Origin of the sequence: Limosilactobacillus reuteri (assembly GCF_020785355.1) — a bacterium.
GTDB lineage: Bacteria > Bacillota > Bacilli > Lactobacillales > Lactobacillaceae > Limosilactobacillus > Limosilactobacillus reuteri_I.
Window position 1 is genome coordinate 1 of the sequence record NZ_JAJGVH010000028.1, and the last position, 102,903, is coordinate 102,903.

The 102,903-nt window shown below is 38.3% G+C and carries 97 protein-coding genes, 1 other RNA gene and 2 other annotated features; of the genes, 18 read left to right on the forward strand and 80 right to left on the reverse strand.

Annotated features, from left to right (window positions below):
* Positions 1-576 precede the first annotated feature (576 nt).
* Positions 577-1,224 (forward strand): VTT domain-containing protein, encoded by a 648-nt coding sequence (locus tag LMB56_RS00260; RefSeq protein WP_229283789.1) that lies wholly within the window; start codon positions 577-579, stop codon positions 1,222-1,224.
* Here the strand turns inward: LMB56_RS00260 and LMB56_RS00265 are convergent.
* The 15 genes from LMB56_RS00265 to ccpA all read right to left on the reverse strand — a co-directional run bounded on the left by LMB56_RS00265 (position 1,192) and on the right by ccpA (position 12,569).
* Positions 1,192-1,845: a TIGR01906 family membrane protein gene (locus tag LMB56_RS00265; RefSeq protein ID WP_229283791.1), complete on the reverse strand. Its 654-nt coding sequence runs from the start codon at positions 1,843-1,845 to the stop codon at positions 1,192-1,194. The genes LMB56_RS00260 and LMB56_RS00265 overlap by 33 nt on opposite strands.
* The gene (locus tag LMB56_RS00270) at positions 1,829-2,599 is read right to left on the reverse strand and encodes a TIGR01457 family HAD-type hydrolase (RefSeq protein WP_003676001.1); all 771 of its coding nucleotides are present in this window, start codon (positions 2,597-2,599) and stop codon (positions 1,829-1,831) included. The genes LMB56_RS00265 and LMB56_RS00270 overlap by 17 nt, the downstream gene beginning before the upstream one ends.
* 8 nt (positions 2,600-2,607) lie before the next feature.
* The gene (locus tag LMB56_RS00275) at positions 2,608-3,144 is read right to left on the reverse strand and encodes a YutD family protein (RefSeq protein ID WP_153703610.1); all 537 of its coding nucleotides are present in this window, start codon (positions 3,142-3,144) and stop codon (positions 2,608-2,610) included.
* Between the two features lie 20 nt (positions 3,145-3,164).
* On the reverse strand, positions 3,165-3,773 hold the full coding sequence (locus LMB56_RS00280) for a metallophosphoesterase (RefSeq protein WP_229283792.1): 609 nt from the start codon (positions 3,771-3,773) through the stop codon (positions 3,165-3,167).
* A gap of 114 nt (positions 3,774-3,887) precedes the next feature.
* Positions 3,888-5,084 (reverse strand): acetate/propionate family kinase, encoded by a 1,197-nt coding sequence (locus LMB56_RS00285; RefSeq protein WP_229269312.1) that lies wholly within the window; start codon positions 5,082-5,084, stop codon positions 3,888-3,890.
* A gap of 13 nt (positions 5,085-5,097) precedes the next feature.
* A complete protein-coding gene (locus LMB56_RS00290) occupies positions 5,098-6,108 on the reverse strand; it encodes a class I SAM-dependent methyltransferase (RefSeq protein WP_324294714.1) in 1,011 nt (336 codons plus the stop codon).
* Between the two features lie 237 nt (positions 6,109-6,345).
* On the reverse strand, positions 6,346-6,666 hold the full coding sequence (locus LMB56_RS00295; protein ID WP_225355588.1) for a ComGF family competence protein: 321 nt from the start codon (positions 6,664-6,666) through the stop codon (positions 6,346-6,348).
* Between the two features lie 107 nt (positions 6,667-6,773).
* On the reverse strand, positions 6,774-7,064 hold the full coding sequence (locus tag LMB56_RS00300; RefSeq protein WP_019252890.1) for a hypothetical protein: 291 nt from the start codon (positions 7,062-7,064) through the stop codon (positions 6,774-6,776).
* The gene (locus LMB56_RS00305) at positions 7,051-7,485 is read right to left on the reverse strand and encodes a hypothetical protein (protein WP_229283795.1); all 435 of its coding nucleotides are present in this window, start codon (positions 7,483-7,485) and stop codon (positions 7,051-7,053) included. The genes LMB56_RS00300 and LMB56_RS00305 overlap by 14 nt, the downstream gene beginning before the upstream one ends.
* Positions 7,482-7,793: a competence type IV pilus major pilin ComGC gene (gene comGC / locus LMB56_RS00310; RefSeq protein ID WP_003667658.1), complete on the reverse strand. Its 312-nt coding sequence runs from the start codon at positions 7,791-7,793 to the stop codon at positions 7,482-7,484. Before comGC ends, LMB56_RS00305 begins: the two co-directional genes overlap by 4 nt.
* Positions 7,793-8,863, reverse strand: coding sequence for a type II secretion system F family protein (locus tag LMB56_RS00315; protein WP_229283796.1), 1,071 nt, complete (start codon positions 8,861-8,863; stop codon positions 7,793-7,795). Before LMB56_RS00315 ends, comGC begins: the two co-directional genes overlap by 1 nt.
* Positions 8,781-9,758 (reverse strand): competence type IV pilus ATPase ComGA, encoded by a 978-nt coding sequence (gene comGA / locus LMB56_RS00320; RefSeq protein ID WP_229283797.1) that lies wholly within the window; start codon positions 9,756-9,758, stop codon positions 8,781-8,783. The genes LMB56_RS00315 and comGA overlap by 83 nt, the downstream gene beginning before the upstream one ends.
* A gap of 120 nt (positions 9,759-9,878) precedes the next feature.
* A complete protein-coding gene (locus LMB56_RS00325) occupies positions 9,879-10,625 on the reverse strand; it encodes a YebC/PmpR family DNA-binding transcriptional regulator (protein WP_019252894.1) in 747 nt (248 codons plus the stop codon).
* A 74-nt stretch (positions 10,626-10,699) separates the two neighbouring features.
* A complete protein-coding gene (locus LMB56_RS00330) occupies positions 10,700-11,545 on the reverse strand; it encodes a hypothetical protein (protein ID WP_229283799.1) in 846 nt (281 codons plus the stop codon).
* A 13-nt stretch (positions 11,546-11,558) separates the two neighbouring features.
* Positions 11,559-12,569: a catabolite control protein A gene (gene ccpA / locus LMB56_RS00335; RefSeq protein ID WP_153702623.1), complete on the reverse strand. Its 1,011-nt coding sequence runs from the start codon at positions 12,567-12,569 to the stop codon at positions 11,559-11,561.
* A 160-nt stretch (positions 12,570-12,729) separates the two neighbouring features.
* Between ccpA and LMB56_RS00340 the strand changes: the two genes are divergently transcribed.
* Positions 12,730-13,830, forward strand: a complete 1,101-nt coding sequence (locus LMB56_RS00340) for a M24 family metallopeptidase (protein ID WP_229283800.1) — start codon at positions 12,730-12,732, stop codon at positions 13,828-13,830.
* 40 nt (positions 13,831-13,870) lie between these two features.
* Here LMB56_RS00340 and LMB56_RS00345 read toward each other — a convergent pair whose 3' ends face one another.
* Both LMB56_RS00345 and LMB56_RS00350 read right to left on the reverse strand, forming a co-directional pair.
* On the reverse strand, positions 13,871-14,329 hold the full coding sequence (locus LMB56_RS00345; RefSeq protein WP_019252897.1) for a hypothetical protein: 459 nt from the start codon (positions 14,327-14,329) through the stop codon (positions 13,871-13,873).
* Positions 14,322-14,762, reverse strand: a complete 441-nt coding sequence (locus LMB56_RS00350; RefSeq protein ID WP_003666701.1) for a DUF948 domain-containing protein — start codon at positions 14,760-14,762, stop codon at positions 14,322-14,324. The genes LMB56_RS00345 and LMB56_RS00350 overlap by 8 nt, the downstream gene beginning before the upstream one ends.
* A 142-nt stretch (positions 14,763-14,904) precedes the next feature.
* Between LMB56_RS00350 and LMB56_RS00355 the strand changes: the two genes are divergently transcribed.
* Complete coding sequence (locus tag LMB56_RS00355) at positions 14,905-15,780, forward strand: mechanosensitive ion channel family protein (protein WP_019252898.1); 876 nt, start codon at positions 14,905-14,907, stop codon at positions 15,778-15,780.
* A complete protein-coding gene (locus LMB56_RS00360) occupies positions 15,770-16,606 on the forward strand; it encodes an HAD-IIB family hydrolase (RefSeq protein ID WP_020842961.1) in 837 nt (278 codons plus the stop codon). The genes LMB56_RS00355 and LMB56_RS00360 overlap by 11 nt, the downstream gene beginning before the upstream one ends.
* 106 nt (positions 16,607-16,712) lie before the next feature.
* On the opposite strand, the gene cbpB is transcribed toward LMB56_RS00360, so the two are convergent.
* Genes cbpB through murI form a run of 4 tightly spaced genes read right to left on the reverse strand, consistent with a single transcriptional unit; the run spans position 16,713 to position 19,095 of the window.
* Positions 16,713-17,156, reverse strand: coding sequence for a cyclic-di-AMP-binding protein CbpB (gene cbpB / locus LMB56_RS00365; protein ID WP_216577817.1), 444 nt, complete (start codon positions 17,154-17,156; stop codon positions 16,713-16,715).
* A gap of 15 nt (positions 17,157-17,171) precedes the next feature.
* The gene (locus LMB56_RS00370; RefSeq protein ID WP_229283801.1) at positions 17,172-17,696 is read right to left on the reverse strand and encodes a metallophosphoesterase family protein; all 525 of its coding nucleotides are present in this window, start codon (positions 17,694-17,696) and stop codon (positions 17,172-17,174) included.
* Between the two features lie 3 nt (positions 17,697-17,699).
* Positions 17,700-18,290: an XTP/dITP diphosphatase gene (locus tag LMB56_RS00375; protein ID WP_122481846.1), complete on the reverse strand. Its 591-nt coding sequence runs from the start codon at positions 18,288-18,290 to the stop codon at positions 17,700-17,702.
* A 1-nt stretch (position 18,291) separates the two neighbouring features.
* The gene (murI, locus tag LMB56_RS00380) at positions 18,292-19,095 is read right to left on the reverse strand and encodes a glutamate racemase (protein WP_122481847.1); all 804 of its coding nucleotides are present in this window, start codon (positions 19,093-19,095) and stop codon (positions 18,292-18,294) included.
* A gap of 154 nt (positions 19,096-19,249) precedes the next feature.
* Here murI and LMB56_RS00385 point away from each other — a divergent pair, with 154 nt between their 5' ends.
* A complete protein-coding gene (locus LMB56_RS00385; RefSeq protein WP_167810067.1) occupies positions 19,250-19,804 on the forward strand; it encodes a YslB family protein in 555 nt (184 codons plus the stop codon).
* Between the two features lie 54 nt (positions 19,805-19,858).
* Here LMB56_RS00385 and trxA read toward each other — a convergent pair whose 3' ends face one another.
* The 39 genes from trxA to ezrA all read right to left on the reverse strand — a co-directional run bounded on the left by trxA (position 19,859) and on the right by ezrA (position 69,322).
* Positions 19,859-20,173 carry a thioredoxin gene (trxA, locus tag LMB56_RS00390; RefSeq protein ID WP_003666692.1) on the reverse strand — a complete coding sequence of 105 codons (315 nt, stop codon included), beginning with the start codon at positions 20,171-20,173 and terminating at the stop codon, positions 19,859-19,861.
* 90 nt (positions 20,174-20,263) lie between these two features.
* Positions 20,264-22,639, reverse strand: coding sequence for an endonuclease MutS2 (locus LMB56_RS00395; protein ID WP_229283802.1), 2,376 nt, complete (start codon positions 22,637-22,639; stop codon positions 20,264-20,266).
* Position 22,640: 1 nt separating this feature from the next.
* Entirely contained in the window at positions 22,641-23,177 is a 537-nt protein-coding gene (locus tag LMB56_RS00400; RefSeq protein ID WP_003666690.1) for a CvpA family protein, read from the reverse strand.
* Between the two features lie 98 nt (positions 23,178-23,275).
* The gene (locus LMB56_RS00405; protein WP_003666689.1) at positions 23,276-23,572 is read right to left on the reverse strand and encodes a DUF1292 domain-containing protein; all 297 of its coding nucleotides are present in this window, start codon (positions 23,570-23,572) and stop codon (positions 23,276-23,278) included.
* Between the two features lie 9 nt (positions 23,573-23,581).
* The gene (gene ruvX / locus LMB56_RS00410; protein ID WP_003666687.1) at positions 23,582-24,025 is read right to left on the reverse strand and encodes a Holliday junction resolvase RuvX; all 444 of its coding nucleotides are present in this window, start codon (positions 24,023-24,025) and stop codon (positions 23,582-23,584) included.
* The gene (locus LMB56_RS00415) at positions 24,022-24,288 is read right to left on the reverse strand and encodes an IreB family regulatory phosphoprotein (protein WP_003666685.1); all 267 of its coding nucleotides are present in this window, start codon (positions 24,286-24,288) and stop codon (positions 24,022-24,024) included. The genes ruvX and LMB56_RS00415 overlap by 4 nt, the downstream gene beginning before the upstream one ends.
* Before the next feature lie 270 nt (positions 24,289-24,558).
* Positions 24,559-27,213, reverse strand: a complete 2,655-nt coding sequence (gene alaS / locus LMB56_RS00420; RefSeq protein WP_122481850.1) for an alanine--tRNA ligase — start codon at positions 27,211-27,213, stop codon at positions 24,559-24,561.
* A 258-nt stretch (positions 27,214-27,471) separates the two neighbouring features.
* The gene (locus LMB56_RS00425; RefSeq protein ID WP_122481851.1) at positions 27,472-28,845 is read right to left on the reverse strand and encodes a DEAD/DEAH box helicase; all 1,374 of its coding nucleotides are present in this window, start codon (positions 28,843-28,845) and stop codon (positions 27,472-27,474) included.
* Positions 28,846-28,858: 13 nt separating this feature from the next.
* Entirely contained in the window at positions 28,859-29,818 is a 960-nt protein-coding gene (locus LMB56_RS00430) for a DHH family phosphoesterase (RefSeq protein WP_003676051.1), read from the reverse strand.
* Positions 29,819-29,944: 126 nt separating this feature from the next.
* Positions 29,945-30,409 carry a preprotein translocase subunit YajC gene (yajC, locus tag LMB56_RS00435; protein WP_122481852.1) on the reverse strand — a complete coding sequence of 155 codons (465 nt, stop codon included), beginning with the start codon at positions 30,407-30,409 and terminating at the stop codon, positions 29,945-29,947.
* A gap of 71 nt (positions 30,410-30,480) precedes the next feature.
* Positions 30,481-31,569 (reverse strand): tRNA guanosine(34) transglycosylase Tgt, encoded by a 1,089-nt coding sequence (locus LMB56_RS00440; protein ID WP_122481853.1) that lies wholly within the window; start codon positions 31,567-31,569, stop codon positions 30,481-30,483.
* A gap of 12 nt (positions 31,570-31,581) precedes the next feature.
* Positions 31,582-32,598 carry a Holliday junction branch migration DNA helicase RuvB gene (gene ruvB / locus LMB56_RS00445; protein WP_135350187.1) on the reverse strand — a complete coding sequence of 339 codons (1,017 nt, stop codon included), beginning with the start codon at positions 32,596-32,598 and terminating at the stop codon, positions 31,582-31,584.
* Positions 32,599-32,612: 14 nt separating this feature from the next.
* Entirely contained in the window at positions 32,613-33,212 is a 600-nt protein-coding gene (gene ruvA / locus LMB56_RS00450; protein ID WP_035155801.1) for a Holliday junction branch migration protein RuvA, read from the reverse strand.
* A 12-nt stretch (positions 33,213-33,224) separates the two neighbouring features.
* Entirely contained in the window at positions 33,225-35,231 is a 2,007-nt protein-coding gene (mutL, locus tag LMB56_RS00455; protein ID WP_122481855.1) for a DNA mismatch repair endonuclease MutL, read from the reverse strand.
* An 11-nt stretch (positions 35,232-35,242) separates the two neighbouring features.
* Positions 35,243-37,888 (reverse strand): DNA mismatch repair protein MutS, encoded by a 2,646-nt coding sequence (gene mutS / locus LMB56_RS00460; protein WP_122481856.1) that lies wholly within the window; start codon positions 37,886-37,888, stop codon positions 35,243-35,245.
* Positions 37,889-38,048: 160 nt separating this feature from the next.
* Positions 38,049-39,590, reverse strand: coding sequence for a ribonuclease Y (gene rny, locus LMB56_RS00465; protein WP_152742964.1), 1,542 nt, complete (start codon positions 39,588-39,590; stop codon positions 38,049-38,051).
* 235 nt (positions 39,591-39,825) lie between these two features.
* Complete coding sequence (gene recA, locus LMB56_RS00470) at positions 39,826-40,914, reverse strand: recombinase RecA (protein ID WP_003667620.1); 1,089 nt, start codon at positions 40,912-40,914, stop codon at positions 39,826-39,828.
* 89 nt (positions 40,915-41,003) lie between these two features.
* Positions 41,004-42,251 (reverse strand): competence/damage-inducible protein A, encoded by a 1,248-nt coding sequence (locus tag LMB56_RS00475; RefSeq protein ID WP_122481857.1) that lies wholly within the window; start codon positions 42,249-42,251, stop codon positions 41,004-41,006.
* Between the two features lie 124 nt (positions 42,252-42,375).
* Complete coding sequence (gene pgsA / locus LMB56_RS00480) at positions 42,376-42,963, reverse strand: CDP-diacylglycerol--glycerol-3-phosphate 3-phosphatidyltransferase (protein ID WP_003666663.1); 588 nt, start codon at positions 42,961-42,963, stop codon at positions 42,376-42,378.
* Between the two features lie 27 nt (positions 42,964-42,990).
* Positions 42,991-44,028: a helix-turn-helix domain-containing protein gene (locus tag LMB56_RS00485; protein WP_122481858.1), complete on the reverse strand. Its 1,038-nt coding sequence runs from the start codon at positions 44,026-44,028 to the stop codon at positions 42,991-42,993.
* A gap of 98 nt (positions 44,029-44,126) precedes the next feature.
* Positions 44,127-45,425 (reverse strand): EF-P 5-aminopentanol modification-associated protein YfmH, encoded by a 1,299-nt coding sequence (yfmH, locus tag LMB56_RS00490; protein ID WP_035155827.1) that lies wholly within the window; start codon positions 45,423-45,425, stop codon positions 44,127-44,129.
* Positions 45,426-45,429: 4 nt separating this feature from the next.
* Positions 45,430-46,677 (reverse strand): EF-P 5-aminopentanol modification-associated protein YfmF, encoded by a 1,248-nt coding sequence (gene yfmF / locus LMB56_RS00495; protein WP_042746791.1) that lies wholly within the window; start codon positions 46,675-46,677, stop codon positions 45,430-45,432.
* Positions 46,678-46,879: 202 nt separating this feature from the next.
* Positions 46,880-47,731 (reverse strand): amino acid ABC transporter substrate-binding protein, encoded by an 852-nt coding sequence (locus LMB56_RS00500; RefSeq protein WP_122481859.1) that lies wholly within the window; start codon positions 47,729-47,731, stop codon positions 46,880-46,882.
* Between the two features lie 17 nt (positions 47,732-47,748).
* Positions 47,749-48,399, reverse strand: a complete 651-nt coding sequence (locus tag LMB56_RS00505) for an amino acid ABC transporter ATP-binding protein (RefSeq protein ID WP_122481860.1) — start codon at positions 48,397-48,399, stop codon at positions 47,749-47,751.
* Between the two features lie 14 nt (positions 48,400-48,413).
* The gene (locus LMB56_RS00510; RefSeq protein WP_003666654.1) at positions 48,414-49,061 is read right to left on the reverse strand and encodes an amino acid ABC transporter permease; all 648 of its coding nucleotides are present in this window, start codon (positions 49,059-49,061) and stop codon (positions 48,414-48,416) included.
* A 183-nt stretch (positions 49,062-49,244) separates the two neighbouring features.
* Positions 49,245-49,478, reverse strand: a binding site (T-box leader).
* A gap of 51 nt (positions 49,479-49,529) precedes the next feature.
* Positions 49,530-50,066, reverse strand: coding sequence for a rod shape-determining protein MreD (gene mreD, locus LMB56_RS00515; RefSeq protein ID WP_122481861.1), 537 nt, complete (start codon positions 50,064-50,066; stop codon positions 49,530-49,532).
* A 6-nt stretch (positions 50,067-50,072) separates the two neighbouring features.
* Positions 50,073-50,930 (reverse strand): rod shape-determining protein MreC, encoded by an 858-nt coding sequence (gene mreC, locus LMB56_RS00520; RefSeq protein WP_003667606.1) that lies wholly within the window; start codon positions 50,928-50,930, stop codon positions 50,073-50,075.
* A 133-nt stretch (positions 50,931-51,063) separates the two neighbouring features.
* Positions 51,064-52,065 carry a rod shape-determining protein gene (locus LMB56_RS00525; RefSeq protein ID WP_003666650.1) on the reverse strand — a complete coding sequence of 334 codons (1,002 nt, stop codon included), beginning with the start codon at positions 52,063-52,065 and terminating at the stop codon, positions 51,064-51,066.
* A gap of 135 nt (positions 52,066-52,200) precedes the next feature.
* Complete coding sequence (locus LMB56_RS00530; RefSeq protein ID WP_135951026.1) at positions 52,201-52,833, reverse strand: JAB domain-containing protein; 633 nt, start codon at positions 52,831-52,833, stop codon at positions 52,201-52,203.
* A 66-nt stretch (positions 52,834-52,899) separates the two neighbouring features.
* Entirely contained in the window at positions 52,900-54,213 is a 1,314-nt protein-coding gene (locus LMB56_RS00535) for a bifunctional folylpolyglutamate synthase/dihydrofolate synthase (protein ID WP_229283803.1), read from the reverse strand.
* Positions 54,214-54,314: 101 nt separating this feature from the next.
* Positions 54,315-55,529 carry an NAD(P)/FAD-dependent oxidoreductase gene (locus LMB56_RS00540; RefSeq protein WP_229278745.1) on the reverse strand — a complete coding sequence of 405 codons (1,215 nt, stop codon included), beginning with the start codon at positions 55,527-55,529 and terminating at the stop codon, positions 54,315-54,317.
* Between the two features lie 53 nt (positions 55,530-55,582).
* Complete coding sequence (gene cydC / locus LMB56_RS00545; RefSeq protein ID WP_229283806.1) at positions 55,583-57,328, reverse strand: thiol reductant ABC exporter subunit CydC; 1,746 nt, start codon at positions 57,326-57,328, stop codon at positions 55,583-55,585.
* Positions 57,321-59,051 (reverse strand): thiol reductant ABC exporter subunit CydD, encoded by a 1,731-nt coding sequence (cydD, locus tag LMB56_RS00550; protein WP_229283808.1) that lies wholly within the window; start codon positions 59,049-59,051, stop codon positions 57,321-57,323. Before cydD ends, cydC begins: the two co-directional genes overlap by 8 nt.
* Before the next feature lie 6 nt (positions 59,052-59,057).
* On the reverse strand, positions 59,058-60,074 hold the full coding sequence (gene cydB, locus LMB56_RS00555) for a cytochrome d ubiquinol oxidase subunit II (RefSeq protein ID WP_229283809.1): 1,017 nt from the start codon (positions 60,072-60,074) through the stop codon (positions 59,058-59,060).
* Entirely contained in the window at positions 60,075-61,493 is a 1,419-nt protein-coding gene (locus LMB56_RS00560; protein WP_229283810.1) for a cytochrome ubiquinol oxidase subunit I, read from the reverse strand.
* 380 nt (positions 61,494-61,873) lie between these two features.
* Positions 61,874-64,528 carry a valine--tRNA ligase gene (locus LMB56_RS00565; protein ID WP_122481865.1) on the reverse strand — a complete coding sequence of 885 codons (2,655 nt, stop codon included), beginning with the start codon at positions 64,526-64,528 and terminating at the stop codon, positions 61,874-61,876.
* Positions 64,529-64,600: 72 nt separating this feature from the next.
* Positions 64,601-64,811, reverse strand: a binding site (T-box leader).
* 42 nt (positions 64,812-64,853) lie between these two features.
* Positions 64,854-66,074, reverse strand: coding sequence for a tRNA uracil 4-sulfurtransferase ThiI (gene thiI / locus LMB56_RS00570; RefSeq protein ID WP_003666641.1), 1,221 nt, complete (start codon positions 66,072-66,074; stop codon positions 64,854-64,856).
* 21 nt (positions 66,075-66,095) lie between these two features.
* Positions 66,096-67,244: a cysteine desulfurase family protein gene (locus LMB56_RS00575; protein WP_122481866.1), complete on the reverse strand. Its 1,149-nt coding sequence runs from the start codon at positions 67,242-67,244 to the stop codon at positions 66,096-66,098.
* 374 nt (positions 67,245-67,618) lie between these two features.
* Positions 67,619-69,322 (reverse strand): septation ring formation regulator EzrA, encoded by a 1,704-nt coding sequence (ezrA, locus tag LMB56_RS00580; protein ID WP_324294712.1) that lies wholly within the window; start codon positions 69,320-69,322, stop codon positions 67,619-67,621.
* Positions 69,323-69,711: 389 nt separating this feature from the next.
* On the opposite strand from ezrA, the gene rpsD reads away from it, so the two are divergent.
* Positions 69,712-70,317 (forward strand): 30S ribosomal protein S4, encoded by a 606-nt coding sequence (rpsD, locus tag LMB56_RS00585; protein WP_003666632.1) that lies wholly within the window; start codon positions 69,712-69,714, stop codon positions 70,315-70,317.
* A 137-nt stretch (positions 70,318-70,454) separates the two neighbouring features.
* On the opposite strand, the gene gadC (LMB56_RS00590) is transcribed toward rpsD, so the two are convergent.
* A complete protein-coding gene (gene gadC / locus LMB56_RS00590) occupies positions 70,455-72,008 on the reverse strand; it encodes a glutamate:gamma-aminobutyrate antiporter (RefSeq protein WP_019254028.1) in 1,554 nt (517 codons plus the stop codon).
* A 177-nt stretch (positions 72,009-72,185) separates the two neighbouring features.
* On the opposite strand from gadC (LMB56_RS00590), the gene glsA reads away from it, so the two are divergent.
* From glsA to LMB56_RS00605, 3 genes are all read left to right on the forward strand, one after another.
* The gene (gene glsA, locus LMB56_RS00595; RefSeq protein ID WP_229283812.1) at positions 72,186-73,106 is read left to right on the forward strand and encodes a glutaminase A; all 921 of its coding nucleotides are present in this window, start codon (positions 72,186-72,188) and stop codon (positions 73,104-73,106) included.
* 409 nt (positions 73,107-73,515) lie between these two features.
* Positions 73,516-75,054, forward strand: a complete 1,539-nt coding sequence (gene gadC, locus LMB56_RS00600) for a glutamate:gamma-aminobutyrate antiporter (protein WP_094501867.1) — start codon at positions 73,516-73,518, stop codon at positions 75,052-75,054.
* Positions 75,055-75,071: 17 nt separating this feature from the next.
* Positions 75,072-76,478, forward strand: coding sequence for a glutamate decarboxylase (locus tag LMB56_RS00605; protein WP_122481868.1), 1,407 nt, complete (start codon positions 75,072-75,074; stop codon positions 76,476-76,478).
* 60 nt (positions 76,479-76,538) lie between these two features.
* Here the strand turns inward: LMB56_RS00605 and LMB56_RS00610 are convergent, their stop codons facing one another.
* The 4 genes from LMB56_RS00610 to yaaA all read right to left on the reverse strand — a co-directional run bounded on the left by LMB56_RS00610 (position 76,539) and on the right by yaaA (position 82,021).
* Positions 76,539-77,873: an NCS2 family permease gene (locus tag LMB56_RS00610; protein ID WP_086141955.1), complete on the reverse strand. Its 1,335-nt coding sequence runs from the start codon at positions 77,871-77,873 to the stop codon at positions 76,539-76,541.
* Positions 77,874-78,101: 228 nt separating this feature from the next.
* A complete protein-coding gene (gene frc / locus LMB56_RS00615; RefSeq protein WP_172396849.1) occupies positions 78,102-79,433 on the reverse strand; it encodes a formyl-CoA transferase in 1,332 nt (443 codons plus the stop codon).
* The gene (gene oxc / locus LMB56_RS00620; RefSeq protein WP_229283813.1) at positions 79,426-81,162 is read right to left on the reverse strand and encodes an oxalyl-CoA decarboxylase; all 1,737 of its coding nucleotides are present in this window, start codon (positions 81,160-81,162) and stop codon (positions 79,426-79,428) included. Before oxc ends, frc begins: the two co-directional genes overlap by 8 nt.
* Before the next feature lie 109 nt (positions 81,163-81,271).
* Positions 81,272-82,021, reverse strand: a complete 750-nt coding sequence (gene yaaA, locus LMB56_RS00625; protein ID WP_229283814.1) for a peroxide stress protein YaaA — start codon at positions 82,019-82,021, stop codon at positions 81,272-81,274.
* 252 nt (positions 82,022-82,273) lie between these two features.
* On the opposite strand from yaaA, the gene LMB56_RS00630 reads away from it, so the two are divergent.
* Together LMB56_RS00630 and LMB56_RS00635 are read left to right on the forward strand one after the other, a co-directional pair.
* On the forward strand, positions 82,274-83,017 hold the full coding sequence (locus LMB56_RS00630) for a hypothetical protein (RefSeq protein ID WP_003666612.1): 744 nt from the start codon (positions 82,274-82,276) through the stop codon (positions 83,015-83,017).
* Between the two features lie 24 nt (positions 83,018-83,041).
* On the forward strand, positions 83,042-83,449 hold the full coding sequence (locus tag LMB56_RS00635) for a VOC family protein (protein WP_020842932.1): 408 nt from the start codon (positions 83,042-83,044) through the stop codon (positions 83,447-83,449).
* Positions 83,450-83,515: 66 nt separating this feature from the next.
* Here the strand turns inward: LMB56_RS00635 and LMB56_RS00640 are convergent, their stop codons facing one another.
* Positions 83,516-83,788, reverse strand: coding sequence for a hypothetical protein (locus tag LMB56_RS00640; RefSeq protein WP_003666609.1), 273 nt, complete (start codon positions 83,786-83,788; stop codon positions 83,516-83,518).
* 134 nt (positions 83,789-83,922) lie between these two features.
* Here LMB56_RS00640 and LMB56_RS00645 point away from each other — a divergent pair, with 134 nt between their 5' ends.
* The 7 genes from LMB56_RS00645 to LMB56_RS00670 all read left to right on the forward strand — a co-directional run bounded on the left by LMB56_RS00645 (position 83,923) and on the right by LMB56_RS00670 (position 88,937).
* On the forward strand, positions 83,923-84,411 hold the full coding sequence (locus tag LMB56_RS00645) for a YueI family protein (RefSeq protein WP_229283815.1): 489 nt from the start codon (positions 83,923-83,925) through the stop codon (positions 84,409-84,411).
* A 3-nt stretch (positions 84,412-84,414) separates the two neighbouring features.
* Entirely contained in the window at positions 84,415-85,719 is a 1,305-nt protein-coding gene (locus tag LMB56_RS00650) for a replication-associated recombination protein A (RefSeq protein WP_229283816.1), read from the forward strand.
* A 36-nt stretch (positions 85,720-85,755) separates the two neighbouring features.
* Positions 85,756-85,943: non-coding RNA, 6S RNA (ssrS, locus tag LMB56_RS10585), on the forward strand.
* Positions 85,944-86,024: 81 nt separating this feature from the next.
* Positions 86,025-86,321, forward strand: coding sequence for a hypothetical protein (locus tag LMB56_RS00655; protein ID WP_019254211.1), 297 nt, complete (start codon positions 86,025-86,027; stop codon positions 86,319-86,321).
* A gap of 83 nt (positions 86,322-86,404) precedes the next feature.
* The gene (locus tag LMB56_RS00660; protein ID WP_003666602.1) at positions 86,405-86,893 is read left to right on the forward strand and encodes a universal stress protein; all 489 of its coding nucleotides are present in this window, start codon (positions 86,405-86,407) and stop codon (positions 86,891-86,893) included.
* A gap of 111 nt (positions 86,894-87,004) precedes the next feature.
* Positions 87,005-88,102 (forward strand): GntR family transcriptional regulator, encoded by a 1,098-nt coding sequence (locus LMB56_RS00665; RefSeq protein WP_229283817.1) that lies wholly within the window; start codon positions 87,005-87,007, stop codon positions 88,100-88,102.
* On the forward strand, positions 88,095-88,937 hold the full coding sequence (locus tag LMB56_RS00670; RefSeq protein ID WP_229283818.1) for an aldo/keto reductase: 843 nt from the start codon (positions 88,095-88,097) through the stop codon (positions 88,935-88,937). Before LMB56_RS00665 ends, LMB56_RS00670 begins: the two co-directional genes overlap by 8 nt.
* Positions 88,938-89,025: 88 nt before the next feature.
* Here LMB56_RS00670 and LMB56_RS00675 read toward each other — a convergent pair whose 3' ends face one another.
* The 14 genes from LMB56_RS00675 to LMB56_RS00740 form a co-directional block, all read right to left on the reverse strand.
* Positions 89,026-89,595 (reverse strand): sugar O-acetyltransferase, encoded by a 570-nt coding sequence (locus LMB56_RS00675; protein ID WP_229283819.1) that lies wholly within the window; start codon positions 89,593-89,595, stop codon positions 89,026-89,028.
* Positions 89,596-89,680: 85 nt separating this feature from the next.
* Entirely contained in the window at positions 89,681-91,102 is a 1,422-nt protein-coding gene (araA, locus tag LMB56_RS00680) for an L-arabinose isomerase (protein ID WP_229283820.1), read from the reverse strand.
* 54 nt (positions 91,103-91,156) lie between these two features.
* On the reverse strand, positions 91,157-91,885 hold the full coding sequence (locus LMB56_RS00685) for an L-ribulose-5-phosphate 4-epimerase (protein ID WP_229283821.1): 729 nt from the start codon (positions 91,883-91,885) through the stop codon (positions 91,157-91,159).
* A 3-nt stretch (positions 91,886-91,888) separates the two neighbouring features.
* Complete coding sequence (locus LMB56_RS00690) at positions 91,889-93,511, reverse strand: xylulokinase (protein WP_229283822.1); 1,623 nt, start codon at positions 93,509-93,511, stop codon at positions 91,889-91,891.
* A 12-nt stretch (positions 93,512-93,523) separates the two neighbouring features.
* Positions 93,524-94,948: a sugar porter family MFS transporter gene (locus tag LMB56_RS00695; RefSeq protein ID WP_065532721.1), complete on the reverse strand. Its 1,425-nt coding sequence runs from the start codon at positions 94,946-94,948 to the stop codon at positions 93,524-93,526.
* Positions 94,949-95,338: 390 nt separating this feature from the next.
* Positions 95,339-96,184 (reverse strand): helix-turn-helix domain-containing protein, encoded by an 846-nt coding sequence (locus tag LMB56_RS00700; protein ID WP_229283823.1) that lies wholly within the window; start codon positions 96,182-96,184, stop codon positions 95,339-95,341.
* 435 nt (positions 96,185-96,619) lie between these two features.
* Positions 96,620-97,756 carry a D-alanine--D-alanine ligase family protein gene (locus LMB56_RS00705; protein ID WP_019254219.1) on the reverse strand — a complete coding sequence of 379 codons (1,137 nt, stop codon included), beginning with the start codon at positions 97,754-97,756 and terminating at the stop codon, positions 96,620-96,622.
* Between the two features lie 255 nt (positions 97,757-98,011).
* Positions 98,012-98,305 (reverse strand): glycine cleavage system H family protein, encoded by a 294-nt coding sequence (locus LMB56_RS00710; RefSeq protein WP_003672558.1) that lies wholly within the window; start codon positions 98,303-98,305, stop codon positions 98,012-98,014.
* 12 nt (positions 98,306-98,317) lie between these two features.
* A complete protein-coding gene (locus LMB56_RS00715) occupies positions 98,318-99,511 on the reverse strand; it encodes an FtsW/RodA/SpoVE family cell cycle protein (RefSeq protein ID WP_003666583.1) in 1,194 nt (397 codons plus the stop codon).
* A gap of 48 nt (positions 99,512-99,559) precedes the next feature.
* Positions 99,560-99,784 carry a DUF2969 domain-containing protein gene (locus LMB56_RS00720; RefSeq protein WP_003666580.1) on the reverse strand — a complete coding sequence of 75 codons (225 nt, stop codon included), beginning with the start codon at positions 99,782-99,784 and terminating at the stop codon, positions 99,560-99,562.
* Positions 99,785-99,807: 23 nt separating this feature from the next.
* Positions 99,808-100,044: a membrane protein insertion efficiency factor YidD gene (gene yidD / locus LMB56_RS00725; RefSeq protein ID WP_011953410.1), complete on the reverse strand. Its 237-nt coding sequence runs from the start codon at positions 100,042-100,044 to the stop codon at positions 99,808-99,810.
* A gap of 6 nt (positions 100,045-100,050) precedes the next feature.
* Complete coding sequence (gene mreB / locus LMB56_RS00730) at positions 100,051-101,043, reverse strand: rod shape-determining protein (RefSeq protein ID WP_003666578.1); 993 nt, start codon at positions 101,041-101,043, stop codon at positions 100,051-100,053.
* Between the two features lie 106 nt (positions 101,044-101,149).
* Entirely contained in the window at positions 101,150-102,466 is a 1,317-nt protein-coding gene (murA, locus tag LMB56_RS00735) for a UDP-N-acetylglucosamine 1-carboxyvinyltransferase (RefSeq protein ID WP_003666576.1), read from the reverse strand.
* A gap of 18 nt (positions 102,467-102,484) precedes the next feature.
* Entirely contained in the window at positions 102,485-102,748 is a 264-nt protein-coding gene (locus LMB56_RS00740; protein ID WP_019251357.1) for a DUF1146 domain-containing protein, read from the reverse strand.
* Between the last annotated feature and the right edge of the window lie 155 nt (positions 102,749-102,903).

Consider the following 102,903-nt stretch of genomic DNA (forward strand, 5'->3'; position numbering starts at 1 on the left):
TTCAAATCACATCGTGATTGAAGACCCTACACATTTGATTCGTCGAAACTTTGTTCAGTTTTCAAAGGTCTACCTGTTGGCTAATCAAGCAGCCAATCAACATATTTATTATAACATATATCAGATTAGCTTGTCAAGAAGAAATTTTAATTAATTTTGAATTCCTTTTGATTGATAACTCAATCAGCAACTTTATTAATATATCATGTCACCAAGTAGATGTCAACAATTATTTTTAACTTTTTTGTTAACCATCTCAACAGCACTTAACTGCTTTGACAACGATAACTACTATACATGGATTTCACTCCCTCGTCAACACTTTTTTTGATTTTTATTTATTTTTTCGTTTACTTTACCATTATTATGATAATAAACGTTATTCAGCCTTTTCAAAAAAAGGTGCAATGATCCTTTCGTCATTGACTATGAATGAACTAGTCTCACACGACTAATTATACTTACAATAAATATATTTTTTCAAAAATTATTAAAAGTTTTAAACGCCTCTTCACAACATTTTTCTATCTTGCTACACTTTAACAGTATTATCTTATTACACAAAGGAGAATTACTTTGGCAACTCTTATTGATTTTATATTACATATTGATGTTCATTTAATTCAGATTGTTAATCAATTTGGCGATGCGACCTATTTAATTTTATTCGCTATTATCTTCATTGAAACTGGTGCAGTCATAATGCCATTTCTACCTGGAGATTCCCTCCTCTTTGCTGCAAGTGCACTAGCTGCTGACCCACGTTATCATCTTAATATTTGGATTTTTATTTTTATTTTCTTATGCGCCTGTTTGGGTGGAGACTCCCTTAACTTTTTAATTGGTCATAAGATTGGGAAGAGTCTTTCTAACCATTCACTTTTTGGTAAATTAATTGATAAAGATAGTCTAGAACGTGCCGAAGTCTTCTTTGAAAAGCATGGTGCGCCGGCTATTATTCTCGCCCGTTTCATTCCGATCATTAGAACATTTGCTCCATTTGCGGCAGCAGGTTCTGGTTTCCCCTACAAGCAATTTATTCGTTATAGTATAATTGGCTGTGTTATCTGGGTAGCACTTTGTTGTGGATGTGGTTACTTCTTCGGTAATCTTCCGTTTGTTCAAGAACACTTCTCTGTCATCATTCTTGCAATTATTGTGGTTACGTTAATCCCAGCCGTTGTTGGAGCATTACGTTCGCGTTTTGTTAAAGAAGATGCTTAACATCAGCTTTATCCATCCCCAGATCAAAAGTAAGATTATCAATGTAAATCCTAACCATAATCCAAATAGTACTGTAAAAATTTTTTCAGGCATTAGTAATATGATTGGCGTTGTTCGTGGATCAAATAACCAATCCATATTGCTAAAAAAAAGATAATGGAATTTAATAAAAAAGGCATTGAAATTTGTTATTCCCATAAACCCACTAAAGAGCAACAAAATAAATAACATCTGAAACGGTAAGATCAAGCGCCAGAGCTGATTTTGCCGTTTTTGTTTTTTTAATCCAAATACTAACAACGGAATCGAACCCACCATCACAGCTTCATTCAATAAAATCAAATGCTTGACGTCTTTAAAATGATGAACCGCAGAAGGAGCAATTGGCAAATAATTTAGTTCGAGGGCTCGCTGGGTCGGAAACTGGATATATTTAATAACATTTCCATAATCGGTCATTAATTCAGAGGCAGATAATCCTAGGAGGTGCTTAGGAATTGTTATAAAAAAAGGTGAGATGTTAATAACGATAAAAAGAGCAATACTAATTGCAACAACTAAACTAAGTAGTGTCAATAAGATTGCTCTCCCCCATTGAATAAATTCAAATTTCCCATTCATCAAGATTATTCACCTTATATGTTGGCTGAATTTTTTCTTTTATAACTTCTTCTGGGCGCGATAAACCAGTATAAACTAATAAACTATCCATCCCAACGTTAATTGCTGCCTCAATATCAGTATGATAGTTATCACCAACCATAATTACCCTTTCTTTAGGCAATTTAACTCTTTCAAGTGCCATTTTCATAATTATTGCTTCTGGTTTACCAATCATCACAGGTTTCACTTGAGTTGCATATTCTACTAATTTTACAATCGACCCTGCTCCCGGTACCATTCCTCGCTCATTGGGCAAATTACTGTCAGCATTGGTCCCGATAAATTTAGCGCCATTTCGAATTAGCAAAACTGCTTTCTCAAGTTTCTCATAAGTAACACTTGTATCTAATCCTACAACGACATATTCAGGTTGATCATCAGTCAAGATAAAACCACGCTTTTCTAAAGCTAACTTTAATCCCGACTCACCAATAACATAAATTTTACTTTTTACTGGCGCTATTGACCGTAAATAGTCAGCAGTTGCGATTGCTGTTGTGTATATATTTTCCGCCGTAACATTAATATTATGATTTTCACGGAGGTTTTCAGCGACAAAATCTGGTGTTCTGGTACTATTATTTGTTACAAATAGGACCTCTTTTTTGGCATCTTGCAGTCGTTTGATAAATCTTCCGGCTGCTGGAATTTGCTTTTTCCCCTTGTAAGTAGTCCCATCTAAATCAATAAAATATCCTTGATAATCTTTCATCGTTTGCCTTAGCTCCTCTTTTTTCGTTGATGAATCACAAATTTTTGCCGATGACCGTTTTTTACACGTTCTGCACGCTGATTATGCCGTTGACGCACGTTCGGTTGTTTAACCTGCCGTCGCCGTTCATGAATGACTGGCGTAGTTTTCTTTCGACGCTGACGGTAACTGTGCCGTGGAATGCAAACATCATCATTGTGAAGGATAAAATACGCACAGCCAAAATTACAATACTCAAATAAATAATCTTCAATCGTATCAGTACCCAATTCTGGTTCAAATAAGGGATTATCATCATCATAAAAACCCTTTAAGCGTAATTGGTCATATCCCCAATCCCCAACGATATAGTCATATTTACTTAGGACACTGCTAAACCGTTCTGCGAATTTTTCTGAATTAAAACCGTCACGGTAGTCCTTTACTAATTCGTAGGGATGTCCATTAACGGTAAAATGTGTCTGGTCTTTTTTTTCAATATGATAGATTAAAGATCGTTGCTCTTCACGCTGATCAATATAATCTTGAATCTTAGCTCTATTCATCTTTTCCCACCTTCTTTTGATTATTTTTGTCCCGGATACTTTATAGTTTTCTTAACCACGATTTCTTCTATTTCATGAAAATTCAGCGGTGCTCCAAACTTAGGCCTATTTTCGAGATAGTCTAATTCAGGAGCGTCCACACCTACATTTATATTTTCTTTAATGGGAACAGAATAATGGTGAATATGGCCATGAAGGTTAATAATTTGCGGTGCTATTCCTAACATAAGCGGGTAATGAGTTAAGTAATATTGACGATGATTATATTTTAATAGTACCCCCACGTCATGAAACTGAAATTTAGGAAGTCCGTTAAACTCATAATTATTATTTTCTAGATACTTAAAAAGGGCGCGATTATCGTGATTCCCCTTTATCAGTATTAAGTGTCCATGTAATTGTAATAACACCTCAAGAATTGCTTGATAGGCATTTCGTTGAGGTTTAGTAAAGTACAGAGCAATGTCTCCTAAATGATAAACAATATCATTTTCACCAACCTTATCGTTCCAATTATTAATAATCGTTTGGTTCATCTCATCGACATTATTGAATGGTCTTGGTGCAAATTTATTCGTACCAAGGAGACTATCATGAAAAAAATGAGTATCTGACGTACAAAACTTCATAAAGAATCTTCTTTCTTAAAAAGGCAATATAGTTATCTTAAATTCTAAAATAAAAAGAGACTAGAGACAAACATTTCTTGTCAACTAGTCATCTTTTAGCGAATTATTTAGTGCTTAGTTATTTTTCTTTAAACGTTCAATGTCACGAACAATCATTAATTCTTCGTTAGTTGGAATTAACAATGTCTTAATTTTTGCATCATCAGCGGAAAGATCACGTTCAACACCATGGCAGTCGTTCTTTTCTGGATCAATCTTAATGCCAAAGTAGTCAAGCTTATCTGTGATCATCTTTCGTACTGGAACACTGTTTTCACCAACACCGGCAGTGAAGACAATGGCATCTGCGCCACCCATTTCAGCAATATATGCTCCAATGTAACGGACAATGCGGTTAACATAAATATCTAATGCAAGTTGTGCCCGGTCGTCACCCTTTTCAGCGGCTGCAAGAATATCACGCATATCTGGTGAGATACCAGAAATACCAAGTAAACCAGACTTATGGTTCAAAATATCAATCATCTCATCTGAGGATAAGTTTAATTTACCTTGCATAAAAGCAATTAAGGATGGATCAACATCCCCTGAACGAGTTGCCATTGTTATTCCTGCAACAGGCGTGAAGCCCATTGACGTATCAAATGACTTACCATTCTTTACGGCAGTGATTGACGCACCTGCTCCAATATGCATGGTGATTAATTTAAGCTCTTCAATTGGCTTGCCTAACATTTCCGCAGCACGTGCAGATACATAACGGTGACTGGTACCGTGAGCACCGTACTTACGAGCACCATACTTCTCATACCAGTCATAAGGCACACTGTACAATGCATTCATTTCTGGCATATCAACATGGAATGATGTATCAAAAACAGCAACCGCAAATGCATTAGGCAATACTTTACGGAAAGCTTTAATACCAACTAATTCTGCAGGCTCATGGAGTGGAGCATATTCTGACAATTCATCAATCTTGCTAATAACATCATCATCAATAATTGTTGAATCCTTAAAGAATTCCCCACCGGCAACGATTCGGTGACCTACTGCTGTGATTTCATCATAACTTGCCACAATCTTTAATTCAATTAACTTGTCTAACAAGTAATTAACTGCGGCAGCATGATCAGCAAATGGCTTATCTTCTTCATGCTTTTGACCATTACCATACTTAATCTTAGCATGACCCATCTTTTCACCAATACGTTCAATCGTACCTTCAGCTACTACATCTTCACTTGGCATATCAAATAATTTGAATTTAAGTGTTGAACTACCAGCGTTAACTGCAATTGTTTTTGACATTGACTTTTCTCCTTTAACGTAAATTCGTTGTTACCCATTTACTAATATCATCCATGAATGAAGCAAATTTTGCTTTATCCTTAAATGAAGGAAACTCACCCAACAAAACTTTAACTGCTTGTTTGCTATCTCCGCCCTGGCGCTGCAATAACAAAATTGATTTTTGCGCATTCGGATTAGCAAAAAGTTCTGCTGGTAAATTGATAAGTCCTTGTAAATAAGCAACAGACTGAATCCATTTAACAAATGATTGTGATTCTTTAGTTTGGAACAAGCTACTAGGCACTAAGAATACCCCAAATGCACCGGGCTTAAGATAATTCATAGATTGTTCAATCAACAAATGGTGAACATATGAATGACCCTCTTTAGCCCGTGTTTGATAGTTTTTGGCGTTTTCATCAAGCGGATAGTAACCAATTGGCAAATCAGAAATAGCTAAATCACATTGAGGAATATCCAAAGCAGTTACAGCATCTTGATGGTACAACTTTACATTAAGGTGTTGTAATTCTGTACTTACGCTCGCAACTTCCAACATATCTTCGTCATTATCTATTCCGTAACCAACGATGTCTTTATCTCCATTTACTTTAAGCTGATTCATAACAGTCGTTAATAAATTAGCTGTCCCAACGGCTGGATCAAAAACAGCCTTAATCTTCTTGATTTTTGTAACCTTTTCAATTAAGAAAGCCATGATTAAGCCAATTGTATCAGGAGTCATTTGATGATTAGCCTGAATTGCGTCTTTTCGAATTACTTTCAAAAAACTCAGCTGGATAATTTGCCGGATAATTTCTGGCTTCACATTTTGTAAATTTAATTCTTGGTATATTTTCTGCAATTCATTTACAGTTTTTTCATCAGGAACACCGTCATCAACACGAACAGTATTATTGTCAATAATATTTTCTGCGTTTTCTAATAGCGCATCTAAATACGAACAATTTAACGCTGCTTGTAAAATTTCGGTGGCCTTATCAAAAAGCTCAAATAATTGCTGTGGTGTTTTCTGTGTCAGTGCTAGTCGCCTCCAAATAATACAATCATTACCTTATTAGTTTAACTATTATTCCTAGCAAATTCAAGATAACACTCTCATTGACCTCTTAGATTATCTTTTATTTTATCAATATAAATTGAACTAAGGTCTCGTCCCATTTCCTGATAATTTTGATAATATCGATATTGAAACAATAAAATTGAACTAATTATAAGTAGGACGGCAATACTTACAAATAAAATAGAACCCTCTTTTTTATTTTGGTGGATAAAACTTAACAATTGCACTTGCTTTCTCTCCATCCTTCCTTGTCACCTTAATCAATACTCGTTGGGAATCAAGTTGCGTAAACGAGTATTCATGATTCTTAATGTTATCTAACAATGGCATATAACCACCTTTATTCTGACACGTTAGGTATAGAGCATGGTTTTCTCTTAATTCATACTTTTGATCAGTTGTCTGACTGTACAGTAATAACCAATTATCACGAACCTCCATTAATTCAAAACGATGATTGACCGATTCTAATTCCCGTAAAAACAAATGCCAAGTGATCGTTGATTCTAAGTTCATTTTACCTACTTGTCTCATGCTAGTAGTAACTAAACTTATATTGATAATCACTAATGAAGAAATAATTAATGCGCAAGTCGCTTCTATTAAAGTAAAGGCCCCCTTCTTCATTTTTCAACCCGACAAAGGCATCGATCATTATTATAAACAACCACCCTTTGGACCGTTGCTTTTGCGGTTAAATCACCACGGCTTAAAATAACTGGTTGCTTTTTAACCGCATATAAATCACTAGCCTCTTTTCCTAACCTCGTTGCGGCCATTTTTAGCTGAAGATTTCTATTTTGTAACCACAATTGTTTTTCGCAAATAAAAAATAAATTTATCCCCATTGCTACAACAAGTAAACTAACTAAACTATCTGCCATCATAAATGCTTTTGCTTTAGCGTTTCTCAATTCGGTATCCTCCCCATCCTAATTGAATCTTCATGTAGTAATAGCGGCTATCGATTAATGATTTAAAACGCTGGGTACAGGGACGCGTATAGCCATTTGGCGTAAGATAAAGTTCACCAAACCACTCAACATTCAGTGTCGAGGGAATAAGAATTTCTTTTGTTTCTCTTGTTTGATCATTTATGCGAAAAGTAATCATTTCGTTATTTTTGTCGTGGCGAATTACAACAAATTGATGTTTACTCTCACACTTTAATTGCGCCCACTGCCAATCTTGACGCAATGATTGCCAAAATTGTTCTTCAGCTATTTTTTGACGCGTTTTTGTAAAATTTGGAATTGTAATTAGTAAAAGGAGGGCCGCTATCCCTAAAACAATGATTGCTTCAAGAAACGTAAACCCTTCTTCTTGAAGATTCATCGCTGAATTGCCTTTCCATCAACAATTACAATTTTTTCATGATGGGCCTGCTGGACTTGCGCATCAGTCAGGTAATTTGCTTTATTCAATTCCTCTAAACTGACATTATCAGTTCCATTTTCATTTTCATATGCATCAATTTGGGTCTGAATTACAGATGTCATCGCTTTTCCATGGATACTATTAGCATGCTTTCGCTGTTGAGAGAGATTGGGCAACATGATCAATACTAGTAAGCTAATAATAAATAAGACGATTGACATTTCGAGTAAGGTGAAGCCTGATTGTTTTTTCTTTAAAATTTTCATTAGTAAACTCCTTGGAATGAATGATAAATTGGCAATAAGATACTAAGGTATAAACAAACAATTATGATTGCAATGATACTAAAAATAACTGGTTGAACAAAAATCAATAAATGCTCAATTGCAGTTGTAAGGGTCTTAAATTTTAAATTTGCGAAAACAATTAAGTCCCGTCCCATATTTTCTCTAGTTGCCCCCTTATTCATAAAAACGATTAATTCATTAGGGAGAAAAGAGTAGGTAGCCACCACTTCTGAAATATCTCCATCACGTTGAATAGTAGTCATTATTTTGTTACCAAAAATATAAAGAATTGATTTTCTATCAAAACTCTGGGTAATTTCACAAATTTCAGCCAACGACAATCCTTGTTGCAACATTGATCCTAATATACTAGTTAAATAATATTGAAAATAATAACAATAGCATTTACCGATTATCGGCATTGTACAGATCTTAATTAGCCGTTGTTCCCTATTCATTTGATGCCACCTTAGCCATTGAAATACGGCGCTAATGAAGATAACGGTAAAAAGATAAATTGCTCCTAACGTAATCATGTGAATCAGCGGTAAAGTTTGCCTCTCGCCTTGCCAGACTTTCAATTCTGGAAAAACAAACAAAATTAATCCACAAATCACCACCCCTAACATCCCTAAAAGAATTAGCGGATATTGCAGGAGACTAAATAATTTTTTTCGTTGCCGTTCTCGTGCTGTAAGTATCTTTCCTACTTCACTCAATGTTTTTGTTAAATTACCATGTTTTTCTGCTAATAGTAATTGATAAAACAAATCGTCTTTTACTTCTTGCTGTAGGCTCTGGGCAAAACTCGCTCCCTTTTGCATTCGTTTATCTATAGAAGCAATCCAAGGGGCTAGCTTCGGATTGACAGCCTTGATAAAACCAAGTGCTTCTTTGACAGAAGAGCCAACACTTAACAAATCTGCTAATAAAAGGAAAAAATTTGCTTGTTGCTGATGATTGAATTTAACCTTGTTGGTATTGACGTGCAGTATTCTCCGTAATTTCTCCATTTTCCACAGCCTGCTGAAGAGCTTTTGACCATTCATTAGACATTCCTCCTTTCTTGGTGCCATTGAGCAAATCACTAAATTGATGCCGATTTAACAGGTCACATAAGATGGCTTGTTCTCCATTCACCAACGGAATTAAACGCTGATAAGATACCGCCGTTAATACTTGCTGAAGATAATAAGAATCTATCCCTAATTGTTGAAGACGAGAAACAACGCCATAAGCATTTCGAGCATGGATAGTTCCCAAAACTAAGTGACCACTTAATGCGGCTTGGACTGACATAGCCGCTGTCTGTGAATCACGGATTTCTCCAATGATAAACACATCTGGGCGATGCCGTAATCCCAATTTTAATAAACTTTCATAGTCCATCCCCGCTAATTCATTTACTTGTAATTGAACAAATCCTGGATGATCAATTTCTACGGGGTCTTCAATTGTTAATACAATTTGTTTCGGTAATAACTGTCGAGCAAGCTGATACATGGTAGTTGTTTTACCAGCCCCCATTGGCCCGGCAAAAAGAATCAAACCTCTTTGTTGACGGTATTTCTGTAATATTTCCCACTGATGAGGAACTAAAAAATTAAACCTAATATCATTAAGAGGATATATAAAGCGAATAACTAATGATTCTCTCCCTTGATAATCACCAACACTTGACAAACGTAAATTGATCTTTTGATGATCATAAGTAAATTTAAAAGCACCTAGCTGGGGTCGTCGATGCTCACTAACTGCCATATTGGCGCAATATTTTAAGTATGAGATAAAACGTTGACCATAATCACGCGTAACCTGTTTAAAAGGAAATAGGGTCCCCTTTATCGCTAAGGATAATTGATAATACCTATCATGAGGTAAGATGTATAGGTCACTCGGTTGCTTGCGAATTATTCTTGTTAATTCTTCTTCAAAACTCGGCATATTTTAACCTCCCTATTATTTAAATACGGATAAATTCTAAAAATGCACTAAAAAATTTAAAACTAAAAAAAGAGGTTAAAAAGCGTTTTGCTTTTTAACCTCTCAATAACAATGATTGAATTATTCTTCATCGTCATCTTCGTCTGGTAAAATACCAGTTTCGTAAATATCAGCAACATCATCGTTTTCTGTTAATTCATCAATCAAATGACGGTATTGCTTTGCCTTATCTGCAGGTACCTCTGTCCGGTTTTGAGGGATCATGGTAACTTCAGCAGTATCTAATTCGTAGCCTTGTCCTTGAAGAGCATCACGAACATCTGTCATGCTACTTGGATCAGTGAAGATTTGGAACTTTTCTTCAGTTGCCTTCATATCCTCAGCTCCAGCATCTAAAGCATCCATTAACATATCATCTTCGCTCTTATCAAGACCATCACGAAGAATTTCGATTAATCCTTTACGGTCGAACATGTATGAAACTGATCCGCTAGCACCTAATGAACCGCCAGAGTGACTAAATGCTGAACGAACAGCAGATGCAGTCCGGTTCTTGTTATCAGTAAGAGCAGAAACCATTACTGCTACTCCACCTGGTCCATAACCTTCATAAGTAACTTCTTCGAACTTAGCTCCACCAATACCTGAAGCTTTAGCAATAGCACGGTCAATATTTTTCTTAGGCATGTTGGCCGCGTGTGCCTTATCGATTACAAGCCGTAATTGAGCGTTGTTCGCTGGATCAGGATCACCTGCTTTAGCTGCTTGGTACAAGTCACGTGAAATCTTTTGGAAAATCTTACCACGCTTAGCATCTTGGGCGTTCTTACGTCCCTGAATGTTATGCCATTTTGAATGTCCTGACATTACTGACTCCTCTTTTCTTTATTAATGTAATACAAACAGATAAATTTTAGCAAATATTCATCGTTAATTCAAGGTTATTGGCGAGGTTGCCATTTTCGTTTTACAAAGTGCAAAATAAATAACACAATACTAATGACAATCATCATCATTGAACCATGAAATCCAGTCTGCTGAAAATCATTGGCAACCTGGGAAATAAAGGGGCTTATGTCTGGTTGTCCTGCACCCATTTGAAGGGCAATCGCATGAATAGTCATAACGATTCCTGTATATAAAACAGTTCCCCACAAACAAATCCACCTAAAACTGCCAATTAAGTGATGCTGCCATAACCCCTTAAGAATCAATAGAACGAGGCTGATAATTGAAATCACTAAAATAATATTGACAACCGTTTTAGCAATTTTAATCCCATTAATTAACTGTGTAACTTCGGGAGTATTTAACTGACTGTTAACCATCGAATTAATGTTACCAGCAATTGCTGAAGAACTACCTGCTGGTAACATGGACGTCGACAAACCATATTGAGCTAGTTGAGAATTAACAGATGTGCCCACATTATTAACTATAGGTGATAGGTCAAGATTAATTTTTTCACCTGCATATACCTGATCAATTGCCTGGTTAATTAGCTTGTCAGTATCGCTTTTCTTTAAGACAGAAGTTGAAATCCCGTACTGAGTTAGACTACTGTTAACCTGACTTAACATAACTGATTCAAGCGACGAACTTGTAACTTCTTCTTTTACAAAGTTAACATTTAAGAGTGTCGAATTAATTAGTAATGTTAGCCCGAGTAAAGTCACACAGATTACACCCCATAAGCAGTATAGAAAATGACGCTTTTTCGGTGTTTCTTCTATTGGTTTCTCAACTTTTTCTTGTCGTTGTGCTCGCAATTCACTTCGGGTTGTCACAACAAATCACAACCTACTTACGAGTTGATTGGCGTTCAACAAAGCCATGATCTAAAATAACATTCTTTTCATCATCATTGCTGTCATCGCCATCCATTAATTTTGTCAACAACCGCATTGAAATGGCTCCAAGATCATAAAGGGGTTGAGTGATTGAAGTAATTGTCGGCCGGACAACCTTTGTATAATTAGTGTCATTGGAAGAAATTAGTTCAAAATCAGCTGGAACGCTAATACCAGCATCTGTAAGCCCATTTAAGAGCCCAGCAGCTAAACTATCATCTGTTACATAAGCAGCCTTTAAGCCATTTTCGATAACTTCTTGTGCCTTTGCATATCCTGCTTGATAAGACCCGTCCGTTTCAATTACTAATGAATCATTAAATGCCACATTATTATTTGCCAATGCTTCTTTATATCCATTGAGTCGGTCTTTACCATTAATTGAGTATCGTAATGGACCAGTAATATAGGCAACTTGTTGATCACCATGCTTTAGCAGAAATTCTGTCGCTTCTTTAGCGGCTGCTTGGTAGTTAATCCGAACGCTTGGTAAAGCATCATCATTAACAACAGAACCAGCTACTACAACTGGTGTATTTGTGCTTTCAAATTCATTTCGCAGATCATCAGAAACATCATGACCCATAAAGATAAGTCCATCAACCTGTTTAGCAAGCAGGCTCCGCACCACTTTTAGAATCTTTTCATCATCAGAATCAGAATTAGTTAAAATGATATTGTACTTATACATTGAAGCAACATCATCAATCCCCAATGCTAATTCCGCAAAGTATGGATCAGTTATATTAGGAATAACTACCCCGACAGTCGTTGTCTTTTTAGAAGCTAATCCCCGTGCAACTGCATTAGGACGATAATTAAGCTGCTTAATCACATCTAAAACTTTTTGTCTAGTTTCTGGCTTTACATTTGGATTGCCATTTACTACCCGTGAAACAGTGGCCATTGAGACACGAGCTTCTCGGGCAACCGTATAAATTGTTACTGATTGTTTTTCCATAAGATAGCCCTTTCTTTATTGGTATAATCTGTTTTCATATTTTTTCATAACCTAGTTAATATAGCAGATTTAGTTTTAATTAGCAAACGTTCTTCATTATTTTTTTACTTTCATAACAATATGTTATAATATTCGCAATCTTTTTTAGGAAGTGAATGCAGTGACAAAACTTAATCAATTACAAAGTGCTCTTACTGAAAAGGGATTAGATGCTGCTTATATTAGTGATCCAATGACCATTAATTACCTAACTGGTTTCTACAGCGATCCAGTAGAACGGGTATTAGCACTAGTCCTTTTTGCCGATAGTGAGCCATTTCTGTTTGCCCCAGCACTTGAAGTAGAAGCAATAAAGGATACTGGTTGGAAATATCCGGTATATGGGTACTTAGATCACGAAAAACCTTTTGAGCTTATTGCTGAACATATCAAAAATCACGCTGGTTCACCAATTAACTGGGGAATTGAGGGAGAATCACTAACTGTTGACCGTCTTCGTGCCTTAGAAGAAGTCCTCCCTAATGCCCATTTTAATACTGATCTCTCTCCTTTGATAGCAAAAATGCGGATGATTAAAAGCGATGATGAGATCGCTAAGTTAAATGAAGCCGGAAAATGGGCTGATTTCGCTTTTAAAGTAGGATTCGAATCAATTCAAATTGGTAAAACAGAACAAGAAGTTGCTGCCGATTTAGAATACGCTCTTAAACAACATGGGATTAATAAAATGAGTTTTGATACTCTAGTTCAAGCTGGTCCTCATGCTGCCGAGCCTCATGGAGCTACCTCTAGTAATAAGATCCAAAATAATCAGCTCGTCCTCTTTGACTTAGGAACAATTGTTGATGGCTATATTAGTGATGCTTCCCGAACAGTGGCTGTCGGAAAGTTAAATGACAAACAAAAAGACATCTACAAAGTATGTTTAGAGGCTCAATTGGCCGCTCAAAATGCTGCGAAGCCGGGAATGACTGCTGAAGAATTAGATAAGATCGCTCGTGATATCATTACTGCAGCTGGTTATGGCGAATACTTTATTCACCGCCTCGGGCACGGAATGGGTAGCAGTGAACACGAATTTCCATCAATCATGGAAGGAAATCAGCTAGTTCTTGAACCTGGCATGTGCTTCTCTATTGAACCAGGCATTTATATTCCAGGTTTTGCCGGCGTCCGGATTGAAGACTGTGTTCATATTACAGAAGATGGTTGCGAACCATTTACGCATACAACTAAAGAATTGCTAACTTTCCCTCATTAAAATAAAAAAGCTGAGATGTTTCTCAGCTTTTTTATTTTACTTATTTATCGGCTGTCTTAGCGTCATCTTGACCTGCTTCATCGTCTTCAGTAGATGCTGGCTTTTGATCACTAGTAGCATCGATAATAATATCGTTATTATCTTCATCTGCTTCTTTATTCTTCGCTAATTCCTCACGAATATCAGCAGTTTGCTTATCAAAGTCATCATTAGTCATATGATTAACTACTTTATTAGCGCTATCTTTTACTTTACCCTTAACATTATTAACAGCATCCGCAGCGCCACTCACCTTATCGTTCAAGTTAGAATCACTCATAAGATCATCAACAATGTCTAATGCGTCTAAGGTGTAATCAGTCACATAATCAGCAACTTTATTAATCTTTTCATCAACGCTTTCTTTCAATGCTTCTTTTTTAGCTGGTGCCATTTTCTTCCATGCAGCATATGTTGCAGCTCCACCTAATAATATCCCAGCAAGTAACTTTTTACTCATTATTTGTCATTCCTTTCTTTTGCTTCCGATGCTGTCTAAATTTGTTGAAAGCATCTAAAACAAGTGTCTTTCCTGCAAACTTAAAAATACTCCGGTCAAATTGTCGTTTCTCGCGGTGCAGCCGGGCTTTCTCGACCATTTCTTGAAGTGAAGCATTCACCTCTGAAACACTCTGACTTACATCTGCAACTGCTTTAACCGCTGGATCTAGTTGTTCTGATTTATGGTTAATATCGTCTAACAATGTATTCGTGTTACTTAGCACGTCCTCCATTTCTTGGCTAAGATAATGAACATCCCGCGTTAAAGTTGTAATACTTTTATTTGTTTCTTTCATCGTCTTACTCAATTGATTCAACAGGATACATGCAAAAATGACTAAGATTAGGAATGCGATTGCCGCAATTAACCCTGCCAACTGGCCAAAAGTCATCTGATAATCCCTCCTTTAGTTTTCAAAATACTTATTCAATACTAAGAATATCATAAAACAAATAAAAACGATAATCTAGTGTAGTCGACAGAAGCTTGTCTTCCCTGTTAAAATATTTATTAGTATTTTTTAGGAGGTTATTATGATCACTGGTGCCACTTCACTTACATCAAAACAAACGGAACAATTAAAAAAAGCTTTTACAGATTTATCCTGGCACGAAATTTCACAACAACTTTTAAGTAAATTTCTTTTAATTATCGTTACGTTTGTCTTATTTTTAATACTTTTATGGGTAGGACGAGTTATCATTGTCCACCTTTTTCAAGAATCAAAAAAATACAATGTACTAAAAAATAGCAATCGAATGGCAACGGTAAAAGCCCTTGTCTTAAACATTTATCGTTATACTTGTTATTTTTTCTTATTGTACGCTATATTATCAGAAATTGGCGTTCCAGTGGGTACTCTAATTGCTGGAGCCGGAATTTTTAGTTTAGCATTGGGGCTTGGTGCGCAAAGCCTTGTTAGTGATATTGTGACTGGATTTTTCATCCTACTTGAGCAACAATTAGACGTCGGCGATACTGTCCAAATCGGTCAAATCAAAGGAACAGTAACTGCTCTTGGTATTCGTACTACGCAAGTTACTAGTTCCGATGGGACACTTAATTTTATTCCTAACCGTAACATTACCATTGTGCAAAATCTTTCGCGAAATAATATGGTTAGCAACGTTGATATTCGGATTACTTCAAAAACCCCTCTTAGCAAGGTAGAAGAAATCGTTACGCAAGTTAATAAAAAGCTAGTGCCACAAACAAAAGCACTACAATTAAAACCAGTTATTGTCGGACCAGTCGTTACCCCAGACGGTGCGCTCGTTTTTCGCGTGACGATAACAGCAGTCAGCGGAAAACAATCAACTGTTGCTAGTCACTTTTTGGCGGCATATCTTAAAGAATTACGAACGAATAATATTCCAATTGCCTGGGAGGGAGCACCTAATGAGTATTAAATTAATCGCTACTGATATGGACGGAACCTTTTTACGAGATGACCATACTTACAATCATTCTTTATTTGCAAAGGTCTTTCGTCAACTTGAACGCCATAATATCTACTTTGTCGCTGCTAGCGGATCCAGTTTTCCACGGTTGCAACGAGAATTTAAAGACTACACCGCCAAGATGGGATTTATTTCGCAAAACGGTTCAGTTATTCATTTAGGAAGCAAATTATTTAAATCTTTTCCTATTAATCAAGAATCTTTAGCCCGGGTTATTCATGTCCTTGACCGTTTCTATGGTCCGCAAGATATTAATCAATTAGTAATCTCTACTAGTGAAAAATCTTATGTCGATCAGGGGATGAGTGCTCATGATTTCAATATCGTGAAACTTTTTTATGAAAATGTGGAGCGCATTCCTGATATCCGGCAGATTTTCACTCAACGACCAACTGAAAATTTTACCAAGATATCGATTAATTTTGCTAACCATATCGATCTTAAAAAAGTTGCAACAACCTTAGATGGTTACTTACCGCCATCTTTAATCATGGAAAATTCAGGCTTTAATACTGACTTAATCGGTAATGCTGCTGCAACTAAACAAAATGCTCTTTCCCTTTTGCAGTCCCACTTTAATTTAAAGGCAAATGAAATTGTTACGTTTGGTGACAATGAAAATGACCTCGGGATGTTAGCGATGACGAGTCAAAGCTACGCAATGCAAAATGCACAACCAATTATTCAAATGCAAGCTGCCCACACCACCACAATTGATAATAATCATGATGGCGTCTTGCAGACTATTATCCAATTAATTAAAAATGAACGATAAAAAGAGGCCTCCAACATTCGGTTTTACCGGGCGCTGGAGGTCTCTGTTGTACTGCGCTATTTGTTTTTTATGAGAGTAACTCGACTTATGTCACAACTACTTTTCATTATTTCCCAAAAGTATGCATTGTATAATTGACCGCCTTTAATACTTCACGACGCGTCACAATTCCGCAAAAGTAATTATGATCGTCCACCACCGGTAAAAATGACTGATCAATTAAGAGGTGTAAATTTTCTTCGATATCAGTTGGATCTTGGATAACCGGCGCATCGGTTTGCATCACATCCCTGACCGTTAATTCATTTAAGCGTTCCACATTGATCCGCTTTGTCTCCAATAATTGGTCAGTAATCATTGCCAAAGAAATCTGACCGCAATAATGGTTTTTATTGTCAACCACAATAATTTTAGCGTACCGATCCTTAGTAAGCACTAAGAATGCATGATCTAAACTATTACTTTGGTTTACCGTCGCGACTAAACTAGCGGGGATCATAAACTTCTGCTTATTTTTCAGCAATAAAGTCCGTAAACGCTGATCAATCACAAAAAATACACTCCTTTATTTTTGACGACTGAATTCACAATGTAATCCAGGAACAGCTTCCATCTGACGGTTATAATAATCAACAATAAACCGCTCAGGCTGCGCATCAATAATTGCAAAAGTTCCCCCGAGTTTAGCATATTCACCACGAGGAAAACTGATGCTCCCAGGATTAATTATTAGCATTTGATGATCGTAAACGGCTCCTAATTGATGAGTATGCCCATAGCACACAATAGAAGCTCCCTTTTCTTGTCCGGTAAGCATCAGAGGGGTCAGAGAAAAATTGACCCGCTGTAAATGACCATGAGTTAGATAGAGCTGCTCTTGCCCAGCATTAATTACCAACTCATTAGGATACGACAAACCATAATCATTATTCCCCTTCACTGCTTTAAAATTGCTCATTGGTTCCTGATCAGGAGCTAATTCTGAATCGCCGCAGTGAATCATTAGTTCAACCTGATCCCCCATTTTTTGAACAATCTCTGTCAAAATTTTTTCTTCTCGATGGTTATCACTCACAACTAATATCTTCATTTTCTATTTCCACCAATCATTAAATTGCTTCATAAATGACCGTAATGCTCGTCCCCGATGGCTAATTTGATTCTTTTGGCCTGCTGTTAACTGGGCCATTGATTTGCCTAATTCATCGACATAAAAAAGCGGGTCATAGCCAAAACCGTTTTCTCCCGTGAGTTGATGAAGAATATGACCATCAACTCGACCATTAGCAACTAGTTTTGTCCCATCAGGCTTAATCCCGACGATGGTAGTATGGAAGTGAGCAGTCCTTTTTTCATCAGGTACCCCATTTAATGCCGATAAGAGTTTAGCATTATTAGCAGCATCGTCATGATCACCAGCATACCTTGCTGAACGTACCCCTGGAGCACCTGCAAGGGCATCAACCATTAATCCCGAATCATCCGCCATAACAGGTAATTGAAGTTCATTAGCAGCTGTAGTGGCTTTAATTGTTGCATTTTCTTCAAATGTTTTACCATTTTCATTAATTGCTATTGGTGCAAAATCGGCTAATGTTTTTACTTCAATTCCTAGGGGAGCAAGCATCTCTTGGTATTCACGCGCTTTCCCAGCATTCTTTGTTGCAATTACGATTGTTTTCATTTTAACCTTCCTCGTTTAATTGAATATGTGCACACTTACTGTAGCCATTTGGTAACCATTTTTGCGCACCAGCAACCAAGTCTTTAACATCTCCCGTTGAATAAACGTCGATACTTGATGTTAAATCATCACTTAGTTGATTTCCACTAGTTAACAATTCCTTTGCCTGTCTGATTGTTTCAAATGCAGGATCAATTAACTGAACATTAGATCCCAATTTATTATGAATTTCTTTTTGTAAAAACGGAAAATGGGTGCATCCAAGGATCAAAGCTTCAATCGATTGATTATCAAATACTTTTAATTCAGCATCAACAGCTTTTTGTGCTTCAGTTGTCCCTGTTTGCCCATGTTCAACAATTGGGACCAGTGGTTGTGCAGAAGAACTGATAACTTTTAAAGTAGGATTGAATTTAGCTAACGTTTTAGCATAGGCGCCATTTTTAATAGTGGATTCGGTGCCGATTACCCCAATTTTTTTATAATGATGTTGGGTAGCAGCCATGGCTCCTGGTTCAATTACCCCAATTACTGGAATTGGTAATTCATTTTGAAGAAGTTGAAGAGCTGCTGCAGTCGCGGTATTACATGCAATTATCATCATTTTTACATCTTGTTTTAACAAGAATTTTCCAATGCGTAATGCTAATTGCTGAATCTGTTCTTTTGTCTTAGTTCCATATGGAAAATGCCCTTGGTCCCCCACAAAAATTACAGATTCTTGGGGCATTTGTTCACGAAGTACACGAATTACAGATAGGCCGCCTAACCCTGAATCCATAACCCCAATTGGTCGTTTATCCATTCTCTTCACCTCGTTAATTCATTAAAACGTTTAAAACCTTGAAACTATATTATCCGTTTCTCCATAAGATTTTGCAAGTTTTTCAGGTTTAACCCTATTAAGATCTTGAAATTTAAGTATAATAATAATGATTGTTAAAAAGGAGCGAGTGGATATGAGTCAGAAATTATATAATCAGTTAATAGCCGGTCATCAAGGACTAGGGGCTGGGACAATGCGTGACGTGATTTTACCAGCCATCCTAGGTAAAGAAACCGATGAGATGCTATATTGGATTGGTAAAGATCTCGCTCGAGTATATCCTGTTGCTACAGCCGAGGATCTAGTCTATCTCACTAATCAACTTGGCTTTGGCCGTTTAGCTTTACGTAAAAAAAGCAATACTTCTCAAGTGTGGCGGCTATCAGGGGTAATTGTAAAGGAACGGATTCAAAGAGACGAAGAGGAAACCTCCTTTGGTTTAGAGTGTGGTTTTCTTGCTCAAGAAGTAGAGTTTCAACTTGGAACGGTTGCAGAGGCAAAGATCTTTGACCGGCACCGTGATTATGTTGATATTTTGATTCAAAACGATCCACAAAGTTCAGCTGATAATGAACGATCTGAGATGGTAACATTCATTACTGTTAATCGCCCTGACGAAAAAGAAGACGCCCCAAAAAAAGAAACTCGTCATTCACTACTAAAGCGACGAAAAAAAGATAAAAAATAAGTTTAAAATACGAAAAAGCTGGAAGAAAACAAAAAGTTTTTCTCCAGCTTTTTTCTAATCAACATATTGTTGTAAAATTTGCTTTAATTGATCTTCACTATGGTAACCAATGATTTGGTCTACTACCTTACCATCTTTCTTAACCATTAATGTAGGGATACTCATAATCCGGAATTTTTGTGCAGTTTCTGGATTTTGGTCAACATCCATCTTAAAGAATTTAATATCGGGCATCTTATCAGATAGTGCATCGACTACTGGTGATTGCATCCGACAGGGACCACACCAAGTTGCCCAAAAATCAATTAAATCGACACCAGTTGCAGTATCTTGTTCAAAGGTTTGATCTGTAGTTACGTTTACAGCCATCTTCAATTCCTCCTTTGTTTTTCTTAACGCTATTCTAACAAATCACTTCTTAAATGTCATTTAAGTTGCTTACTTTTTTATAGTAAGTAATTATAAATTAACAATTGTTGCTCCATCCCCACCAGCATTAGGGGAAGCATAAGAGAATGATTTAACTCGTGGATTGCTTTGCAAATATTGTTGCGTTCCCTTACGAAGAGCACCAGTTCCTTTTCCGTGAATAATTGTTACCGTTGAAAGATTATTCAACAATGCATGATCAATAAAGTTACTTAGCTCACTCATCGCTTGTTCATAGCGATGCCCACGTAAATCAAGACGGGCCGAGGTCTTTCGTGTTTGTGTCGTTCTCACAGCAGCCCGTGGTCGCCGCCTTGCATCTTTTTCTCGTGGGAGATCTTTCTTAGCTACTTTTTCAAGATTATTCTCATCAATTTCCATTTTAAGAATCCCAATCTGAACTTCCCACTTGTGATTTCCCCGCTTAGATAAAAGTTCTCCATATTGACCATAAGATTTTACCAAGACTGCATCACCTTTATGCAAATCATGCTTTTGCTTAGCCCGTTGTAATACAGAATTATGTTGTAACCGTGGATTATCACGATGAAGAGCGTTTAATTGCCCTTGTGCATCAATTAATTCATTTTCTTTTACATTTCCGCCCTGTTGAACTTCTAACTGGCGCAAATGATGAATAATTCGGTCAGCCTTTTTCTTCGCCATCGAAACTTGATGATTGGCCTTTGAACGTGCTTGTTCATATAACTTATCACGCTGTTCATTAAAGCGGGTAAGTTTCTCATCAAGGTCACGCTGAACTTTTTCGTTTTTGGCTACTAGTTTTGCTAGCCTTTCACTTTCTTCGCGGGCTTTTTTCCGTTGCTCTACTAAATCACCAATCATATTGTTAAGGTCTTGACTATCATCACTAACAAATGTCCGTGCTTCATCAATAACCTGGGGATTAATTCCTAATCGCTGAGCAATCTCTAATCCATTCGACCGCCCAGGAATCCCTAGCAGTAATTTATACGTTGGCTTAAGAGTTTCTTGATCAAATTCCATACTAGCATTAATCGTCTTAGCACGATCATAGCCATAAACTTTGAGTTCAGGATAGTGGGTTGTAATTACAACCATGGTTCCTTTACTGCCAATATTATCAAGAATTGCCATTGCTAAAGCAGCCCCTTCTTTGGGATCAGTTCCAGCACCAAGCTCATCTAGAAGGACTAAGCTACGACTTGTAATTTGTTCAAGAATGGCTTTTACTCCATCCATATGACCAGAGAAAGTACTTAGATTTTGTTCCAATGATTGTTCATCACCGATATCCGCAAATACATTATCAAAGATTCCAATTGTACTGCCTTCTTCTGCGGGAATAAACAAACCAGATTGTCCCATTAACTGGATAATTCCCAAAGTTTTAAGCGTAATGGTTTTACCACCAGTGTTGGGACCGGTAATAATAATCGCTTGGTAATCTTCCCCAATCTTAATATCATTTGTCACTACTCGCCGGGGATCAATCAAGGGATGGCGAGCTTTCCGTAATGAAACATGATTTTCTTTGCTTAAGAGCGGTAACGTTGCCTTAGTATCATGTGCCCAGCGTGCCTTGGCATTAATAAAGTCAAGGTGTCCAAGAATTGCTTCATTCTGGCCAATATCATGCCGGTAAGGAGCAATCATTTGTGATAATTCAATTAACACCCGTTGCATTTCTTGCCGTTCTTCTATTTGCGCTTGTCGTAACCGATTATTGGTCTCCACAACGGCTGCAGGTTCAATATATAATGTTTGTCCACTAGCACTTTGGTCATGAACAACCCCACCAAATTTATTTCGGTAGCGAGCGATTACTGGAATTACATAGCGGTCATTTCGCATTGTGACAATCGGGTCACTTAAGTATTTCGCATTTTTCCCGCGAGTATACCTTTCCATTTGTTGGTGAATTTCTGTTTCCGTTTGGGTAATTAATTGCCGGATACCATGGAGTTTAGCTGATGCCTCATCATTTATCCGTCCATCAGGATCAATCGAACGAACTAGCCGCTGGGTAATTGAAGGAATTGTAACTAGGCGGTCAACTTGGGTAATTAAAACCCGTAGTTTAATTTTTTTCTCCCGCATCTGATCAAAAAAGTTTTTTACACTCATACTAGTTTGCAGCACTTTAGTAATTTGAGCTAATTCCGTACCGTTCAGATTTGCCTTAATTTTCAAACGTTTCAATTGCGGTTTGATATCAGCTAGTTGCGGAATAGGAATCCCATCTTCTAATCTTAAAATATCGGCCCCATCAGTAGTTTCTGTCAAAAGTTCTTTGACTGCCTCATAATCAGTCTGTGGAACAAGCTGCGTCAATTCGCGACGACCAGCGGCAGAAACAAGGTATTGTGCCAGTTGTCCTTTTATTCGATCAAATTCTAATGTTTCTAAAATTTTGTTATTCATTTTATCCCCCCTGTACTAGCGTATCAATTACTAAATGCGCTATTCCTGGTGTTTGATTAATCATAAAACGTGCTAGTTCTGAGTTTGCTATTTGCATTTGCCACCAACCAGCTGGAAATAATTGCATAATTAGTAAAACAACGTAAATAATCAAATAGCCAATCAAAAATGAGATTAAGCCACCCGCAATTTTATCAACTGTCCCCACCACTGGAATCCTCTTTATCCAGTTTAACTGACGAATGCCCCAGTGACAAAGAATTGAAACAATTGTAAAAATTATCATAAATGCAATCCCATTATAAAAGAAAAGATTACTATTTACATTTGCAAGCAAGCTCTCGGAAAATGTTGCTGGAGTTCCAATACTTGGTAATAACGATTTTAACCAGCCACCAATTAATTGGGCTCCTTGGCGAGCAACGATCCAAGCTACTATATATGTCCCCAGCATTAACGTCATTGTCAATAATCCGCGGCGATGACCATTAATAAAGCACCCCATTAAAATCAAAATAATAAAGGTTGTTAAAATCATCCTAATGATCCTTTCATTCTGCCTGTAAAGAAAAAGGACTGTGACAAATGTGTCTACAGCTCCCTTTTGTTAATATTTTATTTATCCGGTAATTTTAACTAGGCCTTGAAATTACCATCATTATCAAGGAAAGTATTTAATACTTCTTCAACCATGTCCCATTCCTTATCATCTTCAATTGGAACAAGGTCCTGTCCATCGTTATCTTCATTATCAGCTATAATGTAAGCTTGAATGTCAACGGAATCGTCATTTTCTTGTTCCGCTGGATAGATAAAGATATATGATTTGCCATAATCATCAGAATCAAACGTAAACAATTCCTTAAATAATTGTTCATTACCATTTTCATCAATTAATGTAATCATGTCTTCGTTATTTTCTTGTTTACTCATTTTAATACCTCATTTTAGCTTATTCACAAGGCGGCCATGGCGATCCAAATAGCTTTGTAAAATGAATGTTGCTGCAACTTCATCGATAACTTTTTTCTGCTTAGCACGTGAAATGTCCGCTTCTTCAACTAGCATTCGGTGTGCCTCAACCGTCGTTAAACGTTCATCTTGAAAGTCAATAGGAATATCTGGAAAACGTTGTTGTAATAGCTTGCCATAGTGCTGAGATGCTTCAACACGAGGACCTTCTGTATTATTCATATTTTTAGGAAGGCCAATTACAAACCCAGCTACCTGTTCTTTTTTCACTAGCTCGGCAACACGATCAATCCCAAAAATTTCGTTTTCTTCATCAATTGGAATAATCTCAACTGCTTGGGCCGTCCAACCGAGAGGATCGCTTACGGAAATACCAACCGTCTTAGAGCCAACGTCTAATCCCATTAATCTCATTTAGTTTCACCGTTATTCTTTAGGTATGACCGAACAAGCTCTTCAATAATTTCGTCACGTTCATGTTGACGAATCAAGTTACGTGCATCATTCAAACGCGGAATATAAGCTGGATCACCAGATAAAAGATAACCGACAATTTGATTAATCGGGTTGTATCCCTTTTCTTCTAATGATTCATAAACCGTCTTTAATGTTTGCTTAATATCTTCTTGACGTTCTTGACCGAAATCAAAGAACATCGTTTTATCATTTGTAGCCATCAATCGTCACCTCCAGATATTCTTTTCAACCATCAATTTTACTATATTCTTATTAAAATCACAATTTACATTTGTCAATTGTAAGTAAACAGTAATATTAGTTTTATCTTAAACTACAGGTTTTATATTATAGCTGATAATAGCGTTTCTTGATAGTATTTTTTATTACCTTAAGAAGTTCTTACAAAAAAGAAAGATTGAAAGAACTCAAAAATTGGTTTCTTTCAATCTTTTAGACTATGAGATAGTTATTTCCTTCTCATTTTTGATTTACTTATCGAGGTAATCTTTAGCTTGGCTTAAAGCTTCCTTGATTCCAGCTGGATTCTTTCCACCAGCTTGGGCGAGGTTTGGTCGACCACCACCGCCACCATTAATAGCTGGCGCAATCGCCTTAATAAGGTCACCGGCTTTTAAGCCTTCCTTAGTTTTATCATCACTAACCGCCACTAATAAGTTTGCTTTCCCATCACTAGCTGTCGCAAGGACAAGAACATCAGAAAGAGCCTTTGAACGCCAAGTATCAGCAAGTTGCCGCAATTGACCCATTCCAGCAACTTGAACTTCGGCAGCAATTAAACTTCCATTCTTGGTTGCTTGAACGTTTTCAAAAACATTATTAGCTTGTTGAGCAGCAATCTTAGCTTGAAGAGACTCATTTTGCTTTTGAGCTTCTTTAAGTTCATTTTGTAGTGTTTCTACTTGGTGAGGAACTTCCTTAATCTGAGCAACCTTCAAACTAGCAGCACTCTTTGTTAAGAGGTCATCACGATCTTGGAGGAACTTAAAGGCATCACTGGAAGTTACTGCTTCGATCCGCCGTACTCCAGCACCAACCCCTCCTTCAGAAACAATCTTGAAGAGACCAAGCTCATTCGTGTTTTTAACGTGGTCACCACCACAGAACTCAGTGTTAAAGTCACCAATCTTTACAACCCGGACCTTATCACCATACTTATCTGAGAATAAGGCGATAGCACCCATTTCCTTAGCAGAATCAATATCAGTTTCCACTGTCTTAACTGGGATTTCCTTCCAGATTTGCTCATTAACCATGTTTTCAACCTTCTTGAGGTCCTCAGCAGTTACTTGACCAAAGTGGTTAAAGTCAAAACGTAAGTAATGTTCTTCAACTAATGATCCGGCTTGTTGAGTATGACCACCAAGAACGTTCCGCAATGCTTGGTCTAACAAGTGGGTTGCTGTATGGTTCTTTTCAATCTTAAGGTGACGAATACGGTCAACAACCAGTTTGTAACGAGCACCCTTTTTAATAGGGGCAGTTAATTCTACCCGGTGAAGGTTTTGCTGGTTTGGTGCATGTTGGACATCAACCACCCGACCAACTTTTTTACCATAGTTATCAATAATGTCACCAGTATCAGCGACTTGGCCTCCCATTTCAGCATAGAATGGCGTTACATCAAAAATTAATTCAATGTTCTTATCACCTGGTTGTGCTTCATCTGCTTGTTGACCATCATGTGCTAAACCAATAACTTTTGCATTATCAACGGTCAAATCAGTGTAACCAACATATTTGCTATCTTCTTTGAATGAAGTCCACAAATCAGTTTGAACCCCCATCCCGTTATCCATATCACGGGCATTACGAGCACGATTTTGCTGCTCTGTCATTGCTGCTTGGAAGCCCTTTTCGTCAACTGTTAGTCCTTCATCTTCAGCATATTCCTTGGTTAATTCAATTGGGAAGCCATAAGTATCATAAAGCTTAAAGGCTGTTCGTCCATCAATTTCGTTGGTCTTATTTTCCTTAGCTTCAGCAATCACGTTATTCAACAAGTTTAATCCACCATTTAAGGTTGCACTAAAGCGGTCTTCTTCTGATTCAATAACCGAAGCAATATAGTCAGCATTTTTAAGAACATCAGGATAGTAATCTTCCATGATCTTGCCGACTGTTGGAACCATCTTTGCTAAGAATGGTTCATCGATCCCCAGCTTCTTTCCAGCAACAACTGCTCGCCGAAGCAACCGCCGAATAACGTATCCGCGACCAACATTTGAAGGCAAGGCGCCATCCCCGATCGCAAAGGTAATTGTCCGAATATGATCAGCGATAATCTTAAATTGAATATCGTCTTCTTTATTTTGACCATACTTCTTAGTACCACTAAACTCTTCAGCTTGCTTGATTAATGGCATAAATAAGTCGGTTTCAAAGTTAGTAGGGGCATTTTCAAAGATTGAGACAACCCGTTCAAGCCCCATCCCCGTATCAATGTTTTTATGAGGAAGTGGTTCGTAAGTATCTTCTGGCGTATGGTTAAATTGACTAAAGACAATGTTCCAAATTTCAAGGTAGCGTTCATTTTCACCGCCAGGATAGTTTTCTGGATCATCATCAGCTAAATTATTAAATTCTTGACCACGGTCATAAAAAATTTCCGTATCTGGACCAGATGGACCTTGACCAATATCCCAGAAGTTATCTTCATCAGCAATTAAGTGGTCTTCAGCAACACCTACTTCACGCCAGCGATTATAAGCATCATGGTCTTTAGGGTAATAAGTAATGTATAGTCGTTCAGGGTCAAAACCAAACCATTCATCACTTGTTAGTAATTCCCAAGCCCATGGAATTACTTCATTTTTAAAGTAATCACCAACAGAGAAGTTCCCCAACATTTCAAACATGGTATGGTGCCGAGCAGTCTTACCAACGTTTTCAATATCGTTCGTCCGAATACTCTTTTGTGAGCTTGTCATCCGTGGATTGTCAGGAACAACTTTTCCATCAAAGTATTTCTTCATTGTGGCAACCCCAGAGTTAATCCATAGTAATGTTGGATCATTTACTGGAACTAATGATGCACTCGGCATAACTTGGTGGCCATGCTCTTCAAAAAACTTCAAGTACATCCGCCGTACTTGAGCACTATTTAGCTTCTTCAACTCTTTCATCAAATCGCCCTTTCTAAAACAAAAACCACCATTGCGAATCAGAGACGCCGGATTGACGCGGTACCACTCTGCTTGCAACGATGGAATTCGTTTACCTCTTTACTTCTTGGTTACCCAAGGTTAAATATCAAATTATCCGAATGGGGAGCACTAAAGCTAGAAAATCAGTTGTCACACCTCACCAACTGTCTCTGAAATTTTCCGTTAGCTATAGCATGTCCCAGACGTGTCATATTATAGCGAACAATTACTTTAAAATCAACGGGCATTTCGTTCACGGCGATGTTGCTTTTGACGGGCACGCTTAGCTTTCCGAATCTTATGCCGTAATTCAAGTTTCCGTTTTTGTTGTTCGTCTTCTTTAATCGCCTTTTTAATCCGTTTCTTATAACCAGGTTTAACCTTCTTCTTAGTCTTTTTTACGTAACCCTTCATTGACGGATCAAGTTCATTTTGCCGCCGCTTATAATGCTTCCGGCGATTACGGTCATGGGTAGTTACTAGTTGACCATTCCTTAATTCTTTTGGTACAAATTTAACTCCCCGCTCCTCAAGCTTAGCAATTAAATCGTCTTCTGCTGGCTCATATAGGGTGATGGCTGTTCCCTTCATCCCATTTCGTCCTGTACGACCAACTCGATGAACAAAATATTCAAGATCAGTTGGCAAGTCATCATTAATTACTAGTGATACTCCGTCAATATCAATTCCACGAGCTGCTAGATCAGTTGCTACAACATATTGATATTCAAGATCACGGATTTGCCGCATTGTCCGTTTACGACGACGAGCTTCTAGTCCCCCATGAATCATTGCTACTTTGAGCCCTTGATTTTCTAAGTACTGGGTTAATTCGACTGCTCGTTCTTTTGTATTAGCAAATACCAACGCAAGATATGGTTCACCAAGAGTCAGCAAACGATAAATTAGCTGGTTACGATCCTGCCCCTTAGTTGACATTAGCCAATTATCAACGTCCGGATTAATTACTGCTTCAGTAGGAATCTCTTCAACAACTGGATTTTCCATATACTTTTTTAAGAATGGGCGCAGTTTCTGCGGAATCGTTGCTGAAAAAACCATCATTTGAAGGTCATCAGGAAAATGACTGGCAATTTGGTCAACTTCATGTAAGAATCCCATATCTAGGGTCATGTCCGCTTCATCCACCACAAACATTTTCGCTGTGTGAATATCCAATGCCTGACTCTTGATTAAATCCAATACTCTTCCTGGAGTTCCAATGACCAATTGAGGTTGTTTTCGGCTTAATTGGTCAACTTGATGCTGCTTATCTGTACCACCGACATAATTGTGAATGGTAAGAGGATGAGGAGCATATTTGTTAAGTTGCTTTGCCGCATTATAAATTTGGTATGCTAATTCCCGACTAGGAGTTGTAATTACTGCTTGAACGGTTTGATCTTCTGGATTGATCTTTGAAAAAATCGGTAAGAGGAAGGCATGTGTTTTTCCACTACCGGTCGCGGATTGTCCCACAACACTTCTTCCCGCCATAATCACTGGTATTACTCGTTGTTGGACCGGTGTCGGTTGACGAAAATTAATTTTTTGAATTGCTGTTAACAGATAAGGTTGCAACTGAAAATCAGCAAATTTTTTATCACTCATAGCTATTTCCCTTTCATTTTTGGTTTGCATAACTTTGTGTTAATTGGTCCAATTCATCAATCACTTGTTTAATTTCTGCTTCATCTTTAGCCTTGGCGCCACTAGCAAGGGGATGTCCACCGCCATCGTGCTGCTTAGCTAATTCATTAATTGTTGGCCCCTTTGAACGGAGACGAATGCGATAATGGCCATCTTCTTGTTCTACAAAGATCGCCCAGGCAAGGACATCATGAATTCGACCTGGTAAAGAAACAATTGCGGATGTCCCGGCTTCAGTTAATCCAAATTGCTCTAAAATTTCATTGGTTAAGATAACATATGCGGCTCCATTATCTAATATCTGCAAATTTTCATAAACATATGCTGATAGACGGGCCACTGGTAAGGTAATTTCATTTTCGTGCTGGCTAATTTCCGCTGCATTTGCGCCAGCCGCCATTAACGAACCTGCAACTAGCATCGTTCGAGGAGTTGTTGCTGGATAAAGGAAACGACCTGTATCGCCAATAATTCCTGCGTATAAGGCATGGGCAGCCTTCTGGGGAAGCGTTAATTCTTTTGCAAATCGTTGATAAAAACTATAAATCATTTCAGAACAGCTAGAAGCATCTGGTTCAACCCACATAATATCACCAAAGGGTTCATCGTTAGGGTGGTGATCTATCTTAATAAGCTCGTCCCCATTATCAAAGCGCCGATCATCAATTCGGGGCGCATTTGCTGTATCCGTAACAATTACTAATGCATCATCAAACGTCTGATTGTCAATCGTATCCATCTCACCGATCCAATCAAACCCCGGAATATGCTTCCCTACAACATAAATTTGCTTGTATGGGAATGAAGCCCGCAAAATTTCCGCAAGGCCAACTTGTGAGCCAATTGCATCTGGATCGGGGCGTTGATGCCGATGAATAATTATTTTATTGTATTTTTTGATTTGTTCAAAAATTGCTGTTAATGGATCTGCCATTATGCTATTCTCCTTACCCGAATAAAATTTAACACTATCTTTTAGTATAGCAATAAACGCGATTAACAACCAAATAAAAAAGATGAAAATATTCGCCTGTTTACGACTATTTTCATCTAAATTAAATTACTTTTCTTCGCTGTCTTTTTGTTCATCGCTAGCACTCGCTGCAGATGCAGGCTCACTAGCAGCGCTATCTGCTGAAGCATCTGCAGAACTGTCAGCTGCAGAACTAGCAACAGCTTTATTATCTTGGAGAGCTTCACTAGCTGGTGCATCTGCTCGTTTGATAACACGGGCAATTGCCACCATATCAAAAGTAAGGTAGATCCCTTCACAATCTAAAGTAACTGTCCGATCAGCCTTATTGATTGAATCAATCTTACCATGCATCCGACCAATCGTAACAACTTCATCACCTGGGTGTAATTCATTCATCATCTCTTGGTGTTCTTTACGTTGCTTTTGTTGTGGGCGAATCATAAAGAAGTACATTAATGCTACCATTAAGATGATTAAAATAATTCCTGAGTAACCACTTGCATTATTAGATGAAGCAGCACCAAGAACAAAACTACTCAAACTATTCACGGTTTATCCATCCCTTCAAAAAGTTAACTAATATTAACTTTAACAAACTTTACTGCAAAAAGCTATATGCTCTATTGATTCTGCAATAATTCTTGAACAAATTTTTTTGTTTGATGATTTTTAATTGCTTGTCGTAGACTATTCATTAATTTATTGAGGGTAAACAGATTATGCTGCAGCAAAAGTTGTTCACCATAAAAACTATGATTGGTAATTAAGTTATGAAGCAATGCCCTTGAATAACCCGCGCGACAAGTTGCACACGCACATTGACGATCAAGCACTTGTGAATCGAAGTTAAAATGTTGACGATCAAGATGAAGAACTGTTGCCCCTTGATTAACTAATGCAATCCCATTAGCGGCTTTTTTAGCTGCTAGATTGCTATCAATTAAATCTATGCCTGCTAAAACTGCCCCTATCATTTGGTCAAAAGAAAGTGCAGCAGGAAGATAGCGCAGTTTCTCCTCTTCTAGTTTAGGCGTAATTTCGTTAATGATTCGGCTAAACTCTTGATCATCTAAGTTGCTAGGGATCCCACTTAAACGATAGCCGCTTACCCCAGCCTCATCGACCGCCTTAATACTGACTATCCGCAAATCTTTTAAGCCGCCACCAACAATCGAACCAAGGGCTTGTCCTTTTTGGGGCTTAACAACAGATAACCAGTCACTAGTTTGTTTTACCCCTGCTTTCAGATCATCAACTGGCGCATAATAATCTGTTGCCTGGTCAAAACTTTGAAAAATATCAGCCCCAAGCGCTTCTTGAACTTGAAGAGCAGTTTCTGGTTGCCAGAATTTGAGTTGTCCAGTTGCCGGATCATGAAACCGAACGCCATCGTGTTTTTTTCCACGCGGTTTTGCTAAGTGATAGGCCTCCTCAGTTCCTAAGTCCACAAGTAAAAGACCATCCCACTGGAAAAAATGATGAAGATCTCCTAACTTTTCAGTCATCGAATCATATTTTAACCAACACTTTAACCCATTTGTCTTAACTGCGCATACACCAGCCTGATTAAGCTGGATAGGTGATAACTTTGCTAATTCATCTCCACTTGCAACCAGAGCCGGTGTTTCAATTTGTCGTCCATTAACCTGCAAAAGCCCAGTTCGTGCTTGGCGATCGCTTTGATTAATTGTAAATTCTAACTTACTCATAATTTTCCTCAATCAATTTTTATCAGTTGGATATTCAATTCCTAAATGCTCATATGCTGTCGGTGTCACTAACCGGCCGCGAGGGGTGCGACTAATAAAGCCAATCTGTAATAAATATGGTTCATACATTTCTTCAATCGTATTAGTTTCTTCACCGATATTTGCTGCAATTGTTTTTAATCCCACTGGACCTCCGTGGTAGAAATTGATCATCGTTAACAACATTTTCCGATCAATCTCATCTAAGCCCCGATCATCAACTTGGAGAAGCGATAATGCTTGCTTAACAATTGCCGAATCAATGCTTTGTTTCCCTGCTACCTGGGCAAAATCACGTACCCGTTTTAAAAGGCGGTTTGCGATTCGCGGCGTACCACGTGAACGAAGAGATAGTTCATGGGCCCCTTCATCTTGAATACTAGTATGGAAAATCTTGGCAGAACGAAAAATAATTTTTGTCAGTTCATCTTGAGTATAGTAGTTCATATGTTCAACGATCCCGAAACGATCACGTAATGGCGCCGATAACATTCCGGCCCGTGTCGTTGCCCCAATTAATGTAAATGGCGGAAGGGGAAAATGAACGGGGTGCGCAGTCGGTCCCTCACCAATAACAATATCAATATAGTAATCTTCCATCGCTGAATAAAGCATTTCTTCCACGACTTTGGGTAACCGGTGGATTTCATCAACAAAAAGGACATCCCCCGGTTTCAGCTCATTCAATAAAGCAACCAAATCTCCTGGCTTTTCGATCGCTGGTCCACTAGTCGTTTTGATATTAACGCCCATCTCATTAGCTATTACCATCGCTAAAGTTGTCTTTCCTAATCCTGGAGGACCATATAACAATACATGATCAAGAGCTTCTTCCCGGGATTGAGCCGCCTTAATATATACTTCTAGTTCGTGCTTGATTTTAGGTTGACCAATATATTCCCTTAGTTTCTGTGGGCGAAGAGTTATCTCAACTTGGTTTTCTTCTTCTCCTGTTGGGTGATCTGATAAAATACCATGATCATTTTCCACAAGTCTTGCACCTCCTAGTTAAGCAACCTTAATGCTTGTCTTAAGTATTCATCGGTTGCCATTTGTTCTTCTTTCATTAATGTCTTTTGAACCTTTTTAATGTCCCGTTCCTTGTATCCTAATGCGGCCAAGGCTTCCAAAGCATCTTTCAACTCACGATTTACTGTTGCATCAACGGTAAGCTGAGTTGTTGCAAATAATGAGCTGCTGCTTTCATTAGTGAGCTTATCACGTAAGTCTAACACAATTTGCGAAGCTGTCTTTTTCCCGATTCCTGGGAATTTAGTTAAATAGCTAACATTATTATTAGTAATGGCATCAACAAGTCCCTGGTGATCAGGGTTCGCTAAAATTGCTAAAGCACTCTTTGGTCCAATTCCGGAAACATTGATTAATTGCATAAATAGATTTTTTTCATTTTGATCTGTGAAACCAAACAAGGAAATATTATCTTCACGAACTGCTTGGTAAACATATACTTGGACCTTCTTAGTTCGATCCTCTTGATAACGATAGGGATTAGCAACTAATAATTTATAGCCAACCCCATTAACATCAACAACAATATATTGTGGTGCAACAACGGTTACAAGGCCTGTTAAGTATTCGTACAAGGTAATTCCTCCTTAAAATTCATGGTCATCAAAATCGTCCGCATACGGGGTATGTGAATCCTGAATGCGTTTAAACATTTTTTCTAAATCCTGATCATTAAAATGAACAGTTACCGGACGCCCATGTGGACAATTAAAAGGATTCTCACATTGTGGCAACCGTTTCAGCAAGGCTTTAGCTTCCCGTTCGTCAAGGTGGTGATTAGCCTTTATGGCCCGCTTACAGCTCATCATAATCGCTGTCTTCATTCGAAATTCTTTGACAGTCAGCCTTCCATTCTTAATTAACCAATCAATCATTTCTTTGGCCGTGTCTTCTTCTTGCCCCTCTTTAAACCAGGTTGGATGGGAGCGCAAAATAAAACTATTCTGACCAAATGACTCTAATTCTAATCCAACCGCTGCCAGAGTATCGAGATGCTGATTAATTGTCATTGCATCGACAGTTGAATAATTAAGAACAAGCGGAACCAAGAAATTTTGCTGATCAGCACTTACTTCACTAATTTTTTGGCGATAATACTCATAATTGATTCGCTCCTGAGCAGCATGTTGGTCAACAATGTAAAGACCATCTCCTGCTTGTGCTAATAAAAAGGTTCCCTGAAGTTGACCAATATATTGAAGATCAGGAAACCGATTTTGCTGCTGATCTTGTTTATCATGAACATCCAATTCAATATTTGCAGGTTTTACTGGCTTCTTAGTCATAGTGGGAATTGGAGCGGAAAATGGCGTAACTTCACCCTCATTTTGATAACGCTCATCAAATTTTTGCATTGCTGGCGTATTTAAATCTTCAAGATGGTGGATAACGATCGGTGCTGGAATCTCACTATCAAGCGCGTCAGCATGTGCTGGATTATCAGCTTCGGGAGTTGAAATCTCAGTTGCCTTCTTCTCTGTTGCTGGCACTGCCGAAATCGGGGCGGCATGATAAACAGGTGATGCTTCCTTTAACCGGCGATCGAGGTCCGCTACCTCATCATCATTAGGAATAAATTGGTCAGCATCGACATCCGGAATCAGGTTCTCAACCGCTATCCGCTTCCGAATCGTTTCGGCAATCAATTTTATTAGTTGCTGTTCTTTGCTTAAACGGACCTCACGTTTAGCTGGATGGACATTCACATCAACTAAAACTGGATCCAGATCAATGTTAATTACCGCGATCGGATAACGGCCAACCATTAGTTTTGATTCATATCCCTGAATAATTGCCTTTGTTAATTCAAAATTACGAATATACCGATGGTTGATTGTGATTGTTATATATTGACGTGATGCACGTGTTAATTCTGGTAAGGAAACAAAACCACTAACCTTAAAATCATCATCTGCACCACTTATTTCAAGCATTTTGCGTCCTGCTTGAACGCCATAAATTGCCGCAACTACCTGCTGTAAATTATTATTACCTGCCGAACGAAATAATTCCCGTCCATTATGGGTAAAGCTAAAAGCAACCGCTGGATTAGCAAGGGCAAGTCGATTAATGATATCCGTAATTCTGGTTAGCTCCGTTTGAGGTGATTTTAAGTACTTTAATCGCGCAGGAGTGTTAAAGAATAAATCGGTTACCTTAATATCGGTTCCTTGACGAGCACCAGCCGGCTTCACTACTAATTCTTTTCCTCCCCGCAAATGAATCATTGTTCCTTCTTCTTGACCAGCTTGAGCAGTCGTAAGAGTTACATCAGCGACTGAAGCAATACTAGGTAACGCTTCACCACGAAAGCCCATCGTCTGCACCTTAAAGAGGTCATGACGAGAATTAATCTTACTGGTTGCATGACGGTGAAATGCTAGACTAATATCTTCAGCAGCGATTCCGTCACCATCATCAATCACACGCACACTGTCTAAACCTGAATTTTCAACAATAATATCCACACGGTGACTATGGGCATCCAATGAATTTTCAACTAATTCTTTTACAATTGATGCTGGACGTTCAATTACTTCACCGGCAGCAATTTGATTGGCTAAAATATTATCTAATTCATGAATCTTTCCCATTAAATATCACCTTATTTCAACTTCTGCTGCCACTTATAAATTTGATTCATTACATCCATGGGTGTCATCCCCATTAAATTAAGTTCTTTTAATTGGTGTAAAATCCGCCGATCAATACTCGATTCTTTTTTCTCAGGTTGAGTAGCAAATAATTCAAGCTGACCATTATCTTCAACAACTGGTGCAGACTCTTTCTTTACCGGTGCCGCTTCATTTATCTTTGCTGATATTGGTTCTGTATGGTAATTATCTGTTGCCGGTTTAGGCGTATTCGGTAGTTTTACATCCTTTTGCTCTAATTTTTGCAAAATAGTATCTGCACGTTTTAACAATGAGGATGGCATTCCTGCTAGTTTAGCCACGTGGATTCCGTAAGACTTATCTGCAGGGCCTGCACTTACCTTATGCAAGAATACTAACTCCCCATCTTTTTCTGTTGCCCCTACATGAACATTTTTAAGCCGTGCCAAGCTATTCTCAAGGGCTGTTAGTTCATGATAGTGAGTTGAAAATAGCGTCTTGGCACGAACATGCTGATGAACGTACTCAATAATCGCTTGAGCTAATGCCATCCCATCATAAGTTGCGGTTCCCCGGCCAATTTCATCAAAGAGAATCAAACTACGATCTGTGGCATGGATCAAAGCATTATTTGCTTCCATCATTTCAACCATGAAGGTACTTTCACCAGATATTAAGTCGTCAGCCGCCCCAATTCGCGTAAAGACTTGATCAAAAATTGGCAATTCAGCGGATTTGGCAGGAACAAAGCAACCAATTTGTGCCATTACCGCAATCAATGCTAACTGACGCATATAGGTACTCTTTCCTGACATGTTTGGCCCAGTAATCAGGAGAATATCAGTATCTTCTCCCATCAAAACATCATTAGGCACATATTCCTGGTGTCCCATAAACTTTTCCACAACTGGGTGACGACCATCTTTAATCTTTAATACATGACCAGTATTCATTTCAGGACGAACAAAGTGGTAGTCTTCACTAACAACCGCAAAGCTTTGGAGTACATCTAATTCCGCAAGTTGTTGTGCTAATTTTTGCAGGCGTGTAATTTGTCCCTTGACTTGTTCACGGATTTTAACAAAAATATCATATTCCAAGGCTGTTGACTTTTCTTGCGCCCCCATTATCAATGCCTCTTTTTCTTTTAATTCTGGAGTAGAAAAACGTTCAGCATTAACTAATGTTTGTTTACGCTCATAGCGATCTTTAGGAAGCTTATCAAGATTAACTTTTGTAACCTCAATATAATAGCCAAATACATGATTATAACCAATTTTAAGGTTATTTATGCCCGTTAATTTCCGTTCATGTTCTTGCAGGTCTGCAATCCACTGTTTTCCATTATTCATCGCATCACGGTATTGGTCTAATTGGTCATTATAGCCATCCTTAATCACGCCACCTTCAGTAACAGCAATTGGCGGTTCTTCAACAATTGATTGATCAATTAAATCTGCCACATCGTCCAAGGGATCCAATTGTTTTTGCAATTCTTCAAAGACAGGTGAATCAAGGGTTTCTAAAACGTATTTTATTTTAGGAACTTGCTTTAAGGAAGTCTTAAGTTGAATAAGATCACGTCCATTAACACTTCCATAGGCAACTCGCCCTGCTAAGCGTTCAAGGTCATATACCTTAATTAACTCTTGTTGCAAATTACTTCTCTCAAAATAGTGGTCTAATAACTCTTGAACTTTATCTTGTCGTTCACTGATTGCATTTTGATTAATCAACGGCCGGTCAATCCACCGTTTAAGAAGACGACTGCCCATTGCTGTTTTTGTCTCATCCAAAAGCCATGCCAAAGTCCCCTGCCGCTTCCCGCTTCGCATATTGCGCATTAATTCAAGATTTGTTTTTGAATAGTGGTCGATCTTCATAAAAGAACTTGGTTGATATGCAATTGCTTTCTGCAGGTGGGCCAAAGAGCGCTTTTGGGTCGTTAATAAGTATGACACAAGTAACGCAACAACGTGCTGCTGGGCTTGATCATCAAGGTCTTGAGTAAGATAGCTAATTTCAGCATTTTTAAGGACCGTTGGCTGATGTGATTGAAGAATGTTTCGTTGCTTAAACTGAGTTGTTATTTCAACTGGCAACTCACCATCCACAATTACTTCCTTGCTTTGGAGATTAACCAATTCATTAACCGCGTCATTTGCATTATTTAAGCTTGTCGTTTTAAGCTCCCCAGTCGATAAGTCGGTATAGGCAATACTAAATACCCCATTTTGTCCGCTAATCGCTGCAAGATAATTGTTATCACGTGCCTGTTCACCATTTAAATCCATTTGCGTTCCAGGTGTAATTAAGCGGGTAACGGCTCGTTTAACCATCCCCTTTGCCTTTTTAGGGTCTTCCATCTGTTCACAGATTGCTACTTTATAACCCTTATCAATTAAAATATCAATATAGTTGTTAACCGCGCGATGGGGCACTCCACACATTGGAATTGGATTTTTCGCACTATGGTTTCTCGTTGTTAATGTTAGCTCAAGAAGTTGCGCTCCTTTAACCGCATCGTCATTAAATAGCTCATAAAAATCACCAAGTCGGTAAAATAAAAAGGCATCTGGATATTGATCTTTTACCTTTTGATATTGTTCCATCATCGGTGTTGTTTTTTTTGCCACTAAATTTCACCCCGTTAATATATTTTTAATCTTAATAATAAACTAATTATATTTTTTGTCTAAATTTACTGCAAGATCTCTGTTAATGATGGATGTTATTTAAAATAATAAAGAGACTGAAGGTTATACCCAGCCTCTTTATAGGAACTGAAAAATCAGTTTATTTAGCATAATCAACTGCTCGAACTTCCCGAATAACGGTTACTTTAATATGTCCTGGATATTCTAATTGCTTTTCAATTTTGTTCTTAATATCATGTGACAAAGTTGTTGCCTGCAAATCAGAAATCTTCTTCGGTTTGACAATCACGCGAAGTTCTCGACCAGCTTGAATTGCATAACTATGGTCGACACCATCATAACTGTTTGCTATGCTTTCTAGTTTCTTTAAACGTTGAATGTATTGTTCTAATGACTCGCTTCGAGCACCAGGACGAGCCCCTGAAATTGCATCTGCTGCTTGTACAAGAACAGCAATTACAGAATTAGCAGGGACATCTCCATGGTGAGAAGCAATCGTATTGATAACCACTTTATTTTCTTTATACTTGCGGGTTAGTTCTACACCTAACTCAACATGTGAACCATCAACTTCATGATCAATTGCCTTCCCAATGTCATGGAGGAGCCCAGCACGTTTTGCTAATGTAACATCTTCCCCAAGTTCAGCAGCCATAATTCCGGCTAACTTAGCAACTTCGATTGAGTGGTCTAAGACATTTTGACCGTAACTAGTCCGGTACTTCATTCTTCCGACCGTCTTAATTAGGTCTGGATGCATTGAATGAATTCCTAGATCAAACAATGCTTGCTCACCAGTCTCTCGTAGTTGAGTATCCATCTGCTTACGAGCCTTATCAACAGTTTCTTCAATTCGTGCAGGATGAATACGACCATCTTGAATTAATTTTTCAAGCGCAATCTTAGCAATCTCACGTCGTACAGGATCAAAGCCACTCAATACGACAGCTTCTGGCGTATCATCAATAATCAAATCAATCCCTGTTAACGTCTCTAAAGTTCTAATATTTCGACCTTCACGACCAATTATTCTTCCCTTCATATCATCATTAGGAAGATTAACAACCGAAACAGTCGTCTCTGAGACAACATCCGCAGCACTACGCTGAATTGCTTCAACAATTAATTTCTTTGCATTACGTTCTGCAGAAAGTTCCGCTTCTTGTTCACTGTCACGAATCATTACTGCTCGTTCAGTTTTTAACTGTTCTTTTACTTCAGATAATAATAACTGCTTAGCATCTTCTTGTGACATTTGAGCGACTTTTTCAACTTCTTGTTTGCGTTGTTCAATTAAGGCTTCTGCTTGTTCCTTTGATTGATGAAGCTGCTCTTTTTCTTGATCTAATTTACGTTCACGAACGCCAACTGCATTCTCTCTTTTTTCTAGAGCGCTATCCTTATGATCTAAAGAAGCCTCTCGTTGGAGTAATCGGTCTTCCTGTCGCTGGACCTCACTCCGCCGCTGTTTTAACTCATCTTCCACTCTCTCGCGGTATTGATGACTCTCTTCTTTCGCTTCTAAAATAGCTTCTTTTTTCGCCGTTACTGCTTCTTGTTTTGCTTTAGAAATAATACCTTTAGCATCATTATGTGCTTCTGCAACTTGTTTTTCATATGAAACCTTGCGAATTACATAGCCGACAATAATTCCGACAACCATAGCAAGCGCGGCGAACATTAAAATTTTCACTATTTCACCTCCGCTTCAACTATTATGTTGTTGGTATGAATAAATTAATTTCACCGTGTAACGTCAAAAAAACATCACACAAGTTAAATTTTAATCTTGCCACACTAAGGTGTCAACTATTGAATTTATCAATTGCTTAAACAGCCATCATAAAAAGGGAAATCCCTAATATTCAGCTATTAATGCTAAAAAATTAGGGAATTTCGACTTCAAATATTATTATTTATTCTTTACTTGCTTCTTCAATTGTTTCTTGTTTATTTTCACCGGTCTTACCACTGGCTTTATCATCAGCAGTTTCTTTCGTTGACTTTTCATTTAACGGTTCCATTCCATTTGCAACACGAACTTTATCCATTAATTCATTCATGCTGTCTGGATGTTCCTTAAGCCACTTTTTAGCATTTTCACGACCTTGCCCAATACGTTCGCTACCATATGAGTACCAGGCACCACTCTTATCAACAAGATCGTTTTCAACTGCCATATCTAGCAATTCACCAGTCTTAGAAATCCCCTCACCATACATAATGTCAACTTCACAACGTTTGAATGGCGGAGCAACCTTATTTTTAACAATCTTTACTTTAGCTTTATTTCCAATAACATCCGTACCATTCTTAATTTGTTCCGCACGACGAATTTCCATCCGGATAGTTGAGTAAAATTTAAGTGCCCGTCCACCAGTTGTTGTTTCAGGGTTACCAAACATCACTCCAACTTTTTCACGGATTTGGTTAATAAAGATAGCAATTGTCTTTGTCTTATTAATTTCACCGGAAAGCTTCCGAAGAGCCTGAGACATCAAACGAGCTTGTAATCCAACATGGGTATCACCCATATCACCATCAATTTCAGCACGAGGAACTAATGCTGCAACCGAATCAACAATTACTAAGTCAACTGCTCCACTTGAAATCAATGCATCAGCAATTTCTAATCCTTCTTCACCACTATCAGGCTGCGAAAGCAATAGGTCATCAATATTAACACCTAAGGCTTCTGCATATTGAGGATCAAGAGCATTTTCGGCATCAATATAGGCTGCTGTCCCGCCTTGCCGTTGTACTTCTGCAACTGCATGCAATGCTACAGTAGTCTTACCAGAACTTTCAGGACCATAAATTTCAACTATCCGACCACGAGGATATCCACCAATTCCAAGTGCCTTGTCAATAGCAAGGGAACCACTAGAAACTGAAGCAACCTTCATATCAGTGGCATCACCCATTCGCATAATAGAACCCTTACCAAAGTTCTTTTCGATCTTTCTGATAGCAACATCTAATGCTGCTTTTCGTTGGTCAGCCAAATCAAATTCCTCCTTTTTTACGGTTTATCCGATAACTAATAATAACAGTTTTAGCCAAAAAAACAAGAAAAAAGTGAACAAAAGTTCGTTTATTTTTTTAGTTCATGGTAAATTAATTGAAGTCCATACTGAACACTTAATGTACGAATCGCCTGTCTTCCAACATAGGATGCAAGATGTAATTGAACGGTTTTAGTTGAGCGCCCCTTCATTGCTAGTCCAATCCAGACTGTCCCTGCTGGTTGTCCTTCTAACATATCTGGACCTGCCACACCAGTAAAGCCAATTCCAACTTCAACATTTAATTTTCGTTGACACCCTTCAGCCATTGCCGCAGCAGTTTCAGAGCTTACTACCCCATACTGGTCAATCGTGTCGTGGGGAATTCCTAATAACTTTTCCTTTGCACTAGCAGCATAGGTAACAAAACCACCATTAAAAACAGTCGAGGCTCCTGGTACGGAACAAATAGTACTTTGGAACATCCCCCCTGTTAAGCTTTCTGCTGCTGTCAATTTCCACCCGCGCTTTTTTAATTGTTCAACGACGACTTTGGCAAGTGTAAGGTCATCCCCCACTCCAAAGAAAAACGGTTCTTCAACTGCAAGAATTGCTTTTTGTGCCTGATCAATTTTTTCTTCAGCTTCAATCACTGGTAAGTCACGTACGGTGAGCCGAACCTGGATTGCCGTTGGTTGAACATAAGAAGTAATGCTTATCCCTGGGATATCGTTAGTAGCACCTTCAATTTCATCCATTAATTGTGACTCCGGCCGCCCTAAAAAGTTTAATGTCCGACTAGTAATTTGTTTTCTTGTTTGAAAATATTGCTGGAGTTTAGGAACCAGGCTCTTTTCAACCATTGCCTTAAATTCGGCGGGTGGTCCTGGTAAGACAACCACAACTTTCCCCTTAGTTTCATACCAACATCCTAGAGCAAGCCCCACAAGATTAGCAAGTGGCTCTCCTCCTCGTGGATACTGGGCTTGACGAATATTCTCTGGTTCCATTTTTATTTGTCGTTGTTCAAATGTTTTTTGAATCCATTTCCAGTGTTCTTCGTCAGTCTGCAACTCTTTCCCTAGGGTTTTAGCAACTGTAGGCATCGTAATATCATCTGCAGTTGGTCCAAGACCCCCGCAAACAAAAACTAATTGAGCACGAGTCAAAGCGTGATTAATAACACGCTCTAACCTCTGTGATTGATCGTCAACAGTTGTTTGATAGGTAGCCGGTAAGTCAAGTTGGGTTAGTCTGTTAGCTAAGTACGCGGCATTGGTATTAATTATTTGTCCAAGGACTATTTCAGTTCCTACTGAGATAATTTCTGCATCCATAAAACTCCATCCCCTATTAATATATATACGTAAAGTATAGTCATTTTCACTAAAATCTTAAAACTATGAATATAAAAAACATGAGGGTGAGAAAAAACTTTTGTTTTTTCTCACCCTCCATATCCTATTTAAATCCATCCGAAAAGACATCGCGTCCCTGAATGAAGTAATCCACTCCAGAATAAATAGTAAAGAACAAGCAAATATATAACATAATTTGACCAAATGGAATATTCCAAATAGCAAAAATAACATTATTTAAGAGTAAGAAGATAATTGCAATAAACTGAGTAGTTGTCTTAATCTTCCCCGGCATTTTAGCAGCTAATACTACCCCGTCTTGTTCCACTAACAATAAGCGTAAGCCCGTAACAGATAATTCTCGCCAAATAATGATTGAAGTTACCCATGATGGAACAACACCATTTCCAGTTAAAACGATAAATGCAGTCATAACAAGCAACTTATCAGCAAGTGGATCCGTAAATTTTCCAAAATTAGTTACAAGATGGTGCCGTCGCGCAATTTGTCCATCAAGATTATCAGTGATTGTTGCTGCAATAAATAAAATAGCAGCAATAAGCTGAGCCATCGGGATAGTTGCTCCCCAAAAACTTACAGCTCCCCAGCTTTGTAATGGCAGAACCATTAATAATAAGAAAAAGGGAATAATAATTAAACGTATAACAGTTAGTTTATTTGGTAAATTCAATGTTCTAACTCCTTTAGTCCTCTTATATTAACGAGTTGGTTGATTATTTTGCTGACTAGCACTTGTCTGAGGGCGACTGTTATTATTAGTAGCAGATGGTTGCGTAGCATTATTAGGACGAGCCGAGGATGAAGAAGATTGACTTGAACTATTTGCTGACTGACTTGCTGAACTGCTGCTTGTTTGGGCATTACCAAAGTTAATCGTTACATTCCGCGTGTTTTGGTAACGGCCATTATTAGTAAAGTCGATTTCTTGATTACCGAGCTTTAACTTTGTTGCTCGAGCATTGCCGACCGTAATTACTAATGAAGTTGTATCACGACTTATTTTTACACTAGTTTTTTCATTGTTATTCAAAGTTTTGTTTAATAAGTCATTATTATTTGCCCTTACCTGCATCCATGAACGATCACTTGGTTCAATTTGTAGCGTTGTGTCTTTAGTAAGTTGACTTGCTGTATAAGTAACGCTTGTGTCATTCCGATTAGGTGCTTCTTGGAGCTTGATTGCTGTCGATTTGCTCTGCTTTGTACTTGCCTTTTTAGCAGAGGTAGCGGCCTTCTTACGACTCTCTCCAGAAACAGATACCGAACTATTATCAATCCGTGTAGAGGAATCGCGATGATTGCGAGCAATGGCCGTAATCCAAATCGCTGCCAACACTAAAACAATCACACAAGCAATAATAATCGTTGGTATGTAGTTACGAACCTTGTCTACGCTCCCGCTAACCGTCTTCCGTTGGTTCGCACGAGTTTCAACCGCTTGAGCTAAATGATCGGAATACTCTTCCGTTTTAGTCTGTGGTAATTGATCATCATATTTTTGCAATAATTCATTACCATCTAAGCCTACCGTATTGGCATATTGCTTAATGAACGCACGAACATAAAAGTCACCAGGAAGTTCATCAAAATTTTCATCTTCAATCGCGATTAAATACCGCTTTTGAATCTTAGTCATTTGTTGAAGGTCATCAAGGGTATAGCCCTTTTCTTCCCGTGCTTTTCGTAAAATTTTACCGATTTCAAGTCGTTTTTGATCGTTCTCGTTCTCACTCATTATTCTATCTCCATTTTCATTTATCTTTACTCTTGGATATTATATCATGCTCAATTATATATTAGCTTATCGGAATAAATCTATAGGAAAAGTTTAGTTTATTGATGTTGCGGAACAACTTGGTATACCGAAATACCTTGCGGAGTAATAAACTCTTTTGCAACTTGATAAAGATCATCAATCGTAATAGTTTCCAAGGTCGCTATCTCATCCATCAAGCTAGCGCCAGCAAACAGATCTCCAGCATAACGATTAGCAATTGCTTCTGGCGAATCTAATAAGCCAATTAACCGCCCTAGTTCTGCTTTTTTGATTCCCTCAAACCTTGTCCGCGCCGCTTCAATTTGTTGATCAGCACTTTCAAGAATATCAATAACCTCATCTGCAAAGCGTTCCATCTGATCAGTATCAGAGCTAAAGTACGCAAAATGAAAGCCCCGTTGCATTTCAAAGTTGTAGCTAAACGTGTCATCCAATGTTTCATTGTTGTACAAACGCAAATAGTTATCTGAAGTATCGTCAAACAAAACATCTAACAAAAGATCAATTGCTAATTTGTAGTGGAGCCGTTCTTTACCATCATCAAATTGCTTGGTCCCTCGTAAGCCTACCATCACTTTAGGACGAACAATATCCATCGTTAATGAACGGAATGGAATTACATCATGAGCAGTTGGATCGTTCAGGCTAAATAACCGTTGGGGTGTCTCTGCGGGAGCGAAAATCTTTTGTTCTTGATTTTGCTTGATCCATGCCATTGTTTCTTCTGGATCTAAGCGTCCTACAAGGAAAAGGTTCATATTGGTTGGTTGATAGAAAGTCCGATAACTATCCATCAGAATTTCTGGTGTAATATGACTGATTGATTCAACCGTTCCCGCAATATCAATCCGCATTGGATCTTTGGGGTACAAATTACCTAAAATACCTAAGTAAAGCCGCCAACTCGGGTCATCCTCATACATTTGAATTTCTTGGCCAATAATTCCCTGCTCTTTCTTCACTGTTTCTGCAGTAAAGTATGGATCTTGAACAAAATCCAATAGAACATCTAAATTCTCATGGAGATTACTGGTCGTCGAAAAAAGATAACTTGTTTGGGTAAAACTAGTAAAGGCATTTGAATCAGCTCCTAGTTTACCAAACAAGTCAAAGGCATCATGATCTTTTTTCTCAAACATTTTATGTTCAAGGAAGTGGGCAACCCCGTCTGGAACAGTAATCGCCTCCTTTTGATGGTACGGTATAAAATGATTATCAATGGAACCAAAATCTGCTGTTAAAATAGCATATGTCTTATGGTAGCCTTCCATTGGTAAGAGCTGGACTTTCAAGCCATTTGATAATTGTTCACGGTAAATGGACTGGTTAAATTTTTGATAAACTTCTCTATCCATATAATTATTTCTCACCACTTAATAAATAAACTGCCTGAAGCTTCATCTGTTTAGCAACACGCATGACGTCAGCTACGGTTACCTTTTTTATTTCGGTAATAAAGTTCTTATCCGATTCATTAACTAATTTGGTAACTAATTGTTGTTCCAAAACATTACTTGCCAAATCGTGTCCTGCCCGGTATTGGTTAATCAAACTATCTTGAACTTCACTTAGCGTCTCAGTAGTAAAATCACCATTTTGTAAAGCGGTTAATTGTTCCTGAATCATATTTTGAACTTTTTCTTGATCACTCGCTTGAATTCCCGTTTGAACACTTACAATCCCATTGAATGGAAGAAGCCGGCTAGAAGCATAATAAGCTAAACTAGCTTTTTCACGGACATTCGTAAAAAGCTTTGAATATGGCGTGCCACCAAAAAGTCCATTAAAGACCAAGCCAGCATAGTAATCGGCGTCATGATAATAGACAGGTAAAGAATATGCCAAATTTAACTTTGCCTGATTTACTTGTTGATATTCTGTTTTTCTCTGAACTTGATCATACAATGCTTGATGATATAAAGGTGACTTGTTAACAATATCGCGATCTTTAAAAGGAAGCTTAGCAACAACTTGCTGAGCACGCATCGGATCAATGTCACCTAACACAAAAATATCAATTTTATCTTCATTAATCATTGAATGATACGTTGAAACTAAACTTTTAGCATTTAGGTTCTCAAGATCGGCAATTTGACCGAAACTAGGAACCTTCATTACAGAATCATTTTGGTAGTACAAGTCCATAAGACGTTGATTAGCCAAAAATTGTTTATCGTCATAAAGCGACTTTATCGCACTTTTTAAATTATTAGATTGAATTCTAAAAGTAGGGCCATCAAATTCCCCGTCATCGATTAGGGGATGGAAAATGATCTCATTTATTAAGCCACTAATCTTTTCAAATAAATCTTCATCAACAAAGCGATTATTGACAAAACTCGCTCGTAATCGGACAGTATGCAATGTCCCCAGCCGGTTAACATATAAATTAACATAGGCACCATATAAAGATGCCAATTGACGAGCCAAAGCCGTCTGTGTTGGATAGCGATGCGTGCTGGTCTCTAATAGGTTTGCCAATAAATTTCGTGCAGTAGCATTCGTTGGTGTTTGCGGAGTCGCAAAATCTATTAAGACGTGATTCATCTTAAATTGTTTTGTGGGTATAATGTGCAAGTCCACGCCACGAGCAAGATTAAAATCCACGTTCTCTTTCTCCCTTCAATATAAAATGCAGCAAGAGGGGTTCCACTAGCTGCAACCTAGTTACATTCGAATTATCATACTGAATAATGATACGTTAAATATGAGTAAATTACAAACCGATTACGTAAATTCATCATATTTTTATTAATTTGTTTGTAGGAAATAATAAAGGGCAGAAACCATTTTCAAGTCCCTGCTCTTTTTATTTAGTGTTATCTGGTCCCAAGTAATTACTATCTTGACCGAACCATTTTTCATTAAGCTTCCGTAATTCACCGTTTTTTTGCAAATTACCTAAACCTTGATTAATTTTCTTCTTTAAGGTCTTGTCACCTTTCCGCATTCCCACTGCAAAATGTTCCATTGGCAACTCTTTGCTGATGTAAGTGCGGTATGAATTACTATTTGGTTGGTGCTTAATATAGTAATTAGCATAAACCTCATCCATTAAAATTCCTTGAATTCGATTTGCATTTAAGTCAATGAATGCATTAGGAAATGTATCATAAAGAACTGGTGTATGGTTCTTTATTTTATCTTTTAACAACTTTGGCTTCTCATCCAAAACGGTTACTCCTGTTGAACCATTCTGCACTCCGAGTGTTTTACCAGTCATTCCGTTCAAATTTTTAATGTTACTCTTCTTTTTAGTTACTAATATCTGCCGGTTCTCTAAATAGTAACGACTAAAAGCAACTTTTTTGGCACGGCTAGGATTAACAGAATAACCATTCCACAATAAGTCAATCGTACCGTTTTTTAGCTCCGTCTCTTTCATTGACCAATCAATTGGCTGAAAATCAACCTTTATCCCATACTGCTTAAAAACAGCCCGGGTAAGATCGACATCATAACCAACCAGCTTGCCATTTTTTTGGCGAAAACCCATTGGAACAAAGCTATCATCAAGGCCAACAATCACTCGTTTCCGTCGCTCGATCCGGTTCCATGTATCTTGCGTATCAGCACGCTTTGTTACACTTTCACAGCCACTAAGAAGGAGAACAGGTACTACTAACAAAATAAGTAGCCAAATTGCTTTCGCTTTTTTCATCAGTATTCCTCCTCTCCTTATTTATTCTGACGTTGATCAAGTGGCTGTACTCGTAAAATATCATCAGCAATATCTTCCGCAAATTCTAAATCGTGAGTAACAATTAATTGAGTCATTCCGTCCTTCTTTAATCCCAAAATAATATTAGCCACATCTTTTCGGAGGTTTGGATCAAGCGCTGATGTTGGTTCATCATAGCACAAAATTTTAGGCTTCATTGCTAATGCACGAGCAATCGCAACCCGTTGCTTTTGTCCACCCGAAAGTTGGTAGGGGTATAATTTCCCTTTTGTATTAAGTCCTAATTCTTCAAGCAGTTTTTGCGCATCAGCAACTGCTTCTTGCTTATCCTTTTTCAATACCATCATCGGCGCTAACGTGATATTTTCCATTACCGAAAGATTTGGGAAAAGCTTAAAATCTTGAAAAACTACACCAATTACTCGGTCAGCTGCATCTGTTCCTTGAGGGTCAAATCGACGACCGTTAATGAAAAACTCACCACTATCGGGAGTTTCCAGTCCAGTAATACAACGAAGTAAGGTCGTTTTCCCAGCACCTGATGGACCAACAATACAAAGAATTTCACCATCTTTAACTGTTAAATTAACCCCATCTAAAATTTGCCGATCGCCAAAACTCTTTTTTAAATCTCGAACTTCTAACATTTAGATTCCCTCCTTTACTTGAAGTATGCATAACATTTTTCAACTTGCCGTAGAATTAATGTACAAATTCCTACAAGGATCAAGTAGATTAATCCGACTAACATCAATGGGACAAGCGTGACATCCCGCGAAGTTGCAACGTTTCCTGCTCGAAGTAGGTCACCGAGACCAATTACGTAAACTAACGATGAATCTTTTACTAAGTTAATAACTTCATTCCCAATTGATGGAATAACGATTTTTATTACCTGGGGAATGATAATCTTGCGAAGAGTTTGCCAGTAGCTTAGGCGTAAAACACGAGCTGCTTCAAACTGACCTTGATCAACAGATTGGAAACCACCACGGAAAATTTCAGCAAAATAAGCTGCATAGTTCAAAATAAAAGCAACTAGGGCGGCATCGTAACGTTCAAAAACAATGCCAATAATTGGTAACCCATAGAATACAAAGATCAGTTGAAGCAGCAAAGGCGTTCCCCGCATTAACCAAACATAAATTTCTAATATCCACTTCAAAGGTTTAATTTTAGAAGTAAGTCCTAAGCTAACCAAAATCCCTAATGGCAGAGATCCAACTAATGTCCAGAAGAAAATTTGTAATGTAAGAGCAGCCCCCTGGAATAATGAAGGTAGAATTTCACTTATATATTGCATTGACATTTACTATTGCCTCCTTAAATTATTGACTAATAGAAATAACAGGAAAAGAAAAAATCCTCTAGGAGATACCTCCTAGAGGACGAGTACATCGTGGTTCCACCTCATGTTTACAAATATTTCGCAATATTTGCCTTAATAAGTCTATTTTAATGAAACAAAAAACACCCTCGAGCCTAAACTGGCTACGAGGGCGTTTCCGCGGTTCCACCTCATCTTGCTATTTTCTCACGAATAATAGCCTTAGTGAGTTCATTAAAATAAACTCCGCGCTGTAACGGGCTTCCCCGGGTCTTCCTACTATGGCTTTCAGAAGGCCAACTCACAGATGTGATTCAAGCCGAAACATTGATCCCTTCCCATCATTAAGGACTCTCTTTGCAATGCCTAAAGCTCTACTAGTCTGTTCACTGTCATTTATGATGTTGTAAATATCCTATACTGGAATATCTATTGTGTCAAGCACTAATTTTAAATTTGATCATCGTCTAATGCCCAGCGATATATTACGCGAATTGGCCAGAAGAGGACAACAAAATAAATTAAATTCAATGCTAACGTTGGAGCAAGCGTATAAATAAGATAGTCGCCAAAACCAACATTAGTAATATTTACTAAATAATATGCCCAATAATTAAAGGTCTCAAAAATGACAATATCAACAAAGAAAATCATAATCATCGAAAGAAATGATGAACTAAAATAACGAGATAAAATTTTAGTTATTTCGACTACTAATGGATACAAGAAAATATACAATCCTAAAATTCCCGAAAAGTATAAATCGTAAACTGCACCGGCAGCAATTGCAAATGGAATTAATGGAATCTCAATATCATCTTGAAAGAAATACGATAAGACTAACCATAGTAAGACAAGTTCACTCACCATTGAATAGGGATAACTGAAAAATAATGGTGCCCACACATGGCTTAAGGCGCCGTCCAAAAACAGACATACAAATAAACCAATTGGGAATATATATTTTAAGCGTGATAAACGATACATAATTTATCACTCCTGTGAGGCCGCTTCAGCAACTGTAACAATATTAATATCATTAAAGTCCGTTGCTGGAGTAATATAGATTTTCTGGGCGAGACCATAATCATCTTTACCGACACGTGACACGCGGCCAACATAAAGTCCCTTAGGTGTCACACCACCCATTCCACTGGTTACTACTCGGGTACCTTTTTTTATTTTAGCTTTAGAAGTTACTTGTCCCATTTCAAGCTCGTTATTTCTTGCATTATATCCGGTGATAATCCCATTAATCACTTTCCCATTTTGACCATTAAGAGTAATTGCAAAACGGTTTGATGATTCACTGGTATCACTCAATAATTCAACTTTGCTATTAGTTTTATTTACTTCTGTAATCCGACCAATTAACCCACTACCACTCATAACGGGCATATTCTTCTTAATACCACTAGATTGCCCTTTATTAATCACGAGTTGTCTTTGCCACGAAGAAGGTGTGCGCATTAACACAGCCGCTGTAACTGTATTATAGTCGGTCATTGAATTATTAAGTTTTAACTGTTGTTTTAATTGTTTGTTTTCATGAGCTAAGGTCTGATCACGGACTTTAGTTTGTGCTAATTCAGTTACTTGCTGTTTAAGTTCACGGTTTTCAGAATAAGTATTCATCAACCCATTTATTGAACTCACACTTGTCTGTGCCCAATTTACAGGGAGAGCAACTGCACTATCAACAAAGCCAACAATATCATTTCCAAATTGTTGGATGATCGGTGGTGTATTTCGCCTATTCCGTAAAGAAACAGAACCTGCCATTAGTCCAAAACAGACAACTAGAATTATCACAGCAATAACTAATCGGCGATTGGAAAAAAATTTCTGCATTATGACCCTCCAATGCTTACACAAGGTAATTAAGACGGGGCCTGCCAAACAATCCTGCTTGGCAATCAGCCCCGTCAATCATTAGTTAGTACTAATGATGATTCATCGCTGACGTCATTGTCAGAGAATCATTTTACTTTTTCTTCATTACATCAATACTCTTTAATGACTCGCCGGTACCAATAGCAACACAGTCAAGGGGATCATTAGCAATGAATACTGGTACTTTGGTTGCATCTGCAATAACATCTGGTAAATGCTTTAATAATGCGCCTCCACCAGTTAATACAATCCCGTGATCAATAACATCAGCAGCAATTTCTGGGGAAGTTTCTTCAAGTGTACCTTTAATTGCCGTAATAATGCTATCAACAACATCTTGGAGGGCCGTTGAAACATCTTTTGCAGATACTTGCATTGTTTTTGGCAATCCAGTTACAAGATCACGACCGCGAACTTGTGTTGTTCCCATTTCTTCAGCAGCTTCAACAGATGCAGATCCAATATCCCACTTAAGCTTTTCAGCTGTTCGTTCACCAATTAATAAATTCATATGTTGGCGAACATATTGAACAATCGCATCATTCATCTTATCACCAGCCATTCGAATTGAACGACTTGAGACGATACCACCTAATGAAATGGTAGCAACATCAGTAGTACCTCCACCAATATCAACAACCATACTACCAGTTGGATCCATAACTGGTAAACCTGCTCCAATGGCTGCTGCAAATGGTTCTTCAATAACATAAGCATCACGAGCACCTGCAACTCGAGTAGCATCAATCACTGCCCGCTTTTCAACTTCCGTGATCCCACTAGGAACACATACCATAACATATGGCTTACCATTATTTCCTAACGCTTTATCAATGTAATACTTCATCATTGCAACTGTTGTGTCGTAATCAGCAATAACACCGTCTTTCATTGGTCGGATAGCCACAATGCTTTCTGGCGTCCGTCCAATCATATCACGGGCATCACTGCCAACAGCGATTACTTCGTTAGTCTTAGAATTACGAGCAACAACTGATGGTTCTCTTAATACAATACCCTTACCTTCAAGGTAGACAATTGTATTAGCAGTTCCAAGGTCAATGCCAAGATTTTTTGTTCCAATTCCTAGCAATCTGCTTCTTCCCTTCGTCTTAAAATCAAATTAATATCGTGCATATTATACCATAGCCACTCGGTACATACGAACATTAATATACATTAATAAGAACAAAGAAAGCGTAATTATTGCAATAAATTAAAAGTTTCTTTACTTTTTAAGCTCATTAACGAGACTAGCTTCACGCCAACTATGGTATGTATCACGACCAACAATCATAAAGTCAACTAAATGAAGCCCAATAATCTCACATCCTCGTTCTAAGCGGCGAGTGAAAGATTCGTCCTGCTTGGAGGGATGAATGTCTCCCGTCGGATGATTGTGGATCATAATAATTCCTTGGGCTGAACACCGGAGCGCATATTGAAAAATCTTATCAGGATAAAGAATACATTCGCATCCGCCGCCTACAAACAAAATCTTCCAATCAATTATCTCGTTATGGATATCTGTACAAGCAATACAAACACTTTCTTGCTCCTCACTTTGAAAATGGTCAACCATCTTGCGGCCTAATTCGATGCTCGAATAAGCATGGCCAATAATTTCTTCGTGACTTTTGGTTACTATTTTTCCTAATTCAATTGCAGCAAAAAAATTGAACATTTCCGGCGCCCATTCATTTATTTCATTTTTTTCAACGCGTGAAAGCCGTTTAATTGCTAGGGGATTAGGACACTTACGTAAGAAACGTTGACATAATTCCTGCTTCTTTGTTCCCAGTTTATCAGGAATAGCCGTCCAGACTAATTTTGTATATTCGTTAATCACTTCATTTTCCATAAATAAATAATTCTCCTTTTTACACTCTATATATTTAAATACGGAAAATTTGTGCTTTTACACTTTTTAATTTAAAAAGAATTTACGAACATCCGAAACAAAATAAAGAGAACCAGTAATAATCATTACATCATCCACACTCATTTGACTTGCCACCTGCCCGATCCCTAATTGCCAGTCGTTAATAGTCTGGATGGGGTATTTAGTTGGAATATCAGCAATAGCCTTTGCTAAGTCTGCACTTGGCCTTTTAGGACCGGGGCCAGCAAAGTGAGTAACAGTTAAGTGAACATTCCCCAAACTTGCTAATTCACCAAGCATTAATTCATATTGCTTATCAGCCAGAATCGCCACCAAGAGGTAAACTTCCCGATCGGCAAAATCATTCTTAATAGTATGGACTAGGGCCTGGACACCAGGAAGATTATGAGCGCCATCTAGTAAGACCAGAGGAGTAGTATTTATTTCTTCTAATCGACCCGGCCAAGCAGCATTTTCTAATCCCGCAATCAAAGCACGGCGATCAATTGCCAATCCATGCTTCTCCATAAAAAGCTCAACAGCCATCAAAGCAACTGCTGCGTTTTCTATCTGATAGTCGCCCGGCAAGCCAAGAATTGTTTCTATTTTTTTCAGATTTTTTCCTTGATACCGAATTTTCGCGTGGAACTGATGACCATTAAGTTTGTGAACAGTAAAGTCTTTTCCTAATTCAAAAACCGGGGATTTTTTCTCCTTTGCATCTGCGAGAATAGTTTCGCGCGCTTCAGTTGGAAGGTCACCTAAAACAGCCGGGACGCCTTTTTTGATTATTCCCGCTTTTTGGGCCGCAATCTTAGCCAAAGTATCACCTAAATACTTCATATGATCCCAGCCAACTGTCGTAATCACGCTAACAACTGGCGTAATTACATTAGTAGAATCGTATAGCCCCCCAATCCCCACTTCAAGCAATACAACATCGGGCTTCTTTTCAGCCATATAGCAAAACATTAATGCTGTATCAATTTCAAATTCAGTTGGTCCGCCTGTTTCCAATGTATTATCAAGTTTTTTGACAACTGGAGCAATTTTTTGAACTAATCTTAAAAGGTCAGCATCGCTAATTGGGATTCCATTGTACTCAATCCGTTCATTAAACCGTGTAATAAAAGGCGATGTAAAACTTCCAACAGTGAGGCCGCTTTCCAATAAAGCAGACCGCATCATTGCAACAGTTGATCCTTTACCATTAGTTCCTGTGACGTGAATGTATTTAAGTCCTTCTTGCGGGTTTCCTAATTCTGCCAAGAATCTCTTCATCCGTGTGAGTGTTGGAATTTTCTTGAATTGTGTTCGTCCATGAATAAAAGATAATGCTTCATCATAAGTTTTAATCATTTATTTCACCCTTTATTTATTATAGCCATACCTTTTAGCATATAAGTATAAAAACGAGGCTGTTGAAAAAACAAAAGTTTTTTCTCAGCCTCATTCATTTTCTAGTGATATAAGTCAAAGCGGCCTTTAGCAAATAGCTCTTTCAAACCACCTGTTTCTAACAAGGAACGGTCAGCAATAATTTTCTTCATTGCTGAAGCAGGATATCCACGTAATTCATGACCCATTGCTTCACCAAATGCCCGTGTATTACCAACGGAAGCAACTGTTCCTAATGACTTGTAAGTAAATGGCTTAGCTTCGTGCTTGCCAGTCTTAATACGGGTAACAATGTCTTCCGCCGTGTAATCAGCCATTGCTAGGGCAATTTGTGCAGTAGTTGGATATGGGCGTTTACCATCCGGTGGCATTACAGCAGCAACATCCCCAATGATGTAAATATCATCGTGCTTAGGATCTGTTAAGTGGTCAGTAACGATTACCCGGCCACGCTTAGCATCAAAGCCACATTCTTCCATTAATGGATTACCACTTACTCCGGTTGTCCAGATGATTGTACCAGCATTAAGGGACTCTTCATCATCATCTCCATGCTTGTAGATGACCTTGCCAGGTTCAATCTTGCTAATCCGCGAACCATCAAGTAGTTGCACATTAAGGCTCTTAACAAGGTTTACCCCATATTCGGCAAGTTTTTCACTAAACATTGGAAGTAATCTTGTTGAAGCTTCAATCAACGTAATTTTAATTTCATCTGGTGAAACTCCAGCGATTTTGGCATAACTTGCTCGAGCATCAACAAGCGCCCCTGCTAATTCAATTCCAGTAAATCCACCACCACAAATAACAATTTGAAGATCATCAGGATTGTGCGTGGTACGATAATCTTTCATTTTGGCAATGATATGGTCATAAATTGCTAAAGCTTCTTTAACATTAGTCATTGGTAATGCATTTTCTTCAGCACCAGGAATTCCAAAGGTTTCTGAAACAAAACCGAGTCCTAATACACAATAATCATAGTGCAGTAGTTCTTCATGACCAGCAAGCTTAACCGTCTTTTTATCAGGATCGATCTTTACAACTTCATCTTGGATAAAGGTAGTAATTTGTGGATTAATAACATCACTAATTGGATAAGTGATCCTTGAAGCACTTTGCGTTCCCGCAGCAGCTTCGTGTAAATCAGTAGCTTCGTAATGATAATCATTACGATCAACTAATGTAATATGGACATTAGTTTTTAGCTTTTTTTGTAGTAAAACAACTGTCTTTAAGCCAGCATAACCAGCTCCAAGTACAACAACTTCTTTCATTACTATTCATCCCTTCATCAATAGTCCTATTTATTATAACATTTCTAAACTAGCTAGATACCCTCATCTGCCATTTTTAACGCCCGGTAATGTTCATTTGTTTTTTGTAATTCTGCCGGGCTGCCTTGCATTGAAATTTTACCATCCTCGATAAAAACAACTTGATCCATCATTTCTATGCCTTGTAAATGGTGAGTAATCCAAATCAAAGTTTTTCCTTGTAGCTGCTCCATAAAAGTCTCAATTACCTTTTCTTCTGTTACCGGATCTAAACCTACAGTTGGTTCATCTAAAAGGATAATAGGAGCATCCTTAAGCAAAATCCGGGCAAGAGACAACCGGTGACGCTCTCCGCCAGAAAACCGTAACCCTGCTTCATCAACCATCGTATGAAGCCCCTTAGGCAATCGTCTAATCATAGCGGCTAACCCAACACGTTCAAGGACATCCCATACCTGATCCTCAGTCGCGTCTTCATTACCCAAACGAATATTATTTAAGATTGTGGTATGAAACAAATATGGTGATTGGTGAACGATCCCAATATAATTCGAAATCTCATCACCAAATTCGTCTGTTGGCACATTATTAAGAGTAACAGTGCCCGACGTAGGTTTCCGGTCTCCACGAATTAAACTAGCTAACGTACTCTTTCCAGCCCCACTGCGACCAAGAATGGCAAGTTTTTCGCCTGGATTAACCTCAAGATTAATCCCCTGCAGGATCATCTTTTCTGTCTTAGGATAGCGATAATAAACATCCGTAATTTTAAGATGATAAGGAGCAGCAATCTCAACATTAACCTTAGAAGGAGCTGGCGGTTGCGGCAGTTCATTCAATCGCTTTAATGAATCCGTATATACATTAGTTTCTTGAGCAGCTGCTGGCAAGCTAGACAACACTTCATCAAGGGGAAAGACACAAAGAACAAAGGCCGCAATCCAATTTGCACTGCCTCCCCAATGACCGCCGAAACGTGCTGTTCCCCAGATAATAAGGCTAACAACCACCAATAAAATCATTACCTGAAGAATAAAATCACGCCAATGCTCAAAACGTTTCATCGCTTTTTGAGATGCTAATACGTTTTTCTCACTTTTATCATAATGCTGCAGGTAATCCGCACTGCGTCCCGCAAATACCCAATCTGTAATCCCCATGATATTATCAGTGAGATCAGCATACAAGGTATTGGTATATTGCTTTTCTAGTTGCTGACGTGCACCATTAACAAGCACTGACCACACGGGAACAGCAATGATGATTAACCCAAATAGAACTAACATTAAAAGCCCCATTAGTGGAGAGATTATTCCCATTCCAATAACGATAATGGCATAAAGCCCAAATGCAACCAACATTGGAAAAATCGTTCGTAAATATAAATTTTGAATGTGGGCAACGTCTTCTGAAAGTAACCCAAGAATGTCTCCAATTCGATACTTACTATTAAAGAAAACGGCATCCTGCTCTAACGAATCATAAAGCTTTTTCCGAAATGCAGAAGTCATTTTAAGAACCCAATTATGACTAACTAATCGTTCAAAATAATTGGTCACCGGCCTAAAAATCCCAAAGGCACGAGTAAGAACGATGGGAACATATACTAACAAGATATTAAAAGGCATCGTCGCGGACTTACTGATTAAATAGCCCGCGGTGAACATCAATCCACTAGCACAAATAAAGGTAACAATCCCTAGGGTAATTGCTAATACCAAGGTCCACTTGTAACGCTTCAGGAAGGGTTTCACCCACCGATCATGTTTCATTGCTTTAAGTAAAGGAATCTTATTCATGGGTTATCTCCTTTCCGCGTGTTTGGTCCATCAGTTCTGTAAAGTAACCATGTTCATCAAGCAACTGTTGATATGTTCCTTGTTCAATTAACTTGCCATTCTTCAATACTAAAATGTAGTCCATCTGCTTCATCCAATGCAAACGGTGGGTAGCAAAAAAGACTAACCTATTTTCCATCAATGGAAGCATTCTTTTCTTCAATTCCAGCTCGGTCTCAATATCAAGGTGGGCGGTTGGCTCATCAAAAATCATTACCCGCCGTTCTGGATCAAGAAATGCTCGTGCTAAGGCAATTCGCTGTGCCTGCCCACCACTTAATGCTCGGTGGCCACTACCAATCATCGTCTCTAGTCCTTGAGGCAATTCAGCAACGAGATCATCTAAGCCGACAACATGAATTGCTTCTTTTATTTTATCTTCACTGACATTTGGAGTATAAAAGGCAATATTATTTTTTAACGTATCTGCAAAAATATAGGGAGTCTGTGGAATGTAGAGAATCTGTTTTTGCCAGTCATGAATATCCAAAGTCGTTACTTTTTTCCCTTGAATGGTAATTTGGCCACTTGTCGGCGCTAAAAAGCCACTCAAAAGATTAATTAAAGTTGTCTTTCCAGCTCCACTCATCCCGATAATGCCAATTTTTTGGTTTCCCTTAACTGTTAAATCAAGATTTGTTAATTCACTGCCATTTTGAGGATACATAAACTCAACATTTTCAAGACTTAACTCATCGACTCCTGTCCACTGGTGTAACTTAACATTCGGCTTCTTTGGTAATGGCATCTCAAGAATTCGTCGAACAGCATGAAATGAATTTTTACCATTCAATGTTGCATGATAGTCACTTGCAAAGTTCCTAATCGGCAAAAAATACTCAGGTGCCAAGATCAAAATTGCTAGTGCCGGGAATAACAATAAGTGACCGTTAATTAACCGTAAGCCAAGAAAGACCGCTAAGATTGCAATAGCTAATGTAGTAAAGAAATCAAGAGCAAACGTTGATAACATTGCTACTTTAATCACGCTCATCGTTGACTTGCGAAAACGCTCACTTGACCGATAAATACTTTGCGAATACTTCTTACTAAGGCCAAAGTACTTCAATGTGTCAATTCCCCGCAAAGAATCAATAAAGTGATTAGACAATATTTGAAAAGCTGCAAACTGTCGATCTGCCTTAGCCTTCGCTGCATAGCCTAAAATAATCATGAATAAAACAATCAAAGGATAAACTAACAGCATAACAATGCCAGAAATCCAATCAAGCCAAAAACAGACAACCAAAATAATGACTGGAATAATCATCATGCTGATCACCTTGCTATAGATGAGTCGAATATAATTTTCGACTTCTTTAATGCCATCAAGGGCCAGAGTCACCATATTCCCGGTTCCCTCCCGCTGAACAATTACTGGTCCAAGCGCAAAGACTTTTTTTAATAATTGCTGACGAAAGTTTTGGGCAGCATTAGCCGAATACTTATCAAGCCAATCATTCCCAATTTCGGTTAGCCCATGACGCAAAAGGTAACAAGCAATGAATCCACCTAAGCCATATATTTGACTCAAAAGAGAATGTCCCTGCCATAAGCCTGTTAGTAAAGCAGCCAAACTTAATCCCTGACCAAGGATAAGAAAAGCTTGCAGGACATAAAGCCCCACAAGCTTAATCATGATATGTCTGCTCCCCTCGATTTTGAAGAGTAGTCGATCAATCATAAATTTTTATTTAACCTCCGGAATAGCCGGCATTGCAATCCGTTTACGGAAAATCCAGTAAGCCCAGATTGTATATGCCAAAACAAATGGTAAAAGACAGCAAGTAGCAATTGTCATCACTGTCAACGTATATTCTGTTGAGGAAGCATTTTGAATAAGAATGCTGTATTTCGGACTAATGCTACTAATTAGTACCCGTGGGAAGAGACCAATAAAGATCAATACAACCAATGATACTAAGGTTAACCCACTTGAAATAAATGCAACTAATTCATGACCAGCAAAGGTTTCTACTTGGGCTAAGACTGAGAAACCAACAATCAATACAAGCATGATGATTGTGCCAACTGGGTGAACAGCCATAAAGTCAGTCATAAAGATTAATAATAATGCAAAGACAACTTCGCCAGCATAAAGAATCCAGTACAAAAATTCAGCATAGTTCCGGGCTCGTTCCTGAACCGGACCAGTCGTCTTTAAGGCAATATAATTAATTCCATGTAAGTAGGTTAATAGCAATAAGGCAATTCCGCCAACAACTGAAAGCCAGTTGAAATAATCAAAGAATCCTGCTTGGAAGTTACCATTAGCATCAATTGGCATTCCATGAATCATGCTAACAAACATAATCCCGAGGAAAAACGGAACGATGGCACTACCAATTGCTAACGCCCAATCCCAAATCCGCTTTTGTGGCATTGGACTATTTTTACGGAATTCAAAAGAAACACCACGAATAATTAAACCAGCTAGGATAATCATTAAGATTAAGTAATATCCACTGAAAAGACTAGCGTACCAGTATGGGAAAGAGGCAAACATTGCACCACCAGCAGTGATTAACCACACTTCATTTGCATCCCAAACCGGTCCAATTGTCCGCACAAGTTGATCACGCTCTGATTCATTATGAGCAAGTGTTTCGACCGCCATTCCTACCCCATAATCAAATCCATCTAGGAAGAAGAAGCCGGCAAAAAGCACTCCAATCAATACAAACCATAATAATTGAAGAAAACTCATCTAGAACGCCTCCTTGTCAAATGGGTCAAGAACCTTCTTGAATTTAGGTTCAATTGCTTCCGATGGATCTTTACGTAATTCACGAACAATTAACCAAATTAATGTAATTGCAAGAGTTGTAAATAATACAAAGTAAACAATATTTGATGTCAATAATGATCCAACTGAAACATTTGGCGATACACTTTCGGCAATTGTAAACAAACCATAAACTGTCCATGGAATACGACCAAATTCTGTTACAAACCAACCAGCAGTATTACCGATAAATGGTAAGAAAGTGGTGATTGCAATACACCAAAGTGCCCAGCGGCGTTGTGCAAGTGGTTTCTTGCTCTTTTCCCTAGTCATAATTAATCCAACTAATGAAACTAAGAAAATCCAAGCACCAACTGCACACATAATCCGGAAACTATAGAATAATGTATTTACCGGTGGGTAGTAATCAAGATTCTTGCCGTACTTTTTCTTATATTGGGCATTGAGCTCATTCATCCCGGTAACCGCACCAGTAGTTTTGTGGTATGACAAAATACTTAGGGCATAGGGAATATCGATATTGCCTTTTACTTCATGGTCTTTCATGTCGGCAATACCAACAATTGTCCACGGCGCATGCTTACCAGTAGTCGTGAAGACGTCTTCAGTAGCTGCAAATTTCATTGGTTGTTCTTTGATTAAGTATTGCATCTGGGCATCCCCTAACGCAATTCCACCAATAGAGAAAATCAATGAAATTAAAAGTCCTAAACGCATTGACTTCTTGTAAAACTTCTTATTAGCTTCCGAAAGTTTTTGGTTCTTGAGAAGTTGGAATGCTGTTAAACCAGCAATAATAATACCACCCATCATGATAGCATTAAGGATAACATGCCCAAATTCATACCATAATTGAGGGTTTTTAAGCAATGCACCAAAATTAACCATTACTGCACGGCCACCCTTGATTTCATAACCAACTGGGTGTTGCATGAATGAGTTGGCAGTTAAAATCCATAAAGCAGATGTTAATGAACCAAAACTCGTCATCCAAATGAAGAAAAGGTGTAACCCTGGTTTAACCTTTTTCCAGGTAAATACCCATAAGCCAATAAATGTTGATTCAATAAAGAATGATAGCAAAGCTTCGAGGGCTAATGGAGCACCAAAGATATCACCCATAAACCGTGAGTAATCTGACCAGTTCATCCCAAACTGGAATTCCTGAATCAAACCTGTAACAACACCGACAGCAAAACTAAGTAAGAAAATATTCCCCCAAAATTTTGCCATTTTTTTGTACGTCTCGTCTTTAGTTGAAACGTACATACTTTCCATAATGGCGACGATAAAAGCTGTTCCAATAGAGAAAGGAACAAAGAAGAAGTGATAAACCGTCGTCATGGCAAATTGGAAACGTGCCAGACTAAGAATAGTCATTATAAATACCTCCCTCCGAAGTATATCGATAAAAGAATAGTTGAAACCGTTTCCTGTTTCTCCACAATTAATCATAATACTTGTGATAAATAATTACAATAAATAAATGGCAAATATGTGAAATAATTTTTAAATAAACCGCTTAATTATCAGTTATTTAATCCTTATCAATAGATAAATATTTTTAAGCAATATATGATTACTTTTTCATACTAAGAAAAAAGGAATCGACAATTGCCGATTCCTTTTTAATCTAATTTTAAACTATATTTATAAATATTATAGCTAATAGCATTCTTACAGTAGTCTAACCTATTTAATAAAATGATATAATTTTCATTTATTGTTAAAAATGTTAATTATCCTACTATAAATTGACGCTAAGCTTGTTGAAGTGATTGAAGACGTTCCTTGGCTGCTGCTAATTTTTGTTGCCATTCCGTTGCCTTTTGCCGTTCAGCTTCAACAACCTTTTCCGGCGCGTTATTAACAAACTTTTCATTGCCAAGCTTCTTTTGTGAACGTTCTACTTCTTTTTCAAGTTTAGCAATCTCTTTTTCCATCCGATCTCGTTCCTCATTAAGATCAACCAATTCAGCCATTGGGATGTAAACTTCTGCTCCTGTTAAAATCCCGCTCATCGCAAGCTTAGGAGCTTCAACATCTTTACCAATAGTTAAGTTTTCTGGATGACAGAAACGTTCAATATAGTCACGATTATCATTCAACATCTGAGCCAAGTGATCGTTATCAACCTTTACCAAAATATCAACTGGTTTAGACATTGGCGCATTAGCTTCATTTCGAATGTTACGAACAGCCTTAATCAATTCAATCAAACTATTCATTTGTTCAGTTGCGGCTGGATCATCAAGTTCAGCATTAGCAACTGGGTAATCTGCAACCATAATTGATTCACCATCATGCGGCATTGACTGCCATAATTTTTCGGTAACGAATGGCATGATTGGATGCAACATCTTCAAGGTCTGATCAAGAACGTAACCAAGAATATTCTTAGTATCATTCTTTTCTTCATCAGTCCCGTTATTGAGTTTTTCCTTGGTCATTTCAATATACCAGTCACAGAAATCATTCCAGATGAAGTTGTAAAGCGCCCGACCAGCTTCACCAAATTCAAACTTGTCAAATTGTTCGTTAACCTGCTTTACAGTTGCATTTAACCGACTCAAAATCCACCGATCAGCTAAATCCCACTTACTCTTATCAGGAAGAACAGGGGCAGGCATCTCACCAAGGTTCATGATAACGTAACGACTCGCGTTCCAAATCTTATTAATAAAGTTCCAAGCCGCATCCATCTTAGTGTAGCTAAAACGAATATCTTGACCAGGAGTTGAGCCAGTAATTAAGAACCACCGTAGGGCATCTACCCCGTACTTCTTGATAACATCCATTGGGTCAATACCATTTCCCAAGGATTTACTCATCTTTCGTCCTTGTTCATCACGAATCAAACCATGGAGAAGAACATTCTTAAATGGTGCCCGACCCGTAAATTCAAGCGATTGGAAAATCATCCGGGAAACCCAGAAGAAGATGATATCATAACCAGTAACTAAAGTGTTAGTTGGGAAGTAGCGCTTGAAGTCTGCTGAATCAGTATTAGGCCAGCCCATCGTCGAGAATGGCCAAAGCGCACTGGAGAACCATGTATCAAGGACATCCTTATCTTGTTCCCAATTTTCGGCATCTTTAGGAGCTTCCATACCAACATAAACTTCGCCAGTCTGTTTGTTATACCAAGCTGGAATCCGGTGACCCCACCATAATTGACGAGAAATAACCCAATCATGAATGTTTTCCATCCATTGCGTAAAGGTGTGTTCAAATCGTTCTGGAACGAAATTAACCCGGTCATCAGTATCTTGGTTCTTAAGAGCTGCTTCGGCTAATGGCTTCATCTTAACAAACCATTGTGTTGAAAGACGGGCTTCAACTTGTACCCCTGTCCGTTCTGAGTGACCAACAGAGTGAACAATTGGGTCAATCTTTAACATGTAACCTTGATCTTGAAGGTCCTTAACGATCGCTTCACGAGCTTCAAAGCGGTCCATACCTTCGTATTTACCAGCATTTTCGTTCATGGAAGCATCTTCGTTCATTGTATTCAGTTCAGGAAGATTGTGACGCTTACCTACTTTAAAGTCGTTTGGATCATGAGCTGGGGTGATCTTAACCATCCCAGTACCAAACTCAGGTGTTACATAGTCGTCAGCAATAATCTCAATTTCCCGGTTGACAAGTGGTACCATGACCTTCTTACCAACCAAGTCCTTGTAACGTTCATCATTAGGGTTAACGGCGACCGCTTCATCCCCGAACATTGTTTCCGGACGAGTAGTGGCGATTTCGATGTAATCCTTACCGTTAAAAGTAGTTCCATCAGTAAATGGATACTTGACATGGTAGAAGGCACCCTTATCATCCTTATGAATAACTTCAATATCTGATAAGGCCGTCCGTGCTTGTGGGTCCCAGTTGATGATGTAAGTTCCACGATAAATTAAGCCCTTATTGTAGAGATCAACAAAGACCTTCCGAACAGCCTTATTTAATCCTTCATCAAGGGTAAAACGTTCGCGGTCATAATCCACAGAAATACCCATCTTAGCCCATTGCTGGTGAATAATATCAGCATATTCATCTTTCCAGTCCCAAACTTGTTGAACAAACTTGTCACGACCAAGGTCATAACGAGAAATTCCTTGTTTACGAAGACGAGCTTCAACTTTCGCCTGGGTAGCAATACCAGCGTGGTCCATTCCGGGAACCCATAATACATCATAGCCTTGCATCCGCTTTTGTCGAATGATCATATCTTGTAAAGTTGTATCCCAAGCATGACCTAAGTGCAACTTACCAGTAACATTCGGTGGTGGAATAACAATTGAATATGGGTGAGCCTTTTTGTCACCACTTGGTTTAAAGAATCCTTGGTCAATCCACCATTGATAACGGCCTTCTTCAACCGCCGCTGGATCGTACTTGGTTGACATATCTTTTTCTGTCATGGCAGAAACTCCTTTCAGAAAGCAATCTTCATTTTTATTTTGTGCATTAACTAAAAAACGCCCTATCACAATCGATAGGACGAATCATCGCGGTACCACCTAATTTGAGTATAAAATACTCCACTTTATCATTTCATAACGGTAAATGAACCGGACATACCTACTATTAATTTCAGTATATCAGCTCCCGAACTACCTTCATAAAGTTTAACTAATCCTCTCTCACTATCAGGATCTCGCTTTTTAGGTGCCGCTTTACTACTCTTTCGGTCAATGCTTATTAAAATGTATCATAGCTAAATTATCAAACCTCGTCAAGGCCTAATTAAAGTAATTCAGCAAAAACATCTTCATTTTGGTTTAAATAATCTTCACCAGGATGAATTTCCGTAATTTCAATCCCATCAAGAGCTCGTTGCATTAATCCTTCAATATCAAGTCGTTTTTCGTATTCACGAGCCCGCTCAACGTTTGGCCGGGTTTTTGGCGATGGCGGGGTAAAGACAGTACAACAGTCTTCATATGGAAGAATTGAAAGGTCATAGGTATCAATATCTTGGGCAATTTTAATAATTTCGGTCTTATCAAATGACAATACTGGACGCAATACCGGATAAGAAGTTACATCATTAATCGCCAGCATACTTTCCATTGTCTGAGAAGCAACTTGACCTAATGATTCACCATTAAAAATGGCCAGCCCATGACGCTTAATCATTAAGGCAGCTGCCAACCGAAGCATCATTCGCCGTTGAATTGTCATTAAGTAACCTTCAGGAACTTTTTCCTTGACTGTTTCTTGAATTTCAGCGAATGGCACCTGAATAAACTTAATACTTCCACTATATTTTGCAAGACGTTCAGTTAATTGCTTGGCCTTTGCTAAAGCTTGGGGACTAGTATATGGCGGACTAAAGAAGTGAACCATTTCCATTGAAACACCACGCTTCATCCCAAGGTAAGCAGCTACTGGTGAATCAATTCCACCAGACATCATCATCATTCCTTTACCAGCAGTACCAACTGGCAAACCACCAGCACCCTTAATCGTTTCACTTGAAAGGAAAATCCCATTAAGACGGATCTCAACCCGTAAAGTTAGGTCTGGATGGTGAACATCAACTTTTAATTTATCAGGAAACTTATCTAAGAGGTATCCTCCTAGCTTGTTGTTCATTTCAAAGGTATCAATTGCAAATTGGTGATCTGACCGACGAGTTTCTACTTTAAAGGTAATTGGTTTATCAACTTGTTCAGCGATCATTTGCGCTGCTGCCTCTGCAGTCGCTTCAAAAGTCTTATCAACTTTAATTGATGGAGAGAAGTTTTGAATCCCAAACACTAACTTCAACCGATTCATCACTTGATCATAGTCAGCTCCATTTAATTCAACATGCAACCGATCACGTTGTGCATGTACCTTTACCTGGTCAAAGCTATGAAGGGCCTTTCGTACGTTTACCCCTAAACGATCAATAAAGGACTTTTTATTATGTCCCTTTGTCGAAAGCTCACCATAACGAACCATAATTTCTGTATATTGCACGTTATGTCCTCCTTTCAGATTTTATTCAATAATTTTCTTAAAGCCAGCATATAATTCATCAAATGTTTTATTAAACTGATCAGCTTCTTCAAGGGTATTTTGATCCCCAAGGCTAATCCGAACTGCACTTGTCGCAATATTTTCTGGAACCTTCATGGCAGCTAATGTTCCGGCTTCGGAATGCTTTTTAGACGAGCAAGCACTAGTAGTTGAGATATAGATATCCTTGTCTTCAAAGGCATGAACAATCGTTTCGCCCCGAACCCCTACAATTGCAAAGCATAGTACATGGGATGCGAAACCTTGATCGCGGCCAGAAATCAATTTCACATGATCAAATTTACTTAAATGGTCGTAAATCCGTTCTTTGATTGCCTGTTCACGTTTTACTGATTCCGCTTCATTTTCCTTTACTAACCGAATTGCTTTTGCCATTGCAACATTACCCGGTGTATTTTCAGTCCCATTTCGTAGTGTTCGCTCTTGACCACCACCAGCAATCAAGGGCTCTAACTTACGACCACTCTTGACGTAAACAAAACCGGTTCCTCGTGGGGCATGAAATTTATGACCAGAAAAAGTGGCGAAATCAACGCGATCACTAAATACTTGGTTATCTAATCCTTTACCAATAGCCTGAACAGCATCCACCATAAAGTGAATATTTGGATAATCTTTAAGGATTTCTCCCACTTCTTTAATTGGCTGAACCGTTCCAATTTCATTATTAACCGCCATGATAGACACTAAAATAGTATCTGGACGAATGGCAGCTTTAACATCAGCAGGATTGATCCGTCCTTCTTTATCAACCGGGAGATAAGTAACTTCAAATCCGAAGTCTTTTAGTTGCTCCAATGCATTTTTTACTGCCGCATGTTCAACACTGGTCGTAATAATGTGTTTGCCAAAACGGTGCTTAGCCATTGCAGTTCCTTTGATTACCCAGTTATCTCCTTCAGAACCACCACTAGTAAAAATAATCTCACTAGGCTTAACCCCGAATAGCTTTGCGATCTGCTGGCGTGCCTGTTCTTGAAGATTCCAAGCATTTTCACCAAAATTATGTAAGCTGCTTGGATTCCCCCAAATCTTTTGGCTCACGGTTTCGTATGTCGACAAAACATCCGGTAGTATCTTTGTCGTCGCACTATTATCAAAATAGATCATACTAATTTCCTTCCTAAAAATAATACACAGGGTTGTTACAAATGGGTAACCTACTCTGATTATGATTTCAACAGTATAGGATAGGCTACTGCTGAAGATTTCGACTCTTCTTAAAACGGTTTTATATTATAACAGAAAATTAGCTATTAGGCATTAATTATCACTATCATTTAATAAGAAAAGAGGAGGCTGGAAAAAACTTTGTTTTTTCAACAGCCTCTTTATTTATACGAACATTGTTTAAGATATCGTGGAAATTAACCACAAGGCTCGAGGCTAAGTCCGAACGATAATCAGCCCGTGCCGTGCTAATCACCGTTCTATCCTTAGCCCACCTCCTTGTCGAGAAGGTTAATTCCCACTCACCTTGATTTTTAATTTTTACCAATTTCACGATAATAGGTATCTTCAATTCGTTTATAGCTACCAGGTTCTATTTCTTCTAAAACGGTCGCAATTGCCTCTAAGCTTGCTGTGTAGTTAAATTGCTTAAAAAGTTCTTGAGATTTTTTAGCTGCTGCTGCAATCTTTTCGTTATCACTAAACCGGTTCGCATATTGTTGGAATCGTTCTGTTAATTCTGCACTATCACGAAGAATATCAGTCTTGTCATTTAATGTGTCTAGGTCTGACTCAACGATAATTAGTTGCTTCGTAATTTCATCCATATTGATCTTATATTCATTCAATTCATCAGCTAACTTTTTAATCTCATCGCTGACACCAAAGAAGTAATCTAAGTAATCTTTTGGTAAGCCAGGAAGGTTCAACTGTTCTACTTGCCGATGAATTGTACGAATCTGGGTGGAATATTTTTGAAGCATTTGACGGGCGCGTTGCTCATCAGTCTGTAATTTAGCAACTTCATCGTTAAGCTTCTCTTGACTTTTTTCAATTTCAGTCAAGTTCTTTTGATTAGACTTTTGTCGATCAAGCACCTGACTATAAACAGCCGTTTTATTGGCAACTGCTTCTGCGTCATCACGATACTGCTTAATAATCGCTTTAATTTGTTCACCAAGTTCACGAACGGTTTCTTGTTCATGATTAGTAAGTGTGTAATTCAAACTTAACCGGTCTAATTCTACACTAAGTTCGTCATTTTGCCGTTGAGCATGTTTTGTAAAGTCTTTCATCACTTCAATCAAATGAACAGCTTCATTCTTAGCGTCAATTTCTTTTTGCATTACCCCGTATAAGTAATCAATCTGGTCACTAAGATCTTTATTAGATTGTTCCACGACATCTAATTGTAAATTGTTAAGCTGATCAATCGTCTGGTTCAGTTTAGCTTGGAGTTGTTCAATTTGCTTATCAATATTTTTCTCCGTAAAGTGAAAATTTTGCTTTACAAGTGTCTCATAACCACTTTTTAGCTCGGATAATTGTTCTGGAAACTCGGTTGCAATTGGCTTATAGAGCTGAGGAATCTTCTTAAGGTCTTGTTCAAATTTGTCGTTTTCAGATTGCAAATTGCTTAAAATTTCTTGAGCTGCCTCAATATCACCCTTATTAGTTAAATCAGTAAATTGCGCGAATTGATCCTCCAATTCATTTAACCTGCTATTTAACTGCTTTTCACTGTCTCCATATTCGAAGCTCTTCTCATTTAGTTGCCGGTGGAATTGACGATATTTATTTTTAATCTGCTCGACCGCTTGCTTATGGGTATGTTGTTGTTGACGAAGATGTTGCAAGTCTTTTTGGATCTGTTGAAGAGTTGTTGTTAACTTTGCCAAATCTGCTTGCAAGTCACGAATTTGAGTGTTAATTGTCAGTAACTTGCTCGTCCGTGAATCTGCTAACAATTGGGGAGCTCGTTTATTAAAGGCCGTGATTGCTGGTCGCACTTGTTTTTCATACTTGTTTTTAATTGTTTCGAATTGCTTTTTAGCATCCCCGATTAGTTGCAATTCTTCAACATTTTTGATCTGCTGGTCAACTTTTTGATCTGCTAGCTTTTTCTCGCTTTCCATTAAGTCGTTGATCTGTTTAACAGCTCGTCGTTGATAAAAATATACGCAAGCTAATATTGCTACAACAATAATTAAAATACCAATCAATACTTGAAAAACCACTTTTTCCACCTACTACTTTTTATTGTTTATTGCTCTTGCACAATAATTATCCGTATAATCCTATTCAAAATTATAGCATACCACAATGAACGTGCTTTAGAAGATTTGAAAAAACATCTACGTTTAACAAACTTTTATACTGTTCATCATTCTGCTAAAAAGTTACGAGGTTTCTAAAGAAAAGATTGACTTATTATCACGAACCGTTGTACACTAGGTTTTGTGTAAAATAATGCAGCAGTGAGGAGCAAGCTCGTCAACAGACTGGTGCCTAACGGTGTTTTTAGTAACCCGGCTGCTAGGGTGAAAAATTCAAATCAGCCTGCACGAATGCCAAGCTCACAATCGGATTATTTTACTCCAACTAAAATTATTGGAGGAATTTATTTATGTCTCGTTACACTGGTCCAAGTTGGCGTGTTTCACGTCGTCTTGGCGTTTCACTTTCAGGTACTGGTAAAGAATTAGCACGTCGGGCTTACGCTCCTGGTGACCACGGTCGTGATCGTCGCGGTAAGCTTTCAGAATATGGTACACAATTACGTGAAAAGCAAAAGCTACGTTTTATGTACGGTATGACTGAACGTCAATTCTCAAACCTTTTCGTTCGTGCCGGCAAGATTAAGGAAGGTACTCACGGTGCCAACTTTATGGCATTGCTTGAACGTCGTCTTGATAACATGGTTTACCGTCTTGGTTTAGCTACTACTCGTCGTCAAGCTCGTCAATTAGTTAACCACGGTCACATCACTGTTGATGGTAAGCGTGTTGACATTCCATCATACGAAGTTAAGGTTGGTCAAATCATCGCCGTTCGTGACAAGTCTAAGAACTTAGACATCATCAAGAACGCTGTGGAAGCTGTTGTTTCTCGTCCTTCATACGTTGACTTTGATGCCGACAAGCTTGAAGGTAAGCTTAACCGCATTCCAGCACGTGAAGATATGAACGCTGATATTGATGAAGCTCTTATCGTTGAATTCTACAACAAGTAATCTTATAATTACTATCGTTGTTATATCAACATTCTAATGTTAGTTGGTACTGCAATAGTGTCTCAACTACTAAAAAAAAGCATTCCTAGATTAATTTCTGGAAATGCTTTTTTTATTTTAATTCACTTATTTACATCTCACTTTTTAACCTTCTTAGTATTAAAGTTATCTTTATCATCATTTGGTACAATATGAAATTCACCACGAGCAATTGGCGGTACACTTTTAACAATATCTTCTGCCTTGAAATGCTTCGGTGTATCTGATTCATCCACATATTGACCTTTATGGTGATTGAAAATTACATATAAAATAAAGGGTAAAACTAATACAAACAAATAACTGATAATTAAAATAGCTAAGTATGCGTGATGTGATGATTCAGGAAGATTCGAAGGTGGGACAAACGAGATGAAGAAGGCAAAAATAGAAACCAATAGCCCACAAAAGGCAACGATTGCCTTACAGATTGTTCCTCCAGGAATCTCATACTTCCTTTTTAATTGTTTCTTTTTAAAAATTAAATCAATATAACCAGCAAAGAATAGTAAATAAGCACTTAAATAAATAACAACGGTTAAAGACATAGCAACGAAAAATGAAACATTACTACTGCCCCCACCAAAAGTTAAAACACCATCCCAAATTGAAACTACAATTCCTTGGGTAATAATTAAGGGAACCGGAACTTTATGCTTATTTGTTTTCCGGAAGTATTTCGGAATAATTCCTCGTTGAGCAGCAGCGAACATTCCACGCGACGGACCAACAACCCACGAACTAATTTCTGCCATTACACCAAGGGATAAAGCTAAGGCGATAATTTTAACAAGTAAAGCCAAGTGTGGATCTTGGTAATAAATTAAATACTTAAAAGCTTGTACAACCCCAGCACTTAATGATAGTTCTTTTTGCGGAACAACTGCTGCTACCGCAAATCCACCAAAAGTATCTAGGCAAATAGCAAGAATAACTAATATAAACATTGCCAAGGGATAATTTCGCTTAGGATTTTTAAGCTCATTGATGTGGGTAGCTGAAGCCTCAACTCCCATATAAGCTAGAATGAAAGAAACGAATACTACCATTGTATTTAATCTAGCAAAATCAGGAATAAATGCTTTTGGAGTAAACTTTACTTGTAATGGGCCGCCTTTAACCACATACCAAATAGCAAGTGCAATTAAACAAATAGACGGGAGTAAAATGCCTAAACTAAAGCCCCATTTTGCAATTCGAGCTGTATATTTGGTACCACCAAATTGCGAAAAAACTAATAGCCAAAAAATAATTAAAACTCCAAAAAACTTAACTGTTGGATTAGCATCTAGGGCTGGCCAATTAATAACATATGAAAATGCACCTAAGATAAAGTAGATCATGGTAATGAAACCAACTGTAATTTCAAACCATTGGAAAAAGATTCCAGCAAAGCCAAACCGTTCACCAAGTGTATGAGAAATCCAACTAAAAATTCCTCCACCATTTTTATTCCATCCTTGAACAGTTGCCATTTCCGCGGCACATAAAGCAACCGGTAAAAACCAAAAAATCCCGGCAAGAATTAAATAAAATACTAAATTAAGCTTAGAAGTTGCAAAAGTTGGATACTCATAGACCGCAAGAACCATTGATGCAGTTAGTGAGAAAAAGCCAAATAACGTCAAATTACGTTTTCCTTTATCAACCATCAGCTCACGCGCTTCCTTTCATAAAAAATTCATTTCTTCTCCCCAAGCTATTTCTACCATCAATTAATTTATTTATCAAATAAATAAGCTTAAATAAGCTTTTACGTCCCAAAAATAGACTTATTGCTTGTCGTTTTATATTTATAACAGTATCCTAGCATTTAGGAGGTGATTACTTTGGATCTTAAACAAGTAGTTGATAATAATTTGGCTAAAACTAATTTGGGAAAAGTAGCAAACTATATCCCTGCATTAGGTAAAGTTGATCCTAAGCAACTTGGAATTGCGGTTTATGATTTAAATAAAGATAACATAACAAATGCTGGAAATGCTGATGTTCGCTTTGCAATTGAGAGCATCTCCAAAGTAATTGTTTTTTTATATGCCGCTAAACAACTTGGGCTAAGCAATGTAACGAAACATGTTGGAGCTCGCCAAACAGGATTCCCTTTTAATTCAATTCTGAATATGGAAATTGAAAAAGCACATTATCCTCTCAACCCATTTATCAACGCGGGTGCAATAGAGGTAACATCTTTAATTCAACCATATAATGGCAAAAGTCCTTTCGATCAAATGATTCAATTTGCCCGTGAAATTTGTCATGATCCGCAAATTTCACTTAATTCAGAAATATTTGAGTCAGAAGATCGAACTGGGGATACGGATCGATCATTAGCTTATTACTTAAAGGCCAATAAGATGATACATGCAGACGTAACAACAAGTTTAACAACATACTTTAAACAGTGTTCAATGATGGTCACCGCTATTAGCCTAGCTAATCTAGGCGCAGTCTTAGCAAACAATGGTATTAAGCCTTGGGATAATAAGCGATTAGTTCCTACTGAAGTAGCAACCTATACTAAATCCCTTATGACAACTACCGGGTTATATAACGAATCTGGTACATATTCATCAATTATAGGTGTACCTACTAAGAGTGGTGTTGGCGGTGGCTTAATGTCCGCAGCGCCTAATCGTTTCGGGATTGGTATTTTTAGTCCACCATTAGATAATGCTGGTAACAGTGTTGCAGGATTAGCTGCCCTTGAAGAAATTAGTAATGAACTTAAGATTGATATATTTCAGTACTAATAATTAAGGTTCAACTCACACTAAATTCTTAACAAATGATTTTCTTACTTAAGAATCAGTCTTTATCATTCGAGATATCATGAATGAGTCATAATATAGTTACAAATCCCCTTGATAATTGTAATGAATTATTGAGGGGATTTATGTTTATGAGATCAAATATAGAATTTTAATATGTATGATTAAAACAAAAACTAAAAAATAATTAGCAATTAATATCATTTTGCAATTTTTACAGTAAAAAGTAACACACCAGCCGCAGTTAAATAAACAAAATAATAGCATAATAATTGAAAGGTGGGCATTAAGTGCTATTATTTAAATATAAATAATGATTATTATTTATATTGTGGATAATGAATTAATCAGTACTGAAAATTTGTTATATCTCTTTTGAAAGGAGTAAGAAATGGCTAATACTCAACAAACTAAGAGAAATTTAACGCTTTTCGGTTTCTTTTCTCTGACGGCCTCAATGGTTCTCACAGTTTATGAATATCCAACATTTGCCACCTCAAAGCTCCACTTAATATTCTTCCTTATTCTTGGAGGTTTATTCTGGTTCATTCCAGTCGCCTTATGTGCCGCTGAAATGGCTACCGTTAATGGCTGGAACAATAATGGTGGTGGTATCTTCAGCTGGGTTTCTCATACTCTTGGAAGAAGATGGGGATTTGCTGCTATCTTCTTTCAGTGGTTCCAAATTACCGTGGGCTTTGTTACCATGATTTACTTCATTTTAGGAGCATTTTCATACGTTCTGAATTGGGCCGCCCTTGACGAAAAACCCGCTATTAAATTTTGGGGTGTTTTAATTGTTTTCTGGTTTTTAACATTTTCACAATTCTGGGGAACTAAATATACCGCTTATATTGCTAAAACTGGATTTGTTATCGGAATCTTAATCCCATCAGTAACCCTCTTTTGCTTAGCAATTGCATATGTAGTTACTGGCGGAAAATTACAAGTTCAATTTTCAGCACATGCTTTTATCCCCGATTTTGCTAAGCTAAATACCTTAGTTGTCTTTGTTTCGTTTATTCTAGCTTATATGGGGGTTGAAGCCTCAGCCTCGCACATTAATGAGCTTAAAAATCCTAAACGAAATTATCCTTTAGCAATGTTCATCCTAGTAATCTTGGCAATTTTCCTTGATACTTTTGGTGGCTTTGCCGTTGCTGCTGTCGTTCCACAAAAAGAACTATCATTAAGTGCCGGTGTTGTTCAGGCATTTAAGTATCTGTTGCTTTATTTTAACTCCCATCTTAATTGGTTGGTTAAAATAATCGCCTTAATGATTGCGTGTGGGGTAATGGCAGAAATTAGTTCATGGGTTATCGGTCCTTCGCGGGGAATGTTCGCTACTGCCCAGCAAGGAATTCTTCCCAAAGTATTTCAAAAGACAAATAAGCACAAAGTTCCAACCGTCTTAATTCTCACACAGGGAATCGTGGTTACGATCTGGGATGCAGTCTTAACTTTCGGTGGCGGAAGTAACAATGTTTCTTTTTTTGCAGCGATTTCTTTAACTGTTGTAATTTATCTAGTAGGATACTTACTATTTTTCATCGGGTACTTAGTCCTTGTCTTCAAAAAGAAAGACTTAAAACGTACCTATGAAATTCCTGGAGGAACCGTTGTTAAATCAATTGTTGCTATTTGTGGGTTGATAGTTTCTATTTTTGCACTATTAATCTCTTTTGTTCCGCCAAGCAGTTTACCTACAAGTTCACACCATGCTTACCTTTATGTATTAATAATTAGTTTTGTAATTACGGTCTTATTACCGTTCCTAATCTATGAATTTTATTTAAAGCACGAGCATCATTCGATTAGTACCCCTAAGCATATGCTTGCTAAGGATATTAACCCAACCACCCCACCAATTGCTCGGGGAGAACATCATATCATTGCAAATTCAGACGAAAAAAAACATTCAGCAAATTAACCTAGGAGGTTTTATCTATGGCAGGATTATATGGAAAAAATGACCAAGAAAAACGCGATGTGTTAGACCCTATTTTCGGTTCATACACTTCTGATCATGCACTATCAAAATATGAATTAAATAAGGAACCTGTTCCTCCAGAAATTGCTTATCGAATTGTCAAAGATCAATTAATTGATGAAGGAAATGCCCGTGAAAATTTGGCTACTTTTTGTCAAACTTATATGGAGCCAAAAGCAACTCAAATTATGGCAGAAACAATGCAAAAAAATGCTATTGACAAATCAGAATATCCACGAACTGCTGAACTTGAAAACCGTTGTGTAAATATTATTGCTAAATTATGGCACGGTCAAAAAGATGAAGACTACATGGGAACTTCAACAGTGGGATCTTCTGAAGGTTGTATGCTTGGTGGTTTAGCAATGAAGTTTGCTTGGCGAGAACGAGCCAAAAAATTAGGGCTTGATATTAATGCCCGAAAGCCAAACTTAGTAATATCTTCTGGATATCAAATTTGTTGGGAAAAATTTGCAACATATTTTGATGTTGAGCTACGGACAGTTCCAATGGATGAAGAGCACCAATCGCTTAATATGAATACAGTTATGGATTATGTCGATGAATATACTATCGGTATCGTAGGGATTATGGGAATTACTTACACCGGTCGTTATGACGATATTGCAAAATTAAATGATCTAGTTGAAGAATACAACAAGACAACAGATTACAAAGTCTATATTCACGTTGACGCTGCTTCTGGTGGATTCTATGCTCCATTTATGGAACCTGACATTAAATGGGACTTCCAACTAAAGAATGTTGTTTCAATTAACGCGTCAGGCCACAAGTATGGTTTAGTTTATCCTGGTATTGGTTGGGTATTATGGCGTGATAAAAAATTCCTACCTGACAAGCTAATTTTCAAAGTTAGCTACTTAGGAGGAGAATTACCAACAATGGCAATTAATTTCTCACGCAGTGCCTCACAAATAATTGGGCAATACTACAATTTCGTTCGTTTTGGCTTTGAAGGATATAAAAAGATTCAAAAACGTACTCATGACGTTGCAGTTTACCTAGCAACTGAAATTCAAAAAATGGGTATGTTCGAAATGGTTAATGATGGTTCTCAAATTCCAATTATTTGTTACAAGTTAAAAGACTTAACTGCACAAGACTGGTCGTTGTATGATTTAGCTGATAGATTGCGTATGCAAGGATGGCAAGTTCCTGCTTACCCACTTCCAAAGAACTTAGATACAATTGAAGTACAACGAATAGTATGTCGTGCTGATTTCGGAATGAGTAGAGCTCACGAATTTATTGATGATATGAAGCGTGATATCGAAGCTTTAAATAATTCAACATTAGTAGGACATAAAACAACTGAGCTTAAAAAGTATGGTTTCACTCATTAAACCTTAGAATAATTAATAAAGAGATCTAAACAAGCATAACAAACTTGCTTAGATCTCTTTTTATTTCGGTAAAACATTCAAAATATACAGCAATGCAATAAAAACAAAAAACATGCTCCACATTACAACATTTACTTCTTTGCGACGTCCTGCAGCAACCATTAAGATCGGATACGTAAGAAAACCAAATGCAATCCCATAAGAAATGTTATAAGTTAACGGAATTCCAATAGCAACCAAGAATGACGGCAGTGCAATTTCAAATTTATCCCATTCGATATCTTTCAAGGCGGAAACCATCAATACTCCGACCACAATTAAAGCGGCGGCGGTCACTTGAGTAGTAACAACTTCAAGTAAAGGAGAAAAAGCCATACTTAAAATAAAAAGCGTTCCCGTTACAATCGCAGTCAGACCGGTTTTTCCACCTACCGCAATACCGGCTGAGGATTCAACATAGGCAGAAGTTGGGGTTGTTCCCATTACCGCCCCTCCTAACATCGAAAGCGAATCGGCCATTAAAGCCCGACCAATCCGGGGCATTTTATTATCTTTCATTAATCCTGCTTCTTGCGCTAACCCAACTAAGGTTCCAGCAGTGTCAAAGAAAGCTACCAACAAGAAGATTAAAACAACAGCCCACATCTTTGGATCAGTCATTGTTGGCAAGAACTTAATTCCCACCCCAAAAGTTGGTTCTAAGCTAGGAGCCATTGAAATTAAATGATCCGGCATCTTAACCAATCCCGTTAACAGACCAAGAAGCGTTGTTGCAACTAAGCCGATAAAAATTGCTCCCGGAACCTTTTTGACCATTAAAATTGCAATCAAAAAAATCCCAAAGATTGTAATCCAGGTTGTAGGAACTGTTAGCGATCCTAATTCAACTAGTGATGATTTACTTGAAACAATGATTCCACCACCCTGCAAACCAACAAAAGAGATAAATATTCCAATCCCCGCAGCCATTGCATATTTCAAATCTTTAGGAATAGCATTAATTACAATCTCCCGCACTTTAAGGAAAGACAAGATCGTAAACAAGACAGAGGCAACAAAAACACCAGCCATTGCCTTTTGCCACGGAATTCCCATTGCCAATACAACCGAATAAGTGAAGAAAGCATTATCACCTAATCCCGGAGCAATCGCAATTGGATAATTAGCCAAAATCCCCATCAAAAAGCAGCCAATAATTGCTGATAAAGCAGTTGCAGTAAAAACCGCTCCTTTATCCATTCCGGCTACTCCTAGTACGCTCGGATTAACAAAAAGAATATAGGCCATTGAAACAAAAGTCGTCAATCCAGCTAAACATTCTTGTTTAATATTCGTGCCGTTTTCTGACAAATGAAAAGTTCGGTCGAAAAAGTCGATTGTTCGTGTTTCTTCCAAAATACACACCCCAAATAAATATGATAGTGTGATCATTGCATATAATTATCTGATTTTCAACGCTAATATTCATTTTATATCACAAATGATTCTAAAATCAACCTAGAAACTAATATAAACATCCGTAAAAAGCGAACAATGCAGAAAACTAAGATAGCTTTAAAGATGTAAAAGAGACCGAAAAATTCAATTTTCCGATCTCTTTTCTTTTATCAGCATAAACCGCAGTTAATCCTTAATAACTTTTGTCCGTGGATTATGAGGCTTTTCTACTTTTGAAATTACACCCTTAGCTACTAATTCTTCAATTTGTTCCGGATCATAACCAAGCGAAGATAGAATCTCTTTATTATTTTCACCAAGATCTGGGGCCCGCTTATAGGTTGGTTTATAGTTTGACATCGTAAACGGCATCCCCACCGTCTTAAATTCGCCGCGATTTCCTCCCTGATTAATCTTAACCAGGGTACCGTCTTTATTTAAGTCTGGGTCATTTTCAAGCTCGTGCCAATCTAAAACTGGGCCGACTGGTATACCAGCCTCTCCAAGTTTTTTAGTTAACTCATACTTATCGTAATTCTTGGTATACGATTCAATCAAGGGGTAAATTTCTTGCTTATGGAGCTGGCGATGTTCCCAATCCTTAAAGCGTTCATCAGTAGCCCATTCAGGATGGCCCATCGTATTAGCAATTGTCTCCCAGCTTTTGTTTTTATTTTGGATAACAATATAAACATAGGCATTAGGATCCGTTTCCCAACCTTTTGCCTTATAAGTCCAGCCAATCACTTGTCCACCTTCACTATTTTCAGATCTAGGAATTGCTTTCCCCCATTTATAGTTAGGATAGACTGCATAGAATGGCAATGCTCCAAGATTGTCTAACATCAATTGATCCCGCAATTTAATGCGACAAAGGTTAATAACTGCATCCTGCATTGATTGATAAACATAGCTCCCTTTACCAGTGTGCTCTCGTTGTAGCAAAGCAGCTAAAATTGCAATCGTTAAATGCATTCCAGAATTAGAATCTCCTAATGCGGCCGCAGACTGTGTTGGAATATTTGCATCTCCTTCATTCCATCCCGTTGCCGAAGCCGCACCGCCAGCAGATTGCGCAACCGGTTCAAAGGCTTTTACATTGGCAAAACGTGATCCCTTATTAAACCCTTTTAACGAGGCCATGATTAAGCGCGGATTTAATTCGTGTACTTTTTCCCAGCCAAAACCTGCCCTAGTCGCCGCACCAGGCCTGATATTCTCCACAAAAACATCAGCCTTCTTGAGTAAGTCATACATTATTTTTTGACCTTCTGGAGTTTTAATATCAAGAGTTAATGATTTTTTGTTTGCGTTTAATTGTAAATAATAAAGGCTCCATGAATCTTTAATATCAAGCAGTTCATTACGAGTTGGGTCTCCGGTATTAGTTCGTTCAATTTTAATCACTTCCGCTCCTAGCCATGCTAAAAGCTGAGTACAAGAAGGCCCCGATTGAACCTGCGTCCAGTCAACAACTTTAATCCCTTTTAATGGTGCATTTTCACTTTGTTCAGTCATTATGATGGCTCCTCTCATTTTCTTCAAGTGGTTGTAAATTAAGCTTTGGATTTAGATTCCCAATATGGCCAGATTCTTTTCCCATCGATGGTGCAATTTGAACATTAATAATATTTGGTCGTCCCGAGTCAACAGCTCTTGCAAAAACATTTTTCATCTCATCGTAATTACTTACAAAATAATTATCACCACCAAAGGCCTTAGCCATTAAATCATACCTGGCAGTTGGATCAAGAGTAGTTGGCCCAAGTTGATTGGGAACAACTTGGCCGATTCCGTTATAAATTCCGCCATTATTGATAATAACAACCGTAATTGGCAACTTATATCGACAAATCGTTTCAATCTCCATCCCATCAAAACCAAATGCACTATCACCATCAAGCGCAACAACATGTTTCCCTGTTTCAACTGCCGCCGCAATTGCATAACCAAGGCCAACACCCATGACGCCCCAAGTTCCCGTGTCGAGTCGATGACGGGGGAGTTGCATTCCAATCATATCTCGTCCAATGTCAAGCGTATTAGCCCCCTCACTGACTAGATAGGTATCTGGATGTTGTTGGAAGTATTCAGCAATAGGCGCAATTTCTCCATAATAGCCAAATTTTTGTGCTACTTTACCATTAGCAATTCGTTGCGCGAATTTTTTGTCATTTTTCTCAGTATCTTGCGCAATTTGCTCTAACCATTCTTCGGGCGCTTGATATCCAGTTGCCAATAGCGCTGGAACCAATTTATCTAAAATCGACTTAAGGTCTCCTTGGAGCGGGGCACTAATTGGCTGTGAGGAATCAAACTGTGTGGCATCGATGTCTAGCTGAACAAATTTTGCTTGCGGGTTAAATTGTGGTGCATCCCCATATGAAAGCATCCAGTTTAAACGGGCACCAATTACAATTACTACGTCAGCAATTCGTAGTGAAAGAGAACGAGCCGCTGCAGCAGAATGAGGACTATCATCTGGAATTAGCCCTTTTGCCATCGACATTGGCAAAAATGGAATATTCGTTTCGGCTACTAATTGTTGCACTTGGTTTTCGGTCCGATCATAGGCAGCCCCTTTTCCTAAAATAATAAGGGGCTTTTTTGCGTTCTTGATTAAATCAACCGCCCGTGATATTGCTTCATCATTAGGTACCTGTTTAGGGGCAGGATCAATTAACTTATAAACACCCAAATTAGATTGATTAGCAGCAGCAGCATCTTCTTGAACAATTGTGTCAGCTGGAATATCAAGATAAACACCACCAGGGCGGCCTGAAACTGCTGTCCTAATGGCTCTTGCAACAGCTAATCCCATATCTTCCGCTCGATCAACCCGATAAGCTTTTTTGCAGAAGGGTTTTGCCGCATTATATTGGTCAAGACCTTCATAATCGCCCTGTGATAAGTCAATAATATGGCGTTCAGACGAACCTGAAATCATAATCAATGGAAAACAATTCTTAGTAGCTTGAGCCAAAGCTGTTAATCCATTCAAAAAACCGGGTGCTGAAACAGTTAATGCAACGCCAGGTTTTTGCGTTAAGTAACCAGTTGCTGCGGCGGCATTAACTGCTGAATCTTCACGGCGAAAACCATAATATTTCATTCCGCGTAATTCAGCGAGCCGCGCTAAATCGGTTACTGGGATTCCAACTATTCCATACATCCGGTTAATATTATTCTTTTGCAAGGCCTTGATTAATAAATTGGCACCTGTCTTATTTAAAGAATCGCCTACCATAATTTGACTCCCTTCTATCATTAAAAATTTAATAGAATCAGTGTACTGTTGATAGTTTTGTATACAATTCTTTTATAAGCCAATTCAAAAAGATTGGCAAATAATATGATTACTTTACCAGTTCGAAAACTAATTTTTCATCAGTAGACAGATCTTCACGAAAATGATAACCGCCGATATTAAACCGCTTGACGCCTTCAATTGTTTGAATTTGGTTTTCTGCTAAATATCGCACCATGTTCCCACGAGCCATTTTAGCTAATGTTGCTTTTTGTTTTATCTTCCCATCTATTTCTTCGCCAAAAATACATTTGATAAATCGATCGTGCGTTTGTAGATAAGGAGTAATTGCCTTTTCGTATTCGACCGAGGCTAAGCTAATTACTAAATCATTATTCTTATAGAGTTCACGATAAAGTTGTTCTCCCCAAAAGTCATAAAGATTCTTATATCCATTCACTGGCGCCATGTCACCCATCCCTAAGCGATAAGGTATTATTCCATCAAACGGCCGTAAAATACCATAAAATCCTGATAATATCCGTAAATTGTCTTGAACATATTTCAGCCCATCATCCGAAAAAACACTTGGCGCCATATATTGATATTGCAGACCAGTAAAGGCAATAATTGCTGGCGTCAAATTTCGTTGAAGATCCATTTGTTGGAGCCATTGATAATTTTTCATTGCTAAACGCGAGCTGCAATTCCCCCATACTTTGTGTAACTCATCATAAGATAAACTCCTCATCCACCCTAAGATACCTTTTGTCTGCTGAAGAAATTCCGGCAAATCTTTGTAAAGTAAGGAGTCGGTATCAACTTGCATTGTTCGTGCTGGAGAAATGATTATTTTCACATATCTCATCCTTTCAAAATTTTTTTGTAAGCTTTTTCAGCTAATTGGTCTAATTAGATTTATGTTTCCTACATCCGCTTGATGATTGCGCTTTCAGTAAATCGTTTCAATAATTTTGGTATAGGATAAATCCCGTCATTTCAGCTTGTGAAGCGCTTGACAAGCTTTTTTGATGGTTGTAAATTAATTCATCGTAGAGAGAAAGTGAATAACTTCACCAAATGATTGGTCAAGTTGGAAGGGAGAATATAAATGGAACAAGAAAAAGTTCCAGTACAAGGTCAAGTTGCCGAGCGAACAATTTCATTAACTGCTAGTTGGGCATACTTTGCACTGTCAATTGTTATTAACTCAATGGGGAACGTCCTAACACTTGTTACAAGTTCACACGTCCACCCACAATTTCTTGGCTCCGCTTATTGGACAGCCGCAGAAAACAACCTAGGGATTGCCGTTTTAGGGAATAATTCAATGACCCTTTTCTGGGCTTTCATGGTCTTAGGGATGTTAACTTCTGTCCTCAACGCAATTTTGATGCATAAGTGGGACTGGCGACGAATTGGTGGTAATTTTATTTTCATGTTGCCATTTTCTATTTTTATCCAGTGGTTCTCTGACATCTTTAACCGAATTATGCCGGATGCCACTACTTTACCGATGATTATCCTATATGTTTTCATTAACTTCTTAGGGGTTGCTTTCATCGGAACCGCCATTTCAATTTATCAGCGTGTCAACCTCGTGTTACACCCCGCTGATGACCTTTTCCAAATTATTCGTTTCCGTTATTGCCATGGTAACGCAACAATTGCGATGTGGTTATCATACATTCCACCAACAATTATGGCAATTATCGCTGCATTCATGCAAGGCGGTATTTACAACTTTGGATTAGGAACATTATTTGCCCTTGCCTTCCAAGGTGCAATTACTGGTTGGGCAGACCGTTATATCTTCCCTAAATTAAAGCACCAGGCACTTGATATTGGTAATTAAAATTTATACAGGAGTGATTTTATTATGGCATTTAACAAGAGTTTAGCAGGTTACTTTGATGATGTACAACACATTGGGATTCCTACTGATGATATGGCAAAAACAATTGCTTTTTGGGAAAAGCTTGGTTTCAAAAAGCTTGGTGAATTTGATACTGATGACCAAGGAAATGAAGTTGTTTTCATGCAATATGGCCACCTCACTTTAGAAATCTGGACTGGTGACGGTGCCGTTCACGAAACGGGTGCTATTAACCACATTTCCCTTAATACTAGCGATGCTGACGCGGCTTTCAAGGCTGCTAAGGCTGAAGGTTTCAAACTAAAGGACGATGAAGTTCAACACCTTGACTTCTGGGATAAGGGAATTAAGTTCTTCAACATTGAAGGTCCTAACAGTGAAACAATCGAATTCTGTGAAATTGTAAAATAAAACACCAAAGGCGAGGCCGGAAGAATTTTTCCAACCTCGCCTTTTTATAAGATTTTTTAATTAGACCTATGATTTTTTACCATATTGATGTGGGCGGTATCCATTATAAAATTGAAAAATGGCAAGAACAATATTAGTCCAATTCATCAACCGAAACCAAGGAGCAATTCCGCCCCCGCCATTGCTGGCAGCATAAAATGTCCAAAAACCAATTACTACTGCCACTACATTTATCCAGGCAAACGTTCTTGACATCATCCGATTATTAAGGCGCGCAATTGTCCAGACTAGATTGACAATAAACCAAAATGCTAAAACCCAAAATACTGCACTAAACATAATAATCACTTCCCTTATATGTTAGCCTATTTTATGTTTCTTCATAGTCATGATATAACAAAAATTATAATATTATCAAGAAATATAGTTTTCCATATTTCGTGTTACAATTGCATGATAAGGAGGCGTTCAATATGTCTGAACAAGAAAAAAGTGCTGCTCAACAGCGAATCGACAATGCTGTTTACGGTACACCAAAAATCAAGCCTGATGAACAGCGAAAATACCTCGGAACATTCCGTGAACGCGTCTGTCTAACAATTAGTGTTCAAGAACTACAGGAACAAGATTGGACACCGGCATTAACTGCCGAGTTAGATCGTGGAATTGGCAACCTTGTTTTTATCAACGGTAATCTCCCTCACGACGAAATTCATCCATATATTCAAACTGCCGCTAAAGATAATGCCCAGTTTACATTAAAAACTGATCCGGAATATAAAACTGACCCAGATTCATTAGCAGTTGTCGTGGCGGCAAAAACAGCTGTTTACCAATCACCAGTCGACGTCAAAAAACGATATCCTAATCTGGTAAATTCAAATAATAGTACGGCTGAAAAAAACAATGACCAACACCAAAGCTTTTTCCACCACCTCTTCCATAGAAAGGATCGTGGCTAATATATGCAACAACCACTTGCTTATCGAATGCGGCCACGAACATTAGATGAAGTGGTCGGCCAACAACACCTTGTCGGACCAGGTAAGATCATCTCACGCATGGTTAAGGCAAAAATGCTTTCTTCAATGATTCTGTACGGTCCTCCTGGAACTGGTAAGACCAGCATTGCCAGTGCGATTGCTGGTTCAACTAAATATGCTTTTCGAAAACTAAACGCGGCAACCGATACAAAAAAAGATTTACAAATCGTCGCAGAAGAAGCTAAGATGAGCGGAACGGTGATTTTACTACTCGACGAAATCCATCGGTTAGATAAAGTAAAACAAGATTTTCTTCTTCCCCACCTCGAAAACGGACGAATCATCCTCATTGGGGCAACAACAGAAAATCCATATATTAGTATTAATCCCGCAATCCGCAGTCGGACGCAAATTTTCCCAGTTCACCCGCTTTCAACTGATGAAATGAAGACCGCTATTCAGCATGCATTAGTTGATAAAGAACGCGGCCTGGGCAATTTACCATTAGTCCTTGAAGAAAACGCCGAGGACCAACTAGTAGCAGCGACCAATGGTGATCTTCGAAGTGCCTTAAATGGGTTAGAACTTGCTGCCAAATCAACTGATCCAAGTGAAGACGGGAAAATCCATCTTACACTACCGATTATTGAGGAAAGCGTCCAGAAAAAGGCATTATCTGCTGACAAAGATGGTGATGCTCATTATGATGTTATCTCAGCCTTTCAAAAGTCTATTCGCGGGTCAGATACTGATGCGGCCCTCCACTATCTTGCTCGTTTAATTGAAGCTGGTGATCTTCCTATCATTGCACGACGTTTAATGGTCACAGCCTACGAAGATATTGGGCTTGCAAATATGCCTGCTGTGCAACGAGCTGTTACGGCAGTTCAAACTGCAGAACGAGTTGGCTTTCCAGAGGCACGAATTCCCTTAGCAGATGCTGTTATTGAATTATGCCTGTCACCAAAATCCAATTCGGGAATTAATGCAATTGACGAAGCTCTTGCTCAAGTTCGCCAAGGTGGCTTTGGTGACGTTCCCGCTCACCTTAAAGATGCCCATTATAAGGGAGCTGCTAAGTTAGGTCACGGGATAGACTATGATTACCCTCATGACCATCCCCAAGATTGGGTAGCTCAACAATACTTGCCTGACCGAATAAAAAATGCCCAATACTACCAACCCAAAAACAATGGTCGTTTTGAAGCCAGTTTGGGCCGACAATATTGGCAATTACGGAAGGCTCAGCAGCATATTTTACGGGGTAAACATCATCCGAGCAAATAATTGCACCAACCACTTAAAAATGCTATTATAAAAGTGAAAATTCTGTAGTGTACGCGTTGTCTAAACGCAGGTTTGCCTTACAGTCTTATTACTTTGGGACTAGTGCATTGCCTTTTGGACAACATGCCTTTACACTTGGTAGTTGAATATTAGGCAGCCGTGTCCCACCTGTCTTAAACACAGGTCAACACTGAATGACAATTAACGGCACCAACGGAGTTTTCGTACATATTTAGTGAGGGTGAGAAAGATTTTTGCTTTTTCTCACCCTCATTTTAATTTCATTATAGATAGGATAGATTTTTATGTTGTTACCGCTTCTAATGACCCTTTTTGGTTTGATTGCTCTTTTTGAAGGGATCTTTCTCTTAACCCACATCCATAAGCCATTTCTTGTTTTTGACCCTACTAAAAGCAAATACTTAGCTCCACAATTAAAAAATTGGGGAATTGTAATGACTATTGTCGGTATTCTAAGCATCATTTCTGGATGGACAAACAATACCGGCTTCCTAGTTATTATGGTAATCATCGGCTGTGTCAGCGAAACATTAATGGCTTTTGCAATTACTGCTGATTTTCGCGTAAATCATCGCAAGTAATGTTTCGTAGGCGCTTTACGCTCAATAGTGAAAAAGTGTATAATAAGTATACAATATAAAGATTTCAGGAGGGCACTACAATTATGGCACAAGAATACAAACACATTTTAGTTCCTGTTGACGGTTCTAAAGAAGCTGAATTGGCTTTTAAGAAAGCTGTTGCTGTAGCAAAACGTAATGGTGCAGACACCGAATTACGTTTACTTCACGTTGTTGACACACGTGCATTCCAAAACATTTCTAGTTTCGATACTTCAATGGTTGAACAAGTTACAGAAACTGCAAAGAAGACTTTAGACAAGTACATCGACTATGCTAAAGAGCACGGTGTTGAAAATGCTAGTTACTCCATTGAATATGGTGCTCCAAAGACAATTATTGCTCGGGACATGCCAAAGGAAATGGGTGCTGACCTCATCATGATTGGTGCTACTGGGCTAAACGCTGTTGAACGAATTTTGATCGGTTCTGTTACCGAATTTGTTACTCGAACAGCCATTTGCGATGTTCTAGTAGTACGGACCGATTTGGATAACAAACCAATCGAAAATCCAAAGAAGCGTCGGTTCTAAATATCAAGATAAAATCAATCAAATGCTTCATAAGCGTTAGCGGGTTGCTAATTATATGGAGCATTTTTTATATATTCAAAACTAATTTTATTAAGATAGGAGCGCAAAGCATTGGAAGTGAAATATGAAACAGTAAAGCAAACTTTACGAAACGAAATTATTGATGGAAAATATAAAATCAATGAAAAACTGCCAACTGAAAGTGCCTTAATGAAACGTTTTAATGTATCACGTTATACAATTCGTCGCGCTGTTGGTTACCTTGAAAACGAGCACTATATTTACCGTATTCAGGGTGGTGGGATGTTTGTTCAAGACTGGCAACGCGATTGGACAAAAAGTGAAAAGAATAAAATCATTGGGGTAATCAGCACTCATATGGCTGACTATATCTTCCCTCCAATCATTTCTGGAATTGATAGCGTGGTAACAGAACAAGGTTACTCAATGATTGTGGGAAATACGCTTAATGACCATAAACGCGAACGCCAAACAATCTTAAATATGTTGGATCTTCAAATCGCTGGGTTAATTATTGAGCCGACTGAAAGCGCCATGCCTAATCCTAACTTAGACCTTTATCGGCAAGTCCAGAAATATAAAATTCCAACAATCCTATTTCACTCTACTTATCCTGGCTTTGATTTTCCTTCTTTACTGACAAAAGACCGGGAAGCAGAGGAGAATTTGGTAAAATACCTCTTTAGCCTCGGACATACTAATATTTTAGGAGTATTCCAAATAGATGATCAGCAAGGCGTTGACCGCATGGGTGGAATGATCAAAGCCTATCAAGATAACAATATCCCCACCACTAAATCAAATGTTATTATGTACCAATCAAGCGAAGACTATGAAGATATTATCAAAAAAGTCGACATGATGCTTAATAGTAATAATGATATTACTGCGATTGCCTGCTATAATGACCGCCTTGCCACAAGAGTTATTAGTCATCTTCAGAAACAGGGAAAACAAGTGCCAACTGATATTTCAGTAATAGGTTTTGATAACTATGAAATGGCACAAATTATCTCCCCTAGCCTTACTACAGCTAATCACCCCAAACGTCAACTAGGTGAAGATGCTGGGGAAATGATCTTAAAAATGATTGCAGGCGAAGAAGTCACTTCAAAAGTTTATACCCCAACGATAATTAAGGGACAATCTACTGCTCCGCTTATTACAAAGGAGAATTCCAATGAATAATGATGTAAAACAATTATTGCTTGCTGATGGTCAATCAATGCCTCAAGAAGGATTTGGCTTATATAAAATTACTGATCAAAGTACGATTACCTCCGCGATAAAGTATGCCTATGATGCCGGCTATCGTCTTTTTGATACCGCGCAATTATATAAAAACGAAGCAGAGGTTGGAAATGCTTTACAGGAGCTTGATTTACCCCGTGAGGACCTTTTTATTACCACAAAAGTATCTGAGCCTAATCAAGGGTTTAAGCAAACGATTGACTCTGTTAAGGACTCCCTTCAAAAGTTGAAGCTCGATTATGTTAACCTTTTACTTATTCATTGGCCAATTGAGCGAGCTTTCTTTGATACTTGGGCAGCCCTTGAAGAATTAAAGAAGGAAGGTCTGACTCGTTCAATCGGTGTTAGTAACTATCAAATGATTCACCTTCAGTATCTTGCTACTCAAGCGCATGAGATGCCCGTCGTCAATCAAATCGAACGTCATCCTCGCCTAAACCAACAACCCTTGCTCCAATACGATAAGGAACATGATATTATTACCCAGGCGTGGAGTCCGCTTGGGCGTGGAACCATCCTCGACAATCCAACCCTCAATAAGATCGCTGCTAACCATCATAAGTCTGCTGCTCAAGTTGTCCTTCGCTGGCATTTGCAAAGCGGGGTTGCCTTCATTCCGAAGTCGGTGCATGAAGCGCGAATCAAGCAAAATATTAACATCTATGACTTCACATTAAGCGACGAGGAAATGACTGCTATTAATAACTTAAATAACTTTACACGCGTCGGTAAAGAACCAGCACTAGTTTACGAATATAACCTTAAATATTAAGAATGATAAAGGGAACCAAGATAACGGCCGTCACATGACCATATCTTGGTTCCCTTTTTGCGTTAAAAATAACCCGGGAAATAATCAATTATTCTACATATGGATTCTCTTTAATGATCCGTGCTGGATTACCGGCAATAACAACATTATCACCAAACGACTTTGTCACTACACTTCCAGCACCAACAATTACATTATTACCCAAAGTTACACCTGGACAAATAATTGCCCCGCCACCAATCCACGCATCATCCCCAATGGTGACATCCTTACTTTGGCCGTAAGCTCCATTGCGTCGTAATCGTGGGTCAAGGGGATGATTGACAGTATAAATCTGCACTCGCGGTCCCAATAAACAATGCTTCCCAATCCGAATTGGACTTACATCAAGCATGACACAATCATAGTTAGCGAAAAAATCATCATCTACATAAATGTTATAACCATAATCACACTTGAATTGCGGATGAACCTCACATTTTTCGCCAACGTGTCCGAATAATTGACGAATCACAGTATTGCTTGCAGTCGGATTCATCTCGCCAAGAGCATTGAAGCGCTCAACTAATTGACGGGTATATTGGCGCTCTTTAACTAATTCGGAATCGTAAACGTTAAAAACTTCCCCTGCTAGCATTTTCTCTTTTTCAGTTTTCATTTTTCCATCTCCTGATAAAAAATGGTTCTACTCGTCTCGAGGTTTGCCGAGTAGAACCATTTTGAGGATTTTTAATTAAAATTGACTATTCAATAAAATCAACTTTAACATCTAACATTCCGAAAAGATCTTTAATTTGTTGTGGTTTCAAACTGAAGCTCAAGATTGTGTGGTGGCCACCACCAGCGTGCATCCAGCGTTCAGCACCTTCCTTTAAGCCAACAGTTGGTGTCCATAACTGCTTAGCAACTGGAAGATGAGGCGTTTCAGCTTCTGGCTTGTGACAATCAACTGAGTAGCCAATAACCTTGTAACCATCGTTGAAGTATGAAAGGGTAACATCGACAGCCTTACCTTCACGACCAGTAAATACTAACCGTGCTGGGTCATCTTTACCACCAATGTCTAATGGGTGAACTTCAACCCGTGGCTTATCTGAAGCAATTGTTGGGTCAACTTCAAGCATGTGTGAACCAAGAATTGCTTGGTGACCTGGACGAAGATCTAATGTGTAGTCTTCCATAAAGGCAGTAGCAACATTATCAGCAGCAATCTTCAATAAGCGGTCCATTCCGGCAGACTTCCAATCACCTTCAGCACCAAAGCCGTAGCCATCACGCATCAATAATTGAGCAGCTAAGCCAGGCAATTCTTCAAGACCATGCAAGTCTTCAAAGTTAGTGGTAAAGCCAGTATAGCCTTTTTCATCCATAAACTTCTTCAAACCAAGGTATTCACGAAGTTGGTAACGAACTGAGTGTTCATAGTGTTCCTTAGTATTGTCACCTTGGACCATTTCGTAGCGACTTGCTAGGTCCTTGTAAGCAGCATCAATTTCATCTTCACTGATACCATTTACATATTCTACTAAGTCACTTACTGGCCAGTAGTCAACAGTCCAGCCAAGGAACATTTGAGCTTCAACCTTGTCACCTTCAGTAACGGCAACATTCCGCATTGTATCACCAAAACGAACAATCTTAATGTTAAAGCTTTCGTTGTAAGCAACCGCAACATTTTGCCAGTCAGCGATTTCTTCTTGAACTTCTTCATCACCCCAGAAGCCGTAAACAATCTTGTTATGCTTTTGTAAACGAGCGTTAATGTAAGCATATTCACGGTCACCATGAGCTGATTGGTTTAAGTTCATGTAATCAAAGTCAATGGTGTCATATGGAATCTTGTTTAAGTATTGAGTTGCTAAGTGAAGTAGTGGCTTTTGTAAAAGCTTAGTTCCCCGAATCCAGTTCTTTGCTGGTGAGAAGGTATGCATCCATGTCATAACACCGGCAACGTTGTCATTGTAGTTAGCTTCCTTCATAAACTTAGTGATTCCTTCAGCAGTTGTCATAACACCCTTGAAGACAACCTTGTAAGGCAATTTACCACTTTCGTTTAACTTATTAACAATATCTTCAGCATCAGTAGCAACTGACTTTAATTGTTCTTCACCGTAAAGGAATTGACTACCAGTAACAAACCAAAATTCGTAATTCTTAATATCCATGAGATTACACTCCTTTTATCCTAAAAAAGTTTTTAAATGTAGCTACCAAATTAATTAAGCGTGAACTGCATGATCTTTTGAATGCGCATTATTTTGTCCGTAATATGCATTCGCACCATGCTTGCGGTAATAGTGTTTGTCCAATAAGTATTGTGGTAAGTGAAGGTCTTGGTGCGTTAATTGCATTGCATGATAATCTTCTTCTGCCACAACTTCTAACACCTTAGCATTATAAACTGCTTTGTCAGGTGTTGGGCCCCAGGTAAATGGACCATGTTGCATTACTAATGCCGCTGGGGTTGCCTCATAGTCCAAGCCCCGTTCCTTGAATGAACGAACAATTACCTTTCCTGTATTACCCTCATAGTCTTCTTCAATTTCTTCCTTCGTCAAAGCATCTGCGGCTGGAACATCGGTATAGAAAGTATCAGCGTGAGTGGTATTCATCGCTGAAACATCCATCCGTGCAGCTGCAAATGCTACTGCCCATGGTGAATGAGTATGAACGACCCCACCAATCTTTGGGAAGTGATTATAAAGGTAAGTATGAGTAGGTGTATCACTGGATGGATTCAAGTCCCCCTCGACTACCTCACCATCCAAGTTGACAACAACCATATCTTCCGGCTTCATCTCTTCATATGGAACTCCAGAAGGTTTAATAACAAACAATCCTTTTTCACGGTCAATTCCTGAAACATTGCCCCATGTAAAGGAAACAAGGCCTAGTTTAGGAAGCCGCATATTTGCTTCATAAACTTCTTTCTTCAAATCTTCTAACATGTACTATTTACTCCCTTTCTCTTCACGTTCTTTAATGTCATCACCGGCTAATGCTTCAACAGGTAAGCCTGCTTGGTAACGAGTAATAAAGCTTTCATATCCCTTTACACCAGCAGGTTCTGGTGTAAGGGTCATGCTTTCTGGATTCTTAAAGACTTTTTCGTCAAGGTAATCTGCTAGGGATTCTTTTCCGTAAGTCTCAGCATACTTAGCAAGAACCGCCATTCCCCATGGTCCACCTTCACTGGCAGTATTCATGATTGTAATTGGGATATTTAAGGCATTCGCCAAAACTTGTTGCCCAATAACTGGTGTCCCAAAGAGTCCTCCTTGCGCAACCATGACATCGGTTTGAACGTGTTCTTCATTTAGTAAGATATCCATCCCAATCTTCAATGGCGCAAATGCTGCATAGAGTTGAGTAAGGAAGAAGTTGGCGAGATTCATCTTACTACTTGGAGTACGGACAAATAAGGGACGTCCTTCTTGAATCTTGGTGATATTTTCACCAGAAAGATAACTATAATTAATCAATCCACCAGCATCTGGGTCGGAGTGAACCGTTGAATCAAATAGGGTCTCGTAAAGCGTATTGGTATCGATCTTGGCTCCAATCGCATTAGCAAAATCTCTAAATAATCCGACCCAGGCGTTAATATCTGAGGAACAATTATTGATATGAACCATGGCTACTGGATCACCGGTTGGCGTAGTAACAATGTCAATATCACGGTGGAGTTTCTTTAATGGAGCATCCAACACATTCATTGAGAAGGCTGAAGTTCCAACTGAAATGTTTCCTGTCCGTTTTCGAACACTGTTAGTTCCAACCATTCCTGTTCCTGCATCCCCTTCTGGAGGTGCCATCAAACTACCGGCTTGCAAAGTTCCACTTGGATCAAGTAATTTTGCTCCATCAGCGGTTAAGTGACCTGCATCGCGTCCAGCTACCAGGACTGCGGGCAAAATATTCTTAAGTTGCCATGGGTATTGTTCAACTTCTGGTAATGAGTTGAATTTTTCGATAAAGTCTTGACGATAAGTTAATGTTTGATCATCGATTGGAAATACTCCTGAGGCATCCCCAATTCCTAAAACTTTTTCACCCGAAAGCTTCCAGTGAACATAACCAGCTAAAGTTGTAATGAAATCAATATCTTTAACATGCGGTTCCTTGTTCAAAATTGCTTGGTAGAGGTGAGCAATACTCCATCGCTGTGGAATATTAAAATCAAATAAATCAGTTAACTTATCTGCGGATTCTTCAGTGATGTTATTCCGCCAGGTTCTAAATGGAACAAGTAATTGGTTATTTTTATCAAATGGTAGGTAACCATGCATCATGGCACTGACACCGATTGAACTAATTTCATTCAGGCTCACATGGTACTTGCTTTGGACATCTGCCTTAATCTTGGCATAAGCAGCTTGAATTCCTTCCCAAACTTGATCCAGCGGGTATGTCCAGATTCCGTCTTTCAATTGATTTTCCCAGGTATAGCTCCCTGAAGAAATGGTTTCAAAATCTGAATTAATCAAAACTGCTTTAATTCGGGTAGAGCCTAACTCAATTCCTAGTGAAGCCTGACCATTTTTTATTTGTGTCGCTGTTTCACGTAAATTCATAGAGTATTCCTCCTAGTTTTCAGGATTGCTGGCCTTTACTCGACCATGGTTTGTTCCTTGCTCTTCAATTTCTTCAAGAGTGTGACCACGAGTTTCTGGAACACAAGTCTTAACAAAGATAACTCCTAAGATACAGATAATTCCGAAGATCGCGAAAACAGCTTCTTGTGGCATACTTGCCGTCATAATTGGGAAGATAAGACCAACTAACCATGATCCAATCCAGTTAAATGATGAAGCTAAACCAGATGCACGACCCCGGATAGCTAGTGGGAAGATTTCACCAACAAGCACCCATGTTAACGGAGCCCATGTGAAGGAGTAGAAAGCAACATAGATACATAAGAACACAACAATTGTCATCGGATTCATATTTGGCATCATCCAATTAATAACGGCTGGAAGAATGAAGGAAAGTCCCATGACAGCACCACCAACCATTAACAATGTCCGCCGGTTAAATTTATCAGCAATCCACATATAAACCAGGGAACCAACAACTAAGATAACCCCTTGAACAATTGGCCACATTAAGTTTGAAGATGCAGCTTGGCCAGTTGCCTTTTGAACAATTAATGGAATGTAGTAGAAGATCGCGTTTGCACCTTGGAATTGTTGGAAGGCTGCAACCCCAACCCCCGCAATAACTAGGTAACGATACTTGCCACTGAATAAGGTTGACCAACTTGTCTTTTGATTTGCTTGTCGCTCTTCTTTAGCAGTTTCTTTAATACTTGCTAATTCTTGGTCAATCTCAGCTGGATTTTTACGAATGTAAGAAAGAACTTTCCGCGCTTGGGCTTCATCACCTTTACGCAATAAGAACCGTGGAGATTCTGGCAAACGAAGAACACCAAGGAATAAGATTAAAGCAGGAACAGCTGCCAATCCTAACATAAGACGCCATGCCCATTCACCAGGAAGGTCTTTCAATAGGAAGTCAACAACATATGACAATAACATTCCGGAAACAATCATTGTTTGGTTAAGTCCAGATAAACGTCCACGCGCTTTAGCTGGTGCCATTTCGGACATATAAGCTGGTACCAAGGCTGAGGCAGCCCCAACCGCTAAACCTAAAAGCATCCGAACAATAATCAGATAGTAGGCACTTGCTTCGCCCATGTCTGGTGAAACACCAGATAAAACGGAGAATACCATGAATACAATTGCAGACATTAAAATCATTTTCCGCCGACCAAACTTATCAGAAAGCTGTCCGGCTAATGCGCCCCCGAAGATTGCCCCAAACATAACTGCTGAAGTAATCCAACCAACGAGAGAAGCCGCATTTTCAAGGTGCCAATCAGCTTGTAAGAAAGGTAAGGCACCAGTCATAACACCGATATCGTAACCAAATAGGATGCCCCCAAATGATCCGAAGAAGTAGATAAATGCACTTGATATTTTCTTCTCGGCTTTAGCCATTACATTCATCCTCCTTAAAAATTAAAAAGTAATAGTTTTTCCATGAACATGAACGCGCTTTCATTGAACAATTATTACTATGAAATATTTGTACGGATAAATCAAGTGAATTATTTAAAATTAATCATAACCAATTGTGAAAAAGCATTTTATACATTTAACAACTTCATGTCTATCTTGTAGTTAGAAGCAGTTATGCATGTGAAAAATATTTTTATTTTTTTACTATTAAAAAAGACTAATTCCCGTTTAATGCACAAAAACTGGAATTAGTCTTTAATAATCAATTAAATTTTTATTAATTATTTGTACGGATAAATATTGAAATTTATGCTAAAAAACGAAGCTGAGACATATCAATCATCTCTCAGCTTCGTTTTTTAGTTACACCTATTTTAATTAAATTTCTAAATTCTTTAACTCTAATAAAATTGTATCTTCTGCTACTGATCCATTACGAGCAATGCTAAGGCTTTCAGCAATCTTTAATGCTTTTTTAGCTTCTTCCTTGTCGTTCTTTAAGATGTGGCTACGACCTATACAAAGATATAGTTCATCTAATAAGAATAATGAATCATGTTCCCGACAAAGTTCAATTCCCTTATTAGCAACTTCAATAGCATTATCAGGATCTTCAAGTTGAAGATATAATTCTGCAATTTGACAATCAATTGATGCCCATTGATGAAGGCTCCCAATCAATTTTTTATTGTCAATCAGTTTTACAGATCGGTTAGTTAACCGTGCTGCCCGTTCTTTATCACCACGTTTTAAGTAAGCAAGTGCCATTCCTGCAGTTGTCATGGCTAAATAAATATTAGCACTAGTAGTAGCAAATTGGGTTAAAACAAGTTCAAAATTAAAAATAGCTTCATCAATTTGATTATTTTCAACTTGAACCATTCCTACTAGATAGTAGTAACGTTGTTTATCAAAATCACTTTCTAGATTTTTTACATGAACCTTCTTCAAAAGCGCTGAAGCATCTTCAAAATTGCGGGAAATCAAATTATCAACAATTTGGTTGAATGTTTCATTAATTCCACTAACTTCATTTTCGACAATTCGATCAGAAGAAATATTTAAGCGTTCACATATTGCCGTTAAAATATCCATTTTGGGTAAGCGATTTTGTTTTTCCATTAGGCTGATTGTCGCTTGAGTACAAATCCCTTCAGCTAAAGCCGTTTGGGACAATCCACGCTTGCGACGAATTTGTTTTAATACGTCTCCTCGGAGTCTCATTGTTTACCTTCCTTAATCATAATTGTTGAATATAAATTATGTACTCTATGAACTGTACCATTGCCAATCGTATTATACCACCATTAGCAACAAAAATTACGTTGGTTTTACTTAGGTCTTTTATTATAGACCAAAAATAAATCAATACTATTTTTATGCTTAAAATGCAATAAATTTTATAAAAAATAAATGCTTATAACCATCTTCACAGTCACCCCCGCGATGGTTATAAAGTACTGAAAGTAGCGTGACTGTAGGCTAGTCTAACGCTTACAAAAACTGCGTATCTTCATTATATTATAAATTGTTCTTACTGCAATACTAAACCACAGATTTTATACCATTATGATAACATTTACTTTCTATTATGCGTTTAATAACAAAAATAGTTAGCACATTGTACTCACAACATCCTAACCATTAAATAATTATTCTTTAGTCTTCGTTATATTTCTTTTGACCAACACGTTCGGTACCAAGCTTACGGAAATCGTACTTAATCTTGCTGTTTCGTTCAAATTCTTGTAATCCTAATTGAATTAACCGATCAATCAAGTCGGAATATGAAATACCAGAAACTTCCCACATTTGAGGGTACAAACTAATGTTAGTAAATCCTGGTAAAGTATTTGGTTCACCAAGATAAGGGACATTATTGCTATCAACTAAAAAGTCAATCCGAGCCATCCCCTTCATTCCTAATGCCTTGTATGCCTTCAAAGCCATGTCTGTAATTTCATCAACTAAGTATTGTGGTAATTTAACCGGAAGTTCAAAAACAACGCCACTGGCATCCACAAACTTATTTTCGTAATCATAGAATGGATCATCCTTAGGTACACGTACAGCTCCTAGCTTAGAGGCAATTGGGTGTTCATTTCCTAAGATTGAAATCTCAATTTCTTGCGGATTAGCGATTCCTTGTTCCACTAAGATCTTGTAGTCATACTTAAAGGCATCGTCTAACGCTTTTTCGTATTCTTCGGCGTTAGTAACTCGGTGAATTCCAACGGAGGAACCTTGTTTAGCTGGCTTTACAAAAGTGAGATTGCCTAATTTTTCTTCAATCCGTCCCCATGAATAGTCAGCCCGGTTTTCTGGCGTAACTACTACATAAGGGGTGTTGCGAATACCAGCTTGACTAATAATCTTCTTAGTAAGATCCTTGTCAAAAGACATTGCACTAGCTGCAATATTTGAACCAACGTATGGCTTATTAAGAAGCTTAAAGAGACCTTGAATTGTACCATCTTCACCTAAATTACCATGGATAACAGGGAAGAAGAAATCAATTTCCTTTTGTTCGTTTAAGGCCATAATTGGTGCTAATGGACTACTCATATCCATCTTTTGATATGCTTCTGCTACCACTTGGTCTTCAGGTTCGCCATCAAAGATCTTTTGGGAATCCTCATTGCCTAATAGAATTCCATCCTTTGTAAACATAAAAAGACTTACATCATACTTTTCCTTATCAAGAGCATCATAGATATTATGTGCTGATCGCTTTGACACATCATGTTCAGAGGAGTTACCACCAAATAATAAAGCGATGTGTAATTTTTGGGTCATAATAAATACCACCTTAAATATTTTTATCTTAGCCGTTTTCCTAGAACCTTAAGTATAACATGAACTGGAAAGATCCGCCAATACTAAAATAGGAGGGACTGTGACATAAGTTAAGTTACTTTCATAAAAAGCAAATACGCAGTACAACAATGGCCTCTAACGTCCGGCAAAATCGAACGTTAGAGGCCTATTGTTGCTTGCGGGGGCTCGAAAACGAAGTCACAAGTGACTTCTGTCTCGCTCCCTCCTAATTTTTTATTTAACTTCAACAATCCAGTTTTTTTCCATATCGCTTGAATTTAATCCAGCCGGATCATCAATAATAGCTTCATTTATTTTGGTAATCTTACCATCAATGGGACTATCCACATCGGTAACTGCTTTTTCTGCTTCAACCGCAATAAACTTATCAGCTTGTTTCAAGGTTGTCCCTACTGCCGGTACATCGATGAAACTTACTTCTCCTAACTCATCACGGCCTTCATCATTTAAGCCGACACGTTTAGTACCATCTGCTTGTTCTTTTACCCAAAAATAATCTTTTGCCATTTTATGACCCCACTATCTAAATTCACGATTACTGCTAAACATATACGAATGATGGTGGTAACGCATCGACATCACCATTCCAATCCCAATCAGGTTACCAATTAATGAGGATCCCCCAGCACTAATAAACGGAAGCGGAATACCTGTTAATGGTAATAGACCGATGTTCATTCCAATATTTTCAAAAACGTGGAATAAAATCATCATGATAACTCCGGTTGAGATATAAGCATAGAATTCGTTCTTGGTATCGAATGTTACTCGAATCATTAAGTAGATCAGTAACAAATAGATAAGGATTAATAAAACCCCACCAATGAATCCAAAATTCTCACCGATAACGGAAAAAATCATATCTGATTCACGAACCGGAACATAAACCTTTGAGTTATTAAAACCAGTTCCAGTAATACCACCCGAACCAACCGCTTTAATACTCTGCCATAACTGATACCCTTGGTTAGTTGTATCCTGTTCTGGATGAAGCCAGGTATCAACCCGATCAAACTGGTATGCTTGAAACCCAACATGTTCAAGTATTTGTCGCCCAACCGAACTAGTTACCATCGCTAAGGCTGAACCCCCAACAACAACTAATATCGTAGCTGCTGGCGCCAAAATTCGCCAAGTAACTCCAGAAACTAAGACCATTCCACAGAAAATAGCGAAGAATACTAACCCAGTCCCAAAGTCATTTTGAAACTTCAGCGAAATCAAAATTGGTAATAGCCATAAGAACATCGTCCCAATTAATCGCCAATCTGAATCAACAGTATGCACACTATATCGATTATTATGAGTCGTAATAACACGCCCCATCATTAAAATATAGGCAGGCTTCATTATTTCCGAAGGCTGAAACGTAAATGGTCCAATTGCAAACCAACTCTTAGCCCCTGTACTAGCATAATAGGCTCGACTATAAAAGACTAGGATTGCGAACATTAAAAATACACTTAGCCAGTATACAATTGGTGCTAATTTCCATAATTGTTCAGCATCAAATTGCATAATGACAATAATAAGGATTGTTCCAACCGCATACCAAACCAACTGGGTAATAACCTGTCGTGCTACACTAGTTTGCTGCCGATCATGAACTGCCGCTACATAGATTGAAGCAAGACCAATCAAGGCTAACAAAAGAACACAGAATATAATTCCCCAGTCAATCCGACTTTCTACATCATTTTGCGAACGTTGCATTACCAAACTCCTTTACAAATTATTAATCAAAGAGGATGGTTCACCAAACTAATGCTGGTGAAGATGATATTGTTGAAGGACTATTTCTAATCCCTCTTCTTGAGAACGAACATAAAATTCGCTCTGGTCACTTATCAGCATTGCTTTGAAACGTTCATTATCGGTTACAACTTCACCAATCAATCGGTCTCCAATAAAAATTTGTTGAACCGGTTGATTACGACGTTCAATATCTTTAACGCTGACTTCTACTTTTTTATCTTTCTTTGACACTTTTTCACCCTTAATAACTATTATTACCCCTGACGACGAAAAGTAAAATGATTAGGTACCGGATCATAGCCACCACGAGAAAACGGCTGACAACGAAGGAGCCGCCAACTTCCGAGCAATATCCCCTTTAAACCAAAGCGTTGTAAAGCTTCTAACATGTACTGTGAACATGAGGGGGTAAAGCGACATACGCGAAATGGTCGTTGGGCGGAAATGCCTTGTTGATACCAGCGTATAAGGTCACATAAAATCCTTACCATTTCAAACTACTTCTTTCGTTCAGTCTTTTGCATCCGTTCTAACATTTCACCAGCACCCTTAGCAACATTGTCTAATGGGTCTTGTGAAACAACAACCGGTACCTTTAGACGAGCACTGAATAATTGATCGACACCCTTTAATAAAGAAGTACCACCGGTTAACATTATTCCCCGGTCAATAATATCACTAGCTAACTCTGGTGGAATTGTTTCTAATACATTTACAGCTGCTGAAACAATTTGTTCAAGCGTATCATGCAATGCTTCTTCAATTTCATTTTCATTAACAGTGATTTGCTTTGGCATTCCAGTAGCTACATCACGACCACGAACATCCATCGTTTCAGGATCATCAACCCGTAATGCAGTCCCGAGTTCCATTTTGATCTTTTCAGCAGTATGTTCACCAATTACTAGGCCGTGCTTATTCTTAATATAAGAAGCAATATCACTATTCATCTTATCACCGGCCATCCGAATTGACTGGCTTGAGACAATATCGCCTAATGAAAGAATGGCGATATCACTGGTACCACCACCCATATCAATGACCATGTTTCCACGAGGTTTAAAAATGTCTAGTCCAGCACCAATTGCTGCTACTTTTGGCTCGTATTCAAGGTAAACTTTACCACCACCAGATTGTTCAGCGGCTTGAATAATTGCCTTCCGTTCAATCTCAGTAATATTCGTTGGTGCACAGATCATGATGTTTGGCTTTGACATGAACCCTTTAACGCTTAGTTTACCAATAAAGTAGGAAAGCATTTCTTGAGTAACATCAAAATCAGAAATAACTCCATCCTTTAATGGACGAATAGCCCGAATGTTACTAGGAGTACGTCCAACCATTCGGTATGCTTCTGAACCAACAGCCAATACTTTATTGGTTTTTGTATCAACCGCCACAACTGACGGTTCATTTAGAACAATACCCTTGCCTTGAACATAAATCAAAACATTGGCAGTTCCCAAATCAATTCCAATATCCTTTGCCATTAATTTCTTCTCCTTTTAGCTAGTTAAGTTTTAACGCTAAACTCGTTAATATCGTTCGTAATTATACCACAAAATAGGGATACAGATAGACGTCGCTTACGAATCTTTAATCTTGATTTGTTTTATTCTTAGAAGGCTTTACCGCCAATTTAATTTTATCCTCGACATCAATTCGATCAATCTTAGCCCCTAATTGTTGTAACTTTTGGTGAAGATGATAATATCCCCGATCAATATATTTTAGGTTACGAACCTGGGTAATTCCATCAGCAACTAACCCGGCCAATACTAAAGCAGCCCCCGCTCGTAAATCAGAGGCAGCTACTTCAGCACCACTAAAACGCGTGGGACCATTTAAAACCGCAACGGGACCATTAATTTGAAAATCAGCGTTCATTCGTCGTAATTCTTCTAAATGCATAAAACGCTTCTCAAAAATCGTCTCATCTAGGGTACTGGTCCCATTTGCCAAAAGCTGGAGAACGGACATTTGCGGCTGAAGATCAGTAGGGAATCCCGGATATGGGAGGGTCTTAATATTCGTAGGGATTAAAACCGAAGTCCCCAGAACACGGATCCCATCTTCTTGAACGATGACTGTCACACCCATTTCCTCCAACTTAGCAATCAATGAGGTGTTATGCTCAGCAATTGCCCCTTCAACCACGACATCACCATTAGTAATGGCTGTCGCAATCATGAACGTCCCCGCTTCAATCCTATCTGGCATTACTGTATGTTCACAGCCATGAAGGAAATTAACCCCTTGAATCCGGATAATGTCTGTTCCAGCGCCATGGACACGTGCACCCATTTTATTCAACATATTTGCTAAATCAACAATTTCAGGCTCACTAGCAGCATTTTCAATTGTTGTAATTCCTTGCGCAAGTGTTGCTGCCATCATCAGATTTTGCGTTGCACCGACACTAGGGAAATCTAAATAAATGTGATCACCAATTAAGTGCTCAGCCCGTGCCTCTAAGTATCCATCGTGTTGCTCAATAATCGCTCCTAATTGACGTAATCCTTTAAGATGTAAGTCAATTGGCCGGGATCCAATCGCACATCCACCAGGAAGCGCAATTTGCGCATGCCCTGTCCGAGCTAGCAAGGGTCCTAAGACTACCATCGATGCCCTCATCCGGCTAACATATTCTAATGGTGCTTCAGATGACACAGGATCAGCCGCATCAATTGTCAAAACGTGCTTATCCTTATCAAAATCTACTTTTATATTTAAGAACCGTAATAACTGATTCATTGTCGTTACATCCGATAAAATTGGAACATTTGATAATTTAATGTTTCCGCTAGAAGCTAAAATAGATGCTGCTTGAATTGGTAAGACTGCATTTTTTGCTCCTTCAACTTTAACTCGACCAGTTAACCTCTGACCGCCTTTAACAACAATTTTTTCCATAAGTTCCTCCAGTAAATACTATCGAATTAAATATGTTAAATTCCCAATTGCACTTAGGATATTTAAGAAAAATGTCGCACATAAATATCCCAGTCCAGTAGCCATTAAAACAATGAGTAAAGGTAGTGTGCGTGGTGGTCGGTTAAAAAAATGCTCAAAATGTATTCCTTGAATAGCAAAAAACGCTAACCAGACAAATGCCAATTGCACTATTATTTCTAATAGCGCTCGTAATCCTGTAATTTGCAATCGATCACCCTCTTTTAAACTAAATTCAATCATATCATATCACATGATTAAATTATTAATTCGTAAAAAAGCTTAATGATCTTTTAAATCGAGTAGGAGATAATTGATTAGTTCAATTATCGACCTCTCACACCACCGTACGTACGGTTCCGTATACGGCGGTTCGACAACTTAATCACATTGAATTG

Coding starts and splice junctions, on each gene's coding strand:
- LMB56_RS00265 (WP_229283791.1), bottom strand. CDS start 1,845: ATGAATGGGAAATTTGAATTTATTCAATGGGGGAGAGCAATCTTATTG.
- LMB56_RS00270 (WP_003676001.1), bottom strand. CDS start 2,599: ATGAAAGATTATCAAGGATATTTTATTGATTTAGATGGGACTACTTAC.
- LMB56_RS00275 (WP_153703610.1), bottom strand. CDS start 3,144: ATGAATAGAGCTAAGATTCAAGATTATATTGATCAGCGTGAAGAGCAA.
- LMB56_RS00280 (WP_229283792.1), bottom strand. CDS start 3,773: ATGAAGTTTTGTACGTCAGATACTCATTTTTTTCATGATAGTCTCCTT.
- LMB56_RS00285 (WP_229269312.1), bottom strand. CDS start 5,084: ATGTCAAAAACAATTGCAGTTAACGCTGGTAGTTCAACACTTAAATTC.
- LMB56_RS00295 (WP_225355588.1), bottom strand. CDS start 6,666: ATGAACTTAGAATCAACGATCACTTGGCATTTGTTTTTACGGGAATTA.
- LMB56_RS00305 (WP_229283795.1), bottom strand. CDS start 7,485: ATGAATCTTCAAGAAGAAGGGTTTACGTTTCTTGAAGCAATCATTGTT.
- comGC (WP_003667658.1), bottom strand. CDS start 7,793: ATGAAAATTTTAAAGAAAAAACAATCAGGCTTCACCTTACTCGAAATG.
- LMB56_RS00315 (WP_229283796.1), bottom strand. CDS start 8,863: ATGAATGGTCAAAAGCTCTTCAGCAGGCTGTGGAAAATGGAGAAATTA.
- comGA (WP_229283797.1), bottom strand. CDS start 9,758: ATGCCGAGTTTTGAAGAAGAATTAACAAGAATAATTCGCAAGCAACCG.
- LMB56_RS00325 (WP_019252894.1), bottom strand. CDS start 10,625: ATGTCAGGACATTCAAAATGGCATAACATTCAGGGACGTAAGAACGCC.
- ccpA (WP_153702623.1), bottom strand. CDS start 12,569: ATGGAAAAACAATCAGTAACAATTTATACGGTTGCCCGAGAAGCTCGT.
- LMB56_RS00345 (WP_019252897.1), bottom strand. CDS start 14,329: ATGAGTAAAAAGTTACTTGCTGGGATATTATTAGGTGGAGCTGCAACA.
- LMB56_RS00350 (WP_003666701.1), bottom strand. CDS start 14,762: ATGACTTTTGGCCAGTTGGCAGGGTTAATTGCGGCAATCGCATTCCTA.
- LMB56_RS00355 (WP_019252898.1), top strand. CDS start 14,905: ATGATCACTGGTGCCACTTCACTTACATCAAAACAAACGGAACAATTA.
- LMB56_RS00360 (WP_020842961.1), top strand. CDS start 15,770: ATGAGTATTAAATTAATCGCTACTGATATGGACGGAACCTTTTTACGA.
- LMB56_RS00370 (WP_229283801.1), bottom strand. CDS start 17,696: ATGAAGATATTAGTTGTGAGTGATAACCATCGAGAAGAAAAAATTTTG.
- LMB56_RS00375 (WP_122481846.1), bottom strand. CDS start 18,290: ATGAAAACAATCGTAATTGCAACAAAGAATGCTGGGAAAGCGCGTGAA.
- murI (WP_122481847.1), bottom strand. CDS start 19,095: ATGGATAAACGACCAATTGGGGTTATGGATTCAGGGTTAGGCGGCCTA.
- LMB56_RS00385 (WP_167810067.1), top strand. CDS start 19,250: ATGAGTCAGAAATTATATAATCAGTTAATAGCCGGTCATCAAGGACTA.
- trxA (WP_003666692.1), bottom strand. CDS start 20,173: ATGGCTGTAAACGTAACTACAGATCAAACCTTTGAACAAGATACTGCA.
- LMB56_RS00395 (WP_229283802.1), bottom strand. CDS start 22,639: ATGAATAACAAAATTTTAGAAACATTAGAATTTGATCGAATAAAAGGA.
- LMB56_RS00400 (WP_003666690.1), bottom strand. CDS start 23,177: ATGATTTTAACAACCTTTATTATTTTGATTTTAATGGGGTGCTTTATT.
- LMB56_RS00405 (WP_003666689.1), bottom strand. CDS start 23,572: ATGAGTAAACAAGAAAATAACGAAGACATGATTACATTAATTGATGAA.
- ruvX (WP_003666687.1), bottom strand. CDS start 24,025: ATGAGATTAATGGGATTAGACGTTGGCTCTAAGACGGTTGGTATTTCC.
- LMB56_RS00415 (WP_003666685.1), bottom strand. CDS start 24,288: ATGGCTACAAATGATAAAACGATGTTCTTTGATTTCGGTCAAGAACGT.
- alaS (WP_122481850.1), bottom strand. CDS start 27,213: ATGAAAGAGTTGAAGAAGCTAAATAGTGCTCAAGTACGGCGGATGTAC.
- LMB56_RS00425 (WP_122481851.1), bottom strand. CDS start 28,845: ATGAGTGATAAAAAATTTGCTGATTTTCAGTTGCAACCTTATCTGTTA.
- LMB56_RS00430 (WP_003676051.1), bottom strand. CDS start 29,818: ATGGCAGATCCATTAACAGCAATTTTTGAACAAATCAAAAAATACAAT.
- LMB56_RS00440 (WP_122481853.1), bottom strand. CDS start 31,569: ATGAGTAAGTTAGAATTTACAATTAATCAAAGCGATCGCCAAGCACGA.
- mutL (WP_122481855.1), bottom strand. CDS start 35,231: ATGGGAAAGATTCATGAATTAGATAATATTTTAGCCAATCAAATTGCT.
- rny (WP_152742964.1), bottom strand. CDS start 39,590: ATGTTCGCCGCGCTTGCTATGGTTGTCGGAATTATTGTCGGCTATGTA.
- LMB56_RS00475 (WP_122481857.1), bottom strand. CDS start 42,251: ATGGATGCAGAAATTATCTCAGTAGGAACTGAAATAGTCCTTGGACAA.
- LMB56_RS00485 (WP_122481858.1), bottom strand. CDS start 44,028: ATGAGTGAGAACGAGAACGATCAAAAACGACTTGAAATCGGTAAAATT.
- yfmH (WP_035155827.1), bottom strand. CDS start 45,425: ATGGATAGAGAAGTTTATCAAAAATTTAACCAGTCCATTTACCGTGAA.
- LMB56_RS00500 (WP_122481859.1), bottom strand. CDS start 47,731: ATGAAAAAAGCGAAAGCAATTTGGCTACTTATTTTGTTAGTAGTACCT.
- LMB56_RS00505 (WP_122481860.1), bottom strand. CDS start 48,399: ATGTTAGAAGTTCGAGATTTAAAAAAGAGTTTTGGCGATCGGCAAATT.
- LMB56_RS00510 (WP_003666654.1), bottom strand. CDS start 49,061: ATGTCAATGCAATATATAAGTGAAATTCTACCTTCATTATTCCAGGGG.
- mreD (WP_122481861.1), bottom strand. CDS start 50,066: ATGTATCGTTTATCACGCTTAAAATATATATTCCCAATTGGTTTATTT.
- mreC (WP_003667606.1), bottom strand. CDS start 50,930: ATGCAGAAATTTTTTTCCAATCGCCGATTAGTTATTGCTGTGATAATT.
- LMB56_RS00530 (WP_135951026.1), bottom strand. CDS start 52,833: ATGGAAAATGAAGTGATTAACGAATATACAAAATTAGTCTGGACGGCT.
- LMB56_RS00535 (WP_229283803.1), bottom strand. CDS start 54,213: ATGATTAAAACTTATGATGAAGCATTATCTTTTATTCATGGACGAACA.
- LMB56_RS00540 (WP_229278745.1), bottom strand. CDS start 55,529: ATGAAAGAAGTTGTTGTACTTGGAGCTGGTTATGCTGGCTTAAAGACA.
- cydC (WP_229283806.1), bottom strand. CDS start 57,328: ATGAATAAGATTCCTTTACTTAAAGCAATGAAACATGATCGGTGGGTG.
- cydD (WP_229283808.1), bottom strand. CDS start 59,051: ATGATTGATCGACTACTCTTCAAAATCGAGGGGAGCAGACATATCATG.
- cydB (WP_229283809.1), bottom strand. CDS start 60,074: ATGAGTTTTCTTCAATTATTATGGTTTGTATTGATTGGAGTGCTTTTT.
- LMB56_RS00560 (WP_229283810.1), bottom strand. CDS start 61,493: ATGACTATTCTTAGTCTGGCACGTTTCCAATTTGCCATGACGACGGTT.
- LMB56_RS00565 (WP_122481865.1), bottom strand. CDS start 64,528: ATGACAGAAAAAGATATGTCAACCAAGTACGATCCAGCGGCGGTTGAA.
- LMB56_RS00575 (WP_122481866.1), bottom strand. CDS start 67,244: ATGATCTATTTTGATAATAGTGCGACGACAAAGATACTACCGGATGTT.
- rpsD (WP_003666632.1), top strand. CDS start 69,712: ATGTCTCGTTACACTGGTCCAAGTTGGCGTGTTTCACGTCGTCTTGGC.
- gadC (WP_019254028.1), bottom strand. CDS start 72,008: ATGGTTGATAAAGGAAAACGTAATTTGACGTTATTTGGCTTTTTCTCA.
- gadC (WP_094501867.1), top strand. CDS start 73,516: ATGGCTAATACTCAACAAACTAAGAGAAATTTAACGCTTTTCGGTTTC.
- LMB56_RS00605 (WP_122481868.1), top strand. CDS start 75,072: ATGGCAGGATTATATGGAAAAAATGACCAAGAAAAACGCGATGTGTTA.
- frc (WP_172396849.1), bottom strand. CDS start 79,433: ATGACTGAACAAAGTGAAAATGCACCATTAAAAGGGATTAAAGTTGTT.
- oxc (WP_229283813.1), bottom strand. CDS start 81,162: ATGGTAGGCGATTCTTTAAATAAGACAGGTGCCAATTTATTAATCAAG.
- LMB56_RS00630 (WP_003666612.1), top strand. CDS start 82,274: ATGGAACAAGAAAAAGTTCCAGTACAAGGTCAAGTTGCCGAGCGAACA.
- LMB56_RS00635 (WP_020842932.1), top strand. CDS start 83,042: ATGGCATTTAACAAGAGTTTAGCAGGTTACTTTGATGATGTACAACAC.
- LMB56_RS00640 (WP_003666609.1), bottom strand. CDS start 83,788: ATGTTTAGTGCAGTATTTTGGGTTTTAGCATTTTGGTTTATTGTCAAT.
- LMB56_RS00645 (WP_229283815.1), top strand. CDS start 83,923: ATGTCTGAACAAGAAAAAAGTGCTGCTCAACAGCGAATCGACAATGCT.
- LMB56_RS00650 (WP_229283816.1), top strand. CDS start 84,415: ATGCAACAACCACTTGCTTATCGAATGCGGCCACGAACATTAGATGAA.
- LMB56_RS00655 (WP_019254211.1), top strand. CDS start 86,025: ATGTTGTTACCGCTTCTAATGACCCTTTTTGGTTTGATTGCTCTTTTT.
- LMB56_RS00660 (WP_003666602.1), top strand. CDS start 86,405: ATGGCACAAGAATACAAACACATTTTAGTTCCTGTTGACGGTTCTAAA.
- LMB56_RS00670 (WP_229283818.1), top strand. CDS start 88,095: ATGAATAATGATGTAAAACAATTATTGCTTGCTGATGGTCAATCAATG.
- LMB56_RS00675 (WP_229283819.1), bottom strand. CDS start 89,595: ATGAAAACTGAAAAAGAGAAAATGCTAGCAGGGGAAGTTTTTAACGTT.
- araA (WP_229283820.1), bottom strand. CDS start 91,102: ATGGATATTAAGAATTACGAATTTTGGTTTGTTACTGGTAGTCAATTC.
- LMB56_RS00685 (WP_229283821.1), bottom strand. CDS start 91,885: ATGTTAGAAGATTTGAAGAAAGAAGTTTATGAAGCAAATATGCGGCTT.
- LMB56_RS00690 (WP_229283822.1), bottom strand. CDS start 93,511: ATGAATTTACGTGAAACAGCGACACAAATAAAAAATGGTCAGGCTTCA.
- LMB56_RS00695 (WP_065532721.1), bottom strand. CDS start 94,948: ATGAATGTAATGGCTAAAGCCGAGAAGAAAATATCAAGTGCATTTATC.
- LMB56_RS00700 (WP_229283823.1), bottom strand. CDS start 96,184: ATGAGACTCCGAGGAGACGTATTAAAACAAATTCGTCGCAAGCGTGGA.
- LMB56_RS00705 (WP_019254219.1), bottom strand. CDS start 97,756: ATGACCCAAAAATTACACATCGCTTTATTATTTGGTGGTAACTCCTCT.
- LMB56_RS00710 (WP_003672558.1), bottom strand. CDS start 98,305: ATGGCAAAAGATTATTTTTGGGTAAAAGAACAAGCAGATGGTACTAAA.
- LMB56_RS00715 (WP_003666583.1), bottom strand. CDS start 99,511: ATGCAACGTTCGCAAAATGATGTAGAAAGTCGGATTGACTGGGGAATT.
- yidD (WP_011953410.1), bottom strand. CDS start 100,044: ATGGTAAGGATTTTATGTGACCTTATACGCTGGTATCAACAAGGCATT.
- mreB (WP_003666578.1), bottom strand. CDS start 101,043: ATGGCAAAGGATATTGGAATTGATTTGGGAACTGCCAATGTTTTGATT.
- murA (WP_003666576.1), bottom strand. CDS start 102,466: ATGGAAAAAATTGTTGTTAAAGGCGGTCAGAGGTTAACTGGTCGAGTT.
- LMB56_RS00740 (WP_019251357.1), bottom strand. CDS start 102,748: ATGATTGAATTTAGTTTAAAAGAGGGTGATCGATTGCAAATTACAGGA.